90 protein-coding genes, 3 tRNA genes, 1 rRNA gene and 1 riboswitch are annotated in these 97,960 nt (G+C 61.9%); of the genes, 53 read left to right on the top strand and 41 right to left on the bottom strand.

From position 1 onward, the window contains the following. Positions 1 to 176 precede the first annotated feature (176 nt). Positions 177 to 1,661, bottom strand: a complete 1,485-nt coding sequence (gene ubiD / locus ACQ4WM_RS23740) for a 4-hydroxy-3-polyprenylbenzoate decarboxylase (protein ID WP_436549117.1) — start codon at positions 1,659 to 1,661, stop codon at positions 177 to 179. Between the two features lie 476 nt (positions 1,662 to 2,137). Between ubiD and ACQ4WM_RS23735 the strand changes: the two genes are divergently transcribed. Then, entirely contained in the window at positions 2,138 to 3,070 is a 933-nt protein-coding gene (locus ACQ4WM_RS23735; RefSeq protein WP_436549116.1) for a transglycosylase SLT domain-containing protein, read from the top strand. A gap of 132 nt (positions 3,071 to 3,202) precedes the next feature. Here the strand turns inward: ACQ4WM_RS23735 and nusB are convergent, their stop codons facing one another. The 14 genes from nusB to glyA all read right to left on the bottom strand — a co-directional run bounded on the left by nusB (position 3,203) and on the right by glyA (position 18,287). Then, entirely contained in the window at positions 3,203 to 3,670 is a 468-nt protein-coding gene (gene nusB / locus ACQ4WM_RS23730; RefSeq protein WP_436549115.1) for a transcription antitermination factor NusB, read from the bottom strand. Positions 3,671 to 3,759: 89 nt separating this feature from the next. Continuing rightward, positions 3,760 to 4,242, bottom strand: coding sequence for a 6,7-dimethyl-8-ribityllumazine synthase (gene ribH, locus ACQ4WM_RS23725; RefSeq protein WP_094445951.1), 483 nt, complete (start codon positions 4,240 to 4,242; stop codon positions 3,760 to 3,762). 72 nt (positions 4,243 to 4,314) lie between these two features. After that, complete coding sequence (gene ribBA / locus ACQ4WM_RS23720; RefSeq protein ID WP_436549114.1) at positions 4,315 to 5,436, bottom strand: bifunctional 3,4-dihydroxy-2-butanone-4-phosphate synthase/GTP cyclohydrolase II; 1,122 nt, start codon at positions 5,434 to 5,436, stop codon at positions 4,315 to 4,317. 217 nt (positions 5,437 to 5,653) lie between these two features. Further along, positions 5,654 to 7,387 (bottom strand): hypothetical protein, encoded by a 1,734-nt coding sequence (locus ACQ4WM_RS23715; protein ID WP_436549113.1) that lies wholly within the window; start codon positions 7,385 to 7,387, stop codon positions 5,654 to 5,656. Positions 7,388 to 7,488: 101 nt separating this feature from the next. Continuing rightward, entirely contained in the window at positions 7,489 to 8,136 is a 648-nt protein-coding gene (locus tag ACQ4WM_RS23710; RefSeq protein ID WP_436549112.1) for a riboflavin synthase, read from the bottom strand. A 10-nt stretch (positions 8,137 to 8,146) separates the two neighbouring features. Then, a complete protein-coding gene (gene ribD, locus ACQ4WM_RS23705; RefSeq protein ID WP_436549118.1) occupies positions 8,147 to 9,229 on the bottom strand; it encodes a bifunctional diaminohydroxyphosphoribosylaminopyrimidine deaminase/5-amino-6-(5-phosphoribosylamino)uracil reductase RibD in 1,083 nt (360 codons plus the stop codon). Positions 9,230 to 9,306: 77 nt separating this feature from the next. Continuing rightward, the gene (locus ACQ4WM_RS23700; RefSeq protein WP_436549111.1) at positions 9,307 to 9,897 is read right to left on the bottom strand and encodes a GspH/FimT family pseudopilin; all 591 of its coding nucleotides are present in this window, start codon (positions 9,895 to 9,897) and stop codon (positions 9,307 to 9,309) included. Positions 9,898 to 9,908: 11 nt separating this feature from the next. After that, entirely contained in the window at positions 9,909 to 10,382 is a 474-nt protein-coding gene (locus tag ACQ4WM_RS23695) for a type IV pilin protein (RefSeq protein ID WP_436549110.1), read from the bottom strand. 27 nt (positions 10,383 to 10,409) lie between these two features. After that, entirely contained in the window at positions 10,410 to 14,114 is a 3,705-nt protein-coding gene (locus tag ACQ4WM_RS23690) for a pilus assembly protein (RefSeq protein WP_436549109.1), read from the bottom strand. Further along, positions 14,111 to 14,743: a pilus assembly PilX family protein gene (locus ACQ4WM_RS23685; protein ID WP_436549108.1), complete on the bottom strand. Its 633-nt coding sequence runs from the start codon at positions 14,741 to 14,743 to the stop codon at positions 14,111 to 14,113. Before ACQ4WM_RS23685 ends, ACQ4WM_RS23690 begins: the two co-directional genes overlap by 4 nt. Then, positions 14,730 to 15,707: a PilW family protein gene (locus tag ACQ4WM_RS23680; RefSeq protein WP_436549107.1), complete on the bottom strand. Its 978-nt coding sequence runs from the start codon at positions 15,705 to 15,707 to the stop codon at positions 14,730 to 14,732. Before ACQ4WM_RS23680 ends, ACQ4WM_RS23685 begins: the two co-directional genes overlap by 14 nt. After that, positions 15,704 to 16,270, bottom strand: a complete 567-nt coding sequence (gene pilV / locus ACQ4WM_RS23675; RefSeq protein WP_436549106.1) for a type IV pilus modification protein PilV — start codon at positions 16,268 to 16,270, stop codon at positions 15,704 to 15,706. The genes ACQ4WM_RS23680 and pilV overlap by 4 nt, the downstream gene beginning before the upstream one ends. A 178-nt stretch (positions 16,271 to 16,448) precedes the next feature. Next, complete coding sequence (gene nrdR / locus ACQ4WM_RS23670; protein WP_436549105.1) at positions 16,449 to 16,910, bottom strand: transcriptional regulator NrdR; 462 nt, start codon at positions 16,908 to 16,910, stop codon at positions 16,449 to 16,451. Between the two features lie 129 nt (positions 16,911 to 17,039). After that, the gene (gene glyA, locus ACQ4WM_RS23665) at positions 17,040 to 18,287 is read right to left on the bottom strand and encodes a serine hydroxymethyltransferase (protein WP_436549104.1); all 1,248 of its coding nucleotides are present in this window, start codon (positions 18,285 to 18,287) and stop codon (positions 17,040 to 17,042) included. A gap of 117 nt (positions 18,288 to 18,404) precedes the next feature. Further along, positions 18,405 to 18,527: riboswitch (ZMP/ZTP riboswitch) on the bottom strand. Between the two features lie 297 nt (positions 18,528 to 18,824). On the opposite strand from glyA, the gene ybgC reads away from it, so the two are divergent. From ybgC to ACQ4WM_RS23620, 9 genes are all read left to right on the top strand, one after another. Further along, a complete protein-coding gene (gene ybgC, locus ACQ4WM_RS23660; protein WP_436549103.1) occupies positions 18,825 to 19,226 on the top strand; it encodes a tol-pal system-associated acyl-CoA thioesterase in 402 nt (133 codons plus the stop codon). A 44-nt stretch (positions 19,227 to 19,270) separates the two neighbouring features. Continuing rightward, positions 19,271 to 19,960 carry a protein TolQ gene (gene tolQ, locus ACQ4WM_RS23655; RefSeq protein WP_436549102.1) on the top strand — a complete coding sequence of 230 codons (690 nt, stop codon included), beginning with the start codon at positions 19,271 to 19,273 and terminating at the stop codon, positions 19,958 to 19,960. A gap of 15 nt (positions 19,961 to 19,975) precedes the next feature. Beyond that, on the top strand, positions 19,976 to 20,416 hold the full coding sequence (locus ACQ4WM_RS23650) for an ExbD/TolR family protein (RefSeq protein WP_065305980.1): 441 nt from the start codon (positions 19,976 to 19,978) through the stop codon (positions 20,414 to 20,416). 42 nt (positions 20,417 to 20,458) lie between these two features. Continuing rightward, a complete protein-coding gene (tolA, locus tag ACQ4WM_RS23645; RefSeq protein WP_436549101.1) occupies positions 20,459 to 21,517 on the top strand; it encodes a cell envelope integrity protein TolA in 1,059 nt (352 codons plus the stop codon). Between the two features lie 3 nt (positions 21,518 to 21,520). Further along, on the top strand, positions 21,521 to 22,795 hold the full coding sequence (gene tolB, locus ACQ4WM_RS23640; protein WP_436549100.1) for a Tol-Pal system beta propeller repeat protein TolB: 1,275 nt from the start codon (positions 21,521 to 21,523) through the stop codon (positions 22,793 to 22,795). Between the two features lie 46 nt (positions 22,796 to 22,841). Beyond that, positions 22,842 to 23,366, top strand: a complete 525-nt coding sequence (gene pal, locus ACQ4WM_RS23635; RefSeq protein ID WP_436549099.1) for a peptidoglycan-associated lipoprotein Pal — start codon at positions 22,842 to 22,844, stop codon at positions 23,364 to 23,366. Between the two features lie 140 nt (positions 23,367 to 23,506). Beyond that, complete coding sequence (ybgF, locus tag ACQ4WM_RS23630; RefSeq protein WP_436549098.1) at positions 23,507 to 24,265, top strand: tol-pal system protein YbgF; 759 nt, start codon at positions 23,507 to 23,509, stop codon at positions 24,263 to 24,265. 77 nt (positions 24,266 to 24,342) lie between these two features. Further along, positions 24,343 to 24,418: transfer RNA gene (locus ACQ4WM_RS23625), tRNA-Lys, on the top strand. A gap of 88 nt (positions 24,419 to 24,506) precedes the next feature. After that, positions 24,507 to 24,582, top strand: a tRNA-Lys gene (locus ACQ4WM_RS23620). A 48-nt stretch (positions 24,583 to 24,630) separates the two neighbouring features. Here ACQ4WM_RS23620 and ACQ4WM_RS23615 read toward each other — a convergent pair. The 7 genes from ACQ4WM_RS23615 to ACQ4WM_RS23585 all read right to left on the bottom strand — a co-directional run bounded on the left by ACQ4WM_RS23615 (position 24,631) and on the right by ACQ4WM_RS23585 (position 31,917). Continuing rightward, positions 24,631 to 24,930, bottom strand: a complete 300-nt coding sequence (locus ACQ4WM_RS23615) for a BrnA antitoxin family protein (protein ID WP_436549097.1) — start codon at positions 24,928 to 24,930, stop codon at positions 24,631 to 24,633. Further along, entirely contained in the window at positions 24,890 to 25,162 is a 273-nt protein-coding gene (locus tag ACQ4WM_RS23610) for a BrnT family toxin (protein WP_436549096.1), read from the bottom strand. The genes ACQ4WM_RS23615 and ACQ4WM_RS23610 overlap by 41 nt, the downstream gene beginning before the upstream one ends. A gap of 97 nt (positions 25,163 to 25,259) precedes the next feature. Further along, positions 25,260 to 26,846 carry a hypothetical protein gene (locus ACQ4WM_RS23605; protein ID WP_436549095.1) on the bottom strand — a complete coding sequence of 529 codons (1,587 nt, stop codon included), beginning with the start codon at positions 26,844 to 26,846 and terminating at the stop codon, positions 25,260 to 25,262. A gap of 150 nt (positions 26,847 to 26,996) precedes the next feature. After that, positions 26,997 to 28,121, bottom strand: a complete 1,125-nt coding sequence (locus tag ACQ4WM_RS23600) for an acyltransferase family protein (RefSeq protein WP_436549094.1) — start codon at positions 28,119 to 28,121, stop codon at positions 26,997 to 26,999. A 202-nt stretch (positions 28,122 to 28,323) separates the two neighbouring features. After that, positions 28,324 to 30,003: a methyl-accepting chemotaxis protein gene (locus ACQ4WM_RS23595; protein ID WP_436549093.1), complete on the bottom strand. Its 1,680-nt coding sequence runs from the start codon at positions 30,001 to 30,003 to the stop codon at positions 28,324 to 28,326. Positions 30,004 to 30,231: 228 nt separating this feature from the next. Beyond that, positions 30,232 to 31,602 carry a hypothetical protein gene (locus ACQ4WM_RS23590; RefSeq protein ID WP_436549092.1) on the bottom strand — a complete coding sequence of 457 codons (1,371 nt, stop codon included), beginning with the start codon at positions 31,600 to 31,602 and terminating at the stop codon, positions 30,232 to 30,234. Between the two features lie 6 nt (positions 31,603 to 31,608). Next, on the bottom strand, positions 31,609 to 31,917 hold the full coding sequence (locus tag ACQ4WM_RS23585; RefSeq protein ID WP_436549091.1) for an ArsR/SmtB family transcription factor: 309 nt from the start codon (positions 31,915 to 31,917) through the stop codon (positions 31,609 to 31,611). Positions 31,918 to 32,023: 106 nt separating this feature from the next. On the opposite strand from ACQ4WM_RS23585, the gene ACQ4WM_RS23580 reads away from it, so the two are divergent. Beyond that, a complete protein-coding gene (locus tag ACQ4WM_RS23580) occupies positions 32,024 to 33,112 on the top strand; it encodes an NADH:flavin oxidoreductase/NADH oxidase (protein ID WP_436549090.1) in 1,089 nt (362 codons plus the stop codon). Here the strand turns inward: ACQ4WM_RS23580 and ACQ4WM_RS23575 are convergent. Further along, complete coding sequence (locus tag ACQ4WM_RS23575) at positions 33,106 to 34,605, bottom strand: MDR family MFS transporter (RefSeq protein ID WP_436549089.1); 1,500 nt, start codon at positions 34,603 to 34,605, stop codon at positions 33,106 to 33,108. The genes ACQ4WM_RS23580 and ACQ4WM_RS23575 overlap by 7 nt on opposite strands. A gap of 130 nt (positions 34,606 to 34,735) precedes the next feature. Here ACQ4WM_RS23575 and ACQ4WM_RS23570 point away from each other — a divergent pair, with 130 nt between their 5' ends. The 4 genes from ACQ4WM_RS23570 to ACQ4WM_RS23555 all read left to right on the top strand — a co-directional run bounded on the left by ACQ4WM_RS23570 (position 34,736) and on the right by ACQ4WM_RS23555 (position 37,006). Continuing rightward, positions 34,736 to 35,485 (top strand): SDR family NAD(P)-dependent oxidoreductase, encoded by a 750-nt coding sequence (locus tag ACQ4WM_RS23570; protein WP_436549088.1) that lies wholly within the window; start codon positions 34,736 to 34,738, stop codon positions 35,483 to 35,485. 41 nt (positions 35,486 to 35,526) lie between these two features. Beyond that, positions 35,527 to 36,093 carry a hypothetical protein gene (locus ACQ4WM_RS23565; protein WP_436549087.1) on the top strand — a complete coding sequence of 189 codons (567 nt, stop codon included), beginning with the start codon at positions 35,527 to 35,529 and terminating at the stop codon, positions 36,091 to 36,093. Positions 36,094 to 36,267: 174 nt separating this feature from the next. Next, positions 36,268 to 36,343 (top strand) — tRNA-Lys (locus tag ACQ4WM_RS23560). 69 nt (positions 36,344 to 36,412) lie between these two features. Continuing rightward, entirely contained in the window at positions 36,413 to 37,006 is a 594-nt protein-coding gene (locus ACQ4WM_RS23555) for an IMPACT family protein (RefSeq protein ID WP_436549086.1), read from the top strand. Here ACQ4WM_RS23555 and ACQ4WM_RS23550 read toward each other — a convergent pair. Genes ACQ4WM_RS23550 through ACQ4WM_RS23540 form a run of 3 tightly spaced genes read right to left on the bottom strand, consistent with a single transcriptional unit; the run spans position 37,003 to position 38,445 of the window. After that, a complete protein-coding gene (locus tag ACQ4WM_RS23550) occupies positions 37,003 to 37,530 on the bottom strand; it encodes a hypothetical protein (protein ID WP_436549085.1) in 528 nt (175 codons plus the stop codon). The genes ACQ4WM_RS23555 and ACQ4WM_RS23550 overlap by 4 nt on opposite strands. A 1-nt stretch (position 37,531) precedes the next feature. Next, entirely contained in the window at positions 37,532 to 38,005 is a 474-nt protein-coding gene (locus ACQ4WM_RS23545; RefSeq protein WP_436549084.1) for a hypothetical protein, read from the bottom strand. Between the two features lie 53 nt (positions 38,006 to 38,058). Further along, the gene (locus tag ACQ4WM_RS23540; protein ID WP_436549083.1) at positions 38,059 to 38,445 is read right to left on the bottom strand and encodes a hypothetical protein; all 387 of its coding nucleotides are present in this window, start codon (positions 38,443 to 38,445) and stop codon (positions 38,059 to 38,061) included. Between the two features lie 327 nt (positions 38,446 to 38,772). Here ACQ4WM_RS23540 and ACQ4WM_RS23535 point away from each other — a divergent pair, with 327 nt between their 5' ends. The 5 genes from ACQ4WM_RS23535 to ACQ4WM_RS23515 all read left to right on the top strand — a co-directional run bounded on the left by ACQ4WM_RS23535 (position 38,773) and on the right by ACQ4WM_RS23515 (position 45,468). Continuing rightward, the gene (locus ACQ4WM_RS23535) at positions 38,773 to 40,173 is read left to right on the top strand and encodes an L-cystine transporter (RefSeq protein WP_436549082.1); all 1,401 of its coding nucleotides are present in this window, start codon (positions 38,773 to 38,775) and stop codon (positions 40,171 to 40,173) included. Between the two features lie 78 nt (positions 40,174 to 40,251). Then, positions 40,252 to 41,016, top strand: coding sequence for a histidine phosphatase family protein (locus ACQ4WM_RS23530; protein WP_436549081.1), 765 nt, complete (start codon positions 40,252 to 40,254; stop codon positions 41,014 to 41,016). A gap of 14 nt (positions 41,017 to 41,030) precedes the next feature. Next, a complete protein-coding gene (locus ACQ4WM_RS23525; RefSeq protein WP_436549080.1) occupies positions 41,031 to 41,909 on the top strand; it encodes an NAD(P)H-hydrate dehydratase in 879 nt (292 codons plus the stop codon). Positions 41,910 to 42,090: 181 nt separating this feature from the next. Beyond that, positions 42,091 to 44,529 carry a TonB-dependent receptor plug domain-containing protein gene (locus ACQ4WM_RS23520; RefSeq protein ID WP_436549079.1) on the top strand — a complete coding sequence of 813 codons (2,439 nt, stop codon included), beginning with the start codon at positions 42,091 to 42,093 and terminating at the stop codon, positions 44,527 to 44,529. Positions 44,530 to 44,547: 18 nt separating this feature from the next. Further along, positions 44,548 to 45,468, top strand: a complete 921-nt coding sequence (locus tag ACQ4WM_RS23515; protein WP_436549078.1) for an SAM hydrolase/SAM-dependent halogenase family protein — start codon at positions 44,548 to 44,550, stop codon at positions 45,466 to 45,468. 28 nt (positions 45,469 to 45,496) lie between these two features. Here the strand turns inward: ACQ4WM_RS23515 and ACQ4WM_RS23510 are convergent, their stop codons facing one another. Continuing rightward, entirely contained in the window at positions 45,497 to 46,459 is a 963-nt protein-coding gene (locus ACQ4WM_RS23510; RefSeq protein ID WP_436549077.1) for a LysR family transcriptional regulator, read from the bottom strand. A gap of 110 nt (positions 46,460 to 46,569) precedes the next feature. Here ACQ4WM_RS23510 and ACQ4WM_RS23505 point away from each other — a divergent pair, with 110 nt between their 5' ends. From ACQ4WM_RS23505 to ACQ4WM_RS23490, 4 genes are all read left to right on the top strand, one after another. Continuing rightward, entirely contained in the window at positions 46,570 to 47,589 is a 1,020-nt protein-coding gene (locus ACQ4WM_RS23505; RefSeq protein ID WP_436549076.1) for an alpha/beta hydrolase, read from the top strand. An 80-nt stretch (positions 47,590 to 47,669) separates the two neighbouring features. Continuing rightward, positions 47,670 to 48,836: an NADH:flavin oxidoreductase/NADH oxidase gene (locus tag ACQ4WM_RS23500; protein WP_436549075.1), complete on the top strand. Its 1,167-nt coding sequence runs from the start codon at positions 47,670 to 47,672 to the stop codon at positions 48,834 to 48,836. A 56-nt stretch (positions 48,837 to 48,892) separates the two neighbouring features. Then, positions 48,893 to 49,282 carry a nuclear transport factor 2 family protein gene (locus ACQ4WM_RS23495; protein WP_436549074.1) on the top strand — a complete coding sequence of 130 codons (390 nt, stop codon included), beginning with the start codon at positions 48,893 to 48,895 and terminating at the stop codon, positions 49,280 to 49,282. Positions 49,283 to 49,309: 27 nt separating this feature from the next. Then, the gene (locus tag ACQ4WM_RS23490) at positions 49,310 to 49,930 is read left to right on the top strand and encodes a hypothetical protein (RefSeq protein ID WP_436549073.1); all 621 of its coding nucleotides are present in this window, start codon (positions 49,310 to 49,312) and stop codon (positions 49,928 to 49,930) included. Here the strand turns inward: ACQ4WM_RS23490 and ACQ4WM_RS23485 are convergent. From ACQ4WM_RS23485 to ACQ4WM_RS23470, 4 genes are all read right to left on the bottom strand, one after another. Beyond that, on the bottom strand, positions 49,927 to 50,181 hold the full coding sequence (locus tag ACQ4WM_RS23485; protein WP_436549072.1) for a hypothetical protein: 255 nt from the start codon (positions 50,179 to 50,181) through the stop codon (positions 49,927 to 49,929). The two genes, ACQ4WM_RS23490 and ACQ4WM_RS23485, sit on opposite strands and share 4 nt — an antisense overlap. Before the next feature lie 217 nt (positions 50,182 to 50,398). Then, positions 50,399 to 53,623, bottom strand: a complete 3,225-nt coding sequence (locus ACQ4WM_RS23480; RefSeq protein ID WP_436549071.1) for an efflux RND transporter permease subunit — start codon at positions 53,621 to 53,623, stop codon at positions 50,399 to 50,401. Positions 53,624 to 53,626: 3 nt separating this feature from the next. Beyond that, positions 53,627 to 54,814 carry an efflux RND transporter periplasmic adaptor subunit gene (locus ACQ4WM_RS23475; RefSeq protein WP_436549070.1) on the bottom strand — a complete coding sequence of 396 codons (1,188 nt, stop codon included), beginning with the start codon at positions 54,812 to 54,814 and terminating at the stop codon, positions 53,627 to 53,629. 244 nt (positions 54,815 to 55,058) lie between these two features. After that, a complete protein-coding gene (locus tag ACQ4WM_RS23470; RefSeq protein WP_436549069.1) occupies positions 55,059 to 55,481 on the bottom strand; it encodes a divergent PAP2 family protein in 423 nt (140 codons plus the stop codon). A gap of 213 nt (positions 55,482 to 55,694) precedes the next feature. On the opposite strand from ACQ4WM_RS23470, the gene ACQ4WM_RS23465 reads away from it, so the two are divergent. The 10 genes from ACQ4WM_RS23465 (at position 55,695) to ACQ4WM_RS23420 (ending at position 65,076) form a co-directional block, all read left to right on the top strand. Beyond that, complete coding sequence (locus ACQ4WM_RS23465; RefSeq protein WP_436549068.1) at positions 55,695 to 56,780, top strand: DUF475 domain-containing protein; 1,086 nt, start codon at positions 55,695 to 55,697, stop codon at positions 56,778 to 56,780. A 99-nt stretch (positions 56,781 to 56,879) separates the two neighbouring features. Further along, positions 56,880 to 57,455, top strand: coding sequence for a TerD family protein (locus tag ACQ4WM_RS23460; protein WP_436549067.1), 576 nt, complete (start codon positions 56,880 to 56,882; stop codon positions 57,453 to 57,455). Positions 57,456 to 57,519: 64 nt separating this feature from the next. After that, a complete protein-coding gene (locus ACQ4WM_RS23455; RefSeq protein WP_436549066.1) occupies positions 57,520 to 58,236 on the top strand; it encodes a TIGR00266 family protein in 717 nt (238 codons plus the stop codon). Positions 58,237 to 58,360: 124 nt separating this feature from the next. Beyond that, positions 58,361 to 59,395, top strand: a complete 1,035-nt coding sequence (locus ACQ4WM_RS23450; protein WP_436549065.1) for an ATP-grasp domain-containing protein — start codon at positions 58,361 to 58,363, stop codon at positions 59,393 to 59,395. Continuing rightward, the gene (locus tag ACQ4WM_RS23445; protein WP_436549064.1) at positions 59,392 to 60,549 is read left to right on the top strand and encodes a phosphoribosyltransferase domain-containing protein; all 1,158 of its coding nucleotides are present in this window, start codon (positions 59,392 to 59,394) and stop codon (positions 60,547 to 60,549) included. The genes ACQ4WM_RS23450 and ACQ4WM_RS23445 overlap by 4 nt, the downstream gene beginning before the upstream one ends. Continuing rightward, positions 60,527 to 61,279 carry an HAD family hydrolase gene (locus ACQ4WM_RS23440; RefSeq protein ID WP_436549063.1) on the top strand — a complete coding sequence of 251 codons (753 nt, stop codon included), beginning with the start codon at positions 60,527 to 60,529 and terminating at the stop codon, positions 61,277 to 61,279. Before ACQ4WM_RS23445 ends, ACQ4WM_RS23440 begins: the two co-directional genes overlap by 23 nt. Next, positions 61,276 to 62,385, top strand: a complete 1,110-nt coding sequence (locus ACQ4WM_RS23435; protein WP_436549062.1) for a cysteine protease StiP family protein — start codon at positions 61,276 to 61,278, stop codon at positions 62,383 to 62,385. Before ACQ4WM_RS23440 ends, ACQ4WM_RS23435 begins: the two co-directional genes overlap by 4 nt. Beyond that, positions 62,378 to 63,349 carry an HpcH/HpaI aldolase/citrate lyase family protein gene (locus tag ACQ4WM_RS23430; RefSeq protein WP_436549061.1) on the top strand — a complete coding sequence of 324 codons (972 nt, stop codon included), beginning with the start codon at positions 62,378 to 62,380 and terminating at the stop codon, positions 63,347 to 63,349. Before ACQ4WM_RS23435 ends, ACQ4WM_RS23430 begins: the two co-directional genes overlap by 8 nt. After that, positions 63,346 to 64,599, top strand: a complete 1,254-nt coding sequence (locus ACQ4WM_RS23425) for a TerD family protein (protein WP_436549060.1) — start codon at positions 63,346 to 63,348, stop codon at positions 64,597 to 64,599. The genes ACQ4WM_RS23430 and ACQ4WM_RS23425 overlap by 4 nt, the downstream gene beginning before the upstream one ends. Positions 64,600 to 64,701: 102 nt before the next feature. Then, the gene (locus ACQ4WM_RS23420; RefSeq protein ID WP_436549059.1) at positions 64,702 to 65,076 is read left to right on the top strand and encodes a DUF8785 domain-containing protein; all 375 of its coding nucleotides are present in this window, start codon (positions 64,702 to 64,704) and stop codon (positions 65,074 to 65,076) included. A 140-nt stretch (positions 65,077 to 65,216) separates the two neighbouring features. Here the strand turns inward: ACQ4WM_RS23420 and ACQ4WM_RS23415 are convergent, their stop codons facing one another. Continuing rightward, the gene (locus tag ACQ4WM_RS23415; RefSeq protein ID WP_436549058.1) at positions 65,217 to 67,655 is read right to left on the bottom strand and encodes a coiled-coil domain-containing protein; all 2,439 of its coding nucleotides are present in this window, start codon (positions 67,653 to 67,655) and stop codon (positions 65,217 to 65,219) included. 137 nt (positions 67,656 to 67,792) lie between these two features. Next, positions 67,793 to 68,803: a serine/threonine protein kinase gene (locus ACQ4WM_RS23410; RefSeq protein ID WP_436549057.1), complete on the bottom strand. Its 1,011-nt coding sequence runs from the start codon at positions 68,801 to 68,803 to the stop codon at positions 67,793 to 67,795. Positions 68,804 to 68,905: 102 nt separating this feature from the next. Here ACQ4WM_RS23410 and ACQ4WM_RS23405 point away from each other — a divergent pair, with 102 nt between their 5' ends. Beyond that, positions 68,906 to 69,616: a UPF0149 family protein gene (locus tag ACQ4WM_RS23405; protein ID WP_436549056.1), complete on the top strand. Its 711-nt coding sequence runs from the start codon at positions 68,906 to 68,908 to the stop codon at positions 69,614 to 69,616. 25 nt (positions 69,617 to 69,641) lie between these two features. Here the strand turns inward: ACQ4WM_RS23405 and ACQ4WM_RS23400 are convergent, their stop codons facing one another. The 3 genes from ACQ4WM_RS23400 to ACQ4WM_RS23390 form a co-directional block, all read right to left on the bottom strand. Then, complete coding sequence (locus tag ACQ4WM_RS23400) at positions 69,642 to 69,806, bottom strand: hypothetical protein (RefSeq protein WP_436549055.1); 165 nt, start codon at positions 69,804 to 69,806, stop codon at positions 69,642 to 69,644. Further along, complete coding sequence (locus ACQ4WM_RS23395) at positions 69,794 to 70,885, bottom strand: hemin-degrading factor (protein ID WP_436549054.1); 1,092 nt, start codon at positions 70,883 to 70,885, stop codon at positions 69,794 to 69,796. The genes ACQ4WM_RS23400 and ACQ4WM_RS23395 overlap by 13 nt, the downstream gene beginning before the upstream one ends. Before the next feature lie 217 nt (positions 70,886 to 71,102). Beyond that, positions 71,103 to 72,002, bottom strand: a complete 900-nt coding sequence (locus ACQ4WM_RS23390; RefSeq protein ID WP_436549053.1) for a DMT family transporter — start codon at positions 72,000 to 72,002, stop codon at positions 71,103 to 71,105. 175 nt (positions 72,003 to 72,177) lie between these two features. Here ACQ4WM_RS23390 and gcvA point away from each other — a divergent pair, with 175 nt between their 5' ends. After that, positions 72,178 to 73,107 carry a transcriptional regulator GcvA gene (gene gcvA / locus ACQ4WM_RS23385; RefSeq protein ID WP_436549052.1) on the top strand — a complete coding sequence of 310 codons (930 nt, stop codon included), beginning with the start codon at positions 72,178 to 72,180 and terminating at the stop codon, positions 73,105 to 73,107. A gap of 6 nt (positions 73,108 to 73,113) precedes the next feature. Here gcvA and orn read toward each other — a convergent pair whose 3' ends face one another. Beyond that, positions 73,114 to 73,710 carry an oligoribonuclease gene (gene orn, locus ACQ4WM_RS23380; RefSeq protein ID WP_436549051.1) on the bottom strand — a complete coding sequence of 199 codons (597 nt, stop codon included), beginning with the start codon at positions 73,708 to 73,710 and terminating at the stop codon, positions 73,114 to 73,116. Between the two features lie 54 nt (positions 73,711 to 73,764). On the opposite strand from orn, the gene ACQ4WM_RS23375 reads away from it, so the two are divergent. The 15 genes from ACQ4WM_RS23375 (at position 73,765) to ppnP (ending at position 91,676) form a co-directional block, all read left to right on the top strand. Continuing rightward, a complete protein-coding gene (locus ACQ4WM_RS23375) occupies positions 73,765 to 75,039 on the top strand; it encodes a M48 family metallopeptidase (RefSeq protein WP_436549050.1) in 1,275 nt (424 codons plus the stop codon). Then, positions 75,036 to 75,401: a 4a-hydroxytetrahydrobiopterin dehydratase gene (locus ACQ4WM_RS23370; protein WP_436549049.1), complete on the top strand. Its 366-nt coding sequence runs from the start codon at positions 75,036 to 75,038 to the stop codon at positions 75,399 to 75,401. The genes ACQ4WM_RS23375 and ACQ4WM_RS23370 overlap by 4 nt, the downstream gene beginning before the upstream one ends. Next, entirely contained in the window at positions 75,398 to 76,303 is a 906-nt protein-coding gene (gene rsgA, locus ACQ4WM_RS23365; protein WP_436549048.1) for a ribosome small subunit-dependent GTPase A, read from the top strand. The genes ACQ4WM_RS23370 and rsgA overlap by 4 nt, the downstream gene beginning before the upstream one ends. A 267-nt stretch (positions 76,304 to 76,570) precedes the next feature. Next, positions 76,571 to 77,035 carry a hypothetical protein gene (locus tag ACQ4WM_RS23360; protein ID WP_436549047.1) on the top strand — a complete coding sequence of 155 codons (465 nt, stop codon included), beginning with the start codon at positions 76,571 to 76,573 and terminating at the stop codon, positions 77,033 to 77,035. A 131-nt stretch (positions 77,036 to 77,166) separates the two neighbouring features. Next, positions 77,167 to 80,007: an ATP-binding protein gene (locus tag ACQ4WM_RS23355; protein WP_436549046.1), complete on the top strand. Its 2,841-nt coding sequence runs from the start codon at positions 77,167 to 77,169 to the stop codon at positions 80,005 to 80,007. A gap of 275 nt (positions 80,008 to 80,282) precedes the next feature. Further along, on the top strand, positions 80,283 to 81,203 hold the full coding sequence (gene argF, locus ACQ4WM_RS23350; protein ID WP_436549045.1) for an ornithine carbamoyltransferase: 921 nt from the start codon (positions 80,283 to 80,285) through the stop codon (positions 81,201 to 81,203). A gap of 52 nt (positions 81,204 to 81,255) precedes the next feature. Then, entirely contained in the window at positions 81,256 to 82,491 is a 1,236-nt protein-coding gene (locus tag ACQ4WM_RS23345) for an argininosuccinate synthase (RefSeq protein WP_436549044.1), read from the top strand. Between the two features lie 200 nt (positions 82,492 to 82,691). Then, the gene (locus ACQ4WM_RS23340; protein WP_436549043.1) at positions 82,692 to 84,503 is read left to right on the top strand and encodes a methyl-accepting chemotaxis protein; all 1,812 of its coding nucleotides are present in this window, start codon (positions 82,692 to 82,694) and stop codon (positions 84,501 to 84,503) included. A gap of 3 nt (positions 84,504 to 84,506) precedes the next feature. Then, on the top strand, positions 84,507 to 84,962 hold the full coding sequence (locus ACQ4WM_RS23335) for a chemotaxis protein CheW (RefSeq protein ID WP_436549042.1): 456 nt from the start codon (positions 84,507 to 84,509) through the stop codon (positions 84,960 to 84,962). Then, entirely contained in the window at positions 84,959 to 86,182 is a 1,224-nt protein-coding gene (locus ACQ4WM_RS23330; RefSeq protein WP_436549041.1) for a CheR family methyltransferase, read from the top strand. The genes ACQ4WM_RS23335 and ACQ4WM_RS23330 overlap by 4 nt, the downstream gene beginning before the upstream one ends. An 18-nt stretch (positions 86,183 to 86,200) precedes the next feature. Next, complete coding sequence (locus ACQ4WM_RS23325) at positions 86,201 to 86,887, top strand: chemotaxis protein CheW (RefSeq protein WP_436549040.1); 687 nt, start codon at positions 86,201 to 86,203, stop codon at positions 86,885 to 86,887. Further along, positions 86,884 to 89,226 carry a hybrid sensor histidine kinase/response regulator gene (locus tag ACQ4WM_RS23320; RefSeq protein WP_436549039.1) on the top strand — a complete coding sequence of 781 codons (2,343 nt, stop codon included), beginning with the start codon at positions 86,884 to 86,886 and terminating at the stop codon, positions 89,224 to 89,226. The genes ACQ4WM_RS23325 and ACQ4WM_RS23320 overlap by 4 nt, the downstream gene beginning before the upstream one ends. 13 nt (positions 89,227 to 89,239) lie before the next feature. Further along, a complete protein-coding gene (gene cheB, locus ACQ4WM_RS23315; protein ID WP_436549038.1) occupies positions 89,240 to 90,289 on the top strand; it encodes a chemotaxis-specific protein-glutamate methyltransferase CheB in 1,050 nt (349 codons plus the stop codon). Between the two features lie 10 nt (positions 90,290 to 90,299). Next, positions 90,300 to 91,325: a GGDEF domain-containing response regulator gene (locus tag ACQ4WM_RS23310; protein ID WP_436549037.1), complete on the top strand. Its 1,026-nt coding sequence runs from the start codon at positions 90,300 to 90,302 to the stop codon at positions 91,323 to 91,325. 30 nt (positions 91,326 to 91,355) lie between these two features. Next, on the top strand, positions 91,356 to 91,676 hold the full coding sequence (gene ppnP / locus ACQ4WM_RS23305; RefSeq protein ID WP_436549036.1) for a pyrimidine/purine nucleoside phosphorylase: 321 nt from the start codon (positions 91,356 to 91,358) through the stop codon (positions 91,674 to 91,676). A 1-nt stretch (position 91,677) separates the two neighbouring features. On the opposite strand, the gene murB is transcribed toward ppnP, so the two are convergent. Further along, a complete protein-coding gene (gene murB / locus ACQ4WM_RS23300; RefSeq protein ID WP_436549035.1) occupies positions 91,678 to 92,706 on the bottom strand; it encodes a UDP-N-acetylmuramate dehydrogenase in 1,029 nt (342 codons plus the stop codon). A 176-nt stretch (positions 92,707 to 92,882) separates the two neighbouring features. Here murB and ACQ4WM_RS23295 point away from each other — a divergent pair, with 176 nt between their 5' ends. Together ACQ4WM_RS23295 and ACQ4WM_RS23290 are read left to right on the top strand one after the other, a co-directional pair. Further along, a complete protein-coding gene (locus tag ACQ4WM_RS23295; RefSeq protein WP_065306321.1) occupies positions 92,883 to 93,368 on the top strand; it encodes a YajQ family cyclic di-GMP-binding protein in 486 nt (161 codons plus the stop codon). Positions 93,369 to 93,469: 101 nt separating this feature from the next. After that, positions 93,470 to 94,729, top strand: coding sequence for a nitronate monooxygenase (locus ACQ4WM_RS23290; protein ID WP_436549034.1), 1,260 nt, complete (start codon positions 93,470 to 93,472; stop codon positions 94,727 to 94,729). A gap of 51 nt (positions 94,730 to 94,780) precedes the next feature. Here the strand turns inward: ACQ4WM_RS23290 and ACQ4WM_RS23285 are convergent, their stop codons facing one another. The 3 genes from ACQ4WM_RS23285 to rrf all read right to left on the bottom strand — a co-directional run. After that, positions 94,781 to 96,079 (bottom strand): leucine-rich repeat-containing protein kinase family protein, encoded by a 1,299-nt coding sequence (locus ACQ4WM_RS23285; RefSeq protein WP_436549033.1) that lies wholly within the window; start codon positions 96,077 to 96,079, stop codon positions 94,781 to 94,783. A gap of 110 nt (positions 96,080 to 96,189) precedes the next feature. Further along, positions 96,190 to 97,749, bottom strand: a complete 1,560-nt coding sequence (locus ACQ4WM_RS23280) for a methyl-accepting chemotaxis protein (RefSeq protein ID WP_436549032.1) — start codon at positions 97,747 to 97,749, stop codon at positions 96,190 to 96,192. A 109-nt stretch (positions 97,750 to 97,858) separates the two neighbouring features. After that, a 5S ribosomal RNA gene (gene rrf / locus ACQ4WM_RS23275) occupies positions 97,859 to 97,960 on the bottom strand; the annotation flags it as partial.

Here is a 97,960-nt window from a genome sequence, read left to right as displayed (position 1 = left end):
AGCTCAATGTCTATCGACCCGATCGAAAATTTGATCGGGTCGCAAAGGCAAAACCACAACGCTATCCAGAGCGACGTCTCAGGCGAACACTAACTTAACGGCATTAGGGTCAGACCCTCAATGCCGCTAACGCAAAGGTCATTGCTAACGGGCGAGGAGGTCTGACCCGAGCCGTTCTACAGTCCCAGTTCCTGCCAGATACTGTCAACCTTCGCCTTGACCTCCGGCGTCATGGCAATCACCGTGCCCCACTCGCGCGTGGTCTCGCCTGGCCACTTGTTGGTGGCGTCGATGCCCATCTTGCTGCCCAGACCGCTGACCGGCGACGCGAAATCGAGGTAGTCGATCGGCGTATTGTCGACCAGGGTAGTGTCGCGGATCGGGTCGACGCGGGTGGTAATGGCCCAGATCACTTCTTTCCAGTCACGGATATTGACGTCCTCATCGACCACCACGATGAACTTGGTATACATAAACTGGCGCAGGAAGCTCCACACGCCGAACATCACGCGCTTGGCGTGGCCGGCGTACTGTTTCTTGATCTGCACCACGGCCATGCGGTAGCTGCAGCCTTCCGGCGGCAGATAGAAATCGGTGATTTCGCTGAACTGCTTTTGCAGCAGCGGCACAAACACTTCGTTCAATGCCAGGCCCAGCACGGCCGGCTCGTCGGGCGGCTTGCCGGTATAGGTCGAATGGTAGATCGGGTCGCGCCGCATGGTGATGCGGTCGATGGTAAACACCGGAAAACTGTCCTGCTCATTATAGTAGCCGGTATGGTCGCCATACGGACCTTCCAGCGCATGCTCGTAGCCGCTCGGATGGTTTGCGTCGGGATAGATATGGCCTTCCAGCACAATCTCGGCCGAGGCCGGCACGCGCAGTTCGCTGCCGATGGCTTTGACCAGCTCGGTACGGCTGCCACGCAGCAAACCTGCGAACTGGTATTCGGACAGGCTGTCGGGCACCGGCGTCACCGCCCCCAATATGGTAGCGGGGTCGGCGCCGAGCGCGACGGCGATCGGATACGGCTTGCCCTTGGTTTGCAGCGCGTGTTCGCGGAAGTCCAGCGCGCCGCCGCGGTGCGCCAGCCAGCGCATGATGACCTTGTTGCGGCCCAGCACCTGCTGGCGGTAGATGCCGAGGTTCTGGCGCTTCTTGTTGGGGCCTTTGGTAATCACCAGGCCCCAGGTAATCAAAGGCGCGGCATCGCCGGGCCAGCAGTGCTGTATCGGCAGGCGCGCCAGGTCGACGTCATTGCCTTCCCATACGATTTCCTGGCACTTGGCGCCACGCAGTTCTTTCGGCGACATGTCCCACACCGATTTCACCAGGGAACCGAGGCCCAGCAAATCCTTGAAACCCTTGGGCGGCTCCGGTTCCTTCAGGCGCGCCAGCACATGGCCGATCTTGCGCAATTCGCTGACATCGTCGGCGCCCATGCCAAGTGCGACCCTGCGTGGAGTACCGAACAGATTGGCCAGCACCGGCATGTTATGGTTGGTCGGATGATTGAACAGCAAGGCCGGTCCGCCCGCGCGCAAAGTGCGGTCGCAGACCTCCGTCATCTCCAAATAGGGGGAAACAGGCGTCGAAATGGTCTTAAGTTCGCCCATTTGTTGCAACTGAGAAATAAAATCTCGTAAATCTGAATATTTCATGTATTTTTAAATTTTTTTGACGTCGGACGCCGTTGCTGAAGGAACTATGCCAAGTAATTGATTTTATTGGCTTTTGGCACAATGCAAGACAAAAAGTAAGACATAAAAGTAATAAAGAATGAATTCGTTAGTATTGACTTGATATAAAACGGCTCTTACAATTCGCCCAACTTGAACGAGGACGCCGGCCCAGAGCTTGATTTTAGCGTCTCTCATTCATTCACGGAGTCGGGGCTCCACATGACATTTTAAGGAGTGTTTTCAAAAGGCGTCTGCCTTACCCCCGGTAAAAGTTGTATTGCAACTGATCCAATACCACAGGGACCGATCAGCTCAAGCAAGCAATGACGGCGTCTCTCGCGCGCATACACACGCGGCGACAGACGATGATATTTCTGATGCACGGCATTGGCAGTACCCACGACCGCGAGTTCGCGGAAGGGCTGTCTGTTGACGCGACATTTCGGGGAAACTCTATGACTCATCGTAGCACTGAAGCAGCTTTGCCTGTTTCAACCGTGGCTGGCCAGCCAGCGTTGGCGCGTTTGCGCGCGCGCGCAACGGCAATTTCGGCACGTGGTGTTCTGACCACGGCGCAACACACACTGACCGTGTTCGGCATTTCCGCCCTGGCACTGATCGCCTTGCTGATGTTCCGCCCTGACCTGGGCAAGCAACTGACGCACAGCCTGTTCCCGCTGCCAATGACGGAAGCGCAAGCAGTCGAAGCGCCGGCCCTGTCGGCACTGATGACCGCACCTGCCCCCGTGCAGAGCGCCGCAGCCGCAGACACGCAGCTGACCCGCGAAGAAAAAGCACTGCTCGGCACGCAAAAGCAGCAGCAATGGGTCACCACCTGGCTGTCCAAGCGCTATCGCGTGGCCAATGACGCCACCAATATGCTGGTGTCGACTGCCTATCTGACGGCGCGTGAAATCAAGCTTGACCCCCTCTTGATCCTGGCCGTGATGGCGATCGAATCTGGCCTGAATCCGTTCGCGGAAAGCCCGGTCGGCGCGCAGGGCCTGATGCAGGTCATGTCGAAAGTGCACCACGAGCGCTTCCAGGAAATGGGTGGCGTGCAAGCTGCCCTCAATCCGGTCGCCAATATCCGCGTTGGCTCGCTGATCCTGAAAGATTATGTGACGCGTGGTGGCTCGGTCGAAGCAGGCCTGAAAACCTATGTCGGCGCCGCCAACTTTGCCACCGATTCGGGCTATGGCTCGCGCGTGCTGGCCGAATACCGCCGCCTGAAGCAAGTGTCGGCCGGCCAGCGCGTGCCGACCAGCGATGCCGTGATGGCCTCCAATACGCCATCGCCGGCCAAGGCACGAGTGCCCGCGCCAGCCGTCGAGACGGGCAGCCTGACCATGAAAGTCGAATCCCACAACGAGATCGCCGGCCTTTGAGTGCCGAGTGCTTGCGAGCACCCGCCGCACCCGGCATCAAAAAAGCCACCGTACGCAAGTACCGGTGGCTTTTTACTGCCCTGCGCTTTCACACCGGGCACACACACTATATATATATAGAGAGAGAGCGTATTACTTGCGCTTGCTGGCGACTTCTTCCTCGCGGAACTTCGCTGCCAGTTTGTCCAGCACGCCGTTGACATACTTGTGGCCGTCGATACCGCCAAACGATTTGGCCAGTTCGACCGCTTCGTTGATCACGACGCGGTAAGGAATCTCCACGTTGTTCTTCAGCTCGAAGGCGCCAATCAGCAGGATGCCGTGTTCGATCGGCGACAGTTCGGTGATATTGCGGTCGATCAGCGGCGCCATGCTCTCGCGCAGCGCTTGCGAATCCTTGATGGCGCCGTACAGCAGCACCGTGAAATGATCGCCGTCCGCCTTGTCGAAGCCATGCGCGGCGCGAATATTGTTCACGACGGTGGTCGCATCTTCATTGTTCAGCAGCCACTGGTACAGCCCCTGCAAGGCAAACTCGCGCGCGCGGTGACGTGGCGTGCGGTTTTTGCTGGGATTGGCGAGCAAATTTTTCTCAGTCATGATTGTTACCTGTTCTAAATACTTCTTACTGCAAATAGCGACGAATACCGCAGAGCACTGAATGAACGCACTGCGGCGCAAGCACGATGTCAGTCTTCGTCTGTGTCTTGCAACTCTTCCAGCGCTTGCGCCAGATTGGCCATTTCCACTGCCACGCGTGCCGCTTCCGCACCCTTGACCAGCATGCGCACTTCGGCCTGCTCGTCGTTTTCGGTCGTCAACACAGCGTTGGCGATCGGGATGCCGTAATCGAGGCCGATGCGCGTGATGCCTGCGCCCGATTCATTCGATACCAGCTCGAAATGATAGGTTTCACCGCGAATCACGGCGCCCAGTGCGATCAGGGCGTCAAATTGCTCGGTTTCGGCCATCTTTTGCAGTATCAGTGGAATTTCCAGGGCGCCCGGCACGGTCACGTGCAGGATATCTTCATCGGCCACGCCCAGCTTGCTCAACTCTTCCAGGCATGCCGACAGCAAGCCACCACCGACGATTTCATTGAATCGTGCCTGGACAATACCGACGCGCAAACCTTCGCCGGCAAAATTGGTTTCATACGTTCCTACGGTCATCTTGTGCCTCTTTATCAGTTGGTCGGCGGCGGCGCAATTGCGCCAGGCCGACGGATGCTTCAATCAGTTCAATCAGGTGTTGCTTTGGCCGGGAGGGCACTGAAAGCCAGTCACTTCCAGGTTGAAACCGACCATCGACGGCATCTTGCGCGGGCTGGCCAGCAGTTGCATCTTGCTTACGCCCAGATCGCGCAGGATTTGCGCGCCAATGCCGTAGCTACGCAGGTCCATGCTGGCGGCGCGGCCTTTAGGCTTGGCTTGCGGCGTGTCGAGCGCGGCGAACTGGGCAAACAGCTCGTTCGACGTTTCGCCACAATTCAGCAACACCATTACCCCACGCTCGGACTGCTTGATGGCAGCCATCGAGGCAGCCACGGTCCACGAGTGGGTGGTCGCTTCGCTTTCCAGCACGTCCAGCAAGGACACCGGCTGATGCACGCGCACCAGCGTTTCCAGGCCGGCGGCCAGGTCGCCATGCACCAGCGCCAGGTGGGCCGAAGCGCTGGGCTTGTCGCGGTACGCGATCATGCGGAACTCGCCGTGGGCGGTGCGCAAGGTACGCTCGGCAACGCGCTCGACCAGCGACTCGGTCTGGCTGCGGTAATGGATCAAGTCGGCAATCGTGCCGATCTTCAGGCCATGCTGTTCTGCAAACACCATCAAATCGGGCAGGCGCGCCATGGTGCCGTCATCTTTCATGATTTCGCAAATCACCGAAGCGGGCGTCAGGCCAGCCATGGCCGTCAGGTCGCAGCCGGCTTCGGTATGGCCTGCGCGCATCAGTACGCCGCCCTTTTGCGCTTTCAGCGGGAAGATATGGCCAGGCTGGACGATATCTGTTGGCTGCGTGCCCTTGTTGACGGCTACCTGGATGGTCCTGGCGCGGTCGGCAGCGGAAATACCGGTGGTCACGCCTTCGGCCGCTTCGATCGATACCGTGAAATTGGTGCCATAGGCGGTACCATTGCGCGAGGTCATCATCGACAGGTTCAGCTCGTCGCAACGCTCTTCGGTCAAGGTCAAACACACCAGGCCACGCGCGTGGGTAATCATGAAATTGATTGCTTCAGGCGTCACGAAATCGGCGGCAAGCACCAGATCGCCTTCATTTTCCCGGTCTTCTTCATCGACCAGTATCACCATGCGGCCGGCGCGCAATTCAGCGACGATCTCTTCGGTGCTGGAAATAGACATCTTCATCCTCTTGGTAGCTGAAACATCGAGAGCGAACATTCCGCGAGTTTCCGGGAATTTTCTTGTAGCCTGCTATTTTAAAGGATTTACGTGCTTCAGACCTGAAATAAGAACAGGCGGCGGCCATCTGCGCCTGCGCAACACGGCGCCACATGGCATTCGACACCCGGCTGGCACACCACATCCTGGCGACGGCCGCCGTGGACCATGCGGGACGCTACACGCCCGGCTTGAGATTTTTGATAGTCGTCACGGGCGCAGCCTGCGCTACGGGCGCCACCAGCGGCCGCTGCGATTCGGCGGCGCTCACGGGTCGCCCCAACAGACCGGGATTCAGGGCGGCGTTGTTGAGGTTATAGGCGGCAATCGCCGCCGCCACCGCCGGGTCTTGCGAGGAAGGCTGTTGCACGGCCTGGGCCGCGTTCTGCGCGGCCTGCTGCTGGGCTAGCGCATTTTGCTGCGCCTGCTGGGCCTGGGCGGTGCTCACCAAACCTGCGTCCAGCTGCACCTGCGCTTCGCGCGCCACGGTTTGCGCGCGCTCGGTTGCCGCCTGGGCCAAGCGCTGCGCTTCGCTGGCGGCCAGTTGCGCCCTGGCCGCATCGTCGGCCGCCTGTTGCACCTGCTGCTGTAATTGCGCCTGCCGGGTTTGCTCGGTCTGCGCCTCGCGCACGCGCTCGTCTTCCACCCGCGCCGCATCCTGCTGGCGCAGGGTATTTTCCTGGGCCAGCCGCTGCGTTTCCAGGTCTTCTCGCACGAGGCGCTCGGTTTGCAAGCGATCCGGCTCGCCGTCAAGCCCGCTGGCCTGCACCGCCGGGTCGCTGAGTTCTGCTGGTTGAGTCAGCTGAGTCTGCCGGGTCTGCTGTAATTGCTGGGCTGCCTGCAAGATGCCGGCCTGGTCCAGCTGGGCCTGGCTGGCCTGGGTCGCTTGCAAGGTGGCATTTTGCTGCACCTGCTGTTGCTGGCGCAGCTCCTGCAAGCCCTGGGTCAGGTCTTCCGTTTCCAGCTGCCGCTGAACTTCCAGCTGGCGTTGGGCGAGTATTTGCTGTTGGGCCAGTGCCTGCGCCTGCCCGGTCTGCTCAGGCTGCACCGCCACCTCAGGCTGCGCGGCTGGCGCCACGGTGGCGGCGCTAAAGTCGGTGCTGTTACTATCGGCCGGCACGACTTGCGGCGTGATGGCAAGCCGATCCTGGCCTGCCACCTCATCTTGCAAGGGGAACGCCAGGGGCGTTTGCGCCACGCTTTGCCGGGCTTGCTGCACTTGCTGGGCCGCGGTTTGCGGTGATGGCGCTGCGTTCAGGTCTTCCACCGTTTGCGCGGCAGCCGGCACGCCTTGCTGCAACGTCAGGGCGGCCCCCACTTCGGCCAGCACGTCGCTTCCCTGCTGCAGGACACTCAAGGTGCCAACGCGGTCGCTGTCAAAAGCCGCCTGCAGGGCAGCGACGTCGACCGGGCGATTGGTTTGCAGGTCGATGCCGATGCGCGCCAGGTCGGCTTGCGTCAAGGCATCCGTATTTTGTGCCAGCGCTTCGGACGCGCCCGGCGTGACCTGGCCGCTCAGCAAGGCAAAGCGCTGCGCCAGATCGTCCTGCGAGCCGGCCGTCATGGCCAATTGCCCGGCATCGACGCCGCTGGCGCGCAGTTGGGCAAACGAGTCGCTTAACTGCTGGGCCAGCGCCACCAGCGCGTCGTCAGCCACCACGGCCGGCTTGGCCGCACTCGCCGCCTCGTCGTCTATTCCTTGCAGAGCAAGCAACTGCCGGCGCGACAAGGCCACGCCGGACAAATATTGCCCGAGCGGCGAGATATCGACCAGGGTTGACGAAACAAGGGGATTGACGAGCGCCGTATTGGCCAGGATGGCGGCCGAGGCCGGTGTGACCGCAGCGGCGCTGCCGACGCGGGTAGAGGCTGGCACCACATTGGCCAGCGTCGCGGACGAGACGGGATCCATGGCATTCCTTCACAGCGCAAAGCGCTCAAAGCCCCATTATGCCCGCTTGGCGAAAAACGATCACACGGTTGAGAGCCGCTGGCGGCTCTCTCATGGCAGACTCAGGTGGCAACCTTGGCGACCGCTTTGTCGAGCGACAGCATGCGCTCGACATAGCGCGCGATCAGATCAATTTCCAGGTTCACTTTCGCGCCCACCGTCAGGTGTTTCAAGGTGGTCATGGCGATGGTATGCGGAATCAGATTGATCGAGAAACGGCAGCCATCAAGAGCGCCGGCGCCCACGTCTTCCACCCGGTTCACTGTCAGCGACACGCCGTTGACCACCACGGAACCCTTGAAGGCCAGGTATTTCGCCAGGTCCTGCCGGGCTTCGATCACCAGTTCCCACGATTCGCCCACCGCTTCGAACTTGCGCACCACGCCCAGGCCGTCGACATGGCCCGATACCAGGTGGCCGCCGAGGCGCTCGGCCAGGGTCAGCGCTTTTTCCAGGTTCACTTCGGTGGTGGTATCCAGGCCCACGGTGCAATTGAGGCTTTCGCGCGAAACGTCGACGACAAAGCTGGTATCCGACTTTTCCACCACCGTCATGCAGGCGCCGTTGATGGCGATCGAGTCACCCAGCGCCACGTCGGACAGCGGCAGGCCGCCGGCGTTGATGGACAGGCGTACGCCTGCGTCGAGGCCGCCTTCGAGTGGCTGCACGGTGTCGATTTTGCCGATGGCGGCAACAATTCCTGTAAACATGATGGACCTGTCAGTGAGTTTGAATGAGGGTGTTGAAACGGGCGAGGATACGCAGATCGTCGCCCACTTTTTGAATCTCGTGGAAGCGCAAGCGATACTGATGATCGAGGTCCAGGAGGGGCGGCAAGCCGAACATGCCTTGCGCATCGCCGATCAGGGAAGGCGCCAGGTACAGCAGCAATTCATCGACGCAGCCCTCGCGTATCAGCGAGCCGTTCAGCCTGGAGCCGGCCTCGACATGCAGTTCATTGATCTGGCGCCGGCCCAGTTCCAGCAACAGCGCCGGCAGGTCGACCTTGCCTTCGCTATTGGGCAGCAGGATCACTTCGGCGCCCAGCGCACGCAGTTGCGCTTCTTTTTCAGGGTTAGCCACGGCAGCCACGATCCAGGTGCCGCCGCCTTGCAAGATGCGTGCGTCCAGGCTGATCTCGAGCCGGCTGTCGACCACGATGCGGCGCGGCTGGCGCGGCGTGTCGACCGCGCGCACATTCAGCTGCGGGTCGTCCGTCTTGACCGTGCCGATGCCGGTCAGGATGGCGCAGGCGCGCGCGCGCCAGGCGTGGCCGTCGTCGCGCGCCGCCTGCCCGGTGATCCACTGGCTGCGGCCATCGTGCAAGGCCGTCATGCCGTCCAGGCTGGCAGCTGACTTCATGCGTACCCACGGCCTGCCGCGCTCCATGCGCGAAAAAAAGCCGATATTCATTTCACGCGCTTCGTCGGCCATGAGGCCAGTGGCAACCTCGATGCCGGCAGCCGCCAGCCTGGCCAGGCCCTGGCCTGCCACCAGCGGGTTCGGGTCGGTCATGGCTGCCACCACGCGGCCCAGTCCGGCGCGCACCAGCGCATCGGAACACGGCGGCGTGCGGCCATGGTGATTGCATGGTTCAAGGGTGACATAGGCGGTGGCGCCGCGCACGTCATTGCCGCGCGCGACCGCGTCCAGCAGCGCCTGCACTTCTGCATGGTTCTGCCCGGCCGCCTGGGTCACGCCCGCGCCGATCACCTGGCCGCCGGCGACAATCACGCAGCCGATGCGGGGATTCGGCGAGGTGGTATACAGCCCCTTGCCTGCCCATGCCAGTGCCAGGCGCATGCCGTCTACATCATTGAGTATTTCCACAGGCTTCTACAATTCGATCATGGTTGGCGGATCATCGGGGGCGGCAAGCGTCAGCCTTCGCCAGCGCCGCTGCAATTGAGCGTGTCGCGTTGCGGATCGCAGACGCGTACGCGGCCCAGCATATTGATTTTAATATGTCGTGCCTGATTTCCCAAAATCAAGGACAGCGTACCCCAGCGCGCCGCCTGGGCATTGCTGGCGCTGCAACTGCGCCCCGCGCCATTGTAGGCGATGTACAAGGGCGCCGCTCCCGAGGTAAAACCGGAGCGCACCTCGATGCCATCCGCCAGTGGCCCCTGGCGGAGCAGCAGTTCATCACCAGCGTCGTAGGCCAGGTTGCCATTGCGATCGACAAACACCAGCCAGCCCTGGCGCCAGTCGAGCCCGCCGCTGCCGGCCGGCATCAGCAGCACGCGCCGACCGCGCGCCATCGCCAGCGCACGCGTCAGTTCGATTGCCGAAAACAAGTCGTTCGCGGCCGCCCGCAAGCGCTGGCGCGCCAGCATGTCTTGCAGGCTGGGCAAGGCGGCGGCCGCCAGCACGATGGTGATCGCCAGCACGGCCAGCAATTCGAGCAGCGTGTGACCAAGACCATGACCATGGCGATGTCCATGCTGTTCACGCAGGCGTCGGGCGGCCATGGCACGATCCCTCAGGGCCAGCACCGCGCGGCAGGGCCACTGCTGCCGCGCTCGCCAGTGCTGCTCAGGGTCAGGGTACCGCAGTCGGCGTCCGTGTAGTGCTGGTCGACCCGGGCCGTACCGGGCCTGGCGCGCAGCAGCACGCATTGCGCCAGCGTCGCTTCCGGGCACGCAGCAGCGTCGATCTCATATGCGCTGCGCACGGCGCCCTTCTCCGCTTCTTCGCCGGACCACCATTGGAACTGCTTGCCCTGCGCATCTTGCGACGCCGCCGAGAACGCCAGGTAGCGGTTATTTTGCGAGTAATACCGCTCCTGCTGCTGCATCAGCTTCAACAAGGTGGCCTGCCCTTGCACCCGCCTGGCGCGCACGATATGGCCATGGTAGAGCGGCAAGGCCAGTGCCAGCGCCGAGGCGATAATGACCAGCACCACCATCAGTTCGATCAGGCTGAAACCGCGGTGTATCGATATGTTCACAGGCATGGCCAAACTTTCCTTTTCTTGACACTGCTATTTTTTCACCGCCTCGTGCAACTCGCGCCAGTTCGCCACTTCGCGCCAGCCCAGGCGCCTGGCCGGCAGCGGCCCGCTGGCTACCTTGACGGCGGCCGCGCCGGGCATGCCGGGCTGCACCGCGGCAAACTGCTTGCGCGCTTCGGCGCGTCCCGTGGCGGTCGCCACGCCGACCTGGCTCGCCACTTCCAGCAATTGCGGCGGCGCACGCGCCAGGCCGTCCTGCAGCCGTCCCGTTTCCTCGCCCGCCTGCACCGTGCCGACGGCGTCTGCCGCAAAACCGCTCAGCACATCAAGCACATACAGGCGCGTTGCCGGCCGGCTACAAGGGTCGCGGCCCGGCAGCACGGTATTGAACGCCACCCGGCCAGCGGCCAGTACGGCGCCGTACACGCTGCGCTCGCCGGTTTTGTCGGTGCCAATAAAATCCAGGTACCAGCCATGCCTGGCGTCGCCGCCCGCGTAATGCAATGGCTCGCCATCGATGGCAAGGCTGCCTGCATCCGCCACCACGCCCACCTTGCGCACGGCAAGATCATCGCGGCTGCGCGTCGGCGTTTGTGCGTTCAGGTCGTCATGCACGGCGTAGAACGATTGCGCCAGCATGGCCGCTGGCCAGGTATCCTTGGCTTCCACCAGCTTGCCGGTGCCAAACAGCAGCAAATAGCCGCCGCCTGGCGCATACGCCACTTTTACTTGCTGCGTCACGGGCTGGCGCCGGCCCTGCGCATCGCGGGCGACAAATACCAGCTTGCGCCCGGTTTCGTCTTTCCATGGCGGCCCGGTGGCCATGTCGATGCGCCAGATATTGCCTTGCAGGTCGCCGGCATACAGATAGCTGAGCGCGCCATCATTGCCCATCACCAGGGCCGGCGGCGCCAGTGCAGTAGCTCCTGCTGCACCTTCGTCATCGCGCACGGGTACTTTCAGCCGGTGGTAATTGCTGCCCAGCAGCCACGGCGCACCGGCCGGTTTGTCCAGCGCCAGCAGGAAGATGGCCGCAGCAGGACTGGCGACGGACATACCCTTGCCATCATCCTGCGTGTTGTTATAGCCGCTGGGCACCACTACCATGTCGCGATACACGGGCTTGCCCAGCTTGGCGCCCATGTTCAGCCGCGCAAAGCCTGGCGGCGCGCGCAAGTTGCCGATCATGGCGTCGTCGCGGTCGCCAAACTCCCATAGCGCCCCATCTTGCGCGAAGCGCTCCGGGTCGCTAACGTCAAGCGCAAACAAGCCTTGCGCGCCCGCCCCCATGCTTGACGCCAGCACGGTTTTCCAGCGACCCGCCACCAGCACTTCCGCGCTGGCCGCGGCGCCATCGAGCACGGATCCGGCATCGTCATCGGTGTCGCTGGCCCGCACTGCCCTGGCCAGCAAGGCTTGCGGCAAATAAGCAAACAATTCGCTGCCGCTGTTGGCATCCACGCCACGCAGCAGGCCGTCACCGGTGCCCAGGTACAGCATCTTGCGCCGCTGCTGGCCACGCTGGCGGTGCTGCAAATAGTCAAGACCCGGCAAGCCCAGCGCTGGCGTGCCGACATGGACCAGATTGCCGTGCGGCGCCACAGCCAGGCCACCTGCGCGGCGGCGCAAAAAGCCGCCGGGCCGGCCCGCCTCGTGCGTGCGGTCACCGAGCAGATAATCGAGCCGTGCTGGTCCCTGGCCGTCGCCATGCGGATCAAACGCGCGGCGCTGCTCGGCGCTGAGACGGTCCCAGGCAAGCGGCGTCAAGCCGCCCTGTGCATCGAGCGTATGGACGGATGGACCCGGCGCCGCGCCAACAATCTGCCACACAGGCTTGCCGGCCACCACGGCGCCGTCAGCGCCCAAGCGGAAAGCGTCGCGTGAAACGCGCATGGCGCCATCGGCCAGATTGATCTGCGACTGGAACCAGTAAGCCTGTTCCGCGCCGTTGGCCAGCGCCATCAGCGAAGGTCCGGCAATGGTGGCGGCAACCGTGGCGCGGTCGGCCTCGACGAAGGCGGCGCGCAACAGCGCAATCAATGCCGTCGGATCGCCGCCGGGAAAATAATGGCTGGGCCAGCGGCCATCCACGCTCCATTCGGCACGATAGTCGCCCGCCATGGCGCGAAACGGATTGCCATCACCATTTTCATCGACAAAACCGCCATACTTGGCCGCCAGCAGCAGCGGCGAAGGATACTTGGCGTCGTCAGGCCTGGCCGCCGTTGCCAGCAGCTCGCCCGCATAATGGTCAACTGGCAAGCCACCCGGGCGCAGCGCATGGCGATGCGACCAGTAGGCCAGGCCGGCCGCATAAAAGCTGCCGCCGTGTTCGCCATGATCCTGGCGATCGAGCGCCGCCAGGGCCGGCAGCGGCTGTGGATTGCCGCCGGCGCCATCGCTTTCCAGCACACCGACGGCCCGCGTCCAGGCCATCACGTCCAGTGCCGGCGTCGTGTAAGCATCGACGCCACGCGCACGCCCGGCGGAGTTGGTCGCTGGAACATGGCCGGGCACATAGCGGTCCTGGGAGGCACCGGCATCGCCCAACGTGATCACCACTTGCCGCTGGCAACTGGCCTGCAGCGGATCAGTCCACGACGTGGCCATGGCCGCAACCGCTGCGCTGGCCTGGCGCCCTTGCAGATAGCGCAGCGATTCGTACAGCAATTCGGCTTGCGGCGCCCCCGCCGCGTAGTCACCGAGATGTGCCTCGTCACTGCGCCCCAGCGTATTGATATGGGCAATCACTGCCTGCTTGCCTGCATACACGCCCGTCAGCGGATTCCATTCGGCATCGGGATTGTCTTGCGGCAGGAAGTCAGGCGCGGCCCAACGCCGGGCGCCGGCATGGCCCAATGGCGCCTGCAGCACGCCACCATAGGCCGCCGGCCCGCTTGCATGACCAAAAACGCCGACCCGCACACGGCCGCCCTGGCGCTGCAGCGCGCCCACCGGTTTGTAGTTTTTACCGTAGGCCATGCACAGGTCGGGGCGAGACAAGCCCTCGGGCCGATCGCACACCTGCACCCTGGCCAGGAAAACGCCGAGCGCAGCGGCCTTGCCCGGCGCATCGCAATTGCCCTCAAGTGGCTGGGCACCATCGCCGAACAGCAGCCGGTTGCGGCAGGAGATGATCGCCAGTTGCCCGACCGAAAACGGCGTGGCCTCGCGCACGCCTGCACGCAAGACCTTGCGTGGAAACCAGTCCGGATGGGCATAAAAATCGACGCCAGAACGGCCGTCGGGCAAATACGCCCGTTGCAGCACTGTCTTGCGCACTTCATCGATCACGCGGTCGCCACCCGTCAAGGCATAGCGCACGATATCGAGCAGGCTGGCGCCGGCCCAGTTCAAAAAATTGCCGCTGAAACTGTCGCCGCCACAGGCATGCCGCGCATCGGCCACCTTGCTGACGGAAAAATAGGCGGTGGACAGGCGCCAGTCCGGCACAGTAACGCCATCGCTGTTGCCATCGCGGTTACGATAAGGATAGCCGTAGCACATGCGCGCATCGAAGTAGCCGGCATAACTGTAGCCGGGATCGTAATCGCCCTGGTAGGCGGCGCCGGCTGCAGCGTGGGACAAGGAGAGATCGAGCAGCAGGTTGGGCGGCACGCGCGCGCCATGCAACCCCGTATCCGCACGCGACAGATCGACCAGCGGCGTGGCGGCAAATGCACAAGCACCAGCCACCATCGAGATCAGCACGCCAGTGAGCCAGCGCGCGATCATGGCGCTTCTCCCGGCGCCTGTTTCCGGTAAAAGGTTTGCAGCACCACCTGCGTATCTTCCTGCGCGCCGAAGCCGATGGCGGTAACGCGGTACAGATAACCAGCGCCCGATGGCAGGCCGACCGCTGCACCAGCGGACGCGCCAGCCTCTTCGCCGGGCGGGTGAAACGGCAGCAATTCGATCATGTAACGCGGCTTTTTAAAGGGCAGGAAGCCTTGTCCCGTCTGCATCGCCGCACCCGTAAACTGGCCATAGGCCACCGTGCCGGAGTCCATCACGCCCAGGTCGGTGCTGAGCCACACGGGCGGCGTGCCGCTGGCGGCCGGCAGGCACAAGCCTGGCTCCCCTTTGCAGGCAGAGGCAAAGCCGGCCGCGCTGTCCGCTGCAAACAGCGTGCTGCGGCCAGCTTGCCCGGGCAAGCCTTCGATATCGTGTTGCGCATCCATCAAGGCCTCCTCTGCCGCCTGGAAAGCGATATGCCGGTCGCGCTCGCCACGCGCCGATTTTTCTCCGTGCAAGGCCATCTGCGCGGCCGATGCTCCCAGCAGCAAAATGGCCACCAGCAGGCACAGCGCGAACACCAGGGTCGCGCCGCGCTCACGCGCCCTGGCTGCTTCAGGCCGGTCCATTGCGCAGCACGATGGTCGCTTGCACCAGATGGCGCAAACGGCCGCGCCGGGTGGGCGGCAAGCTGGCCGGCACGATGCGCACGCCAGGGTCTTGCGCGCCGTGCGCGTCCGCATATGCCGGGCCGAACAGGTCGAATTGCGCCGGCCCCGGTTGCGCGTCCAGATTGCCGCTACCGTGCAGCAGCAGGGCCACGCGCACGCTGGCAACGCGCTTCCAGTGCGTGCGCCGATGAAAATCGCGCTCGCGCTCGGCTTGGTCGGCGCCCACCAGCACCAGCGCCGCATCGCGCGCATCGAGGGTAGTCGCGTTCACATACTGATTGGCCACGCCATCGGGCGGCGTATCGGTATCGAGGCCATACAAGACCTGGAAACTGTCGACGCCACGGATCAGCGCATCAGCGCCCCAGCCACTACCGCCAGCACTGCGGTATTTGCAGCGCAATTCCGCTTCGCCGTCGCCGACGCCGCCGTCATCCTGCGCCACATAAAAAATACTCCAGCCACGCTGCGCCTCATTGCTTGCGCTGCCTATGCCAAAGCCGGCGCAATTGAGCACGCTGCCATCGCCGCCCGCGCCCTCGCCAGTGCCGTAAAAACGCAGGGCCAGCACGTCGCTGCCGTTGATACTGCCCGCCAGCGGTGCGCTGATGCCGTCAGTATTCTTGCCCAGGCCGTGCGCGTCGAGGCCGGCGATATTGGCGCTGTCATGCGCCGCATGCGTCGAGGGGGCGGCACTGGCGTCCCAGTTCACCCACGCCGTCTGGCGCAGCGCCCGCGCGATGGCGTCAAACGCATAGCGGCCATTGTCGGCCAGGCGCGCAGACTCCACCTGGTCCAGGTAGCTGCGGCTGCTTGATAACAACACCGTGCTTGACGCCAGCATCAGCATGGCGCCCAAGCCCAGCGCCACCAGCAATTCGACCAGGGTCATGCCAGCCTGGTGTTGCGCGTGGCAGTTCATGGCGCACCGGCCGCCAATTGCATGGCGATTTTCGGCAAGGCAGACTCCTGTGCGACGCGGCCCCGGGTTTGCCGGCCGCGCCAGCCCAGCTTGATGACGATAGGCGCGCCGCTGCCGCCGCTGCAGCTCCAGTGCAAGCCCTGCGCGGCGGCATCCCAGGCCAGCGCATCGCGGCAGATGCGCAGCCGGGCGCCGGGCAAGTCCTTGTGCAATTGCTGCTTCCATTCGGCGATATCGAATTGCGCCAGCTGCGCGGCGCTGCAGGTGGTGTTACCAAGACAGGCTGGCGCGCCAGCCGCCTCATCAAGTGGCCCCGCTTCATAGTCAAGGCCCAGATAGGGATTGTCGGCATCAAGCGCCTGCATTTGCGTGCTGTTGGCGCGCATGCGCTCGGCCATGCTGGCTGCCAGTTGCATGGCCGTCGACAGCAGGGCCGATTCATGGCGCGCACGCAGCGACGACAACTGCATCGCGCTGCCACCCAGCAAGCCCACGGCCAGCAGCAACAGCGCGACCAGCACCTCGACCAGAGTGCTGCCGCTGGTGTACACAAGATGGCGCATGCATGCCTCCTGCTTCAAGGGAAAGAAAAGAGTAGCGGCCAGGACCAGCCCGCCCAGCTAAACGATAGGCGTGCCAGCGGGGCCAGGCATGAGACAGCGCAAAGCTGTGCAGGAATAGCGAAAAAAAGCGGCCAATGAATTGATCAGGCCGCTTGCTGGAAGAAAACGACTGTGGTGCTTAAACCTTGCGCGGCTGGCCCACTTCGGCGATCGCGTCCTGGAACTCGGCCAGGTCTTCGAAATTCTTGTAGACGGAGGCAAAGCGGATATAGGCGATCTTGTCGAGGCGCTTGAGTTCCTGCATTACCAGTTCGCCGATATAGCCGGAATCGACTTCGCGCTTGCCGCTGGTCAGCAGTTTTTCTTCGATGGTGGCGATCGCCATGTCCAGTGAGGCGGCCGCGACGGGGCGCTTGCGCAAGGCCAGCATCAGGCTGCCGCGCAACTTATCCGCAGCGAATTCCGTGCGGCTGCCATTTTTTTTGACCACGGCCGGCATGATCAGTTCAATCCGTTCAAAGGTGGTAAAGCGCTTGTCGCATTTGCCGCAACGGCGACGGCGGCGAATCGCATCGCCTTCCTCGGAATCGCGCGTATCGAGAACCTGAGTCTCGTCATGATGGCAGAATGGACATTTCATGGGCAGCAGTACAGCCTTTTAGTTCAACAAATGGAGCGCGGGCGCACCGAACCACTCGGCGCGCCCGCAGGCATGACAGGAATGTGTCAAACAGAATCTTACTCTGGATGACACATACTGGACAAATAATTATGCAGCGTAAACCGGGTTGGCGTCGGCCAGCACTTTGACGGCCGCTTTGACGCGCTCGATGGTGGCGGCGTCATGCGGATTGTCCAGCACGTCGGCGATCAAATTACCCACTTGCACCGCTTCGGCTTCCTTGAAACCGCGCGTCGTCATCGCCGGGCTGCCCAGGCGGATGCCCGAGGTGACGAATGGTTTTTGCGGGTCGTTCGGGATGCCGTTCTTGTTGCAGGTGATGTGCGCCGAACCAAGGATGGCTTCGGCTTCCTTGCCCGTCAGGTTCTTGGCGCGCAGGTCGACCAGCATGACGTGCGATTCGGTGCCACCGGACACGATGCGCAAGCCGCGCGAAATCAGGGTCTTGGCCAGCGCGTCAGCGTTTTTCACGACCTGTTTCTGGTATTCGACGAATTCAGGGCTCAAAGCTTCCTTGAACGCCACGGCCTTGCCGGCGATCACGTGCATCAACGGGCCGCCCTGGATGCCAGGGAAGATGGCCGAGTTGATGGCTTTTTCGTGCTCGGCCTTCATCAGGATAATGCCGCCGCGTGGGCCGCGCAGCGATTTGTGCGTGGTTGAGGTAACGAAGTCGGCGAACGGCACCGGGTTCGGGTACAGGCCGGCGGCGATCAGGCCGGCATAGTGGGCCATGTCAACCATGAAGTAGGCGCCCACTTCCTTGGCAACCTTCGAGAAACGTTCGAAATCGATCTTTTTCGAGAACGCCGAAGCGCCGGCAATGATCAATTTCGGTTTGCGTTCACGGGCAAGGCGCTCCATGGCTTCGTAGTCGATATCTTCCTCTGCCGTCAGGCCATACGACACCACGTCGAACCATTTGCCGGACATATTGAGCGGCATGCCGTGGGTCAGGTGCCCGCCTTCGGCCAGCGACATGCCCATGATCAGGTCGCCTGGTTTCAGCATCGCGAAGAACACGCCCTGGTTGGCCTGCGAACCCGAATTGGGCTGCACGTTGGCCGCTTCGGCGCCGAACAGTTGCTTGACACGGTCGATGGCCAGCTGCTCGGCCACGTCGACGTATTCGCAGCCGCCGTAGTAGCGCTTGCCCGGATAGCCTTCGGCATACTTGTTGGTCAGCTGAGAGCCTTGCGCTTCCATGACGGCTGGCGAGGTGTAGTTCTCGGACGCGATCAGTTCGATATGGTCGTGCTGGCGCGTGTTTTCTTTTTGAATAACGGCGAACAGTTCAGGATCGACGTTGGCGAGGGTGTGATCTTTTGCAAACATGTAAAAACTCCAAAGATGTGGGTGCTTTGTACTGGCAGGTCGGATCGAATGAGGGGAGCCGGAATTATTAACTCAATAATAACAACGGAAAGGCAGCCTCTTCGCGCAATTCCATCGGTGGGCTGCCCAGGCGAACGGCTGATGAAATCTCACGTTTCCCGGTGGATGCCCACCTTTCGCCGGCAATCATCGCACCAAAATGGGGATAATTGCAGCTTTTCGCCAGTCACGTGAGACGTAATGGAGGCCAAATTGTAAGTTAAGTGCCCCAATTGAGCAAGGAAAGCAGCGCACCTGCGCTGCTGCGGCTATAATCGCCGCGCACGATCCATGGCAAGCGCGCTGCTTGAGCTGCACGTAAACGTCGTGTCCGCTTGTAAGCGTATGTTACCGCGCTTGTCTTTCTACTCGGCAAGCTGGGAATATGCTGCGTTGCAATGTTTGGTGCAATGCACATAGCATTTCGGCAAGCGCTCTTCGTCATGATCAGAAAAATCGCGTAAAATGTTGCTCAATCATACTACTGGCGCCATCAACATGCCTTCAGCCTTTCAATGGGACGTACGGGTCTATTATGAAGACACCGACGCCGGTGGCATCGTCTATTACGCCAATTACCTGAAGTTTTTTGAACGCGCGCGCACTGAATGGCTGCGCGCAATTGGCGTTGAGCAACAGGAATTACTGGAAAAACACGATGCGCTATTCGTGGTAAAAAGCGTCAGCGCCGACTATCATGCGCCAGCCAGACTCGATGACACGGTAAGATTGACCTTGAACATAGCCAAAATGGGACGCGCTTCCATCGTTTTTCTGCAGCAAGCCTGGCGCGGCGAGACCCTGCTCAATACCGCTCAGGTCAAGGTCGGCTGCGTCGACTCCAGCATGCGCCCGCGCCCCGTGCCCGACGCAGTAGCCGAACGCATGCGCGCCGCCTGAACCACCCTGCCACTCCCGGATAATTCACCACAGACTGCCTGCCCATGAACGTTACACAAGATCTTTCTTTCCTCGCGCTCATCACCAATGCCCACCTGATCGTGCAGCTGATCATGGCCCTGCTGCTGCTGATCTCGCTGACCAGCTGGACCTATATCTTCCGCAAGATGTTCGCGGTGCGCGCCGCGCGCAAACAAACCATCGAATTCGAACGCAGCTTCTGGGCTGGCGGCAACCTGCATGCGCTGCACCAGAGCGCAAGCGGCAACCGCGACCAGAGCGGCGCGCTGGCCCGCATCTTTGATGCCGGCATGGGAGAATTCATCAAAGGCAAGGCGTCCTACAGTGCGCGCGAAGCGCTGGACGTGGGCGCCGTGCTCGACGGCGCCCGCCGCGCCATGCGTGCCGCTTTCCAGCGTGAAATGGACGTACTCGAATCGCACCTGGCCTTCCTGGCGTCGGTCGGTTCCGTCTCGCCCTACATCGGCCTGCTCGGTACAGTCTGGGGCATCATGAACGCCTTCCGCGGCCTGGCCAATGTGCAGCAAGCCACCCTGGCAGCAGTCGCGCCCGGCATTGCCGAAGCGCTGATCGCCACCGCCATCGGCCTGTTCGCGGCGATTCCAGCGGTGGTGGCCTACAACCGTTTTTCGCACGATATCGACCGCCTGGCGATCCGCTTCGAGAGCTTCGTTGAAGAATTCTCCAACATCTTGCAGCGCCAGTCGCGCTAACAGGAAGGACTGCTGATGGGTTCCTCATTCAATAGCGGCGGCATGCGGGGCGGCCGTGGCCGCAAGTTCAAGTCGGAAATCAATGTCGTGCCATATATCGACGTGATGCTGGTGCTGCTGATCATCTTCATGGTGATGCCCTCGTCCAACAACCCCAGCGTGGTGGACTTGCCGAACGCGGAAAAAACCACCAAACCGCCCGATGACTATATCCAGATCGTGCTGAAACCAAATGGTTCGCTGTCGATCGGCGTGATCGGCAAGCAGCAACTGGCACCGGAAACCGAACCGAACCGCGACGCCCTGCTGCGCAATCTGCGTGGCCTGCATGAAAGTAATCCGGACTACCCGGTGCTGATCGCCGGCGACAAGGAAAGCAAGTATGACGATGTGATCCAGCTGATTTCGGAAGCGAAAAAGATGGGCATCAACCGTGTCGGCCTGGCCACCAAGTAACAGCAAGCGCAACCACGAACCTGACGTTTTAAAGACCGAACTTTGCAGACGAAACCTACCGACCATGTAATGGGCACGCCGTACCGGGTGCCGCGCGAAAGCAGCCGCTGGCCCTCGCTGGGCCTGGCGCTGGCGATGCATCTTGGCCTGCTTTTTTTCCTGTGGATCGGCGTACACTGGCAAAATACGGAACCGGTGGCGGTGGAAGCGGAAGTGTGGGACCTGAAAGTACAGACGGCGGCACCGCCGCCGGAAGTGACGACGGACCCGGAGCCTGCGCCCGCGCCAACCCCGCCGCCGCCCGAGCCGGAAGTGGAACAGCCCGCGCCACCGCCACCACCACCGGTGGCCGCGCCCGAGCCGAAGGTCGACCTGCGCGAAGCGGAAATTGCGCTTGAGCGCAAAAAAGCCAAGCTGAAGGAAGAGAAAGCCAAAGCCGCCGCCGAAGAGCGCCGCAAAGAGGAAGCGAAAGAACGCGAAGAAGAAAAACGCGAACTGGAAAAACAGAAGCAAAAAGAAAAAGACAAGGCAGAGAAGCTGGAAAAAGAGAAAGAAAAAGAAAAAGAGAAAGCCGACAAGCTGGAAAAGGCGAAGAAGGAAAAGGCCGACAAGGAAAAAGCCGAGAAGGCGGAAAAAGCGGCGGAAGAAAAAGCCGAGAAGGAAGCGGCCGAGAAAAAGGCAGCGGCTGAAAAAGCCGCCAAGGCAAAAAAAGCAGCGGATGAGAAAAAAGCCGCAGATAAAGTGCGTGCCGAACAAATGAACCGCATGATGGCTCAGGCAGGTTCAGGCAGCACGGGCACGGCCGCAAAAGCGACTGCGCCACGCAAGGACAGCGGCTATGTTGCTGCCCTGACGGCCAAGATCAAGGGCAATATCGCGTACAGCGGTAGTACCGACGTGCAGGGCAACCCGCGCGCCGTGTTCAGGATCGAGCAACTGCCAACTGGGGAAATTATTTCTGTCCGAAAGATCAAGAGCAGCGGACTGCCGGCGTATGACAGCTCGGTGGAAAATGCCATTAATAAATCGTCACCTCTGCCGAAGAAAAAAGACGGCAGCGTGGAACGCGAAATTGAACTCATATTCGAGATGAAGGAATAGCCAATGATGATCATGAAAAAAATGAGTTACGTGGTGCTGTGCGCCGGCCTGCTGCTGGCAGCGTCAGGCGCCCAGGCCCAGCTGCGCGTGGAAATTACCGGTATCGGCAGCAACCAGATTCCGGTCGCCATCGCCAACTTCGCCAACGAATCGGCGGCGCCGCAATCGCTGTCCGGCATCATCAAGGCCGACCTGGCGCGCAGCGGCGTGTTCAAGATTATCGATGGCGCGGAAATGTCGGAAACGGCGCCGGTCAGCTACGACCAATGGAAGTCGCGCGGCGCCGACGCGCTGGCGGCCGGCAGCGTGCAGGCGATGGCCGATGGCCGCCTGGACGTGCGCTACAAGCTGTATGACACCGTCAAGAGCGCCCAGCTGTCGAGCATGAACAATGCGGCCGCGCCGCAGTTCAACCGCTTGCTGGCGCACAAGATCGCCGACGATATCTATGAAAAGCTGACCGGCACCAAGGGTGCATTCGCCACCCGCATCGCCTACGTGACGCAAACCGGCCGCGAATACCGGCTGGAAGTGGCCGACGCCGACGGCGAAGGCATACAGGTAGCCTTGCGCTCGAACGAGCCTATCATTTCGCCAGCGTGGTCGCCGGACGGCACCAAAGTAGCGTATGTGTCGTTTGAAAAGAAAAAACCGATCGTCTACGTGCAGAACCTGGTAACGCGCCAGCGCACCATTGTTTCGAATGAAAAAGGCAGCAACTCGGCGCCGAGCTGGAGCCCGGACGGCTCGCGCCTGGCCGTGGCCCTGTCGCGCGATGGCCACACCCAAGTCTATACCGTCAATGCCGACGGCAGCGGCTTGCGCCGCGTCAGCAACAGCAGCGGCATCGATACCGAACCGCAATTCTCGGCCGATGGCCAGAGCATTTACTTCACCAGCGATCGTAGCGGCGGACCACAGATCTACCGCATGTCGACCAGCGGCGGCGAAGCCAAGCGCGTGACGTTTGGCGGCTCCTACAACATCAGCCCGCGGATCTCGTCCGACGGGAAGACACTTGCTTATATTTCCCGTCGCGATGGCAATTTCCAGCTCTACGCGCTCGACCTGGCTAGTGGCCAGGAACTGCGCTTGTCGGACACCGCCAACGACGAATCACCGAGCTTTTCGCCCAACGGGAAATATATCATGTACGCGACCGAATCCGGACGACGCAAGTCGCTGGCAGTGGTATCGGTGGATGGCCGCGTCAAGCAGCGTTTGACTACGCAAGCTGGCAATATCAAGGAGCCCACCTGGGGTCCTTTCATGAAGTAAATGCTGTACAGTTGCACCTTTAATCATAGACCCGGAGAATACAAAAATGAGTAATTTCAAAAGCCTGGCATTCATTGCCGCCGCAGCCACCCTGTTGTCTGCTTGCAGCACCCCAGTGAAACTGGCAGAAACCCCAGTCGTCGAGCGCGCGCCGCAAGCCGCTGCTCCAGCTCCTGCTGACCCACGTCAGGTTCAGCCAGTGTCGACCGGTTCGGTCGATCCGCTGGACGATCCAAAAGGCGTGCTGGCCAACCGTAGCGTCTACTTCGATTTCGACAAATACGTCGTGCGCGAAGCTGACACCGCCGTGGTACAAAACCACGCCGGCTACCTGGTCAAAACCCCAGGTCGCAAGATCCTGATCCAGGGTAACACCGATGAACGCGGCGGCGCCGAGTACAACCTGGCCCTGGGCCAGAAACGTGCCGAAGCCGTGCGTAAATCGATGTCGGCACTGGGCGTACCGGAAGGCCAGATGGAAGCCGTATCGCTGGGCAAGGAAAAGCCTAAAGCACAAGGCAGCAACGAAGCAGCATGGGCTGAAAACCGCCGCGCTGACATCGTTTATTGATAGCTTGCCCGCTGGCAGGCCGGGCGCGACAAGCTTGTCGCTTGCCTGCTGCCCGCCACAGGCATAATAATGGGGCGCTGCGCGGAAATTCCGCCTGGCGCCCTGTTTGCATGTATGCGTAACTTTTGAAAGCCCGACCCATGATGACATTCTCGAAAGCCGGCCTCGCTGCCGCCTTGATGGCCGCATTCGCCTATCTGCCCCTGCACGCCAACGCAGCCCTGTTCGACGACGACGAAGCCCGCAAGGCCATCCTGGAGCTGCGCAGCAAGGTCGATGCCATGACGCGTGACCTGACCGAGCGTCTCGACGCCAAGGCCGACAAGACCAGCACCCTGTCCCTGATCAACCAGCACGACCAGACCATGCAAGAGATCGCCCGCCTGCGCGGCCAGATCGAAGTCGTCGCCAATGACCTGGCAACGATGCAAAAACGCCAGAAAGATTTCTATACCGACCTCGACGCCCGCCTGCGCAAGCTCGAGCCGCGCCAGGTCACCATCGACGGCCAGGAAGCGGCCGTTGGCGTGTCCGAACAGAGCGCCTACGACACCGCCTTCGGCGTATTCAAGTCGGGCGACTACAAGGCCGCCGCCACCGCACTCGACGCCTTCGTCAAGCGCTATCCGGAATCGGCCTATGCGGCCAATGCGCAATACTGGCTGGGCAACGCCTATTACGCCCAGCGCGACTGCAAGAGCGCCATCAGCGCCCAGCAAGTGGTACTGAAGACCTACCCGGACAGCCCGAAAGCACCCGACGCCATGCTCAACATCGCCAGCTGCTACACCGAGCTGAAAGACAAGGCCAACGCCACCAAGACCCTGAACGCCCTGATCGCGCGCTACCCGGAGTCCAGCGCCGCCCAGACCGCCAAGGAGCGTGGCGGCAAGAAGTAAGTTGACAATGACATAGGGAAAAAGTTGCCGGCAGCGTTTGACAGAATCCCGGCCACCCCCTATAATCTTTCTTCTTCGGGTCGTTAGCTCAGCTGGTAGAGCAGCGGACTTTTAATCCGTTGGTCGCAGGTTCGAATCCCGCACGGCCTACCACGAATACGCAGTCATGATCTGCTTGCAGAAGTTATAGCAGGCATTTTTTTACTGCACAGTGTTACCGAAGTTGTTGTAAAAGTTTTTTGGGTCGTTAGCTCAGCTGGTAGAGCAGCGGACTTTTAATCCGTTGGTCGCAGGTTCGAATCCCGCACGGCCTACCAAATACTTGAAAAAGCCCACGAATTTCGGTTCGTGGGCTTTTTTGTTTTCTAAGCTTGCCTGTCACGCAGCCACTCTTTCAGCGCATCATTCATGCGCGTCTGCCAGCCTTCGCCGGTGGCCTTGAACGCGTCGAGAATCTCGGCATCAAAACGTATCGTGGTACTGACCTTGCCGCCACTGCCGGCTGGCCGACCACGGCGTCTGGCAAGCTCTGCCTGTGCTTGCGGGTGGGACACGGCCTTACCGGCCACTTCCCATACACCTTGCTCGAAAAACGTTTCCGTCAATTCTGACGCATCGTCTGGATCACTCCAGGCTTTGGCCGTATCTTGCGATTTCGCGTTCATTTGCTTTCCTCATGCTGATGATTCTTCGCGCCAGGCCGCGCGGCGTCCACACCACGATGACGATACGCTCATCGAGCCAGCCGGCGGTGATAAAACGGGCTTCGCCATATTCCTGGCGCTGGTCAGGCATGGTAATGGTGAGTCCCTCGAATATGTCACGCGCACGCGCAAAATCAAGCCCGCGCTCGCTGAGCGTCTTGTCGCGCTTGACGGCATCAAAAGTGATCCTCATTATTTATTGTAGTAACAAATAATTGAAAGAACCAGCTATTTTTCAAGGTGGCAGCACCGTTGGCTTCACAATCAAGCAGCAGCAAGATCGCCAAAACTCACTCCACCCCCGGTATATCCGTATTGTGAAACTTGCTCATCCCCACCACCCGCGTATTGCTGTCCGCATAGCTCAGCTCGACATGGTCGCCGGGCCTGGTCAGTACCAGCTCTTCCGACAGGTCGGAGCTACCCGTGAAGATAGTGCCAAGCACCTTGTCGCCCGAGCTGAGAGTGATGTAATACATGGTCTGGTTGTTGCGAAATTCGGCGGCAATGCGCACCACGTTGCCCTTGATCGCGACCTCGCGCGCTTCAGTGCCAATGTCGGCGGCGACGCGGTTGCTCGAGCGTTTGGACTGGTAGCTGCGCAGGGTGGCGTTCAGGGTATCTGCCACGCCGATGATCTGGTTGTTGCGCATGTCGACCATGCCGAAGGCGCGCGAGACGCCCTGCACGTCGCGCAGGGCCATCACATAGGTCGGTGCGCCATTGACCAGGAACGGCAGCGGATTGGTGGCCCTGTAGTGCTTTTCCGGGTTGACGTTTTCCACTGCGTGCGCGGCGGTTGCCTGCGACACCGATGGCACCTTGAACCAGCGTACCACCTTGGTGCGCGAGTCGACAAAGTAAAAACCGGACAGGCCGTTGTTCTGGCCTTTCGAGGTCATGCCGCCGACCCAGTACGGTCGCTGGTCGGAGCCGTAGACCAGGTCCAGCATGCCGTCCACGCGCAAGCGCCCTTCATTGTTCAGGTTGATATAGCCGTGCACATATTCGCCGCGATCCTGCATTTGCTCCAGGATAAATTCCTCGGCTTGGATACGGTCCACCCAGGCCGGCTCCGTGCCCATCTTGTAGCGCCTGACCTCGCCAGTCACGGCATTGACGGTAATGATGCCGCTCGACTCGCTGCCTGAAAATCCCACCTTGTGTTCGTACACGGTGCCGACGTAGTACGGCACGCCGTCGTCATCGATTTCCGGTTCGAAGTCGGTCAGGCCGACCGTGGTATTGCCCGACAAATACGCGTGCCGCTCGACGTAGTCGCCGAAATAGGCCGACTGCAGATAGCGCATTCTCAAGGGTTTGCCGTCGAGTTCCATTACCAGCTTGACGTCGGCAGGATCGTGCGCCGACACCACCAGATAGCCCGGCGTGGCGCCGTCAGCAAACCATTTGAAAAAACCGCTGTGCTCGAGGAAGGCGACCCACACCAGCTTGTCCTTCACCAGCTGTTTCACCGGCGTGCCGACCGCCACTTGCGATCCCAGCGAAGCGATTTCCGACAGGCGCTTTTGCATCGCCTGCAAAGCCATGTCCTGCGACACCAACGGCGCCTGCTCGATATCGATAGGCGGCAAGGCATCGTGAAAATTGGCCGGCGTTTCCGCACCCAGCATCTTGTAATAGGCATTCGCATGCAGTATCGGTGCGCTGGTCAGGAACACGATGGCGCCAAACAGCACGGCAAGCAACAGCCAGAGTGCGGCAATAGCCTTGCGCCCAGCCACTGCGACCGCCGGCAAGGCCGAGACCAGCACCACGATATAGATGCCGGCAAAATCAACGCCCAGGGTCGGCGCCTGGAAATAAGCCAGGCACAGCAACAGCAATACGGACAGCACCAGGCCTGCGATGCGCAAGAGGCTGCGATGGATCGCGGGGACTGGCCCAGGTATTTTTTTAAAAAAAACGGACATATTGCACCGGTGTTGACTGTTAGCAAGTTCTACAGCATAGCATCTTGCTCACAGTCAGCGCCACTGCGACCGGCGGCATTGTTCAGGCCATATTCAAACCGAGACCGGCCGTGCCAGCGCCTTGCCCACCAGCGACTGCACTACCCTGCCCAGCGGCGCTTCCACCCAGCGGTAAAACGCGGCGCCGGCACCCAGGCTGGCGGTCCAGGCCGTCAACATGCCCAGCGCCTGCCATTCGGCTTCGAGAGGCGCGAAGCGGATAAACGCTGCATTGACCAGCAGGCTGACGGGGAAATGAATCAGGAATACGGAATACGAGATACGGCCCAGGGTGTTGACCAGTGGCCAGGCGCCCTCGCCGGACGCGACTTTCATGCGCCCGCACAGGAACAGGACGCACGCCACTGCCAGCGCCAGCTCGATGCGGCTACGAAACTCCACTGCCAGCGCCAGCCAGGCCGGCACGATCAGCAACAGCATCATGATGGTGGCGCCATGACCCTGGCGGCGCGGGTCGCTGGCCCACCAGGCCAGCATGCCAAGGCCGTAGCTGCCGAAGAAATACGGCGCCCAATTGTCCCAGCCGCTGTCGAGGTTGAAGTACAGCAGCGAGGCTGCCACGCCGCAGGTGACGATGGCCGGCACCAGCCACGGCAAGCGCCGCCCGTTCACAACGCGACCGGTGCTCCAGAATACCAGCACCGCCAGCGCGTACAGCTGGAAGTCGATCGCCACATACCAGGCGCCGGCCGACAGCGATTCGTAACCAAGCACGCCATGCAGCAGCAAGGCATGGGCGCCGATCTGGCTCAAGCTGGCCGGCGCCGAAATCGACTCGTGGACCATCACGCCGGAGGCGAATGCATTGGCCAGCGCCGCGATCACGGTGGCGGCGACAAACGGCGGCGCCAGCTTGGCATAGCGGTGCCAGACGGCCGACACGGGTGACGGCGCCAGGCCCGGCAAACCGGTCGGCGACAGCGACTTGGCGGCCAGGAAGCCGCCGATCACCAGGAATACCTGTACCGCGATGCGCGCACTGTCGCCCAGCCAGCCGATCAGCGCCGGCCACATGAGCTGCACATAGTCCGACATCGGCCCGTAAAACGCCAAATGATGCAACACGATCAGTTGCGCCGCGCCTGCCTTCAACAGATTGATCCAGCCAAACTGCGGACGATTTTCTGGGTCCGCTTGAACTACTTTTGCTACCGTCATGCCCTATCCTTGCCTTGCCAGGTACTTCTCGCCGCCCCTCGCGCGAACTGGCGCGGGGGCGGGGATTTTCCCGAGAGGCCGACATGATAGCCGAGCTGGACAACGAGGTGACGCGCGGTTGCCCGTTAGAAATCAATCATAGCGCGAATAATTGTGCAACCATACTTTCCAGTGCCGCATGACGCGTCATGGCGAGTGATCCTCAAGACGACGATAATTTCAACGTAGCCTTCCTGGCTCTGCCGGCAGATGGCCGCGAAATGGCGGCAGGATTTCTCGCGCCATTTTGCGCCAGCCGGAAAATGGCGACCACGCCAACGAGCTGTTCCGCCTGTATCTTCAGGTTCTCCGCCGCTGCGCTGCTCTCCTCCACCAGTGCGGCATTTTGCTGGGTCGTCGCGTCCAGTTCAAGAATTGCCTGCCCCACCTGCGCCACTGACGAGCCTTGCTCGGCGCCGGCCGTGCTGATGTCGACCATGATGTTGGTGACATCCCTGATCGATAAGACGATCTTGCCCATCGCAGCCCCGGCTTCGTCGGCCAGACTAACGCCCTGCTCCACGCGGGCGACGCTGGTCTCGATCAGGGTCTTGATCTGCTTTGCCGCCTCCGCGCTGCGTTGCGCCAGATTGCGCACTTCGGAGGCGACGACGGCAAAACCTCTGCCCTGTTCGCCCGCCCTGGCAGCTTCCACGGCAGCATTGAGCGAAAGAATATTGGTCTGGAACGCCAGGCCGTCGATCACGCTGACAATCAGCGAAATCTCTCTGGAGCTCTCATTGATGGTTTGCATGGTCGATACGACGTTGGCGACCACTGCCCCACCCACCATCGCGACCTCGCTGGCATTGATGGCCAGCCGATTCGCCTCTGTTGCATTCAACACATTCTGCTGCGCCGTGCTGCCCAGCTCTTCCATCGAGGCGGAGGTTTGCTCAAGTGCACTGGCTTGCGATTCAGTACGCTGCGACAGATCAATATTGCCTTGGGCAATCTCCGTCGACGCAAGCGCCACCAGTTCGGCATTCTCGCGCACCGTCCCCACCACCGCCGCCAGAGAATCCTGCATCGCCGCCAACGCGGCCAGCAGGGGCGAAAATTCATCGCTCTTCTCATCTTTCTGACGAGTGAAAAGATCGCCATCGCGCACCAGTTCAGTGACGAGTTGAGAAACCGCAATTCGCTCGCGCAGGAGGCGCGAAATATACCAGGAGAACGTCATCAGGCCGGCAGCGATACACAGGGTTAATATGCTCAGCTGGGTACGCGTGGCATTGGCGAGACTTTCGATCTGGGCGACCTCCGCCGCCAGATATTTGCCCTGATTCCCGCGTTCCGTATCGAGCCATGTCTGCATCTTGTGCAATTCAGGGATTGTCTTCGCCGTCAAGAAGGCGATGCCTTGCTCCGCGTCGCCAGCGGCAACGATGCGCATGTTGTCTTCGACCACCGGCCATGCCAACTTCTGCATGTCGAGCCAGATTTGAAATGCGGCCCTGGCCTGCTGCGTCGGCAGGGCACTATCGAATACAGCATCATTTTTTGCGATATTCTCTTTTTCTTTCTTAATCTCCTGCAACGCCGCATTGATTTTCTCAGCATCTTTGAAGATCAATGCCTGCCTGATTTGCAGCAGCACCGTGGTGACGCTCAGTTCCGTGCTGGAGATCAGCTGCAATTGTCTGACTTTCACCAAGCCGGCATCCTTTGCCAACTGGCCCGCGTCACCGAGCCGGCTCCACGACATCGCCGCCAGCAAGGCAAGCAGAAAGATCAGGATGGTCGAAAAAACGTAGAGCTTTTTAGCTATGCCGAAGTGTTTCAAAATTTTCTCCAATTTCAAAATTAAATATTTATATGAAAATATTACTGAATTAAACATTTAAATTGTTTTTTTGTTTTATTCAGTATTTCATTTTGAATTTAATAAATCAATCCACATAATGTCTGGCTACATACAGGTCAAGGAATTTGAAAATTGTTCGCTGGAGCGGCTGCGGGCACGAGCCGGAGGATGGAAATACCACAGTCAGGGCGGGCCGTGTAGCGCTTGGCAAACGGCGGTCCGCTGTTAATCTGATGGGGAAAGTCAGGCCGCACGCGCCGTGCATCAATCCTGGCGCGAAAAATCGGCTCGCATGAGCGTCTGGATAATGCTGCCGCCCTGCTCGTTGGCACGCACCGCCACCGCCATGGTCGGCATTACGAACACCACGCCCTGCTGCGGTTCCAGGGTGTTGAGCAACTGCTCGAGCTCGCGCCCCTGCGATTCGGGGCGCTTCAGTTTTTCCGCCAGCTGCGCCGCGCACTTGTCCTCATTGCCTCTGCGGGGCGGACATTGATCGGTGCGCACGAAGGGGATCTTGCCACTCTGCAGGCGCGCCGACAATTGCGCGACGACCGCCGCCGGGGCGGCGTCAAGATACAAATGGTAGGACGCCACGCCGCAGCAGGTCTTCGACAGCAGCAACTGGCTGACGGGCGCACCAAAGGCGTTCACGGGGGCGGTTGGCACATAGGCAAACGGCGGCGTGCCGGCAGCGTCCTTGCCGGTGGCACTGGCGGCGCGCCAGCCCGGCAGGCAGGCGGCATTGGCGGCAGCAAAGCAGTTGCGGTAGCCGGACTGCTCATCAATGAATAATTGCTCGACCACATTGCCTGCGCCAGCCGCGCCAGGCGCGGTGCCGCTTGGCAGCACGTCCCAGCTGCCCGCGCCACTCTTGCGCCAGGCCAGCACCGCGCGCGACCAGTCCCATAACGGTTGGTAGGGGTTGGCGTACTCATCGGCCAACTGAGGCAAATAGATGCGTGGCAGCGGTATCGGCTCGCGCCGTTTTCCGTCACCATCGACCACCATCACGACGGCAGGCGCCGCTGCGCTGTCGACATAGGCAAACGACTTGCCATCGGGCGACACCGACGCCAGCGCATGCAGTTGCAGGCTGTCGCCACCATCGAGCGCACGCGGCAGCACGGTGGCCTTGAGCGGAAATGCGCTGACCAGGAAACCAGGCGACTGCTGGCCGGGAAAGTAGCGTTTGCCCGGGGACAGGGGAAAGCCGTGCAGATACTTGTCAGTGCCCTGGTAGCCTTCTGCCGAGGCGGCAATTTTCTCCACCACGGGCTTGTCCTGCTGCTCATGCACCAGCGCCAGCACGCCTTGCTGGTCTTGCAGTCGGGCAAGATAGACGGGTTCGGCAAAGTCAGTCCAGCGCTCGATGAAATCGGCTTGCCTGACGACGACCTGATCGCCATGGATCAGGCGCATCGACTGGTGCTCGGCAGACATCAGCGAGCCGCCACCCTGGCGGTACTCGACGTACAAGACGGTGAAGTGTCCGTACTGCAAGGCCTCGGTGACCTTTTCGCCGCGTTCCAGCACTTCGGCATATTGTCCCTTGGGCGGCTCCGTAAATGGATTGCAGCCAGCCAGCACCAGGAGCGCGGTGCCCCACCAGCAACACCGTGCACTCGTTGTCATGCGTTGTCAGCCTTCAGGTGATTGCTGCAAGATGGCCGCCAGCAGCCCCGGGAAGCGGCTGTCCATGTCGGTCCGGCGCAGCCGGTTCATATGGGTGGTGCCGCTGTTTTCGGTCCACACCAGCCCTGCTTCGCGCAGCACCTTGAAATGGTGCGAGACAGTCGACTTGGGCCGTCCGCCGTCAAGGTCGCCGCAAGCAGCTTGCTCGACTCTGTCCAGGTGCAGCACGATGCCCAGGCGTATGGTATCGCTCAAGGCATACAGTACGCGCTCAAGGACGAATTCGCTGGCCGGAGGATGTTTGTGTGGTCGCATGAGCAGAATCATACACGATAGGCTATACTCCTTCCATTCTTCGAAAACTTTCGAAGTACAAGTACAGGTACAGCTCCAACCCACCCCATTCTTTGCAAAGGCCACCATGTCCGCTCTGTTCCAGCCCTACCACCTGAAAGATATCACCCTGCGCAACCGTATCGCCGTGCCGCCCATGTGCCAGTACTCGGCGACCGACGGCCTGGTCAATGAATGGCATCTGTCGCACTATGCTGGCATGGCGCGTGGCGGCGCCGGCCTGGTGATCGTCGAAGCGACGGCTGTCTCGCCGGAAGGCCGCATCACGCCCGGCTGCACCGGCATCTGGAGCGACGCACTGGCGCAAGGCTTTGCACCGATCGTCAAGGAAATCAAGAACGCCGGTGCCGTGCCCGGCATCCAGATCGGCCATGCGGGCCGCAAGGCCAGCGCCAACCGCCCATGGGAAGGCGACGACCATATCGCTGAAGGTGACCCGCGCGGCTGGGAAACCATCGCCCCATCGGCGATCGCCTTTGGCGGCGGCCTGGGCAAAGTGCCGCGCGCGATGACGCTGGACGATATCGCCCGCGTGCGCCAGGATTTCGTGAACGCCGCCGTGCGCGCACGCGAAGTGGGCTTCGAGTGGCTGGAACTGCATTTCGCCCACGGCTATCTGGGCCAGAGCTTTTTCTCGGCGCATTCCAACCAGCGCGACGATATTTATGGCGGCAGCCTGGAAAACCGCAGCCGCTTCCTGCTTGAAACCTTGAAAGCCGTGCGTGAAGTGTGGCCCGAGCACCTGCCGCTGACGATCCGTTTCGGCGTGATCGAATTCGACGGTCGCGATGAAGAAACGCTGCTCGAATCGATCGGCCTGGTGCGCCAGTTCAAGGACGCCGGCATGGACATGATCAGCGTGTCCATGGGCTTCACGATTCCCGACACCAACATTCCCTGGGGACCGGCCTTCATGGGTCCGATCGCCGAACGCGTGCGCAGGGAAGCAGGCGTACCGGTCTCGTCGGCCTGGGGCTTCGGCACGCCGGCCATTGCCGAACAAGTCGTCAAGGACGAGCAGCTCGACGTGGTGATGGTCGGCAAGGCCCACCTGGCCAACCCGCACTGGGCCTATTTTGCGGCCAAGGAACTGGGCCTGCCGCGCGCCTCGTGGACCATGCCGGCACCGTACGCGCACTGGCTGGAACGCTACTGATCTTCGTTCGCCTTGCCCTTGCCCTCGAATCCCTCCAAAGGCAACTCCGGCAGGAACAGCAAGGCGAACAGCCCGACCAGCAGCAGCACCGCGCCGGCGCCAAACACGCTGGCGATCGCATGCCGGTACACGCCGATGGTCTGCGTGGCCGCATGGGCGCCGAGCGCCGAGACCGCCTCCACGCCATGCACATGCAACTGGCGCGCGAGGATGGCGCCCGACGCCGTCACACCGAGCAGGCCACCGAGCGAGCGGAAGAACGCCAGCATGGCCGTGCCTACGCCGCGCCGCGACAAGGGCAAGGCATTCTGCACCGCAATCGTCATGTTCGGCATCACCAGGCCCAGGCCGGCGCCGAGGAAAAAGATGGCCGGCTCGATCACCCAGTAGCCCTGCGCCGTTTCCATGGCCCAGGCCAGCACGCCAAACGCCACCACCGCCACGCCCAGGCCCGCCACCTGCACCATCTTGTACTTGCCCGAGCGCGACAGCACGCGGCCGTTGACCAGCGACGACAGCACCAGTCCCACCATCATCGCCACCGTCATCACGCCCGATTCGGCCGGACTGGTGCCCATCACCAGCTGGAAAAACAGCGGAAAAAACACGCTCGCTCCCATCAGCCCCATGAAGGCCATCGCCATTACCAGGCTGGCGATATTGAAGGTGCGGTTCAGGAACAGATCGGGCGGCAGCACCGGTTCATCGATCCGGCGCACATGCAGCAGCAGCCACACGGCCGACACCACGGCCAGCGCCGCGCTGATCTTCACTGCTACGCCGTTCCAAGGCCATTCGGTGCCGCCAAGCGCCAGCACCAGCAGCGCCGCCGTGATGCAGCCGGTGAGCAACAACGACCCCAGGTAATCGATCTTGTGCGCCTGCATCTTGACCGGTTTGCGCATCGCCTTCGCAATAATATAAAAGGCCACCGCACCGACCGGCAGGTTCACATAGAAGATCCAGTGCCACGACAGCGCATCGGTAATCACGCCGCCCAGTACCGGCCCCAGCACGCTGGTGACGGCAAACACGATCGGCACCATGCCCTGGCGCTTGCCGCGCTCGGCTGGCGGCACGATGTCGCCGATAATGATCTGCGCCAGCGGCATAAAGCCGCCCGCCCCCAGGCCCTGGATGGCGCGGAAAATGATCAGCTGGGTCATGTTCTGCGCCAGCCCGCACAAGACCGACCCCAGCAAAAAAGTCAATAATGCAGTAAAAATCATTGGGCGGCGGCCATACTGGTCGGCCAGCTTGCCATACAGCGGCATGGTGGCGGTCGAGGCCAGCACATACGCCGTCACCACCCATGACAGGTGCGCCATGCCACCCAGGTCATCGACGATGCGTGGCAAGGCGGTGGCAACGATGCTCTGGTCGAGCGCGCCCAGGCCCAGCACGGCCATCAGGCCGAGATAGACAGCGTTCACTTCGCGGTCGGTGATGGGGGCGACGGGAGCGGCGGGTGCTGCTGGCTGTGGGGCGGTCATCGTGGTGAGGGTGATAGTTGGTCGGTCGGCCATACTAGCGCAAAAACTTGTGCGCAGATGGCCGGCATCGGCTACGACTACAATTTACCCCCTCGCTTCCCATCTCTTTTATCTCTCGCAAGGACATACGATGATCGTCTTTATTACCGGCGCCACTGCCGGCTTTGGCGCCGCCATGGCGCGCACCTTCGTTCGCAACGGCCACCAGGTGATCATCAGCGGCCGCCGCGCCGACCGCCTGCAGGCGCTGGCCGCGGAACTGGGCGACGTCGCCCTGCCGCTGCAGCTGGACGTGACCGACAAGGCTTCCATCGGTACAGCGCTGGGCAGCATTCCCGCCGCCTGGCAGGCCATCGACGTGCTGATCAACAATGCCGGCCTGGCGCTGAACGTGGCGCCGGCACATGAAGCGTCGCTGGAAGACTGGGACACCATGATCGCCACCAACATCAGCGGCCTGGTCGCCATGACGCGCGCGCTGCTGCCGGCCATGGTGGCGCGCCAGAGCGGCACCATCATCAACCTCGGCTCGGTAGCCGGCGACACGCCCTACCCTGGCGGCAATGTGTACGGCGCCACCAAGGCCTTCGTCGAACAATTCACCCTGAACCTGCGCGCCGACCTGGTCGGTACCGGCGTGCGCGCTACAAATCTGGCGCCGGGCCTGTGTGGCGGCACCGAGTTTTCGAATGTGCGCCTGAAAGGGAACGACGAAGCGGCGGCCAAGGTCTACGAAGGCACGCAGCCATTGACGGCCGAAGATATCGCCGAGACCGCCTACTGGATCGCCACCCTGCCGCCGCACATCAACGTCAACCGCATCGAGATAATGCCGACCTGCCAGGGTTATGGTCCGCTGAACATCAAGCGCAAGCTCTGATGCCCTTGAAAACGGAACCATCAGGAAGGCGCCAGAAGCTGATGCAAAAAATGTTGACCACCACGACGCTGTCGTTTCGTCTTGTGCTGACGCTGGCCCTGGCTGTGCCAATGGCGGTGTCGGCAGCGCCGCAGACGGCAGTGCAGCGACAGGAAGCCATCTACACACGTCAGGGCGATGGCCCACACGGCCAGCGCGCTGATGCCTTGCCGGACGCGACATCGTTCGACAAGGGCAGCCGGCGATTATTGATGGCTAGCGAAAAAACACTGGCGGTATTTTCCCTCGCTGGCGAGACGGCAACGTATTTTGTGGTGGTCGCCAGCATACCTTCCAGAAAGCCCCAGTCCGCCAGCTATTGCGGCGCCGGCTACCAAGACCACCTGCTCCTGCTGGCCTACGACGGCAGAAAGACGACTCTGCGTGACGATTTTCTATTACAAAGCTGTCTGCGCTCGATCACGCTGGAGTCGGAGGGCACCGACGACATCCTGCAGGCGCTCGCCATCGATGCCGATCACCACACCATCCGGTTTCGCTGGCTAAGCGACAGGGAAGATACCCACCATACGCTGACCATCGCCAACGGCAAATTCCTGCTGCGCTGACCGCCCTGCAAAACCTGCTCAAGCCGGCATGCGCGTTCAAACCGCTGGCGTCGGTGCTGTCCATCACCTGCTGTGCCTGCTCTGCCACATTGCCCGCCTTGCCGGACGCTGGCACGAAAAATCCCGGGCCTGGCCTTGTCAAATCGGCCCGGGCCGGTCATAATAGCCGCCCTTGGGTCGTTAGCTCAGCTGGTAGAGCAGCGGACTTTTAATCCGTTGGTCGCAGGTTCGAATCCCGCACGGCCTACCAAGAATTTGCCTCATGTAAAAGCCAACCTTCACCGGTTGGCTTTTTGCATTTTGCCTGTTATGTTCTGCCATGCCCTTTACCATCGCCTCCCCCGTCCACAGTGAACTGATCATCAAAAAGAGCCGTTTTATCGGTTGCGTGCAGCCGATGACAGACCGCGCCAGCGCGCAGCAGGTCGTCAACGGTCTGAAGGCGCAGCATCCGGGCGCGGTGCACGTGTGCTGGGCGCTGCTGGCGGGCGGACAGTCGGCCGCCGTCGATGATGGCGAACCGAGCGGAACAGCCGGGCGGCCCATGCTCGACGTGCTGCGCCACCAGGACCTGGAAGGGGTGCTGGCGACCGTAGTGCGTTATTGGGGCGGCGTGAAGCTGGGCGCGGGCGGGCTGGTGCGGGCCTATACCGACAGCGTGGCGCAGGCGCTGCTGCAGGCGGAGAAAACCGCCATCGTGCGCCAGCGGCGGCTGGCCTGCACGGTGCCGTATGCGATGGAAGGCATGCTGCGGCGCGAACTCGATGCCGCTGGCGCCAGTTTGCTGGACGTGGCGCACAGCGACGTGGTGCTGTTCGATTTCAGCCTGGCCGAAGACGCGGCCAGCGCCCTGCTGGCGCGCCTCGACGAGGCTGGCAACGGTCGCATTGCCTGGCTGGAACAGCCGGACTAAAAAGGCAGAAAAAAGGCATCCAGGCTTGCCCGCCTGGTGTTGAATTCAGCCACCTGCTGCGCATCAAGCTTGAGTTCCACCTCGGTCCAGGAACCTGAAAAATCGCTGACATGCGTCCAGAAGCGCCTGACCGTCAGAGTCGATCCGTGCAGCGTGGCGTCCAACAGGCATATCCTGATCGCGCCATCATCGCGAAACGCATATTTTCCGCTGGGCGCGGTGGACAGTGCATGCTTCCAGCTCTGCAGTTGCGCGGTCGAGGCTGGCCACAAATCGATCCTGAAGAAAACCCTGATGGCCTCGGTCAGCGGCAGGATGTCATTCAACAGGCGGTGCACGCGCTCGTCGCCCGTATCGCGCAGCTCCTTGGAATTGGCGGCGTAGTCGAGCGCCAGGACGATTTCATGCAGTTCACGCGCGGTGGCGGCCTGGTCCAGGCGCTGCGCGAAATAGGTGGGTTCGAGCCAGTCCAGTGCGTGGACCAGCTCGGCAAGCGAGGCCAGCGTATCGGCAACGTTACTCACATTACTGCACCCGCCGCACTTTCGGCGAATTGTTCGTGCCTTCGATTTTCAGGAAGTAGGTGCCGATGATGTTACGTTCGACCTTCACCTTGGCATCGGTCATTGGAGGCAGCACGGCGGAGCTGCCGTCGACGATGCGCCATACCTGGCCGTTGGCCAGCTTGACCAGTTCATTGCCGCTCCAGCCATCGAAACGACCGACGATGGTCGAGCTGATCGAATTGTCCTGTTCGGGTGTGGCCGACTTGGGCGCCTTGACCGTCGCCATGCCAAACGCCTGTTCACGCTGCTGCGGCGTGGGCGCAGCAGCAGCGGCCGCCACAGGAGCGGCAAGCGGCGCGGCCGCGCCGACCGGAATCGCGTCATAGCAGGCCACGCGGGCCGGCACCTCGGCGATCGAACGGCATTGCAGCATGGCGACATCATCCGCCAGGGCGCTACCGGATACGAACAGCAATACGAACAGAGCTTTCATCGATACTCTTTCAAAATGAAGGGCTTGCGCCAAATGTAAGAGGAATTATAGCCTCAGCTGCGCGGCCGTTTTGCCTGCAGCAAAATAAAGTGCAGCCAGGCCAGCGCTGGCAACACCACCAGCAGCAGCGCCAGTCCGGCCGGCATGGCGGGCAGGAAATGCACGGCGCCAGCCAGGAAGCCGGCGACGGCCGCCCAGAAACGCCAGTCAAAGGCATACGCGCTGCGCCCCACGGTCGCCAGCGCAATGCGCCAGAACTCCACCAGCGCCCACAGGCTGGCGGCCAGCAACAGCGCCGTCACGGTATTGGCTTCGGGCGCGTCCGAGTAAGTGCGTACCAGGTTATACAGCAAGACGGGAAAGCCGCCGGCGACGGCCACGGTGGCGGGCCCGGCCGCGATAATGGCTTCCACCAGCCAGCCTTTGGAGCGATGATCCATGACCTGACCTTACGCGACGACGCCGCAACTGGCGGCGCTTGTCTTCATGTCCAACGGCAGCCGTTCTTCCGCATGCAATATCTGTGCTTCGTTCAGTTGGTTCATGTTTTCCTGGTCAAAGAATAGGCCCGTTACATTTCAGGCAAATATGCCATGCTGGCACGACACTGCGCATTTTACTATCCGCCTGAAGGCAGATGACAGCCTGATATTTCCCGATAGCACTGAATTGGCCACCGGTGCGGGCAGGTGCCGTGTTCTCTGAAGCAAAGTTCTATAAAATGCCAACTGCAGCACACACCAATAAAACCAAGATAAGGCCTTCCTATGGCAATCCCCATTATTCTCAATCTGATCGTCGCGCTGATCGTGTTCGCCTTTATGTTCCGCCAGCAAAGCGGCCACGCCACGTTTACCGTGCGCGTATTTACCGGCCTGGGCCTGGGCGTGCTGCTGGGCGCGGCCGCGCAAGCCATCTATGGCGCCGACTCGGCTGCCATCGCCGGCACCAATGAATACCTCGATATCGTCGGCAGCGGTTATGTGAAGCTGCTGCAGATGATTATCATGCCCTTGATTATGGTTTCGATCATTTCGGCCATTTTGAAACTCAAGGACGCCAGTTCGCTGGGCAAGATCAGCGTGCTGACCATCGGCATCCTGTTGATTACCACCACGGTGGCCGCTGCCATCGGCATCCTGATGGCCAAGCTGTTTGGCCTCACTGCGGTCGGCCTGACCTCGAGCGCGGCCGAAGTGGCGCGCGGCGTGCAGCTGCAAGGCTCGCTGGAAACGGCCAAGGCACTGTCCTTGCCGAAACTGTTAATCAGCTTTGTGCCGGCCAACCCCTTCCTCGACATGACGGGTGCGCGCAAGACCTCGACCATCGCGGTGGTGGTGTTCGCCATCTTTATCGGCATCTCGGCCACCGGCATCGCCGCGAAAAAGCCCGAGATCTTCGCTTCCTTCGAGCAGTTCATGAAAGTGGCGCACGCCATCGTCATGCGCATGGTCACGCTGGTGCTGCGCCTGACGCCGTACGGCGTGTTCGCGCTGATGTTTGCCGTAGTGTCGAGTTCGAGCTACACCGACATATTAAAGCTGATCAATTTCGTGGTGGCCTCGTACAGCGCCCTGATACTGATGTTCCTGGTGCACCTGGCAATCATCTCTGGCACGGGCCTGAATCCGCTGCGCTTCGTAAAGAAAGTGTTCCCCGTACTGGCGTTTGCATTCACCTCGCGCACCAGCGCCGGCTCGATTCCGATGAGCGTGCAGACCCAGACCCGCCGCCTTGGCACGCCGGAAGGCATCGCCAACTTCGCCGCCTCGTTCGGCTCGACCATCGGGCAGAACGGCTGCGCCGGCATTTACCCTGCCATGCTGGCCGTGATGATCGCGCCCACCGTCGGCGTCGATCCATTTACCGTCAGTTTCCTGCTGCCCTTGCTGGCCATTGTTACTATCGGCTCGATCGGCGTGGCCGGCGTTGGTGGCGGCGCCACCTTTGCCGCGCTGATCGTGCTGTCGGCAATGGACTTGCCGGTCGCGCTGGCCGGCCTGCTCATTTCCGTCGAACCATTGATCGACATGGGCCGTACGGCGCTCAACGTCAGCGGCTCGATCACGGCCGGCACCGTTACCAGCCGCGTGATGGGACAGACCGACCTGGCCGTCTACAACAGCGACGCGGCGGCCGACCTGGACGAGGCCGAGCACGCGGTGTAAACGCCAGCACCTGAGCGCCATGGTTTGCCGCTTTCGTCTATATTGATAATTAATTGATATGAACGAAAGAGGCAGGCGATGGAACAGAAATGGCCACAACAATTGTGGATCGTGCGTCATGGCCAGAGTGCCGGCAACGTGGCGCGCGATACCGCCGAAGCAGAAAAACACCTGCTGATCAATATCGCCGAGCGCGATGTCGACGTACCGCTGTCCTCGCTGGGCAAACAGCAGGCCCAGGCGCTGGGCGACTGGTTCGTCTCGCTTCCCCCTGAACAACAACCGACCGTGGTGCTGTATTCGCCGTACGTGCGTGCGCGCGAAACGGCGCAGGCGGTGCTGTCGCGACTCGACACGTCATCGCTGGTCTCGGTCGTCGCCGACGAGCGCCTGCGCGAAAAGGAATTCGGCATACTCGACCGGCTGACCGTGCACGGCATCGCCAGCAAATACCCGGAACTGCACGAGCAGCGCCAGCATGTGGGCAAGTTTTATTTCCGCCCACCGGGTGGCGAAAGCTGGTGCGACGTGATCTTGCGCCTGCGCAGCGTGCTCGACACCGTGACGCGCGAATACCGTGGCGAGCGCGTGCTGATCGTCGCCCACCAGGTGATCGTCAATTGCTTTCGCTACCTACTCGAACGCTGCGACGAGCAAGCCATCCTGGCCATCGACAGGGCGGCCGACGTGCCCAACTGCGGCGTCACCTCGTATGCTTTCAACCCCGCCGTGGGCAAGCATGGCAAGCTGCAGCTGGACCTGTGCAATTTCGTCGCGCCGCTGGTCGAATCGGGCACGCCTGTGACCGACCAGCCCGATATGCCGGCGGCACCCAAGGCCTGACGAGGAGAGCATCCATGGACGCCATCGCCATTACCCCCGCCCTGCTGCGCGACTGGCCGCTGCCCATGCCGACGCCGGACGGCGACAAGGAAGTGCGCGGCCACTTGCTGATCGTTGGCGGCTCGCGTGAAATGCCGGGCGCCATTTTGCTGGCCGCCACGGCCGCTCTGCGCGCGGGCGCGGGCAAGCTGACCGTGGCCACGGCCGCCAGCGTGGCGCAGCAGGTGGCAGTGGCCATGCCGGAAGCAAAAGTGATCGCCCTGGAAGAAACGGCGCACGGTGGTTACCAAAGCGAAGCGAAAGACAGGCTGGCGCCGCTGGCCGGCAAGGTCAGCGCCGTGCTGGCCGGACCAGGCATGAGCGACGACGCGGCCAGTTGCGAACTGATGCGCAATCTGTTGCCCATGTTTGCCAACAGCCACATCATCATCGACGCCTGCGCCATGAACGTGGTGTGCAACCCCGGCAATTTCCGCTTTGCCCAACCGGTATTGATCACGCCGCATGCGGGTGAAATGGCGCACCTGACGCGCCAGTCCAAGGAAGCGATCCTGGCCGACCCGCAAGGCGCGGCAATTGATGCGGCGCAGCGCTGGAACGCGGTGGTGGCCTTGAAGGGCGCGCTGACCATGATCGCCACGCCCGATGGCCGGTGCTGGTCGCATGAAGGCGGCAATGTGGGCCTGGCCATTTCCGGTTCGGGCGACACGCTGGCCGGCATGATCACGGGCCTGGCCGCGCGCGGCGCGCCGCTCGAGCAGGCGTGCGCCTGGGGCATCGCCCTGCATGCGCTGGCAGGCGAGCAGCTGGCCTTGCGCTTCGGCATCCTTGGGTACCTGGCGCGCGAGATTCCGGCAGAAATACCGGCCTTGCTGCGCAATCTTGCGGCCTGAGCTTGCGGCCTGAGCTGGCAGCCTGACACGACATAAAAACAACAGCATAAGCATATCCGCAAAGAATCGTTAGCACCGGCGCACGCCTCCCTTAAGCTCATGGAAACTGTTTCCACATGATTAAGCTTAAAGGACTGCCGTGCCACCTCGCCATTTTTCTGCCCACGTCCCCGCCACACCCATGCGTGCCATCGTCATTGCCTGCGCCATGCTGTCGGCGCCAGCCTGGGCGCAGCAAGCACCCGACGCCACCGACACCGCCAGTATTGACCAGGTGACCGTGGTTGGTTCGCGCGTGCGCAATCGCACCGTGTTCGACAGCACGGTGCCGATCGACCGCTTCGGCGCGCGCGAAGTGAGCAATGCGCTGTCGACCGGCGATGTCGGTGCGGCGCTGCAAAACCTCTCGCCATCGATCAACTTTCCGCGCATCGAATCGAGTGGTGCGTCGGACTCGGTGCGCGGCATCCAGCTGCGCGGCCTGGCGCCGGACCAGGTGCTGGTGCTGGTCAACGGCAAACGCCGCCATACCAGCGCCGTACTCGATACGGAAAGCAGCTTTTCGGGCACGGTGCCGGTCGATATCAATGCGATCCCGCCCGGCGCGATCGACCATATCGAGATCCTGCGCGACGGCGCCGGCGCCCAGTACGGCAGCGACGCGGTGGCCGGCGTGATCAATATCGTGCTGAAAAAAGCCCGCACCGGCGGCTCGGGCTCGGTCAGCTACGGCGCCAACCATACCAAATTTGACCCAACGGAGCAGACTCTGACGGACGGCCAGAGTACCATCGTCAATGCCGACTATGGCGTGCCGCTTGGTGACGCCGGTTACTTCCGTTTTGGCGCGGAAACGCGGCGCCGCTCGCCCACCGAGCGCGCCGGACCCAGCGACGCGCTCTGGACCTCCTACAACTTCACGCCGGCCGACCAGGCCCTCGACGGCAAGGTGGTGTTCAAGTCCGGCGACTCGCGCCAGCACAACAACTATGCCTTCTACAACGCGCTGTTGCCGCTTGAAAATGGCCTCGACCTGTATTCGTTTGCCACGATCAACGACCGCAAGTCCGACGGCAGCGCCTATTTCCGCTATCCGGGCGACCCGTCAAATGTGCTGGCCTTGTATCCTAACGGCTACCGCCCTGTCACCAATGGCGACAAGCGCGATGTGAGCCTGGTGGCCGGCCTGCGCGGCACCACCGCCAGCTGGAGCTGGGACCTGAGCGTCCGCCACGGCGGCGACCGCTTTGACTATGGCGTCAGCGAGTCGGTGAACGCCTCGCTTGGCGCGGCCAGCCCCACCAGTTTCCATCTGGCCAGCTTCGACTTCCGCCAGAATGCGCTGAACCTGGATGCCACGCGCAGCATCGAGCTTGGCCTGCCATCTGCCCTGAACCTGGCTGTCGGCGCCGAATGGATGCGAGAAACCTACCAGAGCTCGGCCGGCGACCCGGCCTCGTATGCGGCTGGTGCGATGACCGATGCGCCACCCGGTGCGCAGGCAGGCCCGGGCCTGCGCCCGTCCGATGTCTACGACGGCAGCCGCCAGATCCGTTCCATCTACCTCGACGCGGAAATCGATCTGACGCAGCGCCTGCTGGTGGGTGCCGCCGCCCGCTATTCCGATTACAGCGACTTTGGCAGCGCCAGCACGGGCAAATTGTCGGCCCGCTACAAGCTCACGCAAGACTTCCTGCTGCGCGGCTCGCTGTCGAACAGTTTCCGGGCGCCGGCGCTGGTGCAAACGGGTTTCCGCTTCGCCACCCTGAACTTCAATGCCGATGGCACGGCCCTGCAAACGTCGGCCCTGCTGCCGGCCAGCGATGCCCTGGCCCGCAGCTTTGGCGCGCAGGACCTGAAGCCTGAAAAATCGACCAATCTGTCGCTGGGCCTGGCCTGGAAACCGGCCAGGGCCACCAGCCTGACAGTGGACGCCTATGTGATCCGCATCCGCGACCGCATCACGCGTTCGAGCGACTTGCAGAGCGATGCCGTGACGGCCTATCTGGCGCAACAAGGGCGCAGCGATATCCAGTCGGTGGCCTACCTGGCCAACCTGCTCGACACGCGAACGAAAGGGCTCGATGTGGTGCTCAATCACGACCTGGCGCTATCGAACGGCAAGCTGAACCTGAACGCGGCGCTGAACCTGAACAAGACCAGCCTCGACAAGGTACGCCAAAGCTCCGCCGCGCTGGCCGCGATCGACCCGGACCTGACCCTGCTGACGGATACCAGCCTGTTCCGCATCCGCCATGCGTCGCCGAACAGCAAGCTGATCCTGGGCGCCGACTGGCAGGCGGCGAGCTGGGGCGTGCAGGCGCGTGCCACGCGCTTTGGCGCACTGAAAGATTTTTCGTATGACAGCGACGCGCCCCTGATCGACGGCATTCCGGCGCAGCGCTTCGGCGCCGTCTGGTCGCTGGACCTGGAAGGCCAGTTGAAACTCTCCAGACAGCTGACGGTGAGTGTGGGCGGCAACAATATCCTCGACCGCTATCCGCAGCGCGTGCGCGAGACCAACAACGCCACCTACGGCGGCGCCCTGCCCTACAATTTCATCAACCCGATCGGCGTGAACGGCGCGTATTTCTACGCCAAGCTCAGCTATACCTTTTAACCCGCACTGAAAGACCCCATGATCATCAAAAAAATATCCAAACTCGTCGCCGGCGCCTGCCTTGGCGCCCTGCTGCTGTCCACCGCCCAGGCTGCTACACCGCTGGTGCTGATGACCGATTTCGGCACGGCCGACGGCGCCGTCTCGGCCATGCACGGCGTAGCCTATGGCGTCGACCCGAAACTCACCATTTCCGACCTGACGCACCAGATTCCCGACTACGATATCTGGCTCGGCGCCTACCGCCTGTACCAGACGGCCAATTACTGGCCCGAAGGCACGGTATTCGTCTCCGTGATCGATCCGGGCGTGGGCACGCAACGTAAATCAGTGGTATTGAAAACAAAGAATGGCCGCTATTTCGTCGGCCCCGACAATGGCTTGTTTACCCTGATCGCCGAGCGCGACGGCGTGGCCGAGCTGCGCGAGATCGATGAAAAGATCAACCGCCTGGCCGGCTCCGCCGATTCCTACACTTTCCATGGCCGCGACGTGTACGCCTATGTGGGCGCGCGCCTGGCATCAAACGCCATCACCTATGAACAGGTGGGCCCGGTGTTGCCGAGCGAGTCGGTGGTAAAGATCGCTTACCAGCATGCTGTGCGCGACGGCAATACCCTGCGCGGCATCGTGCCGGTGCTGGACGTCAAGTATGGCAATGTGTGGACGAATATCCCCAAGACGCTGCTTGATGAACTCGGTGTCAAACTGCACGACCCGTTGCAGGTGCGCATCCTGCACAAAGGCAAGCAGGTGGCGAAAGTCACGGCACCGTTCGAACACACGTTTGGCGGCGTCGCCAAGGGCCAGCCCCTGGTCTACCTGAACAGCCTGCTGGACGTGGCGGTGGCCATCAGCCAGGGCGACTTTGCCGCCAAACACCATATCGTATCGGGCGTGGACTGGCAAATCGAAGTAAGCAAGGTCAACACCAAATAAGTTCCGGCCTGTCCATGCGCATGCGAGCTCATGCCTGAACCGCCGTGCGCATGAAATCCACGAACGCGCGCAGCTTGCCGGGCATGTGCTGGCGATGCGGATAATAAAGATGGAAAGCGTCGTCCAACGCCCAGTGCTGCTTCAGAACCTGTCGCAGCATGCCGCCGGCCAGTTCTTGCCTCGCAAAATCTTCCAGAATGAAGGCGATTCCCTGGCCTTGTATCGCCGCATCGAGCACGGAGCGCATTTCGTCAAAAATATAGCGCCCTTGTACGTCGATTTGCACCATCTGCCCCTGATCTTCGAACTTCCATTCATATAGCCGCCCGCCAACGCAATAGCGCTGACGCAGGCAGTTGTGCTTGAGCAGGTCAGCCAATGTATGTGGTTCATCGCGCCCGCGGAAGTAGTCCGGTGCCGCCACCACGATTCTTTTTTGTACCCGGCCCAGCTGCACTGAAATCATATCGTTCTGCAATTTCCTCCCCATGCGTATGCCGATATCAAAGCCGGCGCTGACGATATCGGTCAATTGATTATCGAGCGAGATCTCGACATTGATGAGCGGGAACTGTTCCAGGAACGATGCCATGTGCGGCTCGATCAGGATATGGTAGGCAACATAGGATGAACTGACGCGCAACATGCCCGACGGTTGATCAGTCGCCAGCAACGCTTGCGACAGCGAGTTTCTGATCAAGGCAAGTGCAGGCGCCAACGTCGCATTCAATGACGCGCCAGCCTCGGTCAGACTGACACTGCGCGTGGTGCGATTGAACAGCCTCACATTCAATTGCGCTTCCAGGTTTTTGATCGTGCGTGATACGGCAGTCGGCGTGACCCCTGTTTCTGCTGCGGTGCGAGCGAAATTCAAATGCCGTGCGGCGGCCTCGAAGGTCATCAGGCCCGGCAGGTACAGCGGCGAGGCAGAGATGATGTTTTCAAAATTTTCGGCGCGATCTGAAGGCTCAATTATGAGTTTTCTGTTCATACACTATCTCGATTTATGATTATTTACTTCATTATCGCCGATCTTCATACTGACCACATCAAACACCTCAATTCGGCCAGCCAGGCCATCTTTCGAGACAAGGAATCATCATGAAGACCTTCCGCTCCGCTTTTGCCCTTTCCATCGTGGCCCTGTCTCAAGCCCACGTTTCTGCCGCCAGCCTGCCCGGCGTCGAACACAATACGTCAACATTTTTGCAAGCCCTTGAAGGCAGCCCAGCGCTTGACACCATGATGCCGGTCGATGCCCGCGCCGTGCTGGCGAGCGCGCAAGCAGGCGCCAAGGTGGCGTTGCCAGACGCTGACGTCAGCGAAAAAACCATCCACGTCAATGGCAGCGAGCTGACGCTGACCATCGTGCGTCCGGCAGGCAGCGAACAGAAGATGTTGCCCGCGTTTATGTACTTCCATGGTGGCGGCTGGGTGCTGGGCGACTTCGCAACACACGAGCGGCTGGTGCGCGACCTTGTTGCAGGCTCGGGCGCGGTGGCAGTCTTTGTCAACTACAGCCTGTCGCCCGAGGCGAAATACGGCGTCGCCGTTGCGCAAGGCTATGCCGCAACCAAATGGGTGGCCGAGCACGGCGCAGAGATCAACGTCGACGGCAAGCGTCTTGCCGTCGCAGGCAACAGCGCCGGTGGCAACATCGCAGCCGTGGTTGCCCTGATGGCCAATGAAAAAGGCACGCCTGCACTGCGTTCGCAAGTATTGCTGTGTCCGGTGACGGATGCCAACTTCGACACGCCGTCGTACCAGCAGTTTGCCAACGGCTATTTCCTGACAAAAGACCTGATGGCCTGGTTCTGGGACAACTACACGACCGACGCCAACGCGCGCAAGCAGATCTACGCTTCGCCGCTGCAGGCGACGGTCGAACAACTCAAGGGCTTGCCGCCAACGCTGATCCAGACCGCCGAATTCGATGTACTGCGCGATGAAGCGGAAGCTTACGGCCGCAAGCTCGACGCTGCGGGCGTGAAGGTGAAGTCGGTACGCTACAACGGCCTGATTCACGATTTCGGGCTATTGAATGTGAACAGTCATGTTCCCGTGATCCGCAGCGCGATAGCACAGGCATCGCAGGAGCTCAAGACCAACCTGGGCAAGTAGCTTCAAAGCAGCGCCGGCCTGCAAACTGACCACATAAACAATTAAGTCTGCGTGCAGCAGACATTTTTCAAGAAAAAAACATGAGCAAAATATTCGCACCCCTGACACTGCGTGGCATCACTCTGCGTAACCGCTATGCCCTGAGCCCGATGTGCCAGTACACGGCAAAAGACGGCTACGCAAGCGACTACCACGCAGTCCACTACGGCCGTTTCGCCCTCGGCGGTTTCGGCCTGATGATGGTTGAGGCGACCGCTGTCTCACCCGAAGGACGCATTACGCATGGCGACCTGGGCCTGTGGGATGATGCCCATATTGCCGGCCTGGCGCGCATTGCCGCCTTTGCCAAGGCCTATGGCGCCACGCCCGGCATCCAGATCGGCCATGCGGGACCGAAAGCGAGCATCCAGCGCGCCTTTGAAGGCAACGGTCCTTTGAATGACGCCGATGCTGCGCGCGGCGAGACCCCCTGGCAGGTCGTGTCGCCCAGTGCCCGTCCGGTGGCCGACGGCTGGCTGCTGCCCACGGTGCTCGATGCTGGCGGCATCGCCAAGGTCCGTGCCGATTTTGTTGCTGCCGCCCGCCGCGCCCTCGAGGCCGGCTTCGATGTACTCGAACTGCACTATGCGCATGGCTTCCTGCTCAACGCTTTTTTGTCGCCACTGACCAACGACCGCACGGATGAATACGGCGGCAGCTTCGAGAACCGCATCCGGCTGGCCATGGAAATTGCCCGCGGAGTGCGCGCCATCTGGCCGCAGGACAAGCCGCTGTTCGTGCGCCTGTCGGCGGTTGATGGCAGCAGCACTGGCTGGACCATAGCCGACAGCGTCGCCCTGGCCGCAGCGCTGAAGGCGGCCGGGGTCGACGTCATCGACTGCTCGTCGGGTGGTTTCGGCGTCTACGAGTACCCCGATGGTTATGGCTTTCAGGTGCCGTTCGCCGCGCAGATCCGCCGCGAGGCCAATATTCGCACCATGGCTGTCGGCATCATCGTCGATCCTGCCCAGGCGGAATCGATCATCGCCTCCGGCCAGGCCGATCTGGTCGCGCTGGGCCATGCGGCGCTGCACGATCCGCACTTCCCGCTGCATGCACAGCAGGCAATCGGCGCGACCAACGCGGACACACCGCATGCGAACTGGCATATCCAGGCTGGTTGGTGGCTTGACCACCGCACCGGCAAATTGAACCGGCTCGGTCCATGGACCCCGGAGGCCGCTAATGCCGTTGCCCGCAAGGATTAAACCTCACGCCGGCCAGAACGGCCGGTTTTTCAGCTTCACCAACCAGGAGTAACACTATGAGCAAACCGACCTACGTACAAGACTATCAAGCCATCGTCGAGGTACTGAACAAGTACAACGATGGCTGCAAGCAAGCCGATAGCAGCATCATGAAACCGGCCTTCAACGAGCAGGCAACCATGTTCAGCGTTGACGCCGAAGGCAAGCTCGCTGGCGGCGGCATTCAGAACCTGTTCGACGGTATCGATACCGCTTTCCAGCCATCACCTGAAGCTCGGGGGGCTATCGTCAGAGTCGACATCGTCGGCACCGCCGCCAGTGCGCGCATCGACACCAACGATGTGTCCGGCTTCTGCTTCACCGACTTCTTCCACTTGCTGAAAGTCGAAGGCAAGTGGACGGTCGTCAGCAAGATATTCCATACCCATGTCGCACCCGGGGTGTGACACTGGTGTAGCGTAGCTCAAGCAATATTGAGCACGGCCGCCAGCGACTTGACATCGGTCCTTGACGGGCAACTGGCGGTCCTTGATGCCTTTTTTCAGCAGCTTGCCGAAGTGAGTGATGCCCTCTTTCCGCAAGGCCTCGACGGTGTCGAACACCTCGACCGGCTCCTCAATGTTCGTGAAACAACGCTGCTGCGTTCTGCGTTCTGCGGCATGGAGGCCATGTGGCTGCCAATGAAAAATGCTCCAGGGGATGCAAGAACGCTACGCGAACCGTTGCGCTTGATGGTTCACCGTGACGTACCCGGTGATGACTGGGCGGAGCTGCTGTCGCAGCAGCCTTTGTGCGCCATGACCGCGCCTCATTCGACGGGCGCCAGGTCGATCGATTCCTGCGAAAAATGCATCTGTCTTGACGCGAAGTATGCGAAGTCACCGGCGATGGTCGGCAGCGATACGCGTTATCGACCTGGGGCAACACACCTTCCATCGGGATATCGGATTGGTATACCGCCCAGAGGAAAGCCTGAGCGCTCCAGCGCGCATGCTGGTGGAGCTGATGGTAAAACATGTCTGAGCGATCGTGCTCGATTGCAGACTGTGTCGATTTGTAAATCGCGTGAACCTGCGTGCATTTGCGCACTCTAATTTAGGCTAGCGATGCCAGCCTTGCTCTGCAAGAGCAAGCTATCCAAGCGCAGTTTATTACCGAAAGGAAAAATCATGAGTGCACCACGGATCACCAGCAAACTCATCCTGGGCAGCGCCATCGTCTGTGCGCTATTGGCAGGCTGCAACAAACGCGAGGACACTGCAGCCACCACCACAATGCCGCCAGCCACCACCAACACACCGGCCACGCCGCCAGCAGATATGGCTCCGGCCCCGATGCCTTCCATACCACCCGCTGACCCAAGCTCGCCGCCGGCAGGCACTGCCCCGGCCGATGGCACAGCCACGCCGTCTGGTACAGGAACGCCATCTGGCACAGGGACGTCGCCGCCACCGGGCGGCAGCTGAGGCCTGCGGTCAGACCCGTCCGCTCCGGCGCCTGGCCTGGCGCTGGCGATGGAAAGGGCCTGATCCCTGCTGTTCAAGCCCCAGGCTAGAAGCCGCTTATTTGTGCAAGTTGACCGGCGCCGTGGCCGCAGGCGCGCGGCGTCCCATCAGGAACAGCACGGCCAGTTTCAGCATGCGGTAAATGAACCGTATCATCAGCAAGGTCAGCACGCACTCGATCAGGGTCAGGGTCAGGGCGAAGGCCACGTTCATGCGCCCTGCACGCCAGTGGAACTTGGCCACGGCGCCATCGCGGGCGATCTCGATACTGTCGTAGAAAGTCGGCACCACCAGCAAGGTCAGAATGGTCGAGGTGATCGTGCCGCCGATAATCGCGATTGCCAGCGGACGGTAAAACTCGCCACCCTCGCCCAGGCCCAGCGCGACCGGGAACATGCCGGCGATCAGTGCAAAGGTGGTCATCAGGATCGGGCGCAGGCGCATGCGGCCCGCATCCATCAGCGCCTGTTCGCGAGGATGGCCCTCCTCTTCGCGCTTGCGCGCCGCGTCCAGCAGCAGGATGGCGTTCTTGGCAACCAGGCCCATCAGCATGATGATGCCGATAAAGCTCATCAGGTTAAGGGTATTTCTCGTGATCACCAGCGCCACCACCACGCCGATCAAGCTGAGCGGCAGCGACATCATCACCGCAATCGGCGCCGTGAAAGAGTTGAACTGCATCACCAGGATCAGATACATCAGGCCGATGCCCATTACCAGCGCAATCAGCATCTCGGTAAACAGTTCCTGCTGGTCCTGGCCGGCGCCGCCCAGCGCAAGGCCATAGCCGGGCGGAAAGTCGATCGACTTGGCCAGGTTCATGGCGTCGGTCGTCACTTCGCCGTTCGAGCGGCCTTGCGCATTGGCCGACACGGTGATCGTGCGCTTGCCGTTTTTATGCTCGATGCCGGACGGCCCCTTGCCCATGGTAATACTGGCGATCTGGTCCAGCGGCACCATCTGGCTGGTGCCCGTCACGCTGATCGGCAGGCGTTCGATGTTTTCGGACGCCACGCGATCGTCAGGATGCAGGCGCACGGCCACGTCGCGCGTCTCGCCGGTCGGATCGACCCAGTCGCCCACTTCCACGCCGGCAAACGCCACGCGCAAGGATTGCGCCGCATCATTGACGGAGATGCCCATCGAATTGGCCAGGCCGCGGTTCAGTTCGATTTTCAGTTCGTTCTTCGGATCCTGTTCCGACAGGCCCACATCGACGGCCCCTGGCACCAGGCGCAGCTTGTCCATATAAGCGTTGGTAATTTCCATCAACTTGCGCGAATCGGGGCCGGTGAATTCCACCTGTACCGGTTTCTGCGCGCCATTGCTGAGGTCGTCCATCACCACATATTCGGCACCCACCAGACGTGCCACCTTGCCGCGCAACTCGACCGCCACTTCCTTGGCCGAGCGCTTGCGCGTATTGCGCTTGCCGATATCGACATAGATGCGCCCGCCGGCAGCCGTCACCGAGCTGTTGGTATCCTTGGTTTCCGGCAAGGTGCGCGCCAGCACGGCCGCCGCTTCCAGTTTCAGGCGCGAGTATTCAATGCTGCTCGACGAAGGCGTGCGCACATTGATCATCAGATTGCCCGAATCGGACGCCGGCAGGAAGCTGGTGCCGCCAAAAGTGGCATGCAGGGCAATCGCGCCCACCAGTGTAATGCCGGCAATAAACGCCATCCAGCGGCGGTGATGCAGCGCCCAGGCAATCACATTGCCATAGCGGTCGGCCTGATGGTCGAACCAGTGATTGAAACGGTCGAGTACCGCACTGATGCCTTTTTTCGGCGCCGTATGATGATCAAACGGGTCGCCCCAGTAGGCCGACAGCATCGGGTCTAGCGTAAACGAAATGCCCAGGCTGACCAGCACCGAACAGGTCACGGTCAGCGCGAACGGACGGAACCATTCGCCCGAGATGCCGGGCATAAAGGCCACCGGAATAAATACCGCGATAATCGAGAACGTGGTGGCGGCCACCGCCAGGCCGATCTCGGCCGTGCCTTCCAGCGCCGCCGTACGGCGGTCCTTGCCCATCTGCATGTGGCGCACGATGTTTTCACGCACCACGATGGCGTCATCGATCAGCACGCCGATCGCCAGCGACAGGCCCAGGAGGGTCATGAAGTTCAGGGTAAAGCCGCACAGCCAGACGGCAATAAAGGCCGCGATAACGGAAGTGGGCAGGCTCAATGCCGTGATCAGGGTCGAGCGCCAGGAATTCAAAAAGGCGTAGACGACGAAAATGGTCAGCACGGCGCCCAGCACCAGCGACTCGATCACATTGTTCAGGCTGTGCTGGGCGTTTTCGCCGCCGTCGCGCGTGACTTCCAGCTTGGTGCCTTCCGGCAGGGTCTTGTTGATCTCGACCATCATGGTGCGGATTTTATTGGCCACGCTGACCGTGGAGGCATCGCGCACGCGGGTAATCGAAATGCCGACGTTCGGCTTGCCGCTGCGCACGCTCATGCTGTCGACTTCGGCAAAACCATCCTGTATGGTCGCCACTTGCGCCAGGCGCACGATTTCGTCGCCGCTGCGCTTGATCACCACCTGCTCAAAGTCGGACGGCGACTCGATGCGGCCCACCAGGCGGATGCTTTTCTCGTCCAGGCTGCCGCGCACCTTGCCCACCGGCGCATTGGTATTCTGGTTGCGCAGGGCGTTCACCACGTCGCTGACTGACACATTGTATTCACGCAGTTTTTCCGCACGCAGCAGCACCGACAATTCGCGTTTCAGCGAACCGCCCACATTGACCAATGCCACGCCATCGACGGCGCGGAAGCGGTCCGACAGTACGTCTTCGGCCAGGCGCGAAATTTCCGCATGGCTTTGCGAGCTCGACGACAGCGCCAGCTGCATGATCGGTTCGGCGCCCGGATCGATGCGCTGAAGGATAGGTTCGCGCATTTCCAGCGGCAGCTTGTAGCGCACGGCGGCGATCGCGTTGCGGATATCGTCGGACGCTTCGATCAGATTGGTCTTGAACGAGAACTGCAGGAAGATGCTGGCCGAGCCTTCGTTGGCCGAGCTGTTAATTTCCGTCACGCCCGCTATGCTTTGCAGCGACTTTTCCAGCCGATTGACCACCTCGCGCTCGACCGTGTCGGGCGAGGCACCAGGGTAAGGAATGCTGACAACGATAAACGGCACTTCGACGTCGGGATTCTGGTTGACGCGCAACTTGGACAGCGCCAGCAGGCCGACGCACATCATCGCCAGGATCAATACGATGGTGGCGGTGGGCCGCTTGATACTGAAATCGGAAAGGAACATGGCTTAGTTTCCTTTGGTGGCGGCAGGCGTGCTGGCGCTGCTGGCGACCGCAGCGGCCGGCAGTTTTTTCGGCGCCGCCAGTTCCACCTGCTGGCCATCCTTGAAGGTCGAGCCGGGCGTGCGCAGCACGGTGTCGCCGCTGGCCAGGCCGCTTTGCACTTCCCAGTGGCCGGTGCGGATATCGCGCGCGCCGATCCGCAGCACAGTCTTGTGCAAGGCCTTGTCTTTCACGGTCCAGGTATAAGTCTGGTCGCCCGCCTTGACCAGCGCGGAGTCGGGGATCATCACCGCGCTGACGCTGTCGGCTTCAATGCGCCCTTCCGCATACAGGCCGGCCACGCGCGGCTGGGTCTTGTCATTGAAATCGACCAGCACCGCCACCTGGCGCGTGACGGCGTTGGCGGCCGGGTCGACGCGGCGTACCTTGCCCAGGAAATCCTGGCCCGGATAGCCATTGATGCGGAAACGCACGGCCTGGCCTACTTTGACGACGCCGATCTTGTCGGCCGACACCAGGCCTTCGAGGCGCATGCTGGTCGGGTCGATCACGCGTATCAGTTCCTTGCCGATCTGCGCCGTGTCGCCGTTGGACACCTTGCGTTCGCTGACGATGCCGTCGAACGGCGCACGCACGAGGGTGCGCTGCAATTGCTGGCGCGCTTGCGCGGCGCGGCTTTTCGCGGCCGACAAATCGCTTTGCGCATTGTTGCGGCGAATTTCCGTGTCCTCCAGCGCCTGGGTCGAAGTCATGCCCGAGGCGCGCAAGGTCTTCATGCGCTGGAACATGCGTTCGGACTGCTCCAGCACCTGGCTGGCGGCACGGCTGGCCTCTTCGGCCGAGTTGAGGCTGTCGCGGATCGAGGTCTCGTCGAGCCTGACCAGGATATCGCCGCGCTTGACGGCTTCGCCGTTTTCCTTCAGCACCTGGATCACCACGGCCGACACTTCGGCGCGCAGGTCCGCATTGCGCTCGGGCTGCACCGAGCCGGTGATCACCGGGCCCGAGGCCAGCGCATTGCTTTCAATGGTGAGCACGTCTTCCGGTGAAATAATCAGCCTGGCTGCCGCACCGGCCGCCGTCTTGCCGTCTTTGCCATCCTTGCCGCCCCCCTTGCCAGGGTCTTTGGACTCTTTTCCGCAAGCAGCCAGGGCAGAAGCGATGGCCAGGATGAACAGGGTTTTGCGCAACATGGGTAACTCTCCGGATAGAAGGCAGTGCATGTCAATCTGGCAACCGGGTAAGGCGCTGGCGACACGCACGATTATTTTTTTATTAAAACCGCAAGCGCCAGAGTATCCATGAGCGTCTCTGACGATGTCAATCAGCCGCTTCCTGTAATGCGGGAATCGGGGGGTGAAACGTAGTTTTTACGCCCTGAAACGCAAAACCCCGCCGGACGGCGGGGTTGGGTATTGACAGATGCAATAAGGCTGATCATCTGAACAGCGCGTTGACCAGGAAACCGATCGCCACGCCCGTGCACAGGCCGCCGGCAATTTCCACCAGGGTATGGCCCATGCGTTCGCGCAGATGAGTGTGCGCCGCACTGCCCGCCTCCCTGGCCAGGCGGTTGATGGCGGCTGCCTGCTTGCCCACATGCTGGCGCAGGCTGTTGGCGTCGATAACGACGATAAAGGCCAGGGTCACGGCCACGCCAAAGGCCGGATGGTCGATACCTTCGCGCAAGGCGATCAGGGTCGCCATGCTGGAGACGACGGCGCTATGGTTGCTGGGAAAGCCGCCATTGCCTACCAGGCCGAACGCCCATTGGCGCGTGCGGACGCTGTTGATCAAAAATTTGATCGGGCCGACCAGTATCCAGGTAATCAGGGGCGTGACGAGGTAAGCAATATCCACGGGTGTTCCTTCTCTTCTATCTCTATGTTGGTCAGATGCCATGCAAGGCGCGCCGCAATTATCGCAGATAGGGTGCGCGGGAAGAACCACCATTTTGATGCGCGCTTTGCTGCGCATAAAACGCGGCGCCCGGCGGCAAGTAATATAAAATCATGAGGTATACAACAATTGACGTAATACAACACTTCTCGAATAACATGTAACGGGGTCTTCATGAAGCATTTCAGAATTTCTTTTTTAGTGACCTTTGTCCTGATGGCGGTCTCGGGCTGGTGGGGCTACACCCACGGTGGCACCAGCGGCATGTTGCAGGCGCTGTGGATCACGGGCGTGCTGGGCGTGATGGAAGTGTCGCTGTCGTTCGACAATGCAGTGGTCAACGCTTCCGTGCTGCGCCACTGGAACGAATTCTGGCAAAAACTGTTCCTGACGGTCGGCATCCTGGTGGCCGTGTTCGGCATGCGGCTGCTGTTCCCACTGGTCATAGTCTCGGTCGCCACGGGTCTGGGCCTGATGGACGTGTGGACCATGGCCACCACCACGCCAGACGTGTACGCCAGGCACCTGACCGACAACCATGCACAAGTGGCGGCGTTTGGCGGCGCCTTCCTGCTGCTGGTGTTCCTGAACTTTTTGTTTGACGACGAAAAAGAACTGCACTGGCTGGGCTGGGCCGAGGAAAAAGTCAATGCGCTGGGCACCGAAAGCCTGGCCGTGCTGATCACCATGGGCGCCGTGGCCGCTTGCGTGGCGATGGGTCCGGTGGATGAAAAATACAGCGTGCTGGCGGCCGGCATCGTCGGCATCGCCGTCTATCTGGGCGTGAACTGGATCAGCGGCTTGCTGGAAGAAGGCGAGCCGGACCTGCAGGACGATGAAGACGGCGATGGTGCGGTGGCGGTCAAAAATGGCAATGGCCAGCTGGTGAAAAATGTCGCGCGCGGCAGCATCGGCGGCTTTCTGTACCTGGAAGTGCTCGATGCCTCGTTCAGCTTTGACGGCGTGATCGGCGCGTTTGCGATCACCAACGATGTCGTCATCATCATGCTGGGCCTGGCGATCGGCGCCATGTTCGTGCGTTCGATGACGGTGTTCCTGGTACACAAGGGCACGCTGGACGAATTCGTCTACCTGGAACACGGCGCGCACTACGCGATCGGTATCCTGGCATTGATCATGCTGGGTTCGGTCAAGTACCATATCCCCGAATGGTTCACGGGCCTGTCGGGCGTGGCCTTTATTCTGGTGTCGCTGTGGTCGTCGCTGCGCTACCGGAAACGGCATGCGGCCACGGCTTGATTTCGGCGCTTTTGCCACCATATGTCCCGCATGGATCAAACGCGCGCGCTTGATCCATGCGGGCACACCAAGTAATCCATTACTGAAAAGGAGCACCATATGGCTATCAGTTTGTTAAAAGGCGGCAACGTCAACCTGAGCAAGGAAGCACCGAACCTGAAGAAGATCATCATCGGCCTGGGCTGGGATCCTCGCTCTACCGACGGCGCCACCTTCGACCTGGACGGCAGCGCCTTTCTGCTGAAAAACGACGGTAAAGTGCGTGGCGATTCCGACTTTATCTTCTACAACAACCTGAAATCGACCGATGGCTCCGTGGTCCATACTGGCGACAACCAGACCGGCGAAGGCGACGGCGACGATGAGCGCCTCGAAATCGATCTGACCCGCGTGCCAGCCGATATCGAACGCATCAGCATCACCGTCACGATTCACGACGCCGACGCGCGCCGCCAGAATTTCGGCATGGTGTCGAAAGCGTTTATCCGCTGCCTGAACGCAGAAGGCGAACGCGAGATCGCCCGCTACGACCTGTCCGAAGACAGCTCGACGGAAACGGCCATGATCTTTGGCGAAATCTACCGCTACAACGGCGAATGGAAATTCAAGGCCATCGGACAGGGTTTCAACGGCGGCCTGGGGCCCCTCGCGCGCAGCTTCGGCGTCAACGCTTAATAGTTTTTTGAGCTAAACACAGCCGCCTGAATTGCATCAGGCGGCTTTTTTTTGGAGATTTTATATGCCAGTATTTAGTGTGACCGGTGACGTCGATCCCTTCCTGCATGTCAGCATGAAGCAGGGTGAGACCATCTATTGCGAGTCCGATGCGATGGTGATGATGGAAACGGCGCTCGACCTGAAAGGCAAGATGACGGGCGGCCTGGGCAGCGCCATCATGCGCCGCTTCGCCAATGGCGAATCATTTTTCCAGCAGCACATCGAAGCGGTGCGCGGCAGCGGCGATTGCCTGCTCTCGCCCACCCTGCCCGGCGCCATCGAAGTGGTCGACGTCGGCGCGCGCCAGTATCTGTTGAATGACGGCGCCTTTGTCGCGGCCACTTCCGGCACCGAAATGAAGGTGCGCACGCAAAGCATCGGCAATGCGCTGTTCGCGCAGTCGGGCGGCTTTTTCGTGATGGAGACGGCTGGCAGCGGCCAGGTGGTGGTGTCCGGTTTCGGCTCCATGTTCCAGCTCGACGTCGAGCCGGGCAAGGATGTGGTGATCGACAATTCGCACGTGGTCTGCTGGGACAACAGCCTGAAATATGATATTTCGGTGACCACCGGCGGCGGCAACAGCGGCGGCGGCATCGGCGGCTTCCTCGGCAATATGGTCAACAGCATGACCAGCGGCGAAGGCATCGTGCTGCGTTTTTCCGGCTCGGGCAAGGTGTTTATCTGCTCGCGCAACCGCGATGCTTTCCTGAAATGGACCGCGTCCGGCAAGGCAGGCTGATTTTTGTTTTTTTGCTATAGTTGCCCAGGCCAGCTCAAGTGTGACTGGCCGGCATCCCCGCGCGCCTGTGCTGCCCTGCTGCGCGCGGTTCTTCTTTCGCTTTTTTCTTCACCGGTTCCCGTACATGCAAAGAGTCTGGTTCAACAAAACATTTTCTTCGGTCGCCACGGCCATGCGTTTGATACGCGAGGCGGACATTGCCGCCACCGGCGGCCAGCGCCGCTATCACCTGATCTATACCAACCCGAACGAACACGCGGCAGCCTTCCTGGCGGCAGACGAATACGCGGTCGAGCCAAGCGACCTGAAGGGCGAGGATTACCTGGAATGGTGTCTGGCGTTCTGCCGTGAGCGCGCCATCACGATTTTCTGGCCAGGCCGTGCTGCCGGCAGGATCGCCAGCGCACGCGCGCGCTTTGAAGCGATCGGCACGCGCGTGCTGAGCGTGGCGACCGAGGAAGTGCTGGCCCTGATGCATGACAAGGCGCGCTTTTGCGCCGGCCTCGACCTGCCGATGGCGCCGGTGGCCGACACGCGCGCCGTCAACGATATCGCCGAATACGATGCAGCTTATGCCGAACTGCGCCCACTGCATGAACGCCTGTGCATCAAGCCGTCCGAATCCGTATATGGGCTGGGCTTTGCCGTGCTCGATGAACGTTCCAGCGCCGAGCTGCTGCTGGCCGGCGCCGCCTACAAGATCAACACGCAGGAACTGCGCGATGGCCTGGCACGGATGGAAAGCTTCACGACGCTGCTGCTGATGGAGTACCTGGACGGCCATGAATACAGCACCGACTGCGTGGCCGACCACGGCAAGCTGTTATGCGCCATTCCGCGAAAAAAATTGCACACGCCGGGCAGTGGCCAGCTGATCGAATTGCGCGAGGAACTGCTGGCCGCCTGCGAAAAACTGGCGCGCGATTACCAGTTGAACGGCGTGTTCAATATCCAGTTTCGCGAAGGGGCCAAGGGTCTTTCGCTGCTGGAGATCAATCCACGCATGTCGGGCGGCATCGGCATGGCCTGCGCGGCTGGTCCCAACCTGCCGTACATCGCACTGGCCGGCTTCGACCAGGGCTATGACCAGATCACGATTCCGGCGATCCGTGAAGGCATGCGGGTGGCCGAAGCGGCACATGCGGTGGAACTGCCATGACGACCGTGCGCCAGACCATGCCAACGGGCGAGCTGACCTTGCAGGTCGACGAGGCGCGCTTTGCACTCGACGAGCTGATCGGCTACGCGGCGCGCGCCAACGCCAAGCGCGGCTTTCTGTTTTTGTCAAAAGTGCTGGGCAAGCACTGGCCCGTCACGCCAGGCACGATGCAGGCGATCCACGATGACCTGGCCAGGCAAATCCCCTCGGACTTGCCCGGCCCGGTGGTGTTTATCGCCATGGCGGAAACCGCCGTCGGCCTGGGCCAGGGCGTGTTCGAAGCGTGGCTGAAAGCCCATCCCGGCAGCGAGGGCCTGTTCCTGCACAGCTCGCGCTACCGTGTGGGCGATATCCCCTACTTTGAATTCGAAGAGTCGCACAGCCACGCGCCGCGCCAGTTCCTGCATCTGTCCGACAACGCCAGCGCCGTGTTTGCGCGCGCGCGCAGCCTGGTATTGATCGACGATGAAGCGTCAACCGGCAATACTTTTGCCAACCTGATCGAAGTGTGCCGCGCACGCTATCCGCAGCTGGAACAACTGCACCTGGGCGTGATCACCAATTTCATGGGTCAGCAGGCCAACGCTGGCCTCGGCCAGCGCTTCGGCCTGCCCACCACGGTCGGTGCGGCCCTGTCCGGCCAATACGCTTTCAGGATGGGCGACACACCGGCGCCTGTCGCCGCCAGCGCGCAGCGCTTTGTCGCCAACGCCGAAAGGGGCGCCAGCGACGCCTTCGGGCGTATCGGCGTCGACCGCCCATTGATACCGCCATGCACGCTGGCTGCACAGCTGGCACAAAGCATCGGCGACGGTGAATCCGTGCTGGTGCTGGGCACCGGCGAATTCATGCATCCCTCGTTTTTGCTGGGGCGCGAACTGGAAGCACTGGGCAAGCAGGTGGTGGTGCAATCGACTACCCGCTCGCCTATCCTGTCATGGGGCTCGGTCGGCCATATCGTGTCATGCGACGACAACTACGGCGAAGGCATCGCCAACTATCTGTACAACGTGGCCCCCGGCCAATACCAGCACGTTTTTATCTGCCATGAGACCCCGGCCAGCCCGGCGCTCATGCAACTCGCCGGCCAGCTCCATGGCCGCCTGTTCCACTTTCAGTCAGAGACCACAATTGAAGAAATTCCTGTTTGTTGACCTGGACGACACACTGTTCCAGACCCCGAAAAAAGTTCCTGGTCAAACCGACCTGCAGCCGGCCGCCTACCTGAAAAACGGCGAGGCCTGCTCGTTTACCACGGCGCGCCAGCGCGCGTTTTTCGAGTTCGCGCAAAGCGGCATGACACTGATCCCGGCCACCGCCAGGAATGGCGACGCGTTTCGCCGGGTCGACCTGCCGTTTTCCAGCTACAGCGTGCTCGATTACGGCGGCATCGTGCTGCAGCCGGGTGGTGAACTCGACGCCGGCTGGCTGGCGCTGATGCAGGACGACATGCAGACGGCCTTGCCCGGTTTGCGGGACGCCATGCGCATCATCGACGATTTTCAAGCCAAGGCGGGCATGCCCTCGCGCGCGCGCCTGATCGAAGACTACAACACGCCGTTCTACGTCGTCGTCAAAGACCATGAAGCGCGCGGCGAACGCCTGGCCGACATCGAGCAGCAGGTGCTGCTGGACTGGATCGCCAGGGAAGGATCGGACTACTTTATCCACCGTAACGGCAACAACCTGGCCGTGCTGCCAAAAAGTCTGAACAAGGCGCGCGCCGTGGCCTATCTGCGCGCGGAACTGGAGGCCGAACATGGGCCCATCCTGAGCTTCGGCATGGGCGACAGCCGCTCGGACGCGCGCTTCATGGCTGCCTGCGACTATGCGATTATCCCGAACGGCACCCAGCTGGCGGCGCTGACGGTGGCGTCACTATGACCGGCACGACGACAGCGCATTTCAGCGGCAGCTACCGCCAGCAAGACGTCGAGTTTCTGTTGACGCCGATGGCGCTCGAACCGATACGCGACCTGGCCGAGAAAGAACGGCTGATCCAGTCCGGCCAGCGCCACTACAGCGAAATGCTGTCGCCCGAGTCGCTGCCCTCGCCTGCCTATCTGGCGCTGTTCCAGAGCGCATTCGCGGCCAACCGCCTGCAGATGGCGCGCGACTGCCTGCGCCTGGCCGCGCTGATTGCTGCGCGCCGTGAAGGGGCGATTACACTGGTGTCGCTGGCACGCGCCGGCACGCCGGTCGGCGTGATCCTGGTGCACTTGCTGCGCCAGGTATTCCAGCGCGAGTGCAGCCATTATTCGGTGTCCATCATCCGCGACCGCGGCATCGACACCAACGCGATCAAACATATCCTGACGCACGGCCACGCGGCGCACTCCATCGTGTTTGTCGACGGCTGGACCGGAAAAGGCGTGATCTCGCGCGAGCTGCGCCAGACCGTCAACGACTATAACGCGCAGCATGGCACCAGCATCGACGGCGGCCTGTTCGTGCTGTCGGACCTGGCCGGCACGGCCGCCTGCGCGGCGTCCTCCAGCGACTACCTGATCCCGTCGAGCATATTGAATGCCACGGTATCGGGCCTGGTCAGCCGCTCGGTATTGAATGAAGCAATCGGTCCTGACGACTTCCACGGCTGCGTGTACTACGCCCAGTTCGAAGCACACGACCAGTCGCGCCAGTTCGCCGATGGGCTGGTGGCCGACGCCATCGCGATTGCCGGCAGCAGCGGCATTCCGCTGGCGGTGGCGACCGATGCAGCGGCCATGGCGGCGCGCTCACAAGCCTATATGGCGCAGGCGCAAAATGACTACGGCATCAGCGACATCAACCTGATCAAGCCCGGTATCGGCGAGGCGACACGCGTGCTGCTGCGCCGCGTGCCGGAGCGCCTGATCGTGCGCGACACGAATGCGCCGGACGTGGCACATTTGCTGCTTCTGGCACAAGAAAAAGCCATCCCCGTTACCGTACAACCGGCGCTGCCTTACCAGGCGGTCGCCCTTATCAGGAGCGCAGTCGATGGATAACTCCATACACCCACAAAGTGAGCACAAGGCAGCACTCGGCGCATCGATGTATGTGCCCACCACGCACAAGGATTTGCTGGCGATCGCCAATGGCGACAAATTCGGCCACCTGCGTTCGGTGATCTTTTGCACCGAAGACGCGATCGCCGAACGCGACCTCAGTTACGCGCTGTTCAACCTGTCGCTGATGCTGCAGAACATGAGCGAGACGTCCGACACCTTGCGCTTCGTGCGCGTGCGCAATGTCGAAGTGATGGCGCGCGTGCTGCTCATGCCCGGCGTGGAAAAGCTGGCCGGCTTCGTGCTGCCCAAATCCACACGCCACAATTTTGCCTCGTACTTCGACCAGGTGCGCCACACCCATCATCTGTTGATGCCGACCCTGGAAACAGCCGAAGTGTTCGATGATGAAGAAATGAAGCTGTTCCGCGCCACGCTGGCCGCACCCGGGGTGCGCGCGCGCATCCTGGCGCTGCGCATCGGCGGCAACGACCTGCTGGCCCTGCTGGGCCTGCGCCGCCCGACCACCGGCACCATCTACCAGACCCCGCTGGGCCAGGTGATCGGCCGCCTGGTCACCATCTTCAAGCCGCACGGCTTCGAGCTCACGGCGCCCGTGTTCGAACACCTGGCGCAGCACGACTGGCTGGCAGCCGAAGTGGCGCAGGACATGGCGCACGGCATGATCGCCAAGACTGCCATCCACCCGGACCAGGTACCGCAGATCGAGCGCCACTACCAGGTGGCGCAGACCGATATCGAACTGGCTCTGCGCATCATCGACCCGGACAGCCCGGCCGTGTTTCGCATGCAGGAATCGATGTGCGAAGTGGCCACCCACAGCAGCTGGGCGCAACGCATGATCGAACAGGCGCGCCTGTTCGGTATCCGCCATGCCGATGGCGCCACCCGGCCATTCCAGTTGACTCCACTCACCAGTGACGAAGGGACTGCACGACCATGACCAATTTCACACGCGGCCAAAAAGGCAAGCTGGCCGACCTGGGCCTGAACGGCCCGTTTGCCGTTACTCTCGATATCGCATCCGGCTCGATGGAAGTCGATGTCAGCTGCTTCGGCGTCGACGCCAGCGGCAAGCTGTCGGACGACCGCTACATGGTGTTCTACAACCAGAAAAGCGCGCCCGACAATGCCGTCACGGTGGAACTGAACGGCCCACGCTCGGTATTCCAGATCGACCTGGCGCGCCTGCCCCAGGCTATCGACAAGCTGGTGTTTACTGCCGCGACGGAACAGGGCAGCATGCGCGCGCTGGGCGCGTCCAGCCTGGCGCTGGGTTCCGCCGCCACGTTTGCGTTTGCCGGCGCCGACTTCCAGGATGAAAAAGCAGTGATCATCGGCGAGCTGTATCGGCGCGACGGCAGCTGGCGCTTCGGCGCCGTCGGCCAGGGTTTTGCCGGCGGCTTGAGCGCGCTGCTGAAGCACTTCGGCGGCAGCGAGGCGGGATCGTCGTCACCCGCTCCTGCTCCGGCATCGGCTCCAGCACCCGTACCGACACCGGCCGCACCACCGGCAAATAAAATCTCGCTGTCGAAAATTCGCCTGGAAAAGCGCGGCGACAAGATCTCGCTCGACAAGCGCGACAGCGGCGGCTATGGCCGCATCAAGGTCAACCTGAACTGGAACCAGAACGCCGCCCAGGGCCAGGCGCCGGCCTCGAAACTCGATACGGGTTTTCTTGGCAAGCTGTTCGCCAAACCGGCCGGCCGTGCGGGCGGCATCGACCTCGATATCGGCTGCCTGTTCGAAATGAGCAACGGCAGCAAGAGCGCGGTGCAGGCGCTCGGCAACAGCTGGGGCGCGTTCGACCGTCCACCGTACATCCACCTGGAAGGCGACGACCGTACGGGCAGCATCAGCAGCGGCGAGAACATTTTTATCAATGGCCTTCACTTCGACCAGATCAAGCGCGTGCTGGTGTACGCCTTTATCTATGAGGGCGTACCCAACTGGGCCGCCACCGATGGCATGGTAACGATCGAAATCCCGGGCCAGCCGACCGTCGAAGTGCGCCTCGACAGCGAAAGCCAGCACGCCATGTGCGCGATCGCCATGCTGGAAAACCAGAACGGCAACCTGCAAGTAACAAAATTGGTGGAATACTTCGGCGGCCAAGGTAAAATCACGGCGCACCAGGCGATGGACGAACGATATAACTTCGGACTCAATTGGAAGGCAGGTCGCAAGGATTAAAAGGCGTCCTTGCACCAGCAGCGGAAGGCTGGGGTCAGGCGGGGACGCCGAGTCCCGGCGGGTCTGACCCCGGATTCTATTTAATATAACGATACATTCTCCATGACCCCGACCACCAAAAAATTCAGCATTGCCTTTGTGATCTTCCTGCTGGCAGGCGCCTTGCTGCTGGCGGCCTATACCTGGCTGACCCTGAGCTTTTCGTATTCGGAAGGCGAACGGGCCGGCCACTTGCTGAAGTTTTCCAAGCGGGGCTGGGTCTGCAAGACCTGGGAGGGCGAATTGATGCTGACGGCGCTGCCGGGCACGATACCGGAGAAATTCCAGTTCAGCGTGCGCGACGAAGCCGTGGCAAAACAGCTGACGTCGGCCGCCGGCAAGCAAATTCTGCTCAGCTATAACCAGCACAAGGGCGTGCCGACCGACTGCTTCGGCGAGACCGAATACTACGCCGACAAGGTCATGCTCAATCCTTGACAGCCCCCTGAAACTGTAGAACGCCTAACAAAACCGTAGCGAGCGGAAGGGAGTTGTGGCTGAGAAGCGCAACCGTACGAAGGTACGGTGAGCATCGCAGGCCGCAAATACCGACGCGCAGTAGGTTTTGTTCGGTGTTCTCAGTCTTCCTGGTGCGCGCGCCAGACAGTGCCCGTCACGGCATTGGTGTGCGTCAGGCGGTCCAGCACTTCGCGCGTCATGCTGGCCGACGTCACCTGTTCGGCCTTGACGCGGGCTGCCGTCAAGGCTGCCGAAAACTCGCCCTGTTTTTCACGCAGGCTGGCGCGCAGGTCGGCCAGTTCGCGTTCCTGCTGCTGTGCACGGCGCATTTCCAGTTCCAGCAACTGCTGCTTGGCCACCGCCATCGCGCGCGTGGTCTCGGCCGCCTTGCGCTGCAGGGCCGCATGCGCCTGGGCGCTGTCGAGCAGGGCTTGCTGGGCTTCGAGTTTCTCCTGGGCCGCCTGGCGGGCCGCCATTTCGGCCTGTTCGCGCAAGCACATGGCGTCCTGGGCCTGCTGTTCCATCAGCGAGCGCGCTTCGGCCGCCACGGCTGCCTGCTTTTCCGCGTCCAACCTGCCGGCGATGGCTTTCGAAGCGCGTTCTTCGGCGCTGGTAGCCTGGCGCTGCTGCGCCAGCTTTTCATCGATCAGCGCCAGCGATTCGCGCTCGCAGGCGACAAAGGCCCGTTCGGATTCCAGTAGTGCTTGGGCAGCTTGCGCCTTGTCGCTTTCCACGCGGGCGCGCTCGCCATGCACCAGGCCCAGTTCCACCGCCAGTCGCGCCTGCGCCTGCACCGCCTGCGCGGCGGCCGCCTTCTGTTCGGCGTCGACCAGCGCCTGCTCCAGCAAAATGCGGGTGGCCGCCGCTTCCTGCTCGGCAGCGTCCTTCAGGGCCAGTTCCGCTTCCTGCCGGGCTCGCAGCACGTCAAGCTGCGCCTGCTCGGCGGCAGTGCGCTCCTGACTTGTCTGCATGGCCAGCGTTTCCGCATCCAGTTTCGCCTTCAAGGCCGCAACGGCGGCCCGTTCGGCGGCGACTGTTTCCTGTTCCTGCACCGCCAGGCGCTCGGCCTGCAGCGCTTTTTCTTCCATCAGTTCGGCTGCCTGGCGCTGCGCCGCCAGCTGTGCTTCGGCACTGGCGAGCAGCTGCTGCTCGGCTTCGTTCTGGCGTTCGGCCAGCTCGCTGGCTGCCTGCGCCGCCACTGCGCGCTCTTGCGCCAGCCTGGCCGCCTGTTGCTGCGCTTCGCTCTCACGCGCAGCAGCCAGGCTGGCCTCATGCTCGGCCGCCTCGCGTGCACGGGTTTCCTGCAGCGCCGCGTTCTCTGCTTCCATGCGGGCGTGGCCGGCGATTTCCGCATCCTGCTCGGCGGTGATACGGGCCAGTGCCACGGCACGCAACTGGCGGTCGACTTCGATGCGCGCTTCGGTCGCAGCCAGGATGCGCATGTCGGCGTCGCGGCGCGCCTGGGCGCTGGCGGCGGCCACCATTTCAAGGCGTTCGCGGTGAATCGCCGCATCGCGCAGTTCTTTTTCCGTCTGCAGGCGAAGATGCAGCGACTGCGCCGCATGGCGTTCCGATTCGGCCTGCGCCAGCGCAATCGCTTCGCGCTCCTGTTCGAGGTGAGCCAGTGCGCGCGCTTCTTCCAGCGCCCGCACTTCGGCGGCGGCGCGGTTGAAGGCCGATTCCAGCGCGATCTGGTCGGCGCGCTCGCGCTGCACCGTCAATTCCAGCGCTTCGCTTTCCGCTTCGGCCAGCATTTGCGCCGTCTTGCGCGCGCCGTGGGCATGGCGCTCGCGTTCACGCGCCATCACGGCCACCCTGGCGTCGGCCGAGGCGATGCCGACCATTTCCTGCTTGGCCGCCTGCACGGCGGCGACCCGTTCGAGCGCCTGCAGGCGCGCTTGTTCGGTTTGCACCTGCAGTTCTTCAGCCGCGCGCGCAGCCTGTTCGGCCAGTTCCGACTGTACCGCCACCTGCTCGCTGGCGCGCATGCGGCTTTCCTGTTCGGCACGCGTGCGCTGTTCGGCGGCCAGGCGAATTTCGTTGTCCGATTCCGCGCGGGCGCGCAGTTCGGCCGTCTCCAACTTCACCGCTTCGAGGCGCGCCACGCTCGCTTGCGCGGCGGCGCGCATAGTTTCCAGGCGGTCGCGGTTGGCGGCGATGGCCTCTTCGGCCGCTTGTGCGTTTTGCTGGGCGGCGGCAGCGGCAGCCACATCGATGGCGGCGCGGTCTTCGGCCAGCGCGCGCACGCGCGCCTCGGCCAGGGCGCGGCTTTCGGCGGCGCAGGTGGCCCTGGCTTCCGCTTCGACCCTGGCGATGGCTTCGTGAATGGCTTTCAGTTCCATCTGCTGGCGGCCGGCAACCGGTTCGGGAGTATGTTCCGGCGCGTCGCCTTCGGCATCCGATTGCGGCGCCGGCAACATCGGCACGGCCTTGACCTGGGCCACGGGGGTGCCGGCCTGCGGGTCGATATCCTGGAAATCATGCAGCGAGACGATGCTGTCCTGGTCGAACTCGTCGTCGAGGGCGGCGGCGGCTTGCTGATCGTGCTGTGCTGGCATGCGGGTGTGCATAATTTCTCGCTGAATCGGATGAATTACAGTATTCCTGTCGGAATTATTACCACCATTATCAGGCCCCATGGCAGATATCAGCGCGCCAATCAGAGCCGTATTTACCGTGCTTTTCCTGTGTTAGCTCAGATAGGCCAGAGCGGCGCTTCATCCATCAGCGCCACCTGTTCGCGCAATTCAAGTATGCGGTCCTGCCAATAACGTTGCGTGTTAAACCACGGGAAGGCGACCGGAAAGGCCGGGTCGTCCCAGCGGCGCGCCAGCCAGGCCGAATAATGGATCAGGCGCAAGGTGCGCAGCGCCTCGACCAGGTATAGCTGGCGCGGCTCGAAATCGCAAAAATCCTCGTAGCCGGCCAGGATATCGCTCATCTGGCGCACCTGGTCGCCGCGCTCGCCCGACAGCATCATCCACAGGTCCTGGATGGCGGGCCCCATGCGGCTATCGTCGAAGTCGACAAAATGGGGGCCGGCATCGGTCCACAGCACATTGCCGCCGTGGCAATCGCCATGGGTGCGCAGCAGCGCCACGTCGCCGGCGCGGTCATAGCAGCGCTTGACGCCGTCAAGCGCCTGCTGCGCCACGCTGGAGTACGCAGCCACCAGTTCGGGGGGCAGGAAGCTGCCGGCCAGCAGGAATTCGCGCGGCTCGACGCCAAAGGTTTGCGGATCGAGCGCCGGGCGCTCCTTGTAGCTGGCCAGGGCGCCGACGGCGTGGATGCGGCCGATAAAGCGCCCTGTCCATTCGAGCGTGGCCGGGTCGTCCAGCTCGGGTGCGCGTCCGCCATGGCGGGGGAAGACGGCAAAGCGGAAGCCCTGGTACTGGTGCAAGGTCGCACCGTTGATTTCCAACGCCGGCACCACCTGGATTTCACGCTCGACCAGCTCGGACACGAACGCGTGTTCTTCCAGTATGGCGGCGTCGCTCCAGCGCCCGGGGCGGTAGAACTTCACCACCAGCGGCGCGCTATCTTCGATGCCGACCTGGTAGACGCGGTTTTCATAGCTGTTCAAGGCCAGCAGCCGGCCGTCGCCGTACAGGCCTACGCTGTCGAGCGCGTCGAGCACGCAATCGGGGCTCAGTTCGGAATAAGGGTGGACGGGCCGGTCGTCCTGCGGGGGGTTTTCGTTGTGCATAAACGCCATTGTACGGCGCGCCACCACGCCCTGCATAAACACTTCGGCGATGCGGCGCCGCAAAGCGTATACTGTCCGCTTACATTCAATAAAGAGCAAGCCATGCAACTCGAACAGCCATTATCAGAAAAAGAATTTGACGAACTAGACCAATTCCTGTTGTCGGACCGGTGCTCCGAAGACGCCATGACCATGGATATGCTGCACGGCTATCTGACGGCCGTGGCCATCGGCCCGGAACCGATCATGCCGGCCGAGTGGTTGCCGCGCGTGTGGGGCGAAGATATCAAGGACGCGCCCAAGTTCAAGAACAGCAAGGAAGAAGAACGCATCGTCAACCTGATCATGCGCTTCATGAACGAAGTGCTGGTGACGTTCGAAGTGGCGCCGAAAGAATTCGAGCCACTGTTCGTCGAGCACGACCACGAAGGCCAGACCCTGATCGACGCCGAAGCCTGGTGCTGGGGCTTCTGGGACGGCATGGAGCTGCGCGAAGGTTCGTGGAACGAGATCTGGGACTCGGAAGTGGGCGAGCTGATGCAGCCTATCTACCTGCTGGGCGCCGACGAGATCGAGGAAGAAGAGCTGAAACTGGTGGAAGACCCGGTCAAGGCGCACAAGCTGGCGCAGGAACTGGAAGCGAACCTGCCGGCGATCCACCGTTTCTGGGTACCGCGCCGCAAGCCGGCCGTGCAAACCCTGAAACGCGAAGAGCCGAAAGTGGGCCGCAACGACGACTGCCCTTGCGGCAGCGGCAAGAAGTACAAGAAGTGCTGCGGCGCCGAGCCGGCAACGGCAGCCGCCGACGATTAACGTCAGCTATCGGCTGTCAAACACTTCAGCGCCGGGCACCGTCCCGGCGTTTTTTATGGCCTGCCGATAACTGCGACACGGTCCCGGCAGCCTGCTGCACCGGCGGCTGCGCAGCCAGTGCCAGCGCGTCTGCGCCGAGTTTTTTCAGCGCGATGCGGCGTGCCACACTGGCGGCGATCATGCGGCGCATAACTGATCCTCCGAGACGACGCGTTCGACCACCTGGCGCCACTCGCACAACTCCTGCGTGCCCGGTTTGCGCTCGCCGAAGAACATAACGATGGTGTTGCCTTTCGCATCGAACAGTTCTAGCGACGTCACCAGGCCATCAACGGTGGGCTTTTTCACCACCCAGGCGCTGGCGATATGGTCCTCTCGCAAATGCAGATTGAAGCGCAGATCGAGGATATTGATCCATGGCCCGGTCACGGCGATCTTGTGCACGGGACCCGAGTGGATCTGGATCATGCCGGGGTTGCCGACAAACGCCATGATGGCCACTTTTTCGCGCGCCGCCTCGTTCAGCAGATCGAGCACGCAGGAAGTGTCGAGCTGCTGCACGAAGCGCGGCTCGGCCAGGCGCAGGCCCTGCAGGCGCGAGACCGAATATTTCTTCAGCAAGGCGAAAAAATCATGGGTGTCGCGCAGGCCGGCCCATGCAGCGCGAAAGCCGGACACGTCGATCTGCGCGTCGGGCAGCTCCAAGGCCGGTGCTGGCGCCGCCACCACGGCCATGCCCGGTTCCTGGTCGTCATCGGCAAAGCGCGTCACCAGCGCCTCCCAGGCGGCCAGATCGCTTTGCGGTGTCAGAAAAATCTTGTGCACGGCATGGCCGCTCGCATCGAAAAACTGCAGGCTGCGCTGCACGGTGTTTTCCTTCAGCTCGCGCACGGCAAAGCCATGTGCCCACTGGCGGTAGAACACGCGCAGGTCGATCTCGCCACCGAGCACCAGGCCCACTTGATGGTTATGGCTGGCATGGCGGTAGACGCCGGTTTTTTCATGCACGCAGCAGGCATTGCGCGTCAGGGCCATCACCTCGCCCACCGGTTCCAGCGCGGCGATCATCGCCGGCCATTCGGCACGCAAGCGTTCGGCGCCCAGCCAGGCACCGTCGTCCAGCGACAGCCCCGCATGCGCGGCGATCAGCTCGCCTTCGGCTATCTGCAACTGCTGCGCGATATCGCGGTGGCGCGCATTTTTTTCGCGGCGCAAACGGGCGAACTGTTCAACGATCTCGATATTGCGGGATGGAAACGTGGTGGGCACGGTGATCTCCTTTCAAGGCGAACACTGGCTGGCGAGAGGCTGGCTGGTGGGGAATGGTCGTCTAATTATAAATGAGAATCATTCGCAATTTAAGATTTATTTGTATTGTTGTTAGCACCCCTGCGCCACCAGAACACCGGCAAAACGGATTAAATCCCGGGTCGCCCAGACAGGCGTTCCGGGCCAAGCGGGCGTCTCCGGCCCGCCATTTTCAAGGTCAAGCGCTGGCCTGCACACCCGGCATCGCGGCGGCCTTGGTTGCGGGCTTGTGCGCCAGCAGTATTACCGCCGCCAGCACCATGGCGCCGCCCAGCAATTGCGTACCGCTGACTTTTTCACCAAGCATGCCCACGCCAAACGCCATGGTGATCACCGGTTCGAAGGTGGAAATGATCGACGCGCGGGCTGCGCCGATCTGCGCCACGCCGGCAAAAAACGCCGCGATTGCGATCGCCGTGGAAAACAGGGCGATCGCCGCCACCGCCAGCCAGCCGGTAGCCGTGCCGGGCAGCGACACGCCCTGCCAGACGGCAATCGCGCTGTTGGCCAGGCCGGCCGTGCCCAGTATCACCACGCAGGCGGCCAGCGGGTGGATAATGACCGCGCTTTTCGACAGGCTGTTGCCGAACAGGATATACACGGCGTAGACACCGGCCGCCATCAGCGCCAGCGCAATGCCGATAGGCTGGCCCTGCAGCTTGCCGCCCAGGGTGACGGCCATGCCGGCAATCGCCAGCGCCATCAGCACCAGCATGCGGCGGTCCAGCTTTTCCCAGCCCAGCGCCAGCGCCAGGATCGTCACCAGCACGGGATACGCATACAGCAGCATGGCGCACAGGCCGCTGCTGGCATACAGCAAGGCATTGAAATAGCCTTGCGACTGGGCGGTGTACATCAAGCCCATCAACACATAACCGGCCAGCAGGCGGCCACGCGGCAAGCGCCAGCCACCGAGCCAGATCAGCGGCAACAGCAGCATCGCGGCGATCACGAAACGCAGGGCCAGCATGGTCGACGGGTTGACCCCGGACGCATACGCCGCCCTGGCAAAGACTGCGGAACTGCCGAAACCGGCAGCCGACAACAACACCAGCGCAACGGCGCGGCGATCAGACATGACTTACCTCTTCAAATAATGGGAGCAACGCCGTTCACTGGTGGCGTTGAAAATATTGGACATGCGTCAATGAATTTGCGGGTGCAATTGACGCAGCATCGATATGATAAGTGCTTGCGGAAAATGAAACAAAGCAATATTCTTCACGGACAGACTCAATTTAATTAAGGCTCGCATGTCCCGTCACCTGCCCCCTCTCGCCGCCCTGCATGCGTTTGAAGCGGCCGCCCGCCATGAAGGCTTCCAGCGCGCCGGCGAAGAACTGCATGTCTCGGCCGGCGCCATCGGCCACCATGTGCGGCAGGTGGAAGCCTGGCTGGGCGTGGCGTTGTTCCAGCGCCTGCCGCGCGGCGTGGTGCTGACCGGCGCCGGCCAGCGCTACGCGGCCGCGCTGGGGCCGGTGCTGAACCAGTTGGCCGACATCTCGGAAGCGGCGCGGCGCCAGGGCGACGACAAGGTGGTGACGGTAACGGCCACCAGTTCGCTTGTCTCGCGCTGGCTGATGCCGCGCCTGGGCCGGCTGCGCGACCGCCACCCGCAGATCGAGCTGCGCGTGCTGGCGTCGATGCACCCGGTGGACCTGGCGCGCGACGGGGTCGATGTGGCAATACGGCTGGGGCCGGGCCGCTACCCGGGCCTGAAGGTGGACTTGCTGATGGAAGAACGATTTTCGGCCGTCTGCAGTCCCGGCTTTCGCGCCAGCGCTGCCAAGCTGCGCACGCCTGCCGACCTGCTGCGCTACCCGCTGCTGCACGATGAGCCGGAGGTGCGCCTGGACGGTGAAATCGACTGGGGCCGCTGGCTGCACAGCTGCGGCGTGGCCTACAGCGGCAACAGCGGTGCGCGTTTTTCGCACACCTATTTATGCCTGGACGCGGCCGCCAGCGGCCAGGGCGTGGCGATCGCCGCCAGCCCGCTGATTGGCGACGACCTGCGCTCGGGCCGCCTGGTGCGCCTGTTCGAACACCAGGTGCTGGGCCCCCATTGCTACTACCTGCTGCGCTCGCCCCAGGCCGAAGCGCGCCCGCTGGTGCACGCGTTTTGCGAATGGTTGATTGCCGAAGCGCGGGCCGACCAGGAAAGCGTCTGGCCGCAGGTAACGTGAGACTGCTTACAGTTTGATAAAGTGCTCGCGATAGTATTTCAGTTCTTCGATCGATTCGAGGATATCGGCCAGCGCCGTGTGCTTCTGGTGCTTCTTGAAGCCGGTGGCGATCTCGGGCTTCCAGCGCTTGCACAGCTCTTTCAGGGTCGACACGTCGACGTTGCGATAATGGAAGAATGCTTCCAGCTTAGGCATCCCGCGCACCATGAAGCGGCGGTCCTGGCCGATGGTGTTGCCGCACATCGGTGACTTGCCCGCTGGCACGTACTTTTTCAGGAACGCGATCAGTTCCGCTTCTGCCTGGGCTTCCGTTACGGTCGAGGCCTTGACCTTGTCGATCAGGCCCGAGCGGCCGTGGGTGCCCTTGTTCCAGGCATCCATCTTGTTCAGCGTTTCGTCGGACTGGTGGATCACGAACACGGGGCCTTCGGCCAGCAGGTTCAGGTGCATGTCGGTGACCACCACCGCCACTTCGATAATGCGGTCGGTGTCGGGCTCCAGGCCGGTCATTTCCATGTCGACCCAGACCAGGTTCATCTCGTTGGGACGGGCCGGCACGGCCGGTGCAGGGGAGGATGGGGGTAAGTCGGTCGCTTGTGACATAATTCTCTCTTGGCCTAAAAACTGAATAATCGGCCATTTTCTCACAGGCACAGAATGTATTCACTCGCGTTTTCGATTTTGTTTGTTTCCATCCTTGTTTTGACCCTGCTGGTGCGCTTCTGGCTCGCCTCGCGGCAGATTCGCCACGTGCTGGCCAACCGCGCCCGGGTGCCTGCCGAATTCGCCGAAAAAATCTCGCTGGTGTCGCACCAGAAAGCGGCCGACTATACGGTAGCAAAAACCAAATTCGGCCTGTTGACCCTGCTGGTCAATAGCGCCGTGCTGATCGGTTTTACGCTGCTGGGCGGCCTGCAATGGCTGGCGCTGCACCTGCAGGACCTGACGGGGCCGGGCATGGCCTACCAGATCGGCCTGATCGTCGCCTTTGTCGCCATCTCGGGCCTGATCGACCTGCCTTTTGATTATTACCGCCAGTTTGTGCTGGAACAGCGCTACGGCTTCAATACCATGCGCCGCGGCCTGTTTTTCATGGATATGCTCAAGGGTGTCGGCTTGGGCGCCGTGATCGGCCTGCCGCTGCTGTGGGTGGTGCTGGCGCTGATGGAGAAGTCCGGCGCACTGTGGTGGTTCTACGCCTGGTGCGTGTGGAGCGGCTTTCAGTTGCTGATGATGGTGCTGTACCCGACCGTAATCGCGCCGCTGTTCAACAAATTCACGCCGCTGGCCGACGAAGCGCTGAAAAGCCGTATCGAAGGCCTGATGCAGCGCGTGGGTTTCGCGTCGAAGGGCTTGTTCGTGATGGACGGCTCCAAGCGCAGCGCCCATGGCAACGCGTACTTTTCAGGCTTTGGCGCAAATAAGCGCATCGTGTTTTTCGACACCCTGCTGTCGCGCCTGGCGCCGCATGAAATCGAAGCGGTGCTGGCGCACGAACTGGGCCACTTCAAGCTCAGGCATATCGTCAAGCGCATCGTCATGATGTTCGCCATTTCGCTCGGTTTCCTGGCACTGCTGGGCTATCTGAAAACCCAACCCTGGTTTTATGCAGGCCTGGGCATCGATCCGATGGCGCTGGCGCTGACCGGCCAGTCTACCGACGCCATCGCCCTGCTGCTGTTCGCCTTGGCGCTGCCGGTATTTACCTTCCTGCTGGGGCCGTTGACGTCGCTCGGCTCGCGCAAGCATGAATTCGAGGCAGACGCTTTTGCCGCCCGGCATACGCAGGCCGACGACCTGGTGTCGGCGCTGGTAAAAATGTACGAAGACAATGCCTCGACCCTGACACCGGACCCGCTGCACTCGGCCTTTTACGATTCGCATCCGCCGGCCAGCGTCCGCATCCGACACCTGAAAGGAACACCCGCATGAACCTGCCACACACCATCGAAGAACTGACCCTGCAAACTTGCGCACCACTGCAGCACGCCCTGAGCGAGGCCGGCATTGCCGCCCTGCTGCCGCTGCTGCCCGAGTGGGCGCTGGAACACGGCAAGCTGTGCCGCAGTTACGACTTCCAGAATTATTACCAGACCATGGCCTTCATCAACGCCCTGGCCTGGATGACGCATACCCAGGATCATCACCCGGAGCTCATCATCACTTACAAAACCTGCACCGTGCGCTACGATACGCACTCGGTCAACGAGGGCGCCGGCGGTCTGTCGGAAAACGACTTCGTCTGCGCCGCCAAGGCCGATGCCATTTACGCCGGCCGACAGGTGGAAAAATGAGCGATGCCAAGTTAGTTGGCATCATTATTGCCGCCCACGGCCGCCACTACCTGGCTGACGTCGAGGGCGCCAAGCTGCAATGCGTCACACGCGGCAAGAAGACCAATGTGGCGGTCGGCGATATCGTGCACCTGACGCGCACCTCGAACGACCAGGCCGTGATCGACCGCATCGAAGAGCGCAAGACCCTGCTGTACCGCTCGGACCAATACAAATCGAAACTGCTGGCCGCCAACCTGACCCAGCTGTTCATCGTGGTGGCGACCGAGCCGGGCTTTGCCGACGACCTGATCTCGCGCTCGCTGGTGGCGGCCGATGCGGCCGGCATCGAGGCACGCATTATCCTCAACAAAACCGATGTGACCGCCTCGCTGGAGCGGGCCCGCGAACGCCTGCTGCCGTATTCGTCGATGGGCTACCCGGTCGACGAAGTATCGGCGCGCGCCAACCCCGAACACGCGGTGGCCACCCTCGCGCCGCTGCTGGCCGGCCAGTCGTCTATCCTGATCGGCCAGTCGGGCATGGGCAAATCCTCGCTGATCAACCTGCTGGTGCCGGACGCCGACATCGCCGTGCGCGAGATCTCGGCTGCGCTCGACACGGGCAAGCACACCACCACCTTCACACGCCTGTACACCTTGCCGGAGCTGGGCCAGCACAGCTCCATCATCGACTCGCCCGGTTTCCAGGAATTTGGCCTGTATCATTTGTCGGAAGGCATGCTGGAACGCGCTTTCCGCGAATTCCAGCCCTATCTGGGCGGCTGCAAGTTCTACAACTGCCGCCACCTGATCGAGCCGCAGTGCGCCATTCTCGATGCCGTGGCCGGTGGCAAGATCACCAGAATGCGCCATACGCTGTATGGCCAGCTGCTGCACGAGTCGGCGCAGACCTTGTACTGATCGTAAGCAGCGATAGTCAAACTTATGCAAAAACGGAGACTGATCGGAAAAATTTAATTTCGCCGATCAGCTAATTTTCCATATTTCATTCAAAAACCGTTCATCCCCGGTTTTCAGCATTTCATCCCGCAAAAGCTGCGATTCGTCGCTGGCGCCGTACCTGCGCGTGCCGCTTTTGCTACCTTGTCATCTGTCGCTGCAAACAACGCTGTCAGTGACCGCCCCCTCCCTGCTCTCCAGCAAACCAACCTGATCAAAGGTGATGTCATGCATAAAACCCGCTTTCCCCGCTTCCTGCCGCTTGCCGCCGCCCTGTTCACCCTGGCCAGTGCCGGTGCCATGGCCCAGGCTACAAACGCGCCCGCCGTCACCGACAGCGTACGCGTGACCGTCGGCACGCCATACCACGTCACCGCCGAGGAAGCGGCGACGCTCGACCGGCCGTACCAGCTATCGAACGGCCAGGTATTCTTCGTGCGTCAGCAAGACCATCAGTTTTTCGGCCACCTGGCGCAACACGCCAACGGTCCGGCACGGCATGAAGTGGAACTTCAACCCAGCGGCCCGGGCACGTTCGTCACCAGAAAAGGTGTCAGCCTGGCCTTCAGCAACGCTGGCGAGCGGGTGGTGATCGACGATGCGCAAACCTTGCCGGGCTTGCGCATCAGCGACGACATGCGCACGGCCAACAGCGCCGACGGCGGCACGCATATCCGCCTGGTTTCGCGCTGACCAGCGGCCCTCGCGCCATAGTGGCGCCAGTCCCCTGCTGAACATTTTTCCGGCAATGCAGCTTACAATGCGAGACGAACGGCCAGCTTGATGACAGGCTGGTGCGACTCTTTTGCACGGAGACTAGCTGTATGGACATGTTCGCGCTGGACCAGGACATCAGGCAGTGGGAAGGCGCCTTGCCGGCCCTGCATGGCGCTGCGCGCCTGCCGGTATTGCTGCCGCTGTGCTGGCATTTGCGCCAGCGCGACGGCAGGCGTGCGCTGCACCTGGCGGAAGAGGCGCGCCGGTGGCTGCCCCACGCGGGGCTGTCACAGCAGGCGCAGCAACTGGCGTTGGCGCGCCTGCAACTGGTACGGGCCGAAGTGCAATGGCTGCACGGCGCGCTCGATGAAGCCGAAACCCTAGCCCAGGCTGCGCATGCGGTGCTGTGCACGCATGGTGACGGCGCCGCCTGCTTTGACGCGTACTGGCTGCTGGCCTCGATCGCGGTCGACCGCGGCGACCATGTGCGCAACAGCGCGCAATTACAAACCGCCTCGGAACAGGCGCGCAGCGCAGGCGACGCTATGCGCGCCAGCCTGGCAGACGCCGCCATGGCGCGCTGGGCCGTGATGCGCGATGGGCCTGCGGCCCAGCAGCGCTGGAGCGAACAATTCGACAGCAAAGCCGCGCTACACCCCGCCCTGGCAACCTGGGTGCATGATTTTCACGGCGGCCTGGCTTTTGTTTCGCACGACCTGGGTACCGCCGTAGGGCATTACATGCAAGCCTATGAGGCGGCGCTGGCCAGCGGCCAGTTGCGCCCGGCGATCACGGCCGCCATCAATATCGGCGACTGCTTCGGCAACCTGAACGACCATCAATCGGCGCTCGAATGGATGCAGTGCGCGCTGGACCTGGCGCGTCCGACCTTGTGGCCACGCAGCATCGGCGCCTGCCAGACGCATACGGCCGAAACCATGCGCAAGCTGGGCCGGCTGGACGCGGCCAGCGAACTGCTGCGTGAAGCGCTGCAGGTGCTGGCACCGGTATCGGGTGCGCGCAGCTATGCCAACGCCCTGTTTTACCTCGGTGAGCTGAGCCTGGACATGGGCGACTACGACATGGCGCTCGACGCCTTCAGCCGCCTGGCGCAGCGCGCAGAAGCGCTGGACCACGCCGATTTCCGCTGCAAGGCCCAGCGCGGCAGCGCGCATGCCCTGTCCTACCTGGACCGGCCCGATGATGCGTTGCTGGCGGCCGAACGCGCATTGCAGCTGGCCAGCGCGCGCGGCGACGCCGTCAACCAGATGGCGGCGCTGCGCGTGCTGGCAATGCTGCATGCGCGCCACGCGCTGCCGCCACCGCCGGCCATGCTGGAACGCAATCCGGCGCTGCATTATCTGCACCGGACCTTGCAGGTGGCGTCAAGCATCGACGGCTACGCGCCGCCGGGCGAGCTGCTCGACGCTCTGGCGCGCGAATATGCGCATGTGGGCGACTACGCGCGCGCCTACGATATCGCCCTGCAGGCGGGCGCCGCGCGCGAGCGCAGCCATACCCGGCAGGCCACCAACCGGGCAATCGCCATGCAGGTGCGCCACCAGAGCGAACATGCGCGCTCCGAGGGCGACCACCACCGCGAGCTGGCCGCCTCCGAAGCGCGCCGCGCCGAAGTGCTGCAGCAGACCAGCGACACACTTGAACGCCTGTCGGCCATCGGCCAGGAAATCACCACCCATCTCGACGCCGGCGCCGTGTTCCAGGTACTCGACCGCCATGTGCACGCTTTGCTGCCCGTCAATACTTTTGCCGTCTACATGCTCGACGCAACCGGCACGGCGCTGCGCCGCGCGCACGGCATGGAGGCCGGCCTGCCGCTGCCGCACAATGCGATTCCGCTGTCGAATCCGCGCGCCTATTCGGTGCGCTGCCTGACGAACCGCAGCGAAGTGTATATCGCGCAAGTTCCCCCAAGACGCCACGCCTACACCGTGCCCGGCACTCTGCATAACCAGAGCGTGTTGTACGTGCCTTTGACCGTCGGCGAGCGCATCCTCGGCGTAATGACGGTACAAGCCTGCCATGCCCACGCCTATGGCGAGCGCGAACGGCTGATCTTTCGCACCCTGTGCGCGTACGGCGCCATTGCACTCGACAACGCCCATGCCTATCGCCAGCTGCAGGATGCGCAGGCGCAGCTGGTGTCGCAGGAAAAACTGGCGGCCCTGGGCGCCCTGATGGCGGGCGTGGCACATGAACTGAACACGCCGATCGGCAACAGCCTCCTGATCGCCAGCACCATGCAGCAGAAGACCGACGACGTGGCGCGCCTGATGAACGGCCCCGGCCTGCGCCGCTCGGACCTGGCCGCATATATCGACGACGCCGGCAAGGCGTCCGCACTGGTGATGCGGGGCCTGCACAGCGCGGCCGACCTGGTCAACAGCTTCAAGCAGGTGGCGGTCGACCGCACTACCGAGCAGCGCCGCCCGTTCGACCTGTTGCAGGTCAGCCATGAAATCATCGCCACCGTGATGAACCGCATCCGCAGCTCGGGTCATCGCATCGACACCGAGATTGGATCCGGCATCGGCATGGACAGCTATCCGGGGCCGCTGGGCCAGGTGATTACCAACCTGATCAACAACGCCCTGGTGCATGCCTTTGGCGAGCCCGGCAGCCAGCCTGGCGGCGGCCTGATGCGGCTGAAGGCCAGCGCCAGCGAGACGCGGGTGTGTATCGCGTTCGAAGACAACGGCGGCGGCATCGCCGAGCAGCATCTGTCGCGCATTTTCGACCCCTTTTTCACCACCAGACTGGGCCAGGGTGGCAGCGGGCTGGGCCTGTCGATCAGTTACAACATCGTCACGGCCTTGCTGGGTGGCACGATCCAGGTGGACAGCAGCCCGGCCGGCAGCCGTTTTACCCTCGACCTGCCACTGGTGGCGCCGCAATTCGATGGCGCCACGCCGCCGGCCATCTATTGAAGGCGCGCGGCGAGCGGCGCGCGGCGAGCGGCGCGCGGCGAGCGGTGTGCAGTGAGCGGCCGGCGGCGCGCGGCCAGACCGATCTTTCCAATCTAAAAGCAAAACCCTTATAATTGGACGGCTGACGTAGCCGCCATTGTATTATTTATAACCTGGCAAACCGCACACAGCAGCGCGCCGGGCAGCACCGCCATCCGTACAGTGTCATCGACACGGAGGCATGCCGGCGGGAAAGGCACGCCGCCGGCGGCCTGCGCATCTTCTAGTGGTCATTTATGTCGACAAAAAAACCGATCAAGCACTACCTCCAGTTCTCCGATTTCACATTGGAAGAGTACGACTATGTGATCGAACGCGCCCACCTGATCAAACGCAAGTTCAAGAACTACGAGATCTATCACCCCCTGATCGACCGCACCCTGGTGATGGTGTTCGAAAAGAACTCCACCCGCACCCGCCTGTCGTTCGAGGCCGGCATGCACCAGCTGGGCGGCGCCGCCATCTACCTCAACACGCGCGACTCGCAGCTGGGGCGCGGCGAACCGGTGGAAGACGCCGGCCAGGTCATGAGCCGCATGTGCGACATCATCATGGTGCGCACATTCGGCCAGGACATCATCGAGCGTTTCGCCGCCAATTCGCGCGTGCCGGTGATCAATGGCCTGACCAATGAACACCACCCGTGCCAGGTATTTGCCGACATCTTTACCTATATCGAGCACCGCGGTTCGATTGCCGGCAAGGTTGTCGCCTGGATCGGCGACGCCAACAATATGCTGTACTCCTGGCTGCAGGCGGCCGAAGTGTTCGGCTTCCACGTCAATGTGTCGACCCCAAAAGGCTATGACATCGACCTGGCGCAAGTCAAAACGGAACGCTACACGTTCTTTGACAACCCTTCAGACGCCTGCGAACGCGCCCACCTGGTCAACACCGACGTGTGGACCAGCATGGGCTACGAAGCGGAAAACGCGGCTCGCACTGCCGCCTTCGACGGCTGGATCGTCGACGGCGCCAAGATGGCCCGCGCCGCGCCCGACGCGCTGTTCATGCACTGCCTGCCCGCTCACCGTGGAGAGGAAGTGGCCGCCGAAGTGATCGATGGCCCGCAATCGGTGGTGTGGGATGAGGCGGAAAACCGCTTGCACGTGCAAAAAGCGCTGATCGAATACCTGTTGCTGGGCAAAATCGCGTAAGCGCCCTGGCGAAACAGACGAAACACCCACCTCAACGACAACTGGAAGCATTATGAGCGACATTAAAAAAGTGGTCCTGGCCTATTCCGGCGGACTCGACACCTCCGTCATCCTGAAATGGCTGCAAGATAACTACCAGTGCGAAATCGTCACCTTCACGGCCGACCTGGGCCAGGGCGAAGAGCTGGAACCGGCACGCGCCAAGGCCATCAAATTCGGCATCAAGCCTGAAAACATCCATATCGAAGACGTGCGCGAAGAATTCGTGCGTGATTTCGTCTTCCCGATGTTCCGCGCCAATACCGTCTACGAAGGCGAATACCTGCTGGGCACTTCGATTGCCCGCCCCTTGATCGCCAAGCGCCTGATCGAAATCGCCAATGCCACCGGCGCCGACGCCATCTCGCACGGCGCCACCGGCAAGGGCAACGACCAGGTGCGTTTTGAACTGGGTGCCTATGCCCTGAAACCGGGCGTGAAAATCATCGCCCCATGGCGTGAATGGGACCTGCTGTCGCGCGAAAAACTGCTGAAATACGCGGAAGACGCCGGCATCGACATCGACATGAAGCACAAGAACGGCGGCGCGCCGTACTCGATGGACGCCAACTTGCTGCACATCAGCTTTGAAGGCCGCCACCTGGAAAATCCGAGCGCCGAAGCCGAAGAAACCATGTGGCGCTGGACCGTCAGCCCGGAAAACGCCCCGGACGAAGCGGAATATCTGGACATCGAATACGAACAAGGCGACATCGTCGCCATCAACGGCGTGCGCATGTCGCCAGCCACCGTGCTGGCCGAGCTGAACCGTGTTGGCGGCAAGCATGGCGTGGGACGCCTGGACCTGGTGGAAAACCGCTACGTCGGCATGAAGTCGCGCGGCTGCTATGAAACCCCGGGCGGCACCATTATGCTCAAAGCCCACCGTGCGATCGAATCGATCACCCTGGACCGCGAAGTGGCCCACCTGAAAGACGACCTGATGCCGCGTTACGCGTCGATGATCTACAACGGCTACTGGTGGGCGCCAGAGCGCGTCGCGCTGCAGACCCTGATCGACCATACGCAGCAGACCGTGAACGGCTGGGTACGCATCAAGCTGTACAAGGGCAATGTGATCGTGGTGTCGCGCGATTCGAAAACCGATTCGCTGTTCGACATGAACATCGCCACTTTCGACGAAGACGGCGGCGCCTACAACCAGGCCGATGCCGGCGGCTTCATCAAGCTGAACGCGCTGCGCATGCGCATCGCTGCCATCGCACGCGAGAAACGCGGCCAGAAATAAGCACAACCGCTGCAGCTTGCTCAAAAAAACCGCCTTCGGGCGGTTTTTTTGTATCTGGAATGCACATGGCACTGGCCATACGCACCATTGCCGCCACGCAGCACCGCCAGAACGCCCCATCGTGCCCGCCCGCATGGCAAAATGCTGAAACGCAATGAACTGCACCATCAGCAAGCTGACCCTATCGAACCGGAGCCCCCATGTTCAAAGACCTGAGCATCAAGAAAAAACTGTACCTGGGCTTCGGCTCCATCGTGGCGATCATCCTGATCCTGCTGGGCGTGGCCTACAACAGTTTTTCGCGCCTGTCCGAAGCCAACGAGTGGGACCGCCACACGATGCAAGTGCTGAGCGAAATTGGCAAGATCCACAATTCCATCCTGCAGATCCAGGTCGAGGCGCGCGGCTATATCCTGACCGGCAATGAGGCATCGCTGAACCCGGACACCGATGAAATAGCCGTGCTGACCCAGCACACGCAAAAAGCAATGGCAATGGCAACCGACAACAGGGTACAGGCAGAGCGTTTCCGCAAGATCGACCAGCTTGCCACCAAATGGGTGAAGGATTGGATCAACCCGATGATCGAAAAGCGCCGCGCCCTGGGCAACGCACCGGGTGCCATCGAGACGACGGCGCGCAATATGGTGCCCACAGGCCACCCGATCCTGCGGGAAACCAACAAACTGCTCGACGAAGCTGCCGCAGAAGAATCGCGCCTGCTGGCCGAGCGTACGGCAACCTCGGCCAGGCTGCAGGAAATCATGGGGCTGACCCTGGCGCTGGGTGGCCTGCTGTGCATCGTGCTGGCATTGGGCATCTCGTATGTGCTGGGCAAGTCCATCCTCGGTCCGTTGAACAACCTGACCGAGGCGGTTGGCCGCATCGCCAGGGGCGAGCAGAGCGCACGCGCCCTGATCCTGTCGCGCGACGAACTGGGCAAGGTGACGGAAGAATTCAACCGCATGGCGCAAACCATCGAGGATAACCAGGCCAGTGAACTGGCCGCCACCAACACGCTGCGCGCCAAGGTCGATGCGCTGCTGGAAGTGGTGTCGAAAGCGGCCTCGGGCGACTTGACAGGCAAGATCGGCATTAGCGGCAGCGACGCCATCGGCCAGCTGGGCAATGGCCTGGCGAAGATGTTCGAAAACCTGCGCAGCCTGCTCAACAATGTACAAAAGGCCGGCATCCAGGTGACCACCTCGGCCACCGAAATCGCCGCCTCGGCGCGCCAGCAGGAAGCGACCGGCATCGAACAGGCGCAGACCAGCGTGGAAATCCTCAGCACCACCAGGGAAATCTCGGCCAATACCAGCGAACTGTTGAAAACCATGGAAGACGCCACCGCCGTGGCCGACTACACCACCAACGCCACCGCCGAAGCACAGAACAACCTCAAACGCATGGACGCAACCATGCAGCACATGGTCTCGGCTACCGACTCCATCAATGCCAAGCTCGCTGCCCTGTCTGAAAAAGCCAGCAATATCAATAGCGTGCTCATTACCATCACCAAGGTGGCCGACCAGACGAATATCCTGTCGCTGAACGCCGCCATCGAGGCGGAAAAGGCCGGTGAAGCGGGCCGTGGCTTCTCGGTGGTCGCGACCGAAATTCGCCGGCTGTCCGACCAGACGTCGGTATCGACCTGGGATATCGAGCAGATGCTCAAGGAAATGCAGTCGGCCGTGTCGGCCAGCGTGATGGGCATGGACAAGTTCTCCGAAGAGATACGCCGCAGCGTCGGCGAAGTGCGGCAAGTGACCGACCAGCTCTCTGGCGTGATGGACCAGGTGCAGAAACTGGCGCCGCAATTTGATGTCGTGCTGCAGGGCATGCAGTCGCAGGCAGTGGGGGCGGCGCAGATTTCCAACACCATGATGCAACTGAACGACGCCACGCAGCAGACGGTGGAGTCGCTGAAAGCAACCAGCGAAGCGGTACACCAGCTGCAATATGCGGCCGGCGACCTGCAGTCGAGCGTGTCGAACTTCGCGGTCGCCATATAAGCCATGAAAGTGCTGGTTTTTCATATCGGGGATGACCGTTATGGCCTCCGCCTGAAGGCCATCGTGCGCGTGCTGCCGCTGCTGGAACTGAAACAGCTGCCGCTCGTGCCCGATTGCGTGGCCGGGCTGATGGACCTGCACGGCACGCCCGTACCCGTGATCGACCTGTCGCGCCTGGCCGGCCTGGCGCCGGCAGCGGCGCAATTCGACACCCGCATCGTGATGATCGACTACCGCGCACCCGATGGCGCCCGGCATAAGCTGGGCCTGGTGGCCTCGCGCGTGCGCGGCATTGCCGACATCGATGAAGAACAGCTCGGTGCGTGCGGCGTCGCCACCGCGCCCTTCCTGGGCCAGGTGGCCAGCGATGCACACGGCATGCTGCAACTGGTCGAACCCGACCAGTTGCTGACGGACGCAGTGCGCGCGCTGTTGTTCCCGCACGGGAGCACAACATGACGGTGCAGGCGCTGCTGCGCCGGGCCAGCGGCTTGAGCGTCTCGAAATCGATGGCAGATCGGGCCGTGCGCCAGCGCATGGAGCGTACCGGCCACGACGACAGCGATGCTTACCTGGCCAATCTGACGGCCGAGGAAATGACGCAGCTGGTGGAGCTGGTGGTGGTGCCGGAATCGTGGCTGTTCCGCGATCCGCAGGCGTTTTATGCCACCGTCGAACTGGTACAGGAACGCTGGTCGCGCGGCAGGGCCACGCGCATCGCCTCGATTCCGTGTGCTGGCGGCGAAGAACCCTATTCGATGGTCATGGCGCTGCGCGACGCCAACCTGCCAAAGCAGGCTTTCAGCATTGACGCCTACGACCTGAGCCAGGCCTGCATCGAGCGTGCGCAAGCGGGCGTGTATGGCCGCAATGCCTTTCGCGCCCAGGACATGGCGTTTCGCGAGCGCTATTTCACGCCTCTGTCCGACGGCAATTACCGTCTTCTCGACGCGCTGCGCACGCAAGTCACCTTCAGGCAGGGCAATCTGCTGCAGTTCGACACCAAGGCTTTGGCCCAGCGCTACGACGTCGTCTTTTGCCGCAACCTGCTGATTTATTTCGACAAGCCCACCACGCGTGCGGCGATCGCCAAACTGTCGGCGCTGCTGGCAGACGACGGCATGCTGCTGGCCGGCTATGCCGAAGTACCGTCGTTCTGCCAGAACGGCTTTGTGCCGCTGCCGTACCGCCAGGCGTTTGCGCTGAAAAAAGACGATGGCAGGCGACCGGCCATCACCCGCGCACCGGCAGCGCTGCCGGTGGCGAAAAAACCCGCACTGCACAGCGTGGCTTTTATGCCGCCAGTCACGCGGACTCAGCCCATGTGCGTCGCTGCGCCAGTGGCCACACCACCGGCCAATCTGCTGGCCGAGGCGCGCAGCCTGGCCGACCGCGGCCTGCTGCGCGACGCCGCTGACAAGTGTCATGCCCACCTAGCGCGCGTGCCCGAGGCGGCCGAAGCGTATTATCTGCTGGGCCTGATCAATGAATTGGCCTGCAAGATGGACCTGGCCGACGACTACTGGCGCCGCTGCATCTACCTGCAGCCCGACCATTACGAGGCGCTGTGCCACCTGGCGCTGCTGGCCGAACGCAACGGCAACAACACGGCGGCCACCACGCTCAAGTCGCGCGCGGCGCGCATTTACCAGCGCCGCCAAGCCGGTGCAGGCCACTAACATGCGAAAAACACGACCATGAACCTTCCTTCCGTCACCGCATTGCACGAGCGCATCAGCGACTGCTGGAACCACATCGGCGTGGTCGGCGACCAGAGTTGCGACAAGCTGCCGGCCCATATCCATTGCCGCAACTGCGAGGTGTATGCCGACGCCGCCCAGCGCAACCTGCAGCGCACCGTTGACCACCGGTACCGCCAAGACTGGGCCGGCCATTTTCGCGCGCGCCACGACGATGGCGAGGCCAGGGAAAGTTCGGTGCTGGTGTTTCGCATCGGCCGCGAATGGCTGGCGCTGCCGACGCGGATCTTCGATTCTGTCGCGCCGCAGGCCACGCCGCACGTGCTGCCGCACCGCAGCGCAGGCGGCTTGCTCGGCATCGTCAATATCGGCGGCAAGCTGTATCCCTGCATGTCGCTGGCCAGCCTGCTGGGCATCGATGACCAGGACGCGCCAGCGGCCAGGGGCCGCCACACGTTTGCGCGCCTGCTGCTGATGCGCTGCGAAGACCAGTCGTTCGCGCTGCCGGTGGCCGACCTGCACGGCATTGTGCGCTACGCCGGCAGCGCGCTGCAAACGCCGGCCGCCACCATCAACAAGGGCCTGTCGCGCTTTCTGCTGGGCGTGATCACCGAAAACGAGATGCGCATCGGCTGCCTGGACACGGCGCTGATCGGCTTTCAACTTGCGAGACTTTTACGATGAGCCAGGACCAGCACGGCGACCTCAGTGCTTTTTCCATGCGGGACCTGTTTCGCATGGAAGCGGACAGCCAGACGCATATCCTCACCGACGGCCTGCTGACCATGGAGCGCCACGCGGGCGACGCCGCCGCCATCGAGCCGATGATGCGCGCGGCGCACTCGATCAAGGGTGCAGCTGCAATCGTCGGCCTGCAAGTGGTGGTGCAGCTGGCACACGGCATGGAAGACAGCTTTGTCGCCGCCCAGCATGGCCGCCTGAAGCTGACGCCGGAACGGGTCGACGTGCTGTTGTCTGGCGTCGACCTGATCGTGCAGTTGTCGCGCCTGGACGACGCCGGCGCCGAAGCGTGGCTGGCCGACAATGCGGCGCTGATCGACCGGATCTTGAAGGCAATTGCCGGCATCGCCGAGCTGCCGGAATTGCCGGCCCTGCCGCCGCTACCACCGCTGCACAGGATGCCGGCGTCGGCGCCCCCTTCCCTGTTATTGCTTCCGGACGATATCCAGGCCGCGCTGGCGGCCGAGATGGCCGACCTGCTCGCTCCGGCCTCGCCGCCTGAAGTACCTGCGCAGGCGCCAGCAATGGCGCCGCGCGCCAGTGCAGCCCCCGGCGCCAAGGCGCCGGCGCAGAACTTCGACCAATTGCTGTCGCTGGCCAGCGAAGCGCGCATCAATGCGCACCAGATGCAGCCGTTTATCGGCGCGTTGCAGCGCTTCAAGCGCAACCAGAGCAACTTGATATCGGCCGTCGAGCAACTGCACGAGGCCATCGCGCGCACGGGTGACGCGGGACTGATGGAAAAGTCACTGCTGGCGCTGCAAAAGACCCAGCCACTCAAGCAGTTCGTGCTCGGCCATATCACCGACATCGAAAACTACGAGCGGCGCGTGCTGGCCGTCTCGCAAGGCATGGTCGACGAAGTGCTGGCGCTGCGCATGCGCCCTTTCCGCGACGGCATCCATGCTTTTCCGCGCATGGTGCGCGACCTGGCGCGCGGCCTGGGCAAGGAAGTGCAGCTCGAGATCGAGGGCGAAGACACACTGGTCGACCGCGATATCCTGGCGAAAATCGAAAGCCCGATCAACCACATGCTGCGCAACGCCATCGACCATGGCATGGAAGGCCCGTACGAACGCATCGATGCAGGCAAGCCTGCACTGGGCACCATCCGCATGGAAGCGCGCCACCGCGCCGGCATGCTGAGCATCGAGATCAGCGACGACGGGCGCGGCGTGGACCTGGAAAAAATCCGCCAGTCGGTGATCACCCGAAAAATGGCCAGCCCGGCCATGGCGGCGGCACTGTCGAGCGGCGAACTGCTGGAATTCCTGTTCCTGCCCGCCTTCAGCCTGAAGGAAAAAGCCAATGAATTGTCGGGGCGCGGCGTGGGCCTGGACATCGTGCATGAAACCATTCGCCAGCAAAACGGCACGGTGCGCCTGGAATCGGAAGCGGGGCGCGGCTTTCGCGCCCTGATCACCCTGCCGCTGACGCAATCGATCGTGCGCGCGCTGGTCATCGATATCCGGGGCCAGGCCTACGCCATTCCCATCGTCAAGGTGGAAAGCGTGCTGCGGGTGCCGCAAACGGCCATCCACACGCTGGAAAACAAGCAGTTTTTCGAGCTCAAGGGCGAGCACCTGGGACTGGTCTCGGCGGCACAGGTGCTTGAACTGGGCGAAGCCGGCACCTGCGGCGACGACCTGCCGGTGGTGGTGATCGGGCGCGGCAAGCAAAGCCATGCGCTGGTGGTGGGTGCGATACGCGGCGAGCAGAGCCTGGCGGTGCAGGCGATCGACCCGATCTTCGGCAAGATGCGCGATATTTCCGCCGCCGCCCTGCTCGACGACGGCGAACCGGTGCTGATACTCGATGTGCCCGACCTGCTGCTGTCGATCGACAAGCTGCTGCACGAAGGCGGCCTGCACCAGCTGGCGCAAGGCGGCTCGGTACAGCAGCGGCGTGCGAAACGCATCCTGGTGGTCGACGATTCGCTGACGGTGCGTGAGATGGAACGCAAGCTGCTGCTGGGGCGCGGCTTCGCGGTCGACGTGGCGATCGACGGCGTCGACGGCTGGAACATGGTGCGCAGCGGCGAATACGACCTGGTGATCACCGACGTCGACATGCCGCGCATGGACGGCATCGAACTGGTCTCGCTGGTCAAGAAGGACCTGCACCTGCACAAACTGCCGGTGATGATCGTGTCATACAAGGACCGCCCCGAGGACCGCGCGCGCGGCCTGTCGGCCGGCGCCGATTATTACCTGACCAAGGGCAGCTTCCACGACGAGACCCTGCTCGACGCCGTGGCCGACCTGATCGGAGACGCGTACTGATGAGAACGAACACATGAAAATAGCCATCGTCAACGATGTGGCGATGGCGGCCGAGGCGTTGCGGCGCGTGGTCGCCAGCACGCAGGAGCACCAGGTGCTGTGGATCGCCCGTACCGGGCTCGAAGCGGTACGCATGTGCCTGAACAACCGGCCCGACCTGATCCTGATGGACCTGAACATGCCGGAAATGGACGGCGTGGAAGCGACGCGCCAGATCATGGAGCAAAGCCCGTGCGCCATCCTGGTGGTCACCGGCCAGCCGCAGGACAACGTCAACCATGTGTTCCGCGCACTCGGCGCCGGTGCGCTCGACGTCACCGCCACGCCGGTGCTGCAGGGCAAGGTGGGCGGCGACAGCGAACTGCTGGCCAAGATCAAGACCATCAGCAAGCTGATACGCCACAGCGGCGACACCGCGCCGCCGCCACGCCAGAACCAGCCTGGCGAGCGCGGCGATGGCCAGGTACAAACCTTAGTAGCTATCGGGGCGTCCACCGGTGGCCCATCGGCGGTGGCCAGGGTATTGTCCGACTGGACCGCGCCGCCCGGCTGCGCCATCGTGGTGGTGCAGCATATCGATGAAACGTTTGCCTCGCATTTTGCCAAATGGCTAGATGACCAACTGGCCATGCCGGTGCGCGTGATCGGCGAAGGCGACGAGCTGGTAGCCGGCACGGTGCTGGTGGCCAAGACCAATGATCACCTGCTGCTGGATCAAAATTATCGTTTGCGTTACGATGCGGCACCGCGCGACTATGTCTACCGCCCGTCGGTCGATGTGTTTTTTCACTGCGTGGCGCAACACTGGCGTGGCGATGCGGTAGGTATACTACTGACTGGCATGGGTCGCGATGGCGGCGACGGCTTGCTGGCCATGCGCCGCGCCGGCAAGACCACCATCGCGCAAGACCAGGCCAGCAGTGCCGTGTACGGCATGCCGCGTGCGGCGGCTGAACTCGATGCGGCGCAGCACATCCTGCCGCTTGACAAGATAGGCGCAAGCTTGCGCAATCGACTCGGTAGCCGGCTAAATAATGGCCAGGCTCCCCTCTCCAACCTCTGAAAAGATTGTAATGTCCGACTCTTTACCCCGCTTCCTGCCGCCAGACAGCGCCCTGACCGAATTCAAGGTCAGCGTGCTGCTGGTGGACGATCAATTGATTATCGCCGAGGCGATCCGGCGCATGACGAGCGACCAGCAGGATATCGAATTTCATTACGTCACCGATGCGGCGCTGGCCGTGGAAACGGCCTTGCGCATGCAGCCGACCGTGATCCTGCAGGATCTGGTGTTGCCCGGCATTGATGGCTTCGCGCTGATCAGGCAATACCGCGAGCACGAGGCGCTGGCGCACGTGCCGGTGATCGTGCTGTCGGCCAAGGACGACCCGAAACTGAAGGCTTACAGCTTTGCCGTGGGCGCCAATGACTATGTCGTCAAGCTGCCGGACCGGCTGGAGTTGCTGGCACGCATACGCTACCACTCGAACGCCCATATCAGCCGGCTGCAGCGCGACCAGGCGTTTCGTTTCTTGCGCGAAAGCCAGAAAAACCTGGCCGAGGCCAATATCGAGCTGCAGAAGCTGGCGGCCCTGGACGGTCTGACGGGCATCGCCAACCGCCGCCGCTTCGATGAAACGGTGCACATCGAATGGCAGCGCGGACAGCGCGACAAGGCCCCGCTGAGCCTGCTGTTCTGCGATATTGACCTGTTCAAGTCCTACAATGACCAGTTCGGCCATCTGGCGGGCGATTTGTGCCTGAAGAAAGTGGCTGCCGTGCTGACCGAGCACCTGAAGCGCCCAGCCGACCTGGCGGTGCGCTACGGCGGCGAGGAATTCGCACTGGTGCTGCCGGAAACGAACATCGAGGGCGCCATGCTGATCGCCGAAGCGTGCCGGCGCCACCTGGAAAATCTGCAGATCGAGCACCCGCTCGCCCCTTTGGGCGTGGTCACGATGTCGATAGGCGTGGCCACGGTCGTGCCCTCGCCACAGTCGACCGCCGAACAGTTGATCAACCGTGCCGACCAGGCCCTGTACACCGTCAAGCGCAGCGGACGCAACAGTGTGCTGAAGGCCGAAGACACCGCCACCTGATTTTTAACCCCTGAAAAGGCAAGCACAAGCATGAGCAACAGCACACAACTGGACAACGTCAGCGTCGTCAAGAAATCGAATATCTATTTTGATGGCAAGTGCATCTCGCACAATGTCATCTTCGCCGATGGCACGAAGAAAAGCGTGGGCGTGATTTTTGCGTCCTCGCTGCGCTTCAACACGGGCGCGCCGGAAACCATGGAAATTGTCGGCGGCCTGTGCAAGGTCCGCCTGGCCGACGCCAGCGACTGGGCCAGCTATGGCCCGGGCCAGCAGTTCAGCATCTCGGGCAACAGTCATTTTGATATTGAAACTTTAGAAACTGTCGACTACGTCTGCCACTTCGCTTAATTCAGATATATACCGGCTCCGGCGACAGCAGCACCCCATACTTCGCCTCGACATCCTTGCGGATCGCCTCGGCCAAACCCGTAATGTCCGCACCACGAGCGCCGCCATTATTGACCAGGACCAGCGCCTGCCTGGGATACACTCCCGCAGGCCCCAGGTTTTTTCCCTTCCAGCCACACTGGTCGATCAGCCAGCCCGCTGCCAGTTTTTCGGTACCGTCCGGCTGTGCATGGTGCACCAGTGCCGGAAAACGTTGCAGCAACTGCGCACAATGCTCTTTGGACACCACCGGATTCTTGAAGAAACTGCCGGCATTGCCGATCACGGCCGGGTCCGGCAGCTTGCGCCGGCGGATCGCGATCACCGTATCGGCCACCTGCTGCGCCGTTGGCTTCGTCAGTTGCTGTTCCGCCATCGCCTGCGCCAGTTCCGCATAGCGCAGATTCGGCTCCCACTGCGCCGGCAGCGCGAAGGTGACTTCCAGCACGATCAGTTCAGCGCCATCGGCCTGCTTGAAGATGCTGTCGCGGTAGCCGAAGCGGCAGGCTTCCCGGTCCATGTCGAACACGATGCCGCTGCCGGCGTGCATCACGCTGACGCTATGCAGATAATCCTTGATTTCCACGCCATAGGCGCCGATATTCTGGATCGGCGCCGCGCCCACCGTGCCCGGGATCAGCGACAGGTTTTCCAGCCCGCCCACGCCTTGCGCCAGGGTCCACTGCACAAAGGCGTGCCAGTTTTCGCCGGCTGCCGCCGTCACCAGGATGGTGTCGAACGATGCCTGCGCCAGGCGCATGCCGGTGCTCGCCATGTGCAGCACGACACCGGCAAAGTCACCGGTCAAAACGATATTGCTGCCGCCGCCCAGCACCAGGCGCGGCATGCCGGCCAGGGCCGGATCTTGCAGCGCCGCTTGCAATTGAGGAGTGGAAGTGATGCGCACATAGGCGGCGGCCTGGGCCGTAATGCCGAAAGTATTGAGCGCTTGCAGCGGGTAATTGTGTTCGATGGTGAGCTCTGGAGACATGGGATACCGTTTATTTTGCTCGATTATAGAGCGAATGCGACAAAAAACCAGCGCAAGACAAGGGCAGGCAAGCCGTTGTCCGTTAAAATGTCGCATCTTTAACAGGGTCCCGCCACTTGCAACAGTAGCCACCCGGCGCGCCAGGCGCGCACCGCTCCAACACGAAAGGACTGACCATGCCGTCATTTGATGTAGTTTCCGAAGCCGATATGATCGAAGTAAAAAACGCGGTCGAACAAGCCAACAAGGAAATTTCGACCCGTTTCGACTTCAAGGGCAGCGACGCGCGCGTCGAACACAAGGAAAATGAACTGACCGCGTTTGCGGATTCCGATTTCCAGCTCAGCCAGGTACGCGACGTGCTGACCAACAAGCTGACCAAGCGCAAGGTCGATGTCCGTTTCCTCGACGAAGGCGACATCAAGAAGATCGGCGGCGACAAGGTCAAGCAGATCATCAAGATCAAGAATGGCATCGAAACAGATGATGCGAAAAAAATCGTGCGCGTCATCAAGGACAGCAAGATGAAAGTGCAGGCGAGCATCCAGGGTGAAGCCGTGCGCGTGACCGGCGCCAAGCGCGACGACCTGCAGGCAGCGATGGCCATGCTGCGCAAGGATGTGCCGGACATGCCGCTGGAATTTAACAATTTCCGCGACTGATCCTGATCTCGTAACAGTGGGGTGGCGCACCAAGACTCTGGGCCGCTTGCGGTAAAATTGGGCTTGCGCACAGTAATAACGACGGTAGTCTAAGGATAGCAATGAAACGTGTTGATGATTTCCGCCTGCGATTTGGCAAAAAAGAGTATGTGCCGATCATGATCGGCGGCATGGGCGTGGACATTTCCACGTCGGAACTGGCGCTGGAAGCGGCCCGGCTGGGTGGCATCGGCCATATCTCCGATGCCATGGTCGAAGACGTCTCGGATCGTCGTTTCGACACCACCTTCGTCAAGGACAAGACGAAGCTGTACAAATTCAACATCAATAACAGCGACAAGGCGGTGGTGCAGTTCGACCTGGGCCGCCTGGCAGACGCACAGCGCCGCCATATCGGCGCCACCATGGAAGCGAAAAAAGGCGATGGCCTGGTTTTCGTCAACTGCATGGAAAAACTCACCATGAACGGCCCGCGCGAAACCTTGCGCGTGCGCCTGAACGCAGCGCTTGACGCCGGCATTGACGGCATCACCCTGTCGGCCGGCCTGCACTTCGGCTCGTTCGCGCTGATGGCCGACCATCCGCGTTTTCGTGATGCCAAGCTGGGCATCATCGTGTCGTCGGTGCGCGCCCTGCAAATTTTCCTGCGCAAGAACGCCAAGCTGAACCGCCTGCCCGACTTCGTCATCGTCGAAGGTCCCTTGGCCGGTGGCCACCTGGGTTTCGGCATGGACTGGGCCAATTACGACCTGCACACGATCACTGCCGAATTGCTGGCCTACCTGAAGGCGGAGCAGCTCGATATTCCGCTGATCGCCGCTGGCGGTATCTTCACCGGCAGCGATGCCGTGTCGTTCCTGGAAGCGGGCGCGGCTGGCGTGCAAGTGGCCACTCGCTTTACCGTCACCCATGAATGCGGCCTGCCTGACAAGGTCAAGCAGGAATACTACAGGGCATCGGAAGAAGACATCATCGTCAACGGTGTTTCTCCGACCGGCTACCCGATGCGCATGCTGAAAAGCACGCCAGCCATCGGCGCCGGCATCCGTCCCGGCTGCGAATCATACGGCTACCTGCTCGACGCCACCGGCAACTGTGCGTATATCAATTCCTACAATCGCGAAGTGGCCGCCCACCCCGAGCTGAAAGTCGTGTCGGTGATGGACAAGACCTGCCTGTGCACGCATATGCGCAACTTCAACTGCTGGACCTGCGGCCATTACACCTACCGTCTGAAGGACACCACGCACAAGCTCGACAATGGTGAATACCAGATCCTGTCGGCCGAACATGTCTTCAAGGACTATCAGTTCAGCGTCGACAACCAGATCGCCCTGCCGGAAAAAGAAACCGCAGCCTGACCAGGCAGGGCTTCAAAAAAATGGCGCAGCCTGCGAGGGCTGCGCCATTTTTTATGCTGCCCTGATTGCTGCAAGGCTGCTGGCGATATGATCGAAACGGGGCCGCAGCAGGAGCTGCTCCTGCAAGCAAGCACTAGCCAACTGCTGCAGCTCTGGCGCAGATGCATCGCAGCGCGCCAGCAATTCGGCCAGCAGCACCCCGAAGGCCCGTACCTCGATCGCCTGCAAGACAGCAGCTATCGGTGCCTCAGGTGCAAACAGCGAAGCAGCACCGAAGTCACCGAGCAGGCAACGTCCATCGGGATGGTGCAGGATATTGTGAGCATACAGGTCGCCATGGACAATCCCGTGGGCATGCAACTGGCCGGCGGCCGAAGCGACGCCATGGGCGATGCCAAGTAATTGCGGCTGGCTGAAGCGCACCTCATCGCCATAGATATCGCGCGTGCAGGATGCCAGGCTTGGTGGTCCGGCCAGGTTGACATAGGCCGCATCGATCAGGGGCATGACCAGCGCGAGCGATCCTTGCGGGTGAGCACTTACAGTACCGAGGATGGGAATCAGGCTGGCATGATTGCCCGCGCTGACGCAGGCGGCCATTTCACTGCGCGGCAGGCCATCGCTGGTCATCGCGCCCTTGAAGACCTTGACGGCCACTGGCTGCCCGTCAAGCGTAGCCTGGGAAATGACCCCCGACGCGCCCTCGCCCAATTGCTGGCCCAGCTGCAAACGCTGCCAGTCGATATGTTCCATGCCAGCTGTATCGAGCGCCGCAGCTTCACGTGCTTCATTGAACGGATTGCCGGCACAGGCCAGCCAGCTCAGGCGTGGCAATTCCTGCAGCCAGGCCGGCAGCGATGGCAGGCGGTTGGCGGAAATACGCAGCAGCTCCAGCTGAGTGCAGCGCGCCAGCGAAGCCGGCAGCGACTGCAGGCGATTGCCAGCCAACATCAGTTTTTGCAAGTACCTGCAATCGCCCAGTTCGTCCGGCAAGCTCTCGATGACGTTATCGGTCAGGGTCAGCCAGCGCAGCTTGGGCGGCAGGGCTTGCGCCGGCACTTCGCGGATCTGGTTTGCCTTGAAACCGATCATGCTCAACTCCGGGCAGTTGCCGAGCACCGCCGGCAAGCTCGTAAACAGATTATTTGAACAAAACACGATGCGCAGCTTGTGCAGCCGCGGCAAATCGTCGGGCAGGGACGACAGGGCATTGCCCGTCAGGTCGAGAATTTCCAGGGTATCGGCCAGATCGAAGATCTCGGGCGGAAACGAAGTCAGGCCGCAGGACAGGCTCAAACGTTGCGCGCCCGCCAACTGACCGGTGCGCAACTGTTCCAAAGTAGTGGACAAGGCATGCTTTCAAATCGATAAAATCAAAGTGTAGCAGGCGAGCGTTTTCCACTCAGCACTTTTTGTGCCATATCGGCCAACAAGGCCAGCGACTGCGAGCCGTGGCAGTCTTAAGCCAGTTTGAACGTGCTGACCGACGCCGATAGTTGCCGTGCCTGATCCTGCATGCTGTGCGCGGCAGCCGACGCCTGCTCGACCAGCGCGGCGTTCTGCTGGGTCACGTCGTCCAGCTGGCGGATCGCCACGCCGATTTGCTCGATGCCGCTGGTCTGCTCGCCGCTGGCGGTGCTGATGCCACTGATCATATCGGTGACGCGGTGCACGCTGGCGACCACTTCGTTCATCGTCGCACCGGCTTCGTTTACCAGACGCGCGCCAGCATCGACCCTCTGCACCGAGGTATCGATCAATGCCTTGATCTCCCTGGCGGCAGCCGATGAGCGCTGGGCAAGGTTGCGCACCTCGCTGGCAACGACAGCGAAGCCACGGCCCTGCTCGCCGGCGCGCGCAGCCTCGACCGCCGCATTCAAGGCAAGGATATTGGTCTGGAACGCGATGCCGTCGATCACAGCAATAATGTCGACGATTTTCTTCGACGACGTGTTGATCGCGTCCATGGTATCGACCACCTGCGCCACTACAGCGCCACCGCGCACCGCCACATCGGACGCCGACAAGGCAAGCTGCTGCGCCTGGCGCGCGTTGCCTGCGTTGTGCTTGACCGATTGCGTCAAGGCCTCGACCGACGATGTGGTTTGCTCCAGCGCCGATGCCTGAGCCTCGGTACGCGCGGACAAGTCCTGGTTACCCGAGGCAATTTCTACCGATGCGCTGGCAATAGTGCCGGTTCCGCTGCGGATATGACCGACGATCTGTACCAGCCCGTCCTGCATGGCTTTCATCGCCGCCAACAGGCTATGCCGGTCACCCGGTGCCGTATCGATTTTCATGCAAAGGTTGCCTGCGGCGATACTGCCGGCGATGTCGGCCGCATACCGCGGTTCGCCTCCCAGTTGCGCCATCAGGCTGCGCGCCAGCGCGTACAGCACGGCGGCCGCCAGGCCTACGGAAGCGAGCAGGATTGCCAGCATGATGGCCGATGACGACGCGATCTGCGTGCTGGCATAGGCTTCGTCATCGCTGGTGCGTTTGGTAGCGCGCTCGACCAGTTGGTTAATGACGGCGCGATGCTGTGTATAGCGTTGTTTCATCACGTCCAGCGCAGCAGCAGCGGCGGCAACATCGTCGCGTTGCAGCGAAGGTATGAATTGCGTGAAGGCGATCTGATAAAACTCCTGCGCCGGCTTGTCGGCGCCGTTGAGCAGCAAATCCTTCAGATCGGGCTCCAGCTCTTCCTTTTCCCAAAAAGCATGGCGTGTGTCGTAGTCTTTCTTGAGCGAGCCGAGATTGTCGATCAGCGCCTTGCGCTCGGCAGGTGCCGCAGCCATGGCCTGCAAAGAGACCAGATAGGACTCGATGATGTACTCGGGCGGCGGCAAAATATCAGCAATCAAATCCTTGCCCTGCACCACCCGCTTGTATATCGGACCGTTGACCTTCAGTTCATTGAGCACCTTGAACGACCATGCGCCATAGATCGTAAAACCGGCAATGATAATCACCATCAATAAAGCGAAGCGGTGGGCAAGCTTTAGCTGTGAAGATTTCATAATGGAAGGAGAATTTCCTGTGAGCAAGAATATCCAGTATATAGCGATTAATGCAAAAAAGCCCCGCCAGATTTCTCTGGAGGGGCTTTTTCTTTACTACGAATAACAAGCCTGACGATAACCTACTTTCACACTGGTTGCAGCACTATCATCGGCGCAAAGTTGTTTCACGGTCCTGTTCGGGATGGGAAGGGGTGGGACCAACTTGCTA

The sequence above is a fragment of the Janthinobacterium longum genome, assembly GCF_051380735.1.
Classification (GTDB): Bacteria; Pseudomonadota; Gammaproteobacteria; order Burkholderiales; family Burkholderiaceae_D; genus Janthinobacterium.
The sequence above is the reverse complement of the archived record's forward strand: the minus strand, read 5'-3'. Positions and strand labels throughout refer to the sequence as shown.

Bases quoted from the DNA above. Each gene is read 5' to 3' on its own strand.
- ACQ4WM_RS23685 (WP_436549108.1), bottom strand. From the start codon at position 14,743: ATGGACCGGCCTGAAGCAGCCAGGGCGCGTGAGCGCGGCGCGACCCTG.
- ACQ4WM_RS23420 (WP_436549059.1), top strand. From the start codon at position 64,702: ATGACCCCGACCACCAAAAAATTCAGCATTGCCTTTGTGATCTTCCTG.
- ACQ4WM_RS23355 (WP_436549046.1), top strand. From the start codon at position 77,167: ATGGACATGTTCGCGCTGGACCAGGACATCAGGCAGTGGGAAGGCGCC.
- ACQ4WM_RS23320 (WP_436549039.1), top strand. From the start codon at position 86,884: ATGAGCCAGGACCAGCACGGCGACCTCAGTGCTTTTTCCATGCGGGAC.
- ACQ4WM_RS23535 (WP_436549082.1), top strand. From the start codon at position 38,773: ATGGCAATCCCCATTATTCTCAATCTGATCGTCGCGCTGATCGTGTTC.
- ACQ4WM_RS23595 (WP_436549093.1), bottom strand. From the start codon at position 30,003: ATGTTTAATTCAGTAATATTTTCATATAAATATTTAATTTTGAAATTG.
- ACQ4WM_RS23445 (WP_436549064.1), top strand. From the start codon at position 59,392: ATGACGACCGTGCGCCAGACCATGCCAACGGGCGAGCTGACCTTGCAG.
- ACQ4WM_RS23600 (WP_436549094.1), bottom strand. From the start codon at position 28,121: ATGACGGTAGCAAAAGTAGTTCAAGCGGACCCAGAAAATCGTCCGCAG.
- pal (WP_436549099.1), top strand. From the start codon at position 22,842: ATGAGTAATTTCAAAAGCCTGGCATTCATTGCCGCCGCAGCCACCCTG.
- ACQ4WM_RS23695 (WP_436549110.1), bottom strand. From the start codon at position 10,382: ATGCCTGTGAACATATCGATACACCGCGGTTTCAGCCTGATCGAACTG.
- ACQ4WM_RS23375 (WP_436549050.1), top strand. From the start codon at position 73,765: ATGTATTCACTCGCGTTTTCGATTTTGTTTGTTTCCATCCTTGTTTTG.
- ACQ4WM_RS23715 (WP_436549113.1), bottom strand. From the start codon at position 7,387: ATGGATCCCGTCTCGTCCGCGACGCTGGCCAATGTGGTGCCAGCCTCT.
- ACQ4WM_RS23480 (WP_436549071.1), bottom strand. From the start codon at position 53,623: ATGTTCCTTTCCGATTTCAGTATCAAGCGGCCCACCGCCACCATCGTA.
- ACQ4WM_RS23495 (WP_436549074.1), top strand. From the start codon at position 48,893: ATGAGCAAACCGACCTACGTACAAGACTATCAAGCCATCGTCGAGGTA.
- ACQ4WM_RS23650 (WP_065305980.1), top strand. From the start codon at position 19,976: ATGGGTTCCTCATTCAATAGCGGCGGCATGCGGGGCGGCCGTGGCCGC.
- ACQ4WM_RS23390 (WP_436549053.1), bottom strand. From the start codon at position 72,002: ATGTCTGATCGCCGCGCCGTTGCGCTGGTGTTGTTGTCGGCTGCCGGT.
- rsgA (WP_436549048.1), top strand. From the start codon at position 75,398: ATGAGCGATGCCAAGTTAGTTGGCATCATTATTGCCGCCCACGGCCGC.
- tolQ (WP_436549102.1), top strand. From the start codon at position 19,271: ATGAACGTTACACAAGATCTTTCTTTCCTCGCGCTCATCACCAATGCC.
- pilV (WP_436549106.1), bottom strand. From the start codon at position 16,270: ATGCGCCATCTTGTGTACACCAGCGGCAGCACTCTGGTCGAGGTGCTG.
- ACQ4WM_RS23465 (WP_436549068.1), top strand. From the start codon at position 55,695: ATGAAGCATTTCAGAATTTCTTTTTTAGTGACCTTTGTCCTGATGGCG.
- ACQ4WM_RS23295 (WP_065306321.1), top strand. From the start codon at position 92,883: ATGCCGTCATTTGATGTAGTTTCCGAAGCCGATATGATCGAAGTAAAA.
- ACQ4WM_RS23370 (WP_436549049.1), top strand. From the start codon at position 75,036: ATGAACCTGCCACACACCATCGAAGAACTGACCCTGCAAACTTGCGCA.
- ACQ4WM_RS23290 (WP_436549034.1), top strand. From the start codon at position 93,470: ATGAAACGTGTTGATGATTTCCGCCTGCGATTTGGCAAAAAAGAGTAT.
- gcvA (WP_436549052.1), top strand. From the start codon at position 72,178: ATGTCCCGTCACCTGCCCCCTCTCGCCGCCCTGCATGCGTTTGAAGCG.
- ACQ4WM_RS23425 (WP_436549060.1), top strand. From the start codon at position 63,346: ATGACCAATTTCACACGCGGCCAAAAAGGCAAGCTGGCCGACCTGGGC.
- ACQ4WM_RS23580 (WP_436549090.1), top strand. From the start codon at position 32,024: ATGTCCGCTCTGTTCCAGCCCTACCACCTGAAAGATATCACCCTGCGC.
- ppnP (WP_436549036.1), top strand. From the start codon at position 91,356: ATGAGCAACAGCACACAACTGGACAACGTCAGCGTCGTCAAGAAATCG.
- ACQ4WM_RS23475 (WP_436549070.1), bottom strand. From the start codon at position 54,814: ATGTTGCGCAAAACCCTGTTCATCCTGGCCATCGCTTCTGCCCTGGCT.
- ribD (WP_436549118.1), bottom strand. From the start codon at position 9,229: ATGCGCCTGGCACTGGCATGGGCAGGCAAGGGGCTGTATACCACCTCG.
- ACQ4WM_RS23510 (WP_436549077.1), bottom strand. From the start codon at position 46,459: ATGAACAGAAAACTCATAATTGAGCCTTCAGATCGCGCCGAAAATTTT.
- ACQ4WM_RS23690 (WP_436549109.1), bottom strand. From the start codon at position 14,114: ATGATCGCGCGCTGGCTCACTGGCGTGCTGATCTCGATGGTGGCTGGT.
- ACQ4WM_RS23525 (WP_436549080.1), top strand. From the start codon at position 41,031: ATGGACGCCATCGCCATTACCCCCGCCCTGCTGCGCGACTGGCCGCTG.
- ACQ4WM_RS23340 (WP_436549043.1), top strand. From the start codon at position 82,692: ATGTTCAAAGACCTGAGCATCAAGAAAAAACTGTACCTGGGCTTCGGC.
- ACQ4WM_RS23555 (WP_436549086.1), top strand. From the start codon at position 36,413: ATGCCCTTTACCATCGCCTCCCCCGTCCACAGTGAACTGATCATCAAA.
- ACQ4WM_RS23415 (WP_436549058.1), bottom strand. From the start codon at position 67,655: ATGCCAGCACAGCACGATCAGCAAGCCGCCGCCGCCCTCGACGACGAG.
- ACQ4WM_RS23460 (WP_436549067.1), top strand. From the start codon at position 56,880: ATGGCTATCAGTTTGTTAAAAGGCGGCAACGTCAACCTGAGCAAGGAA.
- ACQ4WM_RS23615 (WP_436549097.1), bottom strand. From the start codon at position 24,930: ATGAACGCGAAATCGCAAGATACGGCCAAAGCCTGGAGTGATCCAGAC.
- ACQ4WM_RS23530 (WP_436549081.1), top strand. From the start codon at position 40,252: ATGGAACAGAAATGGCCACAACAATTGTGGATCGTGCGTCATGGCCAG.
- glyA (WP_436549104.1), bottom strand. From the start codon at position 18,287: ATGTTTGCAAAAGATCACACCCTCGCCAACGTCGATCCTGAACTGTTC.
- orn (WP_436549051.1), bottom strand. From the start codon at position 73,710: ATGTCACAAGCGACCGACTTACCCCCATCCTCCCCTGCACCGGCCGTG.
- ACQ4WM_RS23450 (WP_436549065.1), top strand. From the start codon at position 58,361: ATGCAAAGAGTCTGGTTCAACAAAACATTTTCTTCGGTCGCCACGGCC.
- ribBA (WP_436549114.1), bottom strand. From the start codon at position 5,436: ATGTCTATTTCCAGCACCGAAGAGATCGTCGCTGAATTGCGCGCCGGC.
- ACQ4WM_RS23485 (WP_436549072.1), bottom strand. From the start codon at position 50,181: ATGGAAGGCATCGGGGCCGGAGCCATATCTGCTGGCGGCGTGGCCGGT.
- cheB (WP_436549038.1), top strand. From the start codon at position 89,240: ATGAAAATAGCCATCGTCAACGATGTGGCGATGGCGGCCGAGGCGTTG.
- ACQ4WM_RS23330 (WP_436549041.1), top strand. From the start codon at position 84,959: ATGACGGTGCAGGCGCTGCTGCGCCGGGCCAGCGGCTTGAGCGTCTCG.
- ACQ4WM_RS23335 (WP_436549042.1), top strand. From the start codon at position 84,507: ATGAAAGTGCTGGTTTTTCATATCGGGGATGACCGTTATGGCCTCCGC.
- ribH (WP_094445951.1), bottom strand. From the start codon at position 4,242: ATGACCGTAGGAACGTATGAAACCAATTTTGCCGGCGAAGGTTTGCGC.
- ACQ4WM_RS23735 (WP_436549116.1), top strand. From the start codon at position 2,138: ATGACTCATCGTAGCACTGAAGCAGCTTTGCCTGTTTCAACCGTGGCT.
- ybgF (WP_436549098.1), top strand. From the start codon at position 23,507: ATGATGACATTCTCGAAAGCCGGCCTCGCTGCCGCCTTGATGGCCGCA.
- nusB (WP_436549115.1), bottom strand. From the start codon at position 3,670: ATGACTGAGAAAAATTTGCTCGCCAATCCCAGCAAAAACCGCACGCCA.
- ACQ4WM_RS23515 (WP_436549078.1), top strand. From the start codon at position 44,548: ATGATCATCAAAAAAATATCCAAACTCGTCGCCGGCGCCTGCCTTGGC.
- ACQ4WM_RS23345 (WP_436549044.1), top strand. From the start codon at position 81,256: ATGAGCGACATTAAAAAAGTGGTCCTGGCCTATTCCGGCGGACTCGAC.
- ACQ4WM_RS23410 (WP_436549057.1), bottom strand. From the start codon at position 68,803: ATGCACAACGAAAACCCCCCGCAGGACGACCGGCCCGTCCACCCTTAT.
- ACQ4WM_RS23565 (WP_436549087.1), top strand. From the start codon at position 35,527: ATGCAAAAAATGTTGACCACCACGACGCTGTCGTTTCGTCTTGTGCTG.
- ybgC (WP_436549103.1), top strand. From the start codon at position 18,825: ATGCCTTCAGCCTTTCAATGGGACGTACGGGTCTATTATGAAGACACC.
- argF (WP_436549045.1), top strand. From the start codon at position 80,283: ATGTCGACAAAAAAACCGATCAAGCACTACCTCCAGTTCTCCGATTTC.
- nrdR (WP_436549105.1), bottom strand. From the start codon at position 16,910: ATGAAATGTCCATTCTGCCATCATGACGAGACTCAGGTTCTCGATACG.
- ACQ4WM_RS23500 (WP_436549075.1), top strand. From the start codon at position 47,670: ATGAGCAAAATATTCGCACCCCTGACACTGCGTGGCATCACTCTGCGT.
- ACQ4WM_RS23455 (WP_436549066.1), top strand. From the start codon at position 57,520: ATGCCAGTATTTAGTGTGACCGGTGACGTCGATCCCTTCCTGCATGTC.
- ubiD (WP_436549117.1), bottom strand. From the start codon at position 1,661: ATGAAATATTCAGATTTACGAGATTTTATTTCTCAGTTGCAACAAATG.
- ACQ4WM_RS23360 (WP_436549047.1), top strand. From the start codon at position 76,571: ATGCATAAAACCCGCTTTCCCCGCTTCCTGCCGCTTGCCGCCGCCCTG.
- ACQ4WM_RS23435 (WP_436549062.1), top strand. From the start codon at position 61,276: ATGACCGGCACGACGACAGCGCATTTCAGCGGCAGCTACCGCCAGCAA.
- ACQ4WM_RS23505 (WP_436549076.1), top strand. From the start codon at position 46,570: ATGAAGACCTTCCGCTCCGCTTTTGCCCTTTCCATCGTGGCCCTGTCT.
- ACQ4WM_RS23570 (WP_436549088.1), top strand. From the start codon at position 34,736: ATGATCGTCTTTATTACCGGCGCCACTGCCGGCTTTGGCGCCGCCATG.
- ACQ4WM_RS23610 (WP_436549096.1), bottom strand. From the start codon at position 25,162: ATGAGGATCACTTTTGATGCCGTCAAGCGCGACAAGACGCTCAGCGAG.
- ACQ4WM_RS23310 (WP_436549037.1), top strand. From the start codon at position 90,300: ATGTCCGACTCTTTACCCCGCTTCCTGCCGCCAGACAGCGCCCTGACC.
- ACQ4WM_RS23590 (WP_436549092.1), bottom strand. From the start codon at position 31,602: ATGACAACGAGTGCACGGTGTTGCTGGTGGGGCACCGCGCTCCTGGTG.
- ACQ4WM_RS23280 (WP_436549032.1), bottom strand. From the start codon at position 97,749: ATGAAATCTTCACAGCTAAAGCTTGCCCACCGCTTCGCTTTATTGATG.
- ACQ4WM_RS23400 (WP_436549055.1), bottom strand. From the start codon at position 69,806: ATGCGCCGCATGATCGCCGCCAGTGTGGCACGCCGCATCGCGCTGAAA.
- ACQ4WM_RS23545 (WP_436549084.1), bottom strand. From the start codon at position 38,005: ATGAAAGCTCTGTTCGTATTGCTGTTCGTATCCGGTAGCGCCCTGGCG.
- ACQ4WM_RS23680 (WP_436549107.1), bottom strand. From the start codon at position 15,707: ATGAACTGCCACGCGCAACACCAGGCTGGCATGACCCTGGTCGAATTG.
- ACQ4WM_RS23575 (WP_436549089.1), bottom strand. From the start codon at position 34,605: ATGACCGCCCCACAGCCAGCAGCACCCGCCGCTCCCGTCGCCCCCATC.
- ACQ4WM_RS23430 (WP_436549061.1), top strand. From the start codon at position 62,378: ATGGATAACTCCATACACCCACAAAGTGAGCACAAGGCAGCACTCGGC.
- ACQ4WM_RS23540 (WP_436549083.1), bottom strand. From the start codon at position 38,445: ATGGATCATCGCTCCAAAGGCTGGCTGGTGGAAGCCATTATCGCGGCC.
- ACQ4WM_RS23405 (WP_436549056.1), top strand. From the start codon at position 68,906: ATGCAACTCGAACAGCCATTATCAGAAAAAGAATTTGACGAACTAGAC.
- ACQ4WM_RS23585 (WP_436549091.1), bottom strand. From the start codon at position 31,917: ATGCGACCACACAAACATCCTCCGGCCAGCGAATTCGTCCTTGAGCGC.
- ACQ4WM_RS23520 (WP_436549079.1), top strand. From the start codon at position 42,091: ATGCGTGCCATCGTCATTGCCTGCGCCATGCTGTCGGCGCCAGCCTGG.
- tolB (WP_436549100.1), top strand. From the start codon at position 21,521: ATGATGATCATGAAAAAAATGAGTTACGTGGTGCTGTGCGCCGGCCTG.
- ACQ4WM_RS23710 (WP_436549112.1), bottom strand. From the start codon at position 8,136: ATGTTTACAGGAATTGTTGCCGCCATCGGCAAAATCGACACCGTGCAG.
- ACQ4WM_RS23325 (WP_436549040.1), top strand. From the start codon at position 86,201: ATGAACCTTCCTTCCGTCACCGCATTGCACGAGCGCATCAGCGACTGC.
- ACQ4WM_RS23700 (WP_436549111.1), bottom strand. From the start codon at position 9,897: ATGGCCGCCCGACGCCTGCGTGAACAGCATGGACATCGCCATGGTCAT.
- murB (WP_436549035.1), bottom strand. From the start codon at position 92,706: ATGTCTCCAGAGCTCACCATCGAACACAATTACCCGCTGCAAGCGCTC.